This is a genomic window from Nonomuraea sp. NPDC026600 (genome assembly GCF_040638335.1).
In the GTDB taxonomy this organism is placed as follows: Bacteria; Actinomycetota; Actinomycetes; order Streptosporangiales; family Streptosporangiaceae; genus Nonomuraea.
The window spans coordinates 167,051-260,883 of sequence record NZ_JBEZYD010000013.1; the positions used below are offsets into that span (position 1 = coordinate 167,051).

General features: G+C 70.7%; 82 protein-coding genes, 2 rRNA genes and 1 pseudogene (1 of these 85 cut by a window edge). 46 read left to right on the forward strand and 39 right to left on the reverse strand.

The features are described from left to right. Positions 1-229 (reverse strand): annotated as a pseudogene (locus tag AB0F17_RS29110) (ThuA domain-containing protein); its annotated part reaches 323 nt to the left of the window's first position; the annotation flags it as partial. Between the two features lie 243 nt (positions 230-472). Here AB0F17_RS29110 and AB0F17_RS29115 point away from each other — a divergent pair. The 3 genes from AB0F17_RS29115 to AB0F17_RS29125 are packed head-to-tail and all read left to right on the forward strand — an operon-like array spanning position 473 to position 2,372. After that, a complete protein-coding gene (locus AB0F17_RS29115) occupies positions 473-739 on the forward strand; it encodes a hypothetical protein (RefSeq protein ID WP_358028993.1) in 267 nt (88 codons plus the stop codon). A 7-nt stretch (positions 740-746) separates the two neighbouring features. After that, entirely contained in the window at positions 747-1,592 is an 846-nt protein-coding gene (locus AB0F17_RS29120) for an RNA polymerase sigma-70 factor (protein WP_358028996.1), read from the forward strand. An 18-nt stretch (positions 1,593-1,610) separates the two neighbouring features. Then, positions 1,611-2,372: an SDR family oxidoreductase gene (locus tag AB0F17_RS29125; protein WP_358028999.1), complete on the forward strand. Its 762-nt coding sequence runs from the start codon at positions 1,611-1,613 to the stop codon at positions 2,370-2,372. Here AB0F17_RS29125 and AB0F17_RS29130 read toward each other — a convergent pair. After that, a complete protein-coding gene (locus AB0F17_RS29130; protein ID WP_358029001.1) occupies positions 2,362-2,934 on the reverse strand; it encodes a helix-turn-helix domain-containing protein in 573 nt (190 codons plus the stop codon). The genes AB0F17_RS29125 and AB0F17_RS29130 overlap by 11 nt on opposite strands. 85 nt (positions 2,935-3,019) lie before the next feature. Between AB0F17_RS29130 and AB0F17_RS29135 the strand changes: the two genes are divergently transcribed. From AB0F17_RS29135 to AB0F17_RS29155, 5 genes are all read left to right on the forward strand, one after another. After that, a complete protein-coding gene (locus tag AB0F17_RS29135) occupies positions 3,020-4,669 on the forward strand; it encodes an FAD-dependent oxidoreductase (RefSeq protein WP_358029004.1) in 1,650 nt (549 codons plus the stop codon). Then, the gene (locus tag AB0F17_RS29140) at positions 4,666-6,102 is read left to right on the forward strand and encodes an ATP-binding protein (RefSeq protein WP_358029007.1); all 1,437 of its coding nucleotides are present in this window, start codon (positions 4,666-4,668) and stop codon (positions 6,100-6,102) included. The genes AB0F17_RS29135 and AB0F17_RS29140 overlap by 4 nt, the downstream gene beginning before the upstream one ends. A 69-nt stretch (positions 6,103-6,171) precedes the next feature. Further along, a complete protein-coding gene (locus AB0F17_RS29145) occupies positions 6,172-7,305 on the forward strand; it encodes a M20 family metallopeptidase (protein ID WP_358029010.1) in 1,134 nt (377 codons plus the stop codon). A gap of 61 nt (positions 7,306-7,366) precedes the next feature. After that, complete coding sequence (locus tag AB0F17_RS29150) at positions 7,367-8,422, forward strand: LLM class flavin-dependent oxidoreductase (protein WP_358029013.1); 1,056 nt, start codon at positions 7,367-7,369, stop codon at positions 8,420-8,422. A gap of 24 nt (positions 8,423-8,446) precedes the next feature. Next, the gene (locus AB0F17_RS29155) at positions 8,447-9,937 is read left to right on the forward strand and encodes an AMP-binding protein (protein WP_358029015.1); all 1,491 of its coding nucleotides are present in this window, start codon (positions 8,447-8,449) and stop codon (positions 9,935-9,937) included. Positions 9,938-9,977: 40 nt separating this feature from the next. Here AB0F17_RS29155 and AB0F17_RS29160 read toward each other — a convergent pair whose 3' ends face one another. Beyond that, positions 9,978-10,568, reverse strand: a complete 591-nt coding sequence (locus tag AB0F17_RS29160; RefSeq protein ID WP_358029018.1) for a TetR family transcriptional regulator — start codon at positions 10,566-10,568, stop codon at positions 9,978-9,980. A 109-nt stretch (positions 10,569-10,677) separates the two neighbouring features. On the opposite strand from AB0F17_RS29160, the gene AB0F17_RS29165 reads away from it, so the two are divergent. Then, entirely contained in the window at positions 10,678-11,814 is a 1,137-nt protein-coding gene (locus tag AB0F17_RS29165) for a cytochrome P450 (RefSeq protein WP_358029021.1), read from the forward strand. 6 nt (positions 11,815-11,820) lie between these two features. Here AB0F17_RS29165 and AB0F17_RS29170 read toward each other — a convergent pair whose 3' ends face one another. Then, entirely contained in the window at positions 11,821-12,729 is a 909-nt protein-coding gene (locus tag AB0F17_RS29170) for a cyclase family protein (RefSeq protein ID WP_358029023.1), read from the reverse strand. Between the two features lie 30 nt (positions 12,730-12,759). On the opposite strand from AB0F17_RS29170, the gene AB0F17_RS29175 reads away from it, so the two are divergent. Further along, complete coding sequence (locus AB0F17_RS29175; protein ID WP_358029026.1) at positions 12,760-13,983, forward strand: serine hydrolase domain-containing protein; 1,224 nt, start codon at positions 12,760-12,762, stop codon at positions 13,981-13,983. 11 nt (positions 13,984-13,994) lie between these two features. On the opposite strand, the gene AB0F17_RS29180 is transcribed toward AB0F17_RS29175, so the two are convergent. Further along, positions 13,995-14,732 (reverse strand): SDR family NAD(P)-dependent oxidoreductase, encoded by a 738-nt coding sequence (locus AB0F17_RS29180; protein ID WP_358029253.1) that lies wholly within the window; start codon positions 14,730-14,732, stop codon positions 13,995-13,997. Beyond that, a complete protein-coding gene (locus AB0F17_RS29185; protein ID WP_358029029.1) occupies positions 14,732-15,337 on the reverse strand; it encodes an isochorismatase family cysteine hydrolase in 606 nt (201 codons plus the stop codon). Before AB0F17_RS29185 ends, AB0F17_RS29180 begins: the two co-directional genes overlap by 1 nt. Before the next feature lie 99 nt (positions 15,338-15,436). On the opposite strand from AB0F17_RS29185, the gene AB0F17_RS29190 reads away from it, so the two are divergent. The 6 genes from AB0F17_RS29190 to AB0F17_RS29215 are packed head-to-tail and all read left to right on the forward strand — an operon-like array spanning position 15,437 to position 22,426. Beyond that, a complete protein-coding gene (locus AB0F17_RS29190) occupies positions 15,437-17,245 on the forward strand; it encodes a protein kinase (protein WP_358029032.1) in 1,809 nt (602 codons plus the stop codon). A 39-nt stretch (positions 17,246-17,284) separates the two neighbouring features. Further along, positions 17,285-17,644 carry a Zn-ribbon domain-containing OB-fold protein gene (locus tag AB0F17_RS29195; protein ID WP_214643058.1) on the forward strand — a complete coding sequence of 120 codons (360 nt, stop codon included), beginning with the start codon at positions 17,285-17,287 and terminating at the stop codon, positions 17,642-17,644. Beyond that, positions 17,641-17,964 carry a VOC family protein gene (locus AB0F17_RS29200; RefSeq protein WP_308168822.1) on the forward strand — a complete coding sequence of 108 codons (324 nt, stop codon included), beginning with the start codon at positions 17,641-17,643 and terminating at the stop codon, positions 17,962-17,964. The genes AB0F17_RS29195 and AB0F17_RS29200 overlap by 4 nt, the downstream gene beginning before the upstream one ends. A gap of 54 nt (positions 17,965-18,018) precedes the next feature. After that, complete coding sequence (locus tag AB0F17_RS29205; RefSeq protein WP_358029036.1) at positions 18,019-19,563, forward strand: class I adenylate-forming enzyme family protein; 1,545 nt, start codon at positions 18,019-18,021, stop codon at positions 19,561-19,563. A 3-nt stretch (positions 19,564-19,566) separates the two neighbouring features. Then, entirely contained in the window at positions 19,567-21,690 is a 2,124-nt protein-coding gene (locus AB0F17_RS29210; RefSeq protein ID WP_358029039.1) for an acetate--CoA ligase family protein, read from the forward strand. Then, positions 21,677-22,426 carry a glucose 1-dehydrogenase gene (locus AB0F17_RS29215; RefSeq protein WP_358029042.1) on the forward strand — a complete coding sequence of 250 codons (750 nt, stop codon included), beginning with the start codon at positions 21,677-21,679 and terminating at the stop codon, positions 22,424-22,426. Before AB0F17_RS29210 ends, AB0F17_RS29215 begins: the two co-directional genes overlap by 14 nt. Before the next feature lie 31 nt (positions 22,427-22,457). On the opposite strand, the gene AB0F17_RS29220 is transcribed toward AB0F17_RS29215, so the two are convergent. Then, entirely contained in the window at positions 22,458-23,078 is a 621-nt protein-coding gene (locus tag AB0F17_RS29220; RefSeq protein ID WP_358029045.1) for a PaaI family thioesterase, read from the reverse strand. Between the two features lie 287 nt (positions 23,079-23,365). Here AB0F17_RS29220 and AB0F17_RS29225 point away from each other — a divergent pair, with 287 nt between their 5' ends. Further along, a complete protein-coding gene (locus AB0F17_RS29225; protein WP_358029048.1) occupies positions 23,366-25,375 on the forward strand; it encodes a CHAP domain-containing protein in 2,010 nt (669 codons plus the stop codon). Positions 25,376-25,693: 318 nt separating this feature from the next. Here the strand turns inward: AB0F17_RS29225 and AB0F17_RS29230 are convergent, their stop codons facing one another. Then, complete coding sequence (locus AB0F17_RS29230; RefSeq protein WP_358029051.1) at positions 25,694-26,341, reverse strand: TetR/AcrR family transcriptional regulator; 648 nt, start codon at positions 26,339-26,341, stop codon at positions 25,694-25,696. Between the two features lie 113 nt (positions 26,342-26,454). On the opposite strand from AB0F17_RS29230, the gene AB0F17_RS29235 reads away from it, so the two are divergent. From AB0F17_RS29235 to AB0F17_RS29250, 4 genes are all read left to right on the forward strand, one after another. Continuing rightward, positions 26,455-29,310, forward strand: coding sequence for an amino acid permease (locus tag AB0F17_RS29235; RefSeq protein WP_358029054.1), 2,856 nt, complete (start codon positions 26,455-26,457; stop codon positions 29,308-29,310). Continuing rightward, positions 29,307-30,161: an SDR family NAD(P)-dependent oxidoreductase gene (locus tag AB0F17_RS29240; protein WP_358029057.1), complete on the forward strand. Its 855-nt coding sequence runs from the start codon at positions 29,307-29,309 to the stop codon at positions 30,159-30,161. The genes AB0F17_RS29235 and AB0F17_RS29240 overlap by 4 nt, the downstream gene beginning before the upstream one ends. Before the next feature lie 95 nt (positions 30,162-30,256). Next, the gene (locus tag AB0F17_RS29245) at positions 30,257-30,550 is read left to right on the forward strand and encodes a hypothetical protein (RefSeq protein ID WP_358029060.1); all 294 of its coding nucleotides are present in this window, start codon (positions 30,257-30,259) and stop codon (positions 30,548-30,550) included. 330 nt (positions 30,551-30,880) lie between these two features. Further along, a complete protein-coding gene (locus AB0F17_RS29250; RefSeq protein WP_358029063.1) occupies positions 30,881-31,660 on the forward strand; it encodes a hypothetical protein in 780 nt (259 codons plus the stop codon). Between the two features lie 479 nt (positions 31,661-32,139). Here the strand turns inward: AB0F17_RS29250 and AB0F17_RS29255 are convergent, their stop codons facing one another. Then, the gene (locus AB0F17_RS29255; RefSeq protein WP_358029066.1) at positions 32,140-34,470 is read right to left on the reverse strand and encodes an NACHT domain-containing protein; all 2,331 of its coding nucleotides are present in this window, start codon (positions 34,468-34,470) and stop codon (positions 32,140-32,142) included. A gap of 168 nt (positions 34,471-34,638) precedes the next feature. Further along, positions 34,639-35,289 (reverse strand): hypothetical protein, encoded by a 651-nt coding sequence (locus tag AB0F17_RS29260; RefSeq protein WP_358029069.1) that lies wholly within the window; start codon positions 35,287-35,289, stop codon positions 34,639-34,641. 89 nt (positions 35,290-35,378) lie between these two features. Between AB0F17_RS29260 and AB0F17_RS29265 the strand changes: the two genes are divergently transcribed. Further along, the gene (locus AB0F17_RS29265; protein ID WP_358029072.1) at positions 35,379-36,023 is read left to right on the forward strand and encodes a TetR/AcrR family transcriptional regulator C-terminal domain-containing protein; all 645 of its coding nucleotides are present in this window, start codon (positions 35,379-35,381) and stop codon (positions 36,021-36,023) included. 71 nt (positions 36,024-36,094) lie between these two features. Here the strand turns inward: AB0F17_RS29265 and AB0F17_RS29270 are convergent, their stop codons facing one another. The 3 genes from AB0F17_RS29270 to AB0F17_RS29280 are packed head-to-tail and all read right to left on the reverse strand — an operon-like array spanning position 36,095 to position 39,197. Beyond that, positions 36,095-36,928 carry a TIGR03619 family F420-dependent LLM class oxidoreductase gene (locus AB0F17_RS29270; protein WP_358029074.1) on the reverse strand — a complete coding sequence of 278 codons (834 nt, stop codon included), beginning with the start codon at positions 36,926-36,928 and terminating at the stop codon, positions 36,095-36,097. Then, positions 36,925-38,097, reverse strand: coding sequence for an acyl-CoA dehydrogenase family protein (locus AB0F17_RS29275; RefSeq protein WP_358029076.1), 1,173 nt, complete (start codon positions 38,095-38,097; stop codon positions 36,925-36,927). Before AB0F17_RS29275 ends, AB0F17_RS29270 begins: the two co-directional genes overlap by 4 nt. Then, positions 38,094-39,197 (reverse strand): acyl-CoA dehydrogenase family protein, encoded by a 1,104-nt coding sequence (locus tag AB0F17_RS29280; RefSeq protein ID WP_358029077.1) that lies wholly within the window; start codon positions 39,195-39,197, stop codon positions 38,094-38,096. Before AB0F17_RS29280 ends, AB0F17_RS29275 begins: the two co-directional genes overlap by 4 nt. A gap of 65 nt (positions 39,198-39,262) precedes the next feature. Between AB0F17_RS29280 and AB0F17_RS29285 the strand changes: the two genes are divergently transcribed. Next, positions 39,263-40,417 (forward strand): helix-turn-helix domain-containing protein, encoded by a 1,155-nt coding sequence (locus AB0F17_RS29285; RefSeq protein ID WP_358029079.1) that lies wholly within the window; start codon positions 39,263-39,265, stop codon positions 40,415-40,417. Positions 40,418-40,433: 16 nt separating this feature from the next. On the opposite strand, the gene AB0F17_RS29290 is transcribed toward AB0F17_RS29285, so the two are convergent. Together AB0F17_RS29290 and AB0F17_RS29295 are read right to left on the reverse strand one after the other, a co-directional pair. Continuing rightward, positions 40,434-41,393 (reverse strand): alpha/beta hydrolase, encoded by a 960-nt coding sequence (locus tag AB0F17_RS29290; RefSeq protein ID WP_358029082.1) that lies wholly within the window; start codon positions 41,391-41,393, stop codon positions 40,434-40,436. Positions 41,394-41,504: 111 nt separating this feature from the next. Next, complete coding sequence (locus AB0F17_RS29295) at positions 41,505-42,161, reverse strand: type 1 glutamine amidotransferase domain-containing protein (protein ID WP_358029085.1); 657 nt, start codon at positions 42,159-42,161, stop codon at positions 41,505-41,507. Between the two features lie 72 nt (positions 42,162-42,233). Here AB0F17_RS29295 and AB0F17_RS29300 point away from each other — a divergent pair, with 72 nt between their 5' ends. Together AB0F17_RS29300 and AB0F17_RS29305 are read left to right on the forward strand one after the other, a co-directional pair. Beyond that, on the forward strand, positions 42,234-43,100 hold the full coding sequence (locus AB0F17_RS29300) for a LysR family transcriptional regulator (RefSeq protein ID WP_358029088.1): 867 nt from the start codon (positions 42,234-42,236) through the stop codon (positions 43,098-43,100). Positions 43,101-43,154: 54 nt separating this feature from the next. Continuing rightward, a complete protein-coding gene (locus AB0F17_RS29305) occupies positions 43,155-43,760 on the forward strand; it encodes a VOC family protein (RefSeq protein ID WP_358029091.1) in 606 nt (201 codons plus the stop codon). A gap of 39 nt (positions 43,761-43,799) precedes the next feature. Here the strand turns inward: AB0F17_RS29305 and AB0F17_RS29310 are convergent, their stop codons facing one another. The 3 genes from AB0F17_RS29310 to AB0F17_RS29320 are packed head-to-tail and all read right to left on the reverse strand — an operon-like array spanning position 43,800 to position 48,564. Further along, on the reverse strand, positions 43,800-44,540 hold the full coding sequence (locus AB0F17_RS29310) for an ABC transporter ATP-binding protein (protein ID WP_358029094.1): 741 nt from the start codon (positions 44,538-44,540) through the stop codon (positions 43,800-43,802). Beyond that, on the reverse strand, positions 44,540-47,320 hold the full coding sequence (locus AB0F17_RS29315) for an ATP-binding cassette domain-containing protein (protein WP_358029097.1): 2,781 nt from the start codon (positions 47,318-47,320) through the stop codon (positions 44,540-44,542). Before AB0F17_RS29315 ends, AB0F17_RS29310 begins: the two co-directional genes overlap by 1 nt. After that, a complete protein-coding gene (locus AB0F17_RS29320) occupies positions 47,317-48,564 on the reverse strand; it encodes an ABC transporter substrate-binding protein (RefSeq protein WP_358029100.1) in 1,248 nt (415 codons plus the stop codon). The genes AB0F17_RS29315 and AB0F17_RS29320 overlap by 4 nt, the downstream gene beginning before the upstream one ends. Before the next feature lie 146 nt (positions 48,565-48,710). On the opposite strand from AB0F17_RS29320, the gene AB0F17_RS29325 reads away from it, so the two are divergent. From AB0F17_RS29325 to AB0F17_RS29335, 3 genes are read left to right on the forward strand one after another with little or no spacing between them, the layout of a single operon-like run. After that, a complete protein-coding gene (locus tag AB0F17_RS29325; protein WP_358029103.1) occupies positions 48,711-49,799 on the forward strand; it encodes an alcohol dehydrogenase catalytic domain-containing protein in 1,089 nt (362 codons plus the stop codon). 36 nt (positions 49,800-49,835) lie between these two features. Continuing rightward, on the forward strand, positions 49,836-50,348 hold the full coding sequence (locus AB0F17_RS29330; RefSeq protein ID WP_358029106.1) for a cupin domain-containing protein: 513 nt from the start codon (positions 49,836-49,838) through the stop codon (positions 50,346-50,348). After that, on the forward strand, positions 50,345-50,719 hold the full coding sequence (locus AB0F17_RS29335; RefSeq protein WP_358029109.1) for a VOC family protein: 375 nt from the start codon (positions 50,345-50,347) through the stop codon (positions 50,717-50,719). Before AB0F17_RS29330 ends, AB0F17_RS29335 begins: the two co-directional genes overlap by 4 nt. Here the strand turns inward: AB0F17_RS29335 and AB0F17_RS29340 are convergent. Then, positions 50,716-52,926, reverse strand: a complete 2,211-nt coding sequence (locus AB0F17_RS29340) for an MMPL family transporter (RefSeq protein ID WP_358029112.1) — start codon at positions 52,924-52,926, stop codon at positions 50,716-50,718. The two genes, AB0F17_RS29335 and AB0F17_RS29340, sit on opposite strands and share 4 nt — an antisense overlap. A gap of 97 nt (positions 52,927-53,023) precedes the next feature. On the opposite strand from AB0F17_RS29340, the gene AB0F17_RS29345 reads away from it, so the two are divergent. Both AB0F17_RS29345 and AB0F17_RS29350 read left to right on the forward strand, forming a co-directional pair. Next, positions 53,024-53,551 carry a TetR family transcriptional regulator gene (locus AB0F17_RS29345; RefSeq protein WP_358029115.1) on the forward strand — a complete coding sequence of 176 codons (528 nt, stop codon included), beginning with the start codon at positions 53,024-53,026 and terminating at the stop codon, positions 53,549-53,551. Between the two features lie 109 nt (positions 53,552-53,660). After that, the gene (locus AB0F17_RS29350; protein ID WP_358029118.1) at positions 53,661-54,887 is read left to right on the forward strand and encodes a Gfo/Idh/MocA family oxidoreductase; all 1,227 of its coding nucleotides are present in this window, start codon (positions 53,661-53,663) and stop codon (positions 54,885-54,887) included. A gap of 94 nt (positions 54,888-54,981) precedes the next feature. On the opposite strand, the gene AB0F17_RS29355 is transcribed toward AB0F17_RS29350, so the two are convergent. From AB0F17_RS29355 to AB0F17_RS29365, 3 genes are all read right to left on the reverse strand, one after another. Further along, the gene (locus tag AB0F17_RS29355; protein ID WP_358029162.1) at positions 54,982-57,051 is read right to left on the reverse strand and encodes a PASTA domain-containing protein; all 2,070 of its coding nucleotides are present in this window, start codon (positions 57,049-57,051) and stop codon (positions 54,982-54,984) included. Between the two features lie 109 nt (positions 57,052-57,160). Continuing rightward, complete coding sequence (locus AB0F17_RS29360; protein ID WP_358029164.1) at positions 57,161-57,556, reverse strand: hypothetical protein; 396 nt, start codon at positions 57,554-57,556, stop codon at positions 57,161-57,163. 42 nt (positions 57,557-57,598) lie between these two features. Continuing rightward, positions 57,599-58,408, reverse strand: a complete 810-nt coding sequence (locus tag AB0F17_RS29365; RefSeq protein ID WP_358029167.1) for a TIGR03619 family F420-dependent LLM class oxidoreductase — start codon at positions 58,406-58,408, stop codon at positions 57,599-57,601. Between the two features lie 94 nt (positions 58,409-58,502). Between AB0F17_RS29365 and AB0F17_RS29370 the strand changes: the two genes are divergently transcribed. After that, complete coding sequence (locus AB0F17_RS29370) at positions 58,503-59,750, forward strand: LLM class flavin-dependent oxidoreductase (protein WP_358029170.1); 1,248 nt, start codon at positions 58,503-58,505, stop codon at positions 59,748-59,750. Further along, positions 59,747-60,616 carry a TIGR03619 family F420-dependent LLM class oxidoreductase gene (locus AB0F17_RS29375; RefSeq protein WP_358029172.1) on the forward strand — a complete coding sequence of 290 codons (870 nt, stop codon included), beginning with the start codon at positions 59,747-59,749 and terminating at the stop codon, positions 60,614-60,616. The genes AB0F17_RS29370 and AB0F17_RS29375 overlap by 4 nt, the downstream gene beginning before the upstream one ends. Positions 60,617-60,656: 40 nt before the next feature. Here AB0F17_RS29375 and AB0F17_RS29380 read toward each other — a convergent pair whose 3' ends face one another. Then, positions 60,657-61,256, reverse strand: a complete 600-nt coding sequence (locus tag AB0F17_RS29380; RefSeq protein ID WP_358029175.1) for a helix-turn-helix domain-containing protein — start codon at positions 61,254-61,256, stop codon at positions 60,657-60,659. Positions 61,257-61,513: 257 nt separating this feature from the next. Between AB0F17_RS29380 and AB0F17_RS29385 the strand changes: the two genes are divergently transcribed. The 3 genes from AB0F17_RS29385 to AB0F17_RS29395 all read left to right on the forward strand — a co-directional run bounded on the left by AB0F17_RS29385 (position 61,514) and on the right by AB0F17_RS29395 (position 63,322). Beyond that, positions 61,514-62,044, forward strand: a complete 531-nt coding sequence (locus AB0F17_RS29385; RefSeq protein ID WP_358029177.1) for a hypothetical protein — start codon at positions 61,514-61,516, stop codon at positions 62,042-62,044. Between the two features lie 91 nt (positions 62,045-62,135). After that, on the forward strand, positions 62,136-62,948 hold the full coding sequence (locus AB0F17_RS29390; protein ID WP_358029180.1) for a HipA family kinase: 813 nt from the start codon (positions 62,136-62,138) through the stop codon (positions 62,946-62,948). Beyond that, the gene (locus AB0F17_RS29395) at positions 62,945-63,322 is read left to right on the forward strand and encodes a DUF3037 domain-containing protein (protein ID WP_358029182.1); all 378 of its coding nucleotides are present in this window, start codon (positions 62,945-62,947) and stop codon (positions 63,320-63,322) included. Before AB0F17_RS29390 ends, AB0F17_RS29395 begins: the two co-directional genes overlap by 4 nt. 79 nt (positions 63,323-63,401) lie before the next feature. Here the strand turns inward: AB0F17_RS29395 and AB0F17_RS29400 are convergent, their stop codons facing one another. The 4 genes from AB0F17_RS29400 to dxr form a co-directional block, all read right to left on the reverse strand. Continuing rightward, a complete protein-coding gene (locus tag AB0F17_RS29400; RefSeq protein ID WP_358029256.1) occupies positions 63,402-64,244 on the reverse strand; it encodes a GNAT family N-acetyltransferase in 843 nt (280 codons plus the stop codon). A 36-nt stretch (positions 64,245-64,280) separates the two neighbouring features. Next, positions 64,281-65,879 carry an alpha/beta fold hydrolase gene (locus AB0F17_RS29405; protein ID WP_358029185.1) on the reverse strand — a complete coding sequence of 533 codons (1,599 nt, stop codon included), beginning with the start codon at positions 65,877-65,879 and terminating at the stop codon, positions 64,281-64,283. 283 nt (positions 65,880-66,162) lie between these two features. Next, positions 66,163-67,314: a flavodoxin-dependent (E)-4-hydroxy-3-methylbut-2-enyl-diphosphate synthase gene (gene ispG / locus AB0F17_RS29410; protein WP_358029187.1), complete on the reverse strand. Its 1,152-nt coding sequence runs from the start codon at positions 67,312-67,314 to the stop codon at positions 66,163-66,165. A gap of 79 nt (positions 67,315-67,393) precedes the next feature. Beyond that, complete coding sequence (gene dxr, locus AB0F17_RS29415) at positions 67,394-68,587, reverse strand: 1-deoxy-D-xylulose-5-phosphate reductoisomerase (protein WP_358029189.1); 1,194 nt, start codon at positions 68,585-68,587, stop codon at positions 67,394-67,396. A gap of 197 nt (positions 68,588-68,784) precedes the next feature. Between dxr and AB0F17_RS29420 the strand changes: the two genes are divergently transcribed. Both AB0F17_RS29420 and AB0F17_RS29425 read left to right on the forward strand, forming a co-directional pair. Then, the gene (locus AB0F17_RS29420; RefSeq protein WP_358029192.1) at positions 68,785-69,777 is read left to right on the forward strand and encodes a trypsin-like peptidase domain-containing protein; all 993 of its coding nucleotides are present in this window, start codon (positions 68,785-68,787) and stop codon (positions 69,775-69,777) included. Between the two features lie 56 nt (positions 69,778-69,833). Further along, positions 69,834-70,901, forward strand: coding sequence for a hypothetical protein (locus AB0F17_RS29425; RefSeq protein WP_358029194.1), 1,068 nt, complete (start codon positions 69,834-69,836; stop codon positions 70,899-70,901). A 2-nt stretch (positions 70,902-70,903) separates the two neighbouring features. Here the strand turns inward: AB0F17_RS29425 and AB0F17_RS29430 are convergent, their stop codons facing one another. Beyond that, the gene (locus tag AB0F17_RS29430) at positions 70,904-72,331 is read right to left on the reverse strand and encodes an aldehyde dehydrogenase family protein (protein ID WP_358029197.1); all 1,428 of its coding nucleotides are present in this window, start codon (positions 72,329-72,331) and stop codon (positions 70,904-70,906) included. 231 nt (positions 72,332-72,562) lie between these two features. Between AB0F17_RS29430 and AB0F17_RS29435 the strand changes: the two genes are divergently transcribed. Continuing rightward, complete coding sequence (locus tag AB0F17_RS29435; protein ID WP_358029199.1) at positions 72,563-73,201, forward strand: TetR/AcrR family transcriptional regulator; 639 nt, start codon at positions 72,563-72,565, stop codon at positions 73,199-73,201. Here AB0F17_RS29435 and AB0F17_RS29440 read toward each other — a convergent pair. After that, positions 73,146-74,720: a PucR family transcriptional regulator ligand-binding domain-containing protein gene (locus AB0F17_RS29440; protein ID WP_358029202.1), complete on the reverse strand. Its 1,575-nt coding sequence runs from the start codon at positions 74,718-74,720 to the stop codon at positions 73,146-73,148. The two genes, AB0F17_RS29435 and AB0F17_RS29440, sit on opposite strands and share 56 nt — an antisense overlap. Before the next feature lie 90 nt (positions 74,721-74,810). Here AB0F17_RS29440 and gabT point away from each other — a divergent pair, with 90 nt between their 5' ends. After that, positions 74,811-76,139: a 4-aminobutyrate--2-oxoglutarate transaminase gene (gene gabT, locus AB0F17_RS29445; RefSeq protein ID WP_358029205.1), complete on the forward strand. Its 1,329-nt coding sequence runs from the start codon at positions 74,811-74,813 to the stop codon at positions 76,137-76,139. 209 nt (positions 76,140-76,348) lie between these two features. Next, the gene (locus AB0F17_RS29450; RefSeq protein ID WP_358029208.1) at positions 76,349-76,549 is read left to right on the forward strand and encodes a hypothetical protein; all 201 of its coding nucleotides are present in this window, start codon (positions 76,349-76,351) and stop codon (positions 76,547-76,549) included. Positions 76,550-76,575: 26 nt separating this feature from the next. Here the strand turns inward: AB0F17_RS29450 and AB0F17_RS29455 are convergent, their stop codons facing one another. The 5 genes from AB0F17_RS29455 to AB0F17_RS29475 all read right to left on the reverse strand — a co-directional run bounded on the left by AB0F17_RS29455 (position 76,576) and on the right by AB0F17_RS29475 (position 83,505). Next, positions 76,576-77,784, reverse strand: coding sequence for a saccharopine dehydrogenase C-terminal domain-containing protein (locus AB0F17_RS29455; RefSeq protein WP_358029210.1), 1,209 nt, complete (start codon positions 77,782-77,784; stop codon positions 76,576-76,578). A gap of 195 nt (positions 77,785-77,979) precedes the next feature. Then, positions 77,980-79,074, reverse strand: coding sequence for an extracellular solute-binding protein (locus AB0F17_RS29460; protein WP_358029212.1), 1,095 nt, complete (start codon positions 79,072-79,074; stop codon positions 77,980-77,982). Positions 79,075-79,199: 125 nt separating this feature from the next. Beyond that, a complete protein-coding gene (locus AB0F17_RS29465; RefSeq protein ID WP_358029214.1) occupies positions 79,200-80,705 on the reverse strand; it encodes a CoA-acylating methylmalonate-semialdehyde dehydrogenase in 1,506 nt (501 codons plus the stop codon). Continuing rightward, positions 80,702-81,979, reverse strand: coding sequence for an aspartate aminotransferase family protein (locus AB0F17_RS29470; RefSeq protein WP_358029216.1), 1,278 nt, complete (start codon positions 81,977-81,979; stop codon positions 80,702-80,704). The genes AB0F17_RS29465 and AB0F17_RS29470 overlap by 4 nt, the downstream gene beginning before the upstream one ends. A gap of 77 nt (positions 81,980-82,056) precedes the next feature. Next, entirely contained in the window at positions 82,057-83,505 is a 1,449-nt protein-coding gene (locus tag AB0F17_RS29475; RefSeq protein WP_358029218.1) for an MFS transporter, read from the reverse strand. A gap of 55 nt (positions 83,506-83,560) precedes the next feature. On the opposite strand from AB0F17_RS29475, the gene AB0F17_RS29480 reads away from it, so the two are divergent. From AB0F17_RS29480 to AB0F17_RS29495, 4 genes are all read left to right on the forward strand, one after another. Beyond that, positions 83,561-84,262 (forward strand): TetR/AcrR family transcriptional regulator C-terminal domain-containing protein, encoded by a 702-nt coding sequence (locus AB0F17_RS29480; protein WP_358029220.1) that lies wholly within the window; start codon positions 83,561-83,563, stop codon positions 84,260-84,262. Between the two features lie 13 nt (positions 84,263-84,275). Beyond that, positions 84,276-85,895 (forward strand): AMP-binding protein, encoded by a 1,620-nt coding sequence (locus tag AB0F17_RS29485; RefSeq protein ID WP_358029223.1) that lies wholly within the window; start codon positions 84,276-84,278, stop codon positions 85,893-85,895. Between the two features lie 61 nt (positions 85,896-85,956). Continuing rightward, complete coding sequence (locus AB0F17_RS29490; RefSeq protein WP_358029226.1) at positions 85,957-87,573, forward strand: PucR family transcriptional regulator ligand-binding domain-containing protein; 1,617 nt, start codon at positions 85,957-85,959, stop codon at positions 87,571-87,573. A 32-nt stretch (positions 87,574-87,605) separates the two neighbouring features. Beyond that, positions 87,606-88,652 carry a methyltransferase gene (locus AB0F17_RS29495; RefSeq protein WP_358029228.1) on the forward strand — a complete coding sequence of 349 codons (1,047 nt, stop codon included), beginning with the start codon at positions 87,606-87,608 and terminating at the stop codon, positions 88,650-88,652. Here AB0F17_RS29495 and trpS read toward each other — a convergent pair. Continuing rightward, positions 88,649-89,611: a tryptophan--tRNA ligase gene (gene trpS, locus AB0F17_RS29500; RefSeq protein WP_358029231.1), complete on the reverse strand. Its 963-nt coding sequence runs from the start codon at positions 89,609-89,611 to the stop codon at positions 88,649-88,651. The genes AB0F17_RS29495 and trpS overlap by 4 nt on opposite strands. A 543-nt stretch (positions 89,612-90,154) precedes the next feature. On the opposite strand from trpS, the gene AB0F17_RS29505 reads away from it, so the two are divergent. Beyond that, a complete protein-coding gene (locus tag AB0F17_RS29505; RefSeq protein ID WP_358029234.1) occupies positions 90,155-91,633 on the forward strand; it encodes a phosphodiester glycosidase family protein in 1,479 nt (492 codons plus the stop codon). Positions 91,634-91,728: 95 nt separating this feature from the next. Here the strand turns inward: AB0F17_RS29505 and AB0F17_RS29510 are convergent, their stop codons facing one another. Beyond that, entirely contained in the window at positions 91,729-92,691 is a 963-nt protein-coding gene (locus AB0F17_RS29510) for a LysR family transcriptional regulator (RefSeq protein ID WP_358029237.1), read from the reverse strand. A 72-nt stretch (positions 92,692-92,763) separates the two neighbouring features. On the opposite strand from AB0F17_RS29510, the gene AB0F17_RS29515 reads away from it, so the two are divergent. Next, the gene (locus tag AB0F17_RS29515; protein ID WP_358029240.1) at positions 92,764-93,162 is read left to right on the forward strand and encodes a RidA family protein; all 399 of its coding nucleotides are present in this window, start codon (positions 92,764-92,766) and stop codon (positions 93,160-93,162) included. A gap of 144 nt (positions 93,163-93,306) precedes the next feature. Here AB0F17_RS29515 and AB0F17_RS29520 read toward each other — a convergent pair whose 3' ends face one another. From AB0F17_RS29520 to AB0F17_RS29530, 3 genes are all read right to left on the reverse strand, one after another. Continuing rightward, positions 93,307-93,489: a hypothetical protein gene (locus AB0F17_RS29520; protein ID WP_358029242.1), complete on the reverse strand. Its 183-nt coding sequence runs from the start codon at positions 93,487-93,489 to the stop codon at positions 93,307-93,309. Positions 93,490-93,543: 54 nt separating this feature from the next. Continuing rightward, positions 93,544-93,660: ribosomal RNA gene (gene rrf / locus AB0F17_RS29525) — 5S ribosomal RNA — on the reverse strand. 83 nt (positions 93,661-93,743) lie between these two features. Continuing rightward, a 23S ribosomal RNA gene (locus AB0F17_RS29530) occupies positions 93,744-93,833 on the reverse strand; the annotation flags it as partial.

Consider the following 93,833-nt stretch of genomic DNA (forward strand, 5'->3'; position numbering starts at 1 on the left):
GTTCGAAGCGCCACTCGTCACGCAGGTCGGCGAAGCGGTCGAGGTCCATCTGCCAGCGCAGCGCGTTGATGGTGATGAGCTGGACCTCCGACGGCTCGCTCAGCGCGCCCGCGATGTCCTCGGTGATCTCGGATTCGATCCCCACCCCGGCGAGCACGTCGGCGAGTGCCGCCGATGTGGCCTCGAAGTCATGGAACAAGCCTCCCGAAAGGATCAAATTTCTCGCCACGCCCCAACCTCATCATGCTTGTCGCGGCATTTCTACCCACTGACTGTCACATCGCCGGGGGCTGTCCCGTCCTGAAGACGAAAGACGCACACCCCTTGGAGTGACCATGAGAGTTCTCGTCGCCGGCGCCCGGGACCGGCCGACGAGGACGCGCCGCTGTGGCGGGACCCGCCCAAGCCGTACGCGCCTGTCGTCCGGGCGCTGCGCGAGCTGGAGCGGCAGACCGCCGGCGCCGGGGGGCTGGTGCTCCGTTTCGGGCATCTCACCGGCCCCGGCTCGGCGTACGACGAGGACGGCGCCACCACCGAGGCGGTCAGAGCGGGCAAGATGCCGATCGTCGGCGACGGCGGCTCGGTGCTGTCGTTCACCAGCACGCACGCCGCCGCCACCGCGATCATCGCCGCGCTCGACCGGGACGTCACCGGCGTGCTCAACGTGGTGGACGACACGCCGGTCATGATGGGCAACTGGCGGCCCCGGCATCCGTCCTTCTTCGACGTCGCGGCATGATGCCGTGGTGGACTTCGAGGAACACCGCCCCATGCTGCTCGGGCTGGCCTATCGCCTGCTGGGCAGCATGTGGGACGCGGAAGACGTGGTGCAGGAGGCGTGGCTGCGCTGGCAGGCCACGGATCACGCCGAGATCAGGGAGCCCCGCGCGTTCCTGCTGACCGTGGTGTCCAGGCTGGCGCTCGACCAGCTCCGCTCGGCCAGGGTCAAGCGCGAGAGCTACGTCGGTCCCTGGCTGCCCGAGCCGGTCGCGACGGCCGAGGCCGGGCCGCTCGACACGGCCGAGCTGCGCGACACCGTCTCCTACGCCACGCTGCATCTGATGGAGCGTCTGTCGCCGCCCGAGCGCGCGGTGTTCGTGCTGCGGGAGGCGTTCGAGCTGCCGTACGACCAGATCGCCGAGATCGTCGGCGCCTCGGTCGCCAACGCCCGCCAGCTGCACCACCGGGCCGCGCAACGGCTGGAGCAGGGCCGTGACCGGTTCCAGCCGACCTCGGAGCAGCATGCCGAGCTGCTGCTCAAGTTCGTGGCGGCGGCGTCGGGCGGCGACCTGGCCGCGCTCACCGACCTGCTGCACGAGGACGTCGTGGCCTGGAACGACGGCGGCGGCAAGGTCCGCGCCGCGCTCCGCCCGATCATCGGCCGCGAGAAGGTGTCGGCGTTCGTCAGCGGGCTGGTGTCGCGCTACGCCTTCGGCGAGGCGACGCTGGTCGAGGTCAACGGCCACCCCGCGGTCCTGACCAGCGTCGCGGGCAGCGAGCAGCTCGTCGCGATCGAGATCCGCGACGGCCGCATCCACGGCCTGTACGGTCTGCTCAACCCGGACAAGCTCTCACGGGTACGGACCGCCTGACGACCTATAGTCACCTTCATGGATCTGGGCATCAAGGGCAGAGTCGCACTGGTCACCGGAGGCAGCGCGGGCATCGGGCTCGCCGCGGCCAAGAGCCTGGCGCGGGAGGGCTGCAACGTCTGCGTCAGCGCGCGCAATCCGGAACGGCTGGCCGACGCGGTGGTGGAGCTGCAGGAGTTCGGTGGCGTGGTGCATGCCGTGCTCGCGGACGTGGAGGAGCACGACGCCGCCGTCCGGGTGGTCGCCGAGACGCGTGACGTGCTGGGGCCCGTGGACATCCTGGTGGCCAACGCGGGCGGGCCGCCCGTGGGCCGCTTCGTCGACGTCCGCCTGGACGACTGGGACATCGCGGTGCAGCGCAACCTGCTCGGCACCGTACGCCTGCTGCACGCCGTGCTGCCGGAGATGCGCGCCCGCGGCTGGGGCCGGATCGTCACGATCACCAGCCGGTCGGTGCGCGAGGCGATCGACGGCCTGGCCCTGTCGAACGCGACCCGCTCGGCCGTCGCCGGGATCGTGCGGACGCTGGCCCGGGAGGTCGGCGGCGACGGGGTGCTGGTCAACAACGTGCTGCCGGGCCCGATCGACACCGAGCGGCTACGCGAGCTCGCGGGCGGCAACGAGGGCCTGGCCGCGCGGGGCGGCGGGGTGCCGGTGGGCCGCGTCGGGCGGCCCGAGGAGGTGGGCGACGTGGTGGCGTTCCTGGCCAGTGAGCGGGCCTCGTTCGTGAACGGGATCTCGATGCTGGTCGACGGCGGCGAGAGCCACGTCATCGCCTGATCAGGGTCGCCACCACCGCGGCGGCCCACGCGTCGGCCGGCTGCGTGAGGTCGGTGAAGAAGGCCAGGTGGGCGCGGTGGAAGCAGGCGCCCATCAGCAGCGAGGCGGTGGTCCCGGCGTCGATCGCGCCGTCGAGCCGGCCGAGCCGCTGCTCGGCCCGCAGGGCCTCGGCCAGCACCTCGATCGGCACCTGCGGGCCGGTGCCCGCCTTGGCGAGCATGCCCCTGAACCCGCTCAGCAGCGACGGATCGGACATCACCCCCGAGGAAATGGCGGCGGCCCGGCCGTAGAAGTCGACGGCCGCCAGCGCGAACTCGGTGAGGTTGCCCGCCAGGTCACCCTGCCCGACGCGCTCCCGCAGCGCGGCCAGCGCCGGGGCGAGCGCGGGCAGCCGTTCGAGCAGGACCGCCAGCAGCAGCGCCTCCTTCCCGGGGAAGTGCTTGTAGAGCAGCGCCTCAGAGCAACCGGCCTGCGACGCGATGCGTTTCGTGGTCGCCCCCGCCAGGCCGTACTCGTGGATGGCCTGCTCTGCGGCGTCGATGATGCGATCGCGCGTGTTCATGGGCGCATCTTATTAGTGAGCGCTTACTGACTTGGCAACACATGACATCCTTTCATTTAGCGACAAACGTGGGGAAGGCAGGGCCATGGACAAGCCGGTCATCGTGACGGTGGACGACGACCCAGGCGTATCGCGGGCGGTCGCCCGTGACCTGAGACGCCGCTACGGCCAGCACTACAGAATCGTCCGTGCGGAGGCCGCGGACCAGGGCATGGAGGCCGTGAAGGAGATGCGGCTGCGCGGCGACGACGTGGCCGCGATCCTGGCCGACTACCGGATGCCGCAAATGAACGGGGTGGAGTTCCTTGAGGCCGCGATGGACATGTATCCCTACGCGCGCCGGGTGCTCCTGACCGCCTACGCGGACACCGACGCCGCCATCCAGGCGATCAACGTGGTGGACCTCGACCACTATCTGCTCAAGCCGTGGGACCCGCCGGAGGAGAAGTTCTATCCGGTGATCGACGGCCAGCTCGACGCCTGGCACCGCACCGATCGCATCGAGGTCGCCGAACTGCGTGTGGTGGGCGACCGGTGGTCGGCGCCGTCGTACAGGGTGCGTGATTTCCTGGCCCGCAGCCACGTGCCGTACCAGTGGATGCTGGCCGAGGAGCCGGAGGGCGCCGAGCTCGTGGCGGCGATCGGCGCGGACTGCCGGCTGCCGCTCGTGGTCACCGCCGAGGGCGTCTCGATGCAGGCGCCCGACCAGGCGTCGCTCGCGGCGGCCGTGGGCCTGTCGACCACGCCGGCCACCGACTTCTACGACCTGATCGTCGTCGGCGGCGGCCCGGCCGGGCTGGGCGCGGCGGTGTACGGCGCCTCCGAGGGGCTCAACACCGTGCTGATCGAGGCGCACGCCTCCGGCGGGCAGGCGGGCCAGAGCTCGAGGATCGAGAACTACCTGGGCTTCCCCGACGGCGTGTCCGGCCAGCAACTGACCGACCGGGCGCGCAGGCAGGCGCTGAAGTTCGGGGCCGAGCTGCTGAGCGCGCAGAAGGTCAGCCATCTGGAGCCCCGGGGGCAGGCCAGGGTGGTCGGGTTCAAGGAGGGCGGCGAGATCGCCGCGCACGCGGTGATCCTGGCGACCGGTGTCACCTACCGCCGCCTGGACGCGCCGGGCCTGGACGAATTCGTCGGCAGGGGCGTCTTCTACGGCGCGGCGCTGACCGAGGCGCCCTCGTGCAAGGACAGCGAGGTCTACATCGTCGGCGCGGCCAACTCGGCCGGTCAGGCGGCGGTCTACCTGGCGGGATTTGCGAGCAAGGTCCATTTGTTGGTGAGGAGTGACGGTTTGGAGAAGTCCATGTCGCACTACCTCATCGAGCAGATCGCCGCGATCCCGAACATCGAGGTCCATTACCAGACGCAGGTCGTCGGCGCGGCCGGCGAGGGGCACCTGGAGCGCCTCACGACCTCGACGAAGGGCGAGGAGCAGGTGGTCGAGACGCAGTGGCTGTTCGTCTTCATCGGCGCCGAGCCCTTCACCTCCTGGCTCGGCGACACGGTCGAACGCGACGCCAAGGGGTTCGTGCTGACCGGGCCGGACCTGGTGCAGGGCGGCAAGCGGCCACGCAACTGGTCGCTCAGGCGCGAGCCGTACTTCCTGGAGACGAACGTGCCGGGAGTGCTGGCGGCGGGTGACGTGCGGGCCGAGTCGATCAAGCGGGTGGCCTCCGCCGTCGGTGAAGGCGCGATGGCGGTCGCGCTCGTGCATCGCTACCTGGAGAAGCAATGACCATCGACATCGACGAACTCCGCAAGCTCTTCCTGTTCGAGCGCCTGACGGACGAGCAGCTCACCAAGCTGGCCCTCAGCGGCGCCATGCGGTCCTACGCGCAGGACGAAACCATCCTCCGGCAGGGCGACCCGGCGGAGTGCTTCGCCGTGCTGGTCGAGGGCGAGATCCAGATGGTCCAGGAGACGGTCACGGCCGGGACCGTCGCCATGCCGCGCAGCTCCCAGCCGGGCGTGTACGGCGGCGCCACCAGCGCCTATCTCGGCGATCGGGCACCGGAGCGCTACCAGCACAGCCTGCGGGCCACCGCGCCCACGCGGATGTTCCTGCTGCCGGCCAAGAAGTTCGCGCACATCGTGGCCGAGTGGTTCCCGATGGCGATGCACCTGCTCGACGGCATGATGTCGGGTGGCCGCATGCAGCGGGAGGTCATCGACCGGCGCCAGCGGCTGACCGCGCTCGGCACGATCACCGCCGGGCTCACCCACGAGCTGAACAACCCGTCGGCGGCGGCCGTGCGGGCGGTGAGCGAGCTGCACAAGCTGATCAGGACCTCCCGCATGCAACTGGCCCAGCTCGCCGAGGACGGCATACCGCCGGAGCGGCTGCGGGCCCTGATCGAGATGCAGGAGAGCTGCACCGCGGCCGTCGGCAAGCTGCCCCCGCGCACGCCGATGGAGATCTCCGACGCGGAGGACGACCTGGGCGAGGCCCTGGACGAACTCGGCGTGCAGGACGCGTGGGAGCTGGCTCCGGCGCTGGTCAACGCCGGATTCGGCCGCGTGCACCTGGAGAAGGTGCACAAGAAGGTGGGCGAGGAGCACACGGGCGCCGCGCTGCACTGGCTGGCCGAGGCCATCGAGATCTCGCAGATGCTCGGCGAGGTGACCGAGGCGACCGAGCGGATCACCTCGCTGCTCGCCTCGGCCAAGCAGTACTCGCAGATGGACCGCGCGCCGTTCCAGGTCTGCGACGTGCACGACCTGCTGGACAGCACGATCGCCATCTTCCGCGGCAAGATCCCGCCCGGCATCACCGTGGTCACCGACTACGACCGGACGCTGCCGCCGATCCCCGCCTACGCCGGCGAGCTCAACCAGGTGTGGACGAACCTCATCCACAACGCGCTCGACGCGATGGGCGAGGAGGGCACGCTGACCATCCGCACCGCCCACGACGAGGACGAGGCGATCGTCGAGATCGGCGACACCGGCCCCGGCGTGCCGGACGCGATCAAGGACCGGATCTTCGAGCCGTTCTTCACCACGAAGAGCGTCGGCCAGGGCACCGGTCTCGGGCTCGACATCTCCTACCGGATCGTGGCCGGGCGGCACGGCGGCGAGCTGAAGGCGCGGTCGGCGCCCGGCGACACCTGGTTCGAGGTACGGCTGCCGCTGCGCGAGTCCGTGGCGGTCGCGTCCCCGGCCGCGTAGGGGCCAGGCGTGGCAACTCTCACATGCGCCTCGCGTGTCAGGGGCTCGTCCCCTGGATAAAGGATTTATGTGCCCATCACACGCTGGACCAGCCAAGCTCTGCCCGCGATGCTCGACGATCTCAGGACGTTCGTCGAGCTGGAGACCTACAGCTACGACAAGGCCATGCTCGCCCAGGGGCTCGGCGCCATCCGGGCCCTGGTGGAGGAGCGGCTCGGCGTGCCGGACCAGGCGGTCGCGCACGACGGCGGCCAGTACGGCGACGTCCTGGAGCTGACCTACCGGGGCACCGCGCCCGGCACCGTGCTCATGCTCAGCCACTACGACACCGTCTGGCCGATCGGGACGCTCGCGGACTGGCCGTTCACCGTGGCGGACGGCAGGATCACCGGGCCGGGCGTGTTCGACATGAAGACCGGGCTCGTGCAGACGATCTGGGCGCTGCGGGGGCTGCGTGAGCTCGGCCTGCCGCACCCGAGCGTGAGATACCTGTTCAACGGCGACGAGGAGATCGGCAGCCTGTTCTCCCGGCGGCACATCGAGGCCGCCAGCGCGGACGCGCTGGCGAGCCTGGTCTTCGAGGCGTCGCTGGACGGCGTGCTCAAGACCTCGCGCAAGGGCGTCGGGCTGTTCGAGGTGACGGTCACCGGCGTGGAGGCGCACGCCGGGCTCGACCCCGACTCGGGCGCGAGCGCCATTCACGCGCTGGCCGAGCTCGTCACCCGGCTCGCCCGATCCGGCGCGCGGGAGCGCGGCACCACGCTGAACGTCGGGCTGATCAGCGGTGGCACCGGGCGCAACGTCGCGGCGGGCCGCGCCACCTGCGGCATCGACGTCCGGGTCGCGCAGGTGCCGGAGATGGAGCGCATCGACGAGGTGTTCGCCGGCCTGCGCGCCTCGGACCCGCGGGTGTCGGTCACGGTCACCGGCGGCTGGAACCGGCCGCCCATGACGCCCAACCCGCCGTCGCAGCGGCTGTTCAAGGAGGCGCGGGCGGTCGCGGCCGGGTTCGGCTGGGAGCTGGAGCAGACGGCGGTCGGCGGGGCCAGCGACGGCAACTTCATCTCCGCGCTGGGCCGGCCGGTGCTCGACGGCATGGGCGCGGTCGGCGGCGGCGCGCACGCGCGGCACGAGCACGTGCTGGTCGAGCACATTCCCGAGCGCACCGCGCTGACGATGGGGCTGCTCACGGCCCTCGCCTAGGAAACGCGGCCCGTGGTAATGTCCCAAGCGAGCGCTTGGTTTACCACTGAGGGGCCGCCGCATGAAGTTCTCGACCTTCCACCTCTTCCACCGGTTCGACGGCCAGAGCTTCAAGGACGTCTACGACTACCACCTGGAGCTCATCGAGCTGGCCGAGGAACTGGGGTTCGACGGGGTACGGCTGGCCGAGCACCACTTCCGTGACTACGGCGTCGTGCCGAACCTGTTCACGTTGCTCGCCCACGCGGCCGCCCGCACCTCGCGCATCCGCCTGGGCACGGGCATCGTGGTGCTGCCCCTGCACAACCCGATCCACGTGGCCGAGGAGGCCGCGCTGGTGGACGTGCTCTCGGGCGGACGGCTGGATCTCGGGATCGGGCGCGGCTACCAGAGCTTCGAGTTCGAGGGCTTCGGCATCGACCTGGCAGAGGCGCGCGACCGGTTCAACGAGGCGCTGGAGGTGATCCTGGGCCTGTGGACCCAGGAGGCGTTCCAGCACGAGGGCAAGTTCTACAAGACCGGCGCCGAGGTGTCGCTGACGCCGCGCCCCGTCCAGACGCCGCACCCGCCGATCCATGTCGCCGCCGTCTCCCCCGAGACCGTCACCATGTACGGTGAGCGCGGGCTGCCCATCCTGGCCGACCCGGCGGCGACGTTCCGCAAGGTCGTCAAGGCGGCCGAGACCTGGCAGGAGACCGCCGCCCAGGCGGGGCACGCGGGCGGCGCCGAGCTGGTGGTGGCGCGGAGCGTCTACGTGGCGCCGACCGTCGAGCAGGCCCGCGAGGACCAGGCCAGGTTCGAGGCGTCGTTCGACCGGTCGCGGATCTTCAACGAGCGCAGCGCGCCGATCGACCCGAAGACCGGCAAGGCCGCGCAGGGCTTCGAGTACTACCAGGACCGCTATCTCAAGGGCGGGTCCGTCTCGGCCGACTTCCGCTGGGAGCAGCTCGAGGTGATCGGTGACCCGGCGCGGGTCATCGACCAGATCTCACTGCTGCGGGACGCCGGGTTCGCCAACCTGCTCTGCGACTTCGGCAGCACCCGGCCGATGCCGCTGGAGGAGATGAAGAAGGTCATGCGGTTCTTCGCCGCCGAGGTCATGCCCGCATTCCACTGACCCACCGACGCTGCAGGAGATGCGATGATCCACAGCCTGTCGCTGTCCGACGTACTCGCCGAGCACGCGCGCAGCCGCCCCCAGGTGACGGCGGTGGTGGACGGGGAGACCCGCCGCACCTACCCCGAGCTGGACGCCCGGGTCTCCCGCCTCGCGGACGCCCTCGCCACCGCGGGCGTGGCGGCCGGTGAACGCGTGCTCTGGCTGGGGCAGAACTCACACGCGGTGCTGGAACTGCTGCTGGCGTGCTCACGGCTGGGGGCGATCTTCTGCCCGGCCAACTGGCGGCAGTCGGCGGACGAACTGCGCTTCGTGGTCGAGGACCTGGCGCCGCGCGTGGTCGTCCGAGAGACGTCCGACGCCACCGATGCCCTGACCGCCGACACCGCGCTCTGGGTGGAGGCCGGAGAGGGCTACGAGCGGCTCGTCGCGAGCGGCTCCCCCAGGGACTTCCCGCCCGCCGAGGACACCGAGCCGGTGCTGGCCCTCTACACCGCCGCCTTCGACGGCCGCCCCAACGCGGCCCTCCTCAGCAGCGCGGCCCTGCTGGCCCACAGCGTGTCCCTGCTGGTGGTGCGCCAGATGGAGCCCGGCTTCACCTTCCTCGACAACGGGCCGCTCTTCCACGTGGGCACGATGATGTTCTGCCTGGCCACCCTCCAGATCGGCGGCACGAACGTCTTCACCCCCGCCTTCGACCCCGAAGAGGTGTGCCGCCTGATCGACGCCGAGCGGGTCACGCAGGCGTTCCTGTTCGGCCCGATGATCGACGCCGTGACGAAGGCGAACACCGGCGGCAAGTACGACCTGTCGTCGCTGCGGTTCGTCTCGCACTCCGCAGAGTGGGACGCGATGATCACCGTGGACGACTCCCCCTGGTGCCGGTCCAAGATGGGCGGCTACGGGCAGACGGAGGTCGGCGGCATGCTCACCTTCCTCGGCCTGGCTCCGGGCGCCGCCGGCTTCGCCGGACGGCCGTCCCCGCTGGCCCAGGTCCGCATCCTGGCCCCCGACGGCACCGAGGTTCCGGCGGGCGAGGTGGGCGAGATCTGCGCGCGCGGCAAAACCCTCTTTTCCGGATATTTCGCCCGGCCAGACTTAAATGTGGTTAAGTCGGCGTACGGCTGGCATCACACCGGCGACCTCGGCCGGCGCGAGCCCGACGGCACGATCACCTTCATCGGGCCCCGGCTCCGCATGATCAAGTCCGGCGCCGAGAACGTCTACCCGGCCGAGGTCGAACGCTCGCTCAAGGCCCACCCGGCCGTCGCCGACGCCGCCGTGATCGGCATCCCCGACGCCACCTGGCACCAGGCGGTCAAGGCGGTGGTGGCGCTCAAGGAGGGTGCCGAGGTCACGGCCGACGACCTCATCGACCACGTCAAGAACACGCTCGCCTCCTACAAGAAGCCGCGCGAGGTGGCGTTCGTCGAGGCGATACCCAAGCGCGGCTTCACCCCGGACTACGACGCCCTGGACGCGGCCCACGGCGGCGGCAACTACCCGGGCGCCTGACGCCCACCGCGCGCAGCCCCGGCTGGCGATCCGGGCGGGGCTACAGGCGTAGTCCCTCCTCCAGGTGGGCCAGGGCCTTGTCGACCTCGGCGGGCCCGTCCATCACGGGGTTCTTCACCCAGTCGAACCAGACCGCGAACAGCACGCCGGTGATCGCCCCTGTGATGTTGCGAATCTCCGGATCGTCCACGTCCCGCCCCGCCCGCCTGGCCAGGATCTCCTGCAGCGTCCTGAGCGTCCCGGAGACGTTCTCCAGGCTCGCCGCCCACAGCTCGGGCACCGTGAGCATGAGCTTCTCCCGCTCCACCCCCTCGGCGATCTCCTCGGCCGTCTGGCCCGACGTCACCTCCCGCAGGGCGACGCGGACTGCACGTATCGGGTTCAGCTCGGCCGGAGCCGCTTCCAGGGCCTCGGCGAAGGGCGGGAACTGGTCGATGAACACCAGCTCCTCCTTCGTGGCGAAGTAGCGGAACACCGTACTGGGCGCCACCTCCGCCGCCTCGGCGATCTGCTCGACCGTGGTCTCGACGTAACCCTGCTCGCGGAACAGCCGCAGCGCCTCCTTCTGGATCAGCGCCCTCGTCTTGGCCTTCTTCCGCTCCCGCAGGCCCGGGGCCGGTCGATCGCTCATGGCACCGATTGTCGGGGTTGTGACACAGGGCCGTCCACTCACGAGAGATCACATCAATCTGCTATACAACTCTCAAATAGGAGTCTACTCTCAAAATATGCGAATCCCCATGGACAGAACCCCTGGATGCCCCTTCGACCCGCCTCCCGCGCTGGAGAAGCTGCCGCCGATGTCGCGCCTGGACTACCCGGACGGACACGCGGGCTGGCTGGCGACCGGCTTCGAGGCCGCGCGGACCGTGCTGAGCGATCCCCGGTTCAGCTCCCGCCAGGAGCTCAAGCACAGCCCCGTACGCGCGACCTCGCAGTTCGGCCAGGACCGGCCCGCGCCGCCCGGCATGTTCGCGACGACCGACCCGCCCGAGCACACCCGCTACCGGCGCCTGCTCACCGGCCAGTTCACGGTCCGCAGGATGCGGCTGCTCGAGCCGCGGATCGAGCAGATCGCCGCCGAGCACCTCGACGCGATGGCCGCGGCGGGGCCGCCCGTGGACCTGGTCCCGGCGTACGCGCTGCCGATCCCGTCGCTGGTCATCTGCGAGCTGCTCGGCGTGCCGTACGAGGACCACGAGTTCTTCCAGGAGAAGACCGCGCGGTTCGTCGCCCTCGACGAGGAGGGCGTGCCGGAGCTGGCGGCGCTCGCCGGCTATCTGGGCGAGCTCGTCCGGCGCAAGCGCGCCGAGCCGGGCGACGACCTGATCAGCGGCCTGACCGGCGACCTCAGCGACGAGGAGCTGACGAACCTCGCGCTGATCATGCTCGTCGCCGGCCACGAGACCACCGCGAACATGCTGGGCCTGGGCGTCTTCGCGCTGCTGGAGCACCCGGAGCAGCGGGCCCTGCTCGACGGCGAGAACGCGGTCGAGGAGCTGATGCGCTGGCTGTCGATCCTGCACGTGGGCGCGCCGAGCCGGGTCGCGCTGGAGGACGTGGAGGTGGCGGGCGAGCTGGTCAGGAAGGGCGAGACGGTCGCGCTGTCGCTGCCGGCGATCAACCGGGACCCGGGCCAGTTCGCCGATCCGGGCGAGCTGCGGCTCGACCGGGCCGAGGCGCGGCGGCACCTGGCCTTCGGGCACGGCGTGCACCAGTGCCTGGGGCAGCAGCTGGCCAGGGTCGAGATGCGCATCGGCTACCGCAGGCTCTTCGAACGCTTCCCCGGCCTGCGGCTGGCCGTGCCCGCCTCCGAGGTGCCGCTGAAGGAGCGCGCGGCGGTCTACGGTGTGGAGAGCCTCCCGGTCACGTGGTAGCAGGGTTCAGAGGATCGCCAGCGGGTTCAGCGGGCTCCCGGTCCCGCCCTCGATCCTGAGCGGGGCCGCGACGAACACGAACTCCGTACGGCCCGCCGCACTCAGCTCCTCCAGCCAGAGCATCTCGATCAGGTGGATGCCGTGCCGGTGGAGCAGGATGAGGTGCAGGTCGTCGTCGAGCGGCTCGTCGGCGAGCTGACGGTCGTTCAGCCCGCCGATCGCCGCGTTGTCGGCGGCCACGGCCGAGACGTCCAGCGACGCCAGCCAGCGCCCCGCGCCGGCCGACAGCCCCGGCTGGCCCGACCAGTACTCCTCGTGCGAGCGCTCCCACACGGCGGGCCAGCCGGTACGGATCACCGCGACGTCACCCGCGCGCGGCACGGCGATCTCCGCCAGCAGCTCCGCCGGGACGCGGAAGTCGGCCGGCAGGTGGTCGAGCCCGAGATGGCGGGGCACGTCGAACAGGACGCCCCTGGCCACGACCCCGCCCACCCGCTCGATGCCGCACCGGGTGGCGCCGTAGGAGCGTACGCGGGCGGCGGGGTGGCCGTTGTAGAGCTCGTCGCCCGACCACATGTGGCACAGCGCGTCCATGTGCGTGGTCGTGCCGTGGTGGGTGACGATCAGCGCGTCGTCGGCCATCCGCAGCCCCGCGCCCACCGGCCGGGCGCCGGCCGCGTAGTCGCCGCCGTCGACCGACATGAAGTGCTGCGGCAGGGGACGGCCGCGCAAGTGCGGCACCGTCGTGGGAGCGGGCGAGGACGTGGCGCCCCTGATCGGCATGGACAGGCTGAGCACCTGGCCGGTGGTCGCGGCGGCCAGGGCGCTCAGCACCACGTCGCCGGTGAGCAGGTTCAGCGTGCCTCGTTGATCCTCTGGGCCGAAACGTCCCCAATTGTTAGGCTCGGCTGGCAAGTGTGCGCTCCCCTTCTGTCGGAGGTCTTGATGCACTGTGATCCCCGGTTCTCCCGCGTGCGCGAGGCGTACGAGCGGAATTTCACCGATGGTGTCGAGCTGGGGTCCGCGTTCGCGGTCTATCTGGACGGCGAACTGGTGGTGGATCTGTGGGACGGCGTGGCCGACCGGCACACGGGCCGGCCGTGGGAGCGGGACACGCCCGTGTTCGCGTACTCGTGCACCAAGGCGATCACCGCGACCGTGCTGCTGCAGCTCGCCGAGCGCGGCCTGGTGGACGTGACCGCGCCGGTCGCCGAGGTGTGGCCGGAGTTCGGCGTACGGGGCAAGCAGCGGATCACCGTCGAGCACCTGCTCAGCCACCAGGCCGGGCTGCCCGCGCTGGACGAGCGGGTGCCGGTCGAGGAGTTCGAGGACCTGCCGGCGATCGCGGCGCGCCTGGCCGGGCAGCGGCCGATCTGGCGTCCGGGGTCGGCGCACGGCTACCACGCGCTGACGTACGGCTTCCTGGTGGGCGAGGTCGTGCGCCGGGTGACGGGCAAGTCGGTGGGCGAGCTGGTCGCGGCGGAGATCTCCGGGCCGCTCGGGCTGGACCTGTGGGTCGGGGCGCCGGACGACGTGATCGCCAAGGCGGCCCGCCTGACGGCCGAGCCCCGGCCCGGCAGCGAGACGGGCAGGAAGCTCGGCGAGCCGGGCAAGGGCGACGGCGCGCCCCGCCGCGCGCCCGGCGCTCCCGTCCGCGCCACGACGCCCATCGGGCCGCCGAAGGATCCGGTCACCGCGATCGCCATGGCCGCCCGGGATCCCGGCAGCCTGACGAACCGCGCCCTCGGCAATCCGCGGATCCAGGATCTGGAAGGCGGCGCCAACAACCCGGTCCTCCTGCGCGCCGGCTGGCCCGCGGCGGGCGTCGTCACCACGGCCAGGTCGCTGGCGGCGTTCTACCGCGCGCTGCTCGCGGGCGAGCTGCTGCGCCCGGAGACGCTCGAGGACGCCATCCGTCCCCGGGTGGCGGGGCCCGACCAGATCCTGCTGCTGGAGAGCTCGTTCGGGCTCGGTTTCATGCGGCCGGGCATGACGTTCTTCCTGCCGTCCGTGAGCGCGTTCGGGCACACGGGCATGGGCGGCTCCATCGGGCTGGCCGACCCCCGGCACGGCCTGGCCGCGGGTTATGTGATGAACAAGATGGCCGACGTCTTCGCCGGCAACCAGCGGGTGATCCGGCTCATGGAGGCCGTCTACCGTTCGATATGACCGCACGGGCGTCACTGCATGGTCACGCCGCCGCTGACCGACAGCGTCTGGCCGGTGATGTAGGCGGCGCGTTCCGTGCACAGGTAGGCGACGAGGCCCGCCACGTCGGCGGGCGTGCCGAGGCGGCGCAGCGGGACGGTCCTGACGATCTTGTCGACCAGCCCGGGCTCGGCCGCGGAGACGCGCCGGAGCATCGGCGTGTCCGTGGGACCCGGGCAGACCACGTTGGCGGTGACGTGCGCCCTGGCCGCCTCGCGGGCGAGCGTCTTGGCCAGGCCGAACAGCCCCGCCTTGGTCGCCGCGTAGGCGCCTTCGCCGCCGGAGCCGGCCCTGGCGCCGTCCGACGAGATGAACACCAGCCGCCCCCACCCCCGCTCGAGCATGCCCGGCAGCAGCAGCTTGGTCAGCAGCATCGGGCCGCGCAGGTTGACCTGCCACATGAGATCCCAGTTGGCCGGGTCGCTCGCGACGAACGGCTCGACGATCGACACCCCGGCGTTGTGCACGAGGATGTCGGCCTGCCCGGCCGCGCCGCAGAACCGCTCGATGGACGGCGGCGAGGCGAGGTCGACGGCCAGGGCGGCGGCTCCCGGCAGCCCCGCGGCCACCTTCTCGGCCCCCGGCAGGTCCACGTCGGCGACCACCACCCGGGCGCCCAGCGCGGCGAGGTCGGCGGCGATGGCCGCGCCGATCGCGCCCGCTCCCCCGGTCACGACGGCCGCGCGCCCGTCGAGCCGCATCCCGTCCATCACCGAGCGTCCCCGGCCTTCCACTCCTCGACGAGTTCGGCGGCGGTGACGCGGGTGGCCAGCAGGCCGATCGTGTACTTCAGTACGGCCAGCGCGTAGTCGTCCGGTACGCCCGCGACGGCGTCGGTCACCACGGAGACCCGGTAGCCGAGGTTCACCGCCTCCAGGGCCAGCCCGGTGATGCCCAGGTTGAGCGAGAGCCCGACGGCCACCACGTGCGAGACGGACAGCGAGCGCAGCGTCATGTCGAGCGAGGTGCCGGTGAACGGGGAGAACCCGTGGTGGCGCCGGCTCTCCAGGTCGGCGTCGTCCCGCAGCTCGGGCAGCACCTCCACAGCGGGCGTGCCCTCCAGCATGTGGCCGGGATCCTTGAGCAGGGCGGTGATGAACGGGCTGTTGCGGGTGTGGGAGCCCGCCCGGTCGGGGCGGAAGGCGGCGGTGCAGTGGATCACCGGGAGGCCGGCCGCCCTGGCCGCCTGAAGTACGGAGGCGGTGTTGCCCACCACGTCACGCCGCTGGCACACAGCCACCAGGTCCGGAAATTTCGTTAGATCGCCGACGACGCCCCGCTGCATCTCCATGACCAGCACGGCCGTACGGTCCATCCGGCGCCTCCAGTTAGCCGAGCGCTTGCTTGGCTACGAACATATCACCCGGCAACCGACCGTGATAATCACCTGACACATCGCGAAATATCTGGACCCGTGACAACCGGGACCCCGGGTGAGACCGTCGAACGGGAGACGGCTGCGTTATGGGGGTTCGCTTTGGTCCCTGGTTACCGAGAAGTACGCCAGCTCGGCGCGGGGCACACGGGCCGCGTGTTCCTCGCCACCTACCAGGCCACCGGGGCTTATGTCGCGATCAAATACCTGAACGCGACCCTGCGCCGGGACACCGAGTTCATGGAACGCTTCCGGGTGGACGCCCCCTCACTGGTGGAGCTCGACGACCCGAACGTGGTCCAGCTCTACGAGTACGTGGAGACCGCGACCAGGGCCGCGGTGGTGATGGAGCTGGTCGACGGGGTGTCGCTGCGTACCATCCTGGCCGAGCACGGCCGGACCAGCCCGGAGGCGGCGCTGGCGGTGCTGAAGAGCACGCTGTCGGCGCTGGCCGCGGCCCACGAGAAGGGCGTGCCGCACCGGGACGTCAAACCGGAGAACGTGCTGGTCCAGGCGGATGGCACGAGCAAGCTGACCGACTTCGGCGTGGTGGTTCATGCCGAGGAGCCGGGGGTGCCCGCGGGCAGCCCGCCGTACATGTCGCCCGAGCTGTGGACGCAAGGGGAGGCGGGGCCGTCCGCGGACCTCTACGCGGCGGCGTGCCTGCTGTTCGAGACCGTCAAGGGGCGGCCGCCGTACAAGGCGGAGGACGTCCCCTCGCTGCGGGACAAGCATCTGGTCGAGCCGGTGCCGCTGGAGGTCGCCCCCGACTCGCTGCGCGACCTGCTCAGGCGCGGGCTGGCCAAGGACCCGGCGGTCAGGTACGCCTCCGCCCTGCAGTTCGCGGCGGAGGTGGAGGAGGACGCGGTCGCCGGCTACGGCCCCGACTGGGAGAAGCGCGGGCGCCGCCACCTCGGCGAGCTGGCCACGCTCCTCGCGCTCCGCTTCCCGCTGGCCAGGACCGACGCGCCGACCACCACCCCGGGGGCCGGCCGGCGGATCAGCGTGCCCAGGCTGCCGCCGCACCTGTGGATCGCGGGCGCGGCGGTGGTCGCCGTGCTGATCGCGGTGGTGCTCTCCGGCGGGCTCTCTTCCGGCCCTGCGGGCACGGTGCTGATGCCGCGGCCGAAGACGTCCGAACCGCTGGATCCCAGCCCGGTCGACGACCAGACCCCGGTCCGCCGGACCTCGGAGACCGGCCGTCCCACCGCCAGGACGGCGACGATCGCCCCGGTACCGTCCGCCACCGCGCCCGTCACCGTTTCCAGCGCGCCCGCGCCCACGACGTCCCGGCAGTCCGCGCGGACGCTGCCCAGCCCGGCCGTGCGGTCGGCGGACATCGTCCAGTGGACCGGCTCGGCGGGCGCGGTACGCGTGGCCGCCGACGGCCGGGGGCCGGTACGGCTGCGCATCACGTACACGCGGCGTGACGGCGACGGCCAGGCCCGTACGGTGCACATGGAGACCCGCACGCTCACCGGCCAGACCGCCTACACCGACTCCGTGGCCCGCGACCTGGGCTCGGTCGGCTGCGGCAAGCAGGCGCACTTCGGCCTCCTGCTGCTGACCGAACCGGCGGCGGCCAACGGCCCGCAGGTCAGCGAGGTGACCGTGGACGGGCCGCCGTGCCCCGCGCCGAGCACCTCGCAGCCGACGGCCGGCCCGCCCACCGAGGAGCCCGCCACCCCGACGCCGTCCCAGCCGCCCGCCGCGCTGCCCTCGGACTCGCCGCGCTCCGAAACTCCACCCTCAACTCCGGCCTTCGTCTCGCCGAGCCCTGATGCGCGGACCTCGCTCACGGATGATTCGCTGACCTCGGGCGAGCCGGCCGAGGAACCCGCCGGCTAGGCTTGTCGAGCAACCAAGCGTGCGCTAGCTTGGCTAGCGATGACCTGTGACACCTCCGCCTACTGGGCCGCCTGCAGGCGCGGCGAGCTGGTCGTCCAGCGCTGTACGGCCTGCGATCGGCGGGTCCACCTCCCCGAGGCCGACTGTCCTCGGTGCGGTGGCGAACTCGTCTTCGAGCCGGTCTCCGGCGCGGGCGTGGTGCACACGTACACCGTGGTGCACCGCTCGTTCGCGCCCGGCTACCGGGGCCGCGAGCCGTACGTGCTGGCCTGGGTCGATCTGCCGGAAGGCGCGCGCGTGTTCGGCCAGGTCGTGGGGTGCGCGCCGGAGGAGGTCCGCATCGGGATGCCGGTGCGGGTGACGTTCGTGGACGACTTACCGCATTGGAGGCCCGCGTGATCGTTGGCAACGTGCTCATACCCGTGGCCGATCTGGACGAGGCGATCGCCTTCTACGGGCTGCCGGTGAAGTTCCGTGACGGTGACAGGTTCGCCGCGCTGAACGGGGGTGGCGTCACCGTGGCGCTGGCCGGGCCCGCCGAGCACGTCACCGCCTCGGCCGCGCCGTCGTTCAAGGTGGACAGCGTGCGGCAGTCCGTACCCGATCTGGTGGCGCGCGGCGCCGAAGTGGTCCGCGAGCCGGAGGACGGGCCGCACGAAACGCGGGCCGTGCTGCGCGATCCCTCAGGAAACGTCTTCGTGCTCTATTCCCCCCTTTGACGGCATTGGTCTCTCTACCGGCATCCACCCCTCTGACGACGGAGGCACCCCCCGATGGCGCGATCACCGTACGGCAACTATGGCCACGCGATCCTGACCGCCGCAGCGATGAGCACCCCCGACCGGGTGGCGCTCACCTACTGCGGCGAGCGGAGCTTCACCTACGACGAGCTGAACAGGAGCGTCAACCGGCGGGCGCACGCGTTGCTGGCGGCGGGCGTCACGCCGGGCATGCGGGTGGCGGCGCTGCTGAACGAGACGCTGCACGTGGCGGAGGTGTACCTGGCGCAGGCCAAGATCGGCGCGGTGACGGCGGCACTGAACCCGTACTGGCCGGTGGACACGCTGCGTGCGGTGGTCGAGCGGTCGGGGTGCACGGCGTTCGTGTACGACTCGACCGTGGAGCAGGTGGTGGCGGAGATCAGGCCGTCGCTGCCCGCCATCACCACCTGGATCAAGGTGGGCGCTTCGGACACTTCGGATGCCTCGGAGGAAGAGCCGCCGCTCGCGGGCTTCCACGACGACCCGCTCGCGCTCTACTACACCTCGGGGACGACCGGGCTGCCCAAGCCCGTGGTCCACACGCACGCCTCGTCGCTGGCGACCGCGCAGATCTGGCTCGACGTGCCGCGCGGGCCCGACGCGGTGTTCGGCACGGGCGCGATCATCTGGGGCATCGGCTTCCCGGCCATCGTCGGGCCCGCCCTGTACGCCGGGATGCGGCTGGTGCTGGAGCAGGACTGGGGCCCGGCGAACTTCCTGCGCGTCGTGCCGCGCGAACGGGTCACGCACGTGTCGCAGATCCCGTCGTTCTACGCGGCGCTGCTGGGCTCGTCCGAGCACGAGGCGGTGGACCTGTCGTCGATCCGGGTGATCATGCTGGGCGGCGAGCCGCTGACCGCGACCATGCTCGGCCGGATCAAGGAGCGGCTGCCCGGCGCGGGCGTCTACTCCTACTACGGCCAGACCGAGGCCCCCTACACCTGCATGGGCCGGGTCGACGACGGCTCCGCGCCGCTCGGCTCGTCGGGCCGGGCGCGTACCGGGAACGCCGTCCGGGTCACGGACCCGTCGGGCCGCCGCGTGGTGGACGAGGTCGGCGAGATCAACCTGGCCGGGCCGCACCGGATGACCGGCTACGACGGGCTGCCGGACAAGACCGCGGAGGTGCTGCGCGGCGCGTGGTACGTCGGCGGCGACCTCGGCTCGGTCTCCCCCGACGGCGTGCTGCGCGTACTCGGGCGGCGCGAGGACGCCATTCTCAAGGGCGGCGTCTGGACCCAGCCGGTCGCGGTCGAGGAGGCCGCCGCCGCGCTCGACGGCGTGGCGGAGGCCGGGGCGGTCGGGGTGCCCGCGCACGTCGAAGGGCAGGACGCGGCCGAACAGCGGATCCTGCTGGCCGTGGTGGCGCGTTCCGGGCACTCGCTCGACGCGGCCAAGCTCGCACTCGCCCTGGACGACAAACTGGCCCCGCACCAGCGGCCGGACCGCATCGTGGTGGCCGACACGCTGCCGCACTTCGAGGACGCCTCCGGCGGGCCCGGCAAGCTCCTGCGCAGGGAGATCAGAGAGCAGCACGGCCACCTGCTGGGGAGCTGAGCGGTGGTCGCGGAGCACGAGGCCAAGGCGCTGCTGCGGGAGGCCGGGGTGCCGGTGCCGCGCGGGGTGGTGGTGCGCGGGATGGACTTCGGTCCCGTGATGGACCTGCGCGAGCCGCTGGTGCTGAAGGCGTACGGGCCCGGGATCGTGCACAAGTCCGAGGCCGGGGCCGTGGTGCTCGGGCTGCGCCGGGCCGACGTCCCGGCCGAGGCCGCGCGGATGCTGGCCGAGGTCGTCGGGACCGAGGGGTTCCTGATCGAGGAGCAGGCTTCCGCCGGGGTGGAGCTGATCGTCGGGCTGGTCCACGATCCCGGCTTCGGGCCCGTGCTGCTGGCCGGGCTGGGCGGGGTGTGGGCCGAGACGCTGCGGGACACGGCGCTGGGCCTGTGCCCGATCTCCGAGGGGGACGCGCGGCGGATGCTGGGGTCGCTGCGCGGGTCTCCGGTGCTGTACGGGCTGCGCGGGCGTCCCGGGGTGGACGTGGACGCGGTGGTGAAGCTGCTCATGACGGTCGGCGGGGCCGGCGGGCTGTGGGAGCGGCTGGAACTGGGCGAGTTCGAGATCAATCCGGTCATCGCCACCGAGTCGGGCATTGTGGCGGTGGACGCGCGGTATCTCCCGGCTGCCGACGCCGCGCCTGAGGCTGCGGATTCCGGGGAGCCCGCGGATTTCGGGCCGCTCTTCGAGCCCAGGGCGGTGGCCGTGGTCGGGGCGTCCACCAGCAGGCCGAACTTCGGGAACATGTTCCTTGAGTTCTACAAGGCCGCCGGTGTCCCGCTGGTGGCCGTGCATCCGGAGGCGCGGGAGGTGGGCGGCGTACCCGCCGTGCCCTCCCTGGCCACGGCCGACGTGGACTACGCGCTGGTGGCGGTGCCCGCCGAGCGGTGCGCCGAGGTCGTCCGGCAGGCGATCGGTGTGCCGTACGTACAGGTCATGAGCGGCGGGTTCGGCGAGGCGGGACGGCCGGAGCTGGAACAGGAGCTCGTCGCCGCGGCCCGGGCGGCGGGGACGCGGCTGCTCGGCCCCAACTGCATGGGCGTGTACTGCCCGCGCGGGCGGCAGACGTTCGTCGGCGGCGGGCTCGGCCCGGCGGGGACGGTCGCGCTGATCTCGCAGAGCGGCGGGCTGGCCGGAGAGGTGATCAAGGTCGGCGAGCGGCGGGGGCTGGCGTTCAGCCGGGTGGTCACCGTGGGGAACGCCGCCGACGTCACCCCGGCCGAACTGCTCCGCTGGCTGTCGACCGACCCCGAGACGCGGGCCGTCGGCCTCTACTTGGAGGACCCGCGTGACGGGCGGGCGCTGTACGAGGCGCTGGCGGCCGCTCCCATGCCGGTGGTGCTGCTGGTCGGCGGGCGCAGCGCCCAGGGTCAGCGCGCCGCCGCCTCGCACACCGGCGGCCTGGTCAGCGACGGGCGGATCTGGCAGGCACTCGCCGACCAGACCGGGGCCACCCTGGTGACCTCCCAGGACGACCTGATCGGTGTTCTCGCCTTCTTCCAGGCCCACGGCACCCGAACAACAGGTCCGTACGACGGGACCGCGGTCCCGGGCGACCAGGTGGGCGCGCCTGGCGCGGCTTCAGGTGACGAGCCGGGCTCTCTGAGGGCGGCATCGCATGGCGGGGCGCTGGTGATCGGGCCGAGCGGCGGGGCGAGTGTGCTGGCCGCCGATGTCTTCGATCGGGCCGGGGTGCCGCTCGGGCCGCTGCCGGACTCGGTGCTCGGCGAGCTTCGCAGGCTCGGGCTGGGGGCCGGCTCCTCGCTGGCCAACCCGCTGGAGGTGCCCGTCGGCCCCCGGAGCGGGCCGGACCTGGTCCGGCGGGCCGTCGAGGTGATCGTGCGGCACCTTCCGTACCCGGATGTGGTGGCGCACGTGAACGTACAGAGCTTCTTCACCTATGGGACGCGGGCCGAACCGCTGTTCGAGTACGCGCGGGCGCTGGCGGCCACACAGGACGCGCTCCCGGGGATCAGGGTCACGCTGGTCACCAGGAACGGCGAGTGCGCACCCCCCGGTGTCGAGGACGAGGTCAGGGCGATCGTGGCGGCGGCCGGGATCCCCGTCTACCGATCTATGGAGGCGGCCTCGGTGGCCGTCGCGGCGGGAGGTCGCAATGGGACTGCTTGACGGCAAGGTGGCGCTGATCACCGGTGGAGCGCGCGGCATGGGCGAGGCGCATGTGCGGCTGTTCCTGGAGGAGGGAGCGCGCGTGGTGTTCGGTGACGTGCTGGACGAGGAGGGCAAGGCGCTGGCCGAGGAGACGGGCGCGACCTTCGTCCATCACGACGTCACCGCCCCGGAGGAGTGGGCGCGCGCGGTCGCGACCGCCGTCGACATGTACGACAAGTTAGATGTCCTGGTCAACAACGCCGGGATCCTGAAATTTCGGCGCATCACCGAAATGGCGGTCGAGGAGTTCGACCGCGTGATCGACGTGAACCTCAAGGGCACCTGGCTCGGCGTCAAGTCGGCGATCGCGCCGATGCGGGCGGCCGGGCGCGGTTCGATCGTGAACATCTCCTCGATCGAGGGCTTCATCGGCGCCGAAGGGATGTCGGCGTACGCGGCCTCCAAGTTCGCCATCCGGGGGGTCACCAAGTCGGCCGCCCGCGAGCTGGCCCGCTTCAAGATCCGCGTCAACTCGGTGCATCCCGGGGCGATCAACACCTCCATGGCCCTGGATCCCGAGATCATGAGCGAGGTGGACGCGGACGCGTTCCTCCGCAGCATGGTCATCAAGCGCTTCGCCAAGCCGGTGGAGGTGTCGCACGTGGTGGCGTTCCTGGCCTCGGACCGGTCCAGCTACTGCACGGGCAGCGAGTTCACAGTGGACGGCGGGCTGCTGACGGGCGCGGGCTACTGACCCGCGCGGGCCACTGACTGGCGCGGACTACTCACGGAGGCCCGTCCAACCACGCCGTCGGGGTGATGAACAGGCCGGTCGCCTCGGCCAGCACCGTGCCGTCCGGCAGCGACACGCGGCCGTCCGCCCACGCCTTGCGCCCCTCCGTGCGCGTGTGCTCCGCCGTCACGATCACCGGGCGGCCGTACGGCACGGGCGCCCGATAGCGCAGAGTCAGCGTGCCCGTCATGCCCGCCAGCCCGGCGACGGCGACCGCCTGCCCCAGCAGGTGGTCAAGGGCCATCGCGATGATCCCGCCGTGCACGGAGCCCGGCGGCCCCTCGTGCAGCATCCGGAACGACACCTCTGCCCGTACCCCACCGCTCGCGACCCGCTCCACGACCAGCGGCACCGCGAACGGGTTGGCCGCGCCGATGGCGGCGTTGCCCAGGTGGCGTACGGTGCCGTCCGGCGCGATGTCGAAAGACTGCGAGGACACGCGGACGGTCGCTTCGAGACGTTCGGTCAGGGCGGCCAGCTCGGCGGTCACGGCCACCAGCTCGTCCTCGTCGACGTCGGTGATCAGCACCGCGTCCATCAGGTCTCTGGTCTGCTGGGCCAGGGCGCACAGGGCGGCGATGCGGGACTCGCCGGTGGCGACGTCGATCGTCATTGCAGCATCTTAGAACACGTTCTACCGAAACACGTTCTAGACACCCAAAGGTAGATCTTTTACTATCAAACCGTCCTTGTGGGGACATTTCTGGCAAGCTTTTGACCTGCGGTTTTGGCGCGCATTACCTTTGGAGCTACCTTGACCCGTGCTTGACCTGCCCTTTCGCCACGGTAGCCTCCTTCATCACGGAAGACGACAGGCCTCCGGTTTTGCTACATACGTCCCACGTACCCGTGGCTGTGTGGATAAACCCGGTCTTGCCCGGAAGGTTCCTTCGCACGTCCATGACGCCAGAGATGAAGAAGTTCGTCGACCTGCTCGAGAGTCAGCTTGGCTACTCCGAGAAGGGCGATGCGTACACCAAGTTCGGCCACTGGTACGGCAAGAACGTCGAGTTCGACGCCGACTACAGCTCCGCCCCTTGGTGTGACATGTACCTGTCGTGGGCCGCGCACAAGCTCGGCTACGAGGACTGGATCGGTCAGTTCGCCTGGACGGTGGGGCACGCCGAGTGGTTCAAGGAGCACGGCGCCTGGGGGCACCAGCCCATGCCGGGCGCCTTCGTCTTCTACGACTGGGGCGGCTCGAACGACATCGACGCCATCGACCACGTCGGCTTGGTGACCAAGGTCGAGGGCGACACGATCTTCACGATCGAGGGCAACATCGACGGCGGCGTCGCCAAGCGCAAGGAACGTGACACCAGCAAGGTCGTCGGCTACGGCTACCCGGAGAAGATCAAGACCCGCCTGGAGAACGAGGCCGCCCAGAAGCAGGTCGAGGGGGAACAGGACGCGCAGCAGCGGGCGAACGAGCAGGCGTCCACCTCCACGACCTCCACGACCTCCACGACCGACGTGGGCAAGCTCCAGCTCCCCGACGGCACCCCGCTCATCGACATGATCTCCCGCATCGGGCAGGGAGTCGGGCAGAGCGAACACCTCCAGGCCCCACTCGCCACCCGCCCCAAGCAGGCCGTCTCCCCCGCCCCCACGGCCACCCGCAAGTCGTCGCCCGCGTCCACCACGAAGGCCGCCGAACAGGCGCCCAAAAAGGGCAAGCACGCCAAACCGGCCACCGCCGACACGAACGCGGTCACCAGCAACCCGGCCCCCTTTCCGACCGTCGTCGACGCGTCGTCCGCCACGCCGGTGTCCACTCTCTCGTCTCCCGCACTGATCGGCTCCGCACTGGTGGCCGCCCTCGCGGTGCTCGCCGTCGCCAAGACCAGGCATATGCGCGTACGACCGGCCCGCGCGGCCGCCTTCGCCGCCCCCGCCCCCACCCCGGCGGCCGTCGGCCACCGGCGCCGCCGCCGGAAGCCCCGCACCGAAACAGCCCCTGTCCTGGCCCGCACGGCCACCTCGGCCCTCACCACCCCGGCCAAGCTCACCACCGCGAACGACCTCGCCGTCGCCACCCCAGCCGAGCTCACCACCCCGAACGAGCTAACGACCGCGAACGACCTCGCCTTCAGCACCCCGGCCGAGCTCGTCACCTCGAACGAGCTCATCGCGTCGACCGACTTCGACTTCGCCGTCCCTGCCGAGGTCATCGCGTCCGCGCTCACGAGCGAGCCACGCCTCGACGTGACCGACCCGCGTCTGGTGGCCGGTGCGAGCCGCTCGATCCTGGAACGATTGAAGCCGTTGGAGCCGATCGCCGACCTGCTGGCGCGGGCCTCGGCGCCGATCCCCGATGCGACGACGGAGTTCGACGCGTTCACGCCCGTCCCCAGCGCGGCGACGACGCGATTCGACGCCTTCGCACCGTCCGTTGACAGCACGCCGCATCGTCCCGGGCCCCGTGCCGACACGCGCACGCCGTACACGCGATCGACACAACCCTGGCCCACGGCCGAGCAGGCGGAGAGCCCTCAGGCGGGCGGCTACTACGGGCGGCGTCGCAGCAGCGGGCACCCTGTCGAGGAGGCGGCCCCCATCGCCTCGGACGGTCCTCTGCGGGGGCGCCGTCATCGTCCCCTGGGCGCTGCCCACGGCGCGGAGGCGTTCGCCCAGGACGCACCGTCACGGGGCCGCCGCCACCGTCTCCCGTCGGCCGTCCCGCCCCGCACGGATGCCTTCGACACCGCCGCCCGTGCCCGCCGCCAGCACAGCCACGAGGCGCCGGCCGCCCCGCACACCGTCGAGGACGAACTGCGCACCTGGTACGACGAGCTGCGGGCGGGGGACGGCAACCTGCTTGTGACCCCACGAACGCAAGCCGTCGCCCCGGCACGTCCCCCTGCGCGCACAACCCGCGCAGGATCACGCGGAGGCCGCCACCGCGCCTGACCTCACACCGCCCGGCTTCCGCGAAGCTTGCGCGAGCACCGAAACGGCACGCACCCGATCGCCCGCCGAGCCTCGTGTCCGCCAACCACGAAGGCGGCGCGGCGTCTCCGGCAAAACCGACACAATGCGGACGCCATGAACCGATGCATTTGGCGGTGCCGACGACGTGCCGGGAAGCTCGAGGAATCCGAACGGGTGGCCCGCACCACACGACCGCATGAGGGCTCGCGGGGAGCAATCACCGCGATCAACAGATTTCGATCGAGCAGGTGCTGGGCCTGACCCCTCCATGCGGCCTGCGGGTCGGGACCCGCCGCATCACTGCCGGCTGTCGGGTGACTCGGCGGGTCGTGGTCGGAGTGCTCCGGCGATCAGCTGGCTGGCCAGGGTGAAGACCTCGTCGGGGCGCGTGCCTTCGGGGTCGGCCAGCCAGGCCAGGACGACGCCGTCGAAGAGCGTCACGACGAAGCGAGCCAGCGCCTCGGCCCCGCCGGGAAAGTCGCGACCGGTGCGGGCCAGCCACGGGGCCATGACGGCGTACGCCGAGGTGCGGTAGGCGGTGTACTGCCGTCGGGCCAGCTCGCGCTGATCAGGGGCGCGCAGGGCCCAGGTCGTGAGCTCATAGACGGCCAGTTGGCGTCCGGGGTCGTCCTGGCTGACAACCTCGAACGCGGCGCGGAAGCTCGCCAGCAGGTCCTGCTCGGGATCACCGGTGTCCTGGGCGTACGCGGTGGCGGCGACGGACTTGAGCTGCTCGAGCAGACCGCCCACGACCTCCTCGAGCAGTTCCTCTTTCCCCGAGAACCAGTAGTGGACCAGCCCCAGCGGCACTCCGGCCTCCCGGGCGACGTTGCGGGTCGTCGTCGCCGCGACGCCGTCGCGGGCGATCACGCGGGAGGCTGCGCCGACCAGTTGGTCACGTCGGCCCTGGTCGGCACGGCGCTGGGGGTTTCGTGTGTTTGCCACGGCCCATTTCTAACACATCTTGTCCTGGACGCTTGACCAATTCAGGTGACCAAATACACACTGTCGCCAGGCCATGGCGCATGGATGGCCTTTCGCGACATGGAGGTGCCGGGATGACCCGAGATCCCGAGAATGTAGCCGTCGATCAACGAAGAACGCTGAGCACGCGGCGCGTCGTCTTCCTCGTCATCGCCGCGGCGGCCCCGATGGCCGCGATGGTGGGGAACATCCCGCTCGGCCTCATCCGAGGCAACGGAGCCGGGCTGCCGGCCGCCTTCGGAATCGGCACCGTCGTCCTGCTCTGTTTTTCGGTCGGGTACGCGGCGATGAGCCGGCGCGTGGTGAACACCGGCGCCTTCTACACCTACATCGCCCGCGCACTCGGCAAACCGGTCGGGGTCGCGGCGGCCTACCTGGCCGTGATCGCCTACATCGGGCTCGCCTGCGGGCTCGTCGGGGCCTTCGGCTACTTCACCAGGCTCGTCCTGCTCGGCTCAGGGGTGGACCTACCCTGGTACCTCTACAGCGCCCTGGCGCTCGTCGTGGTCGCCGCCCTCGGATACCGCTCCGCCGACCTGTCGGCCAAGGTGCTCGGCACCCTCATGGTGCTCGAGTTCGCCATCCTGATCATTTTCGATGGCGCCGCGGTTGCCCGGCACGGCGCGCAGGCCCTGCCCGTCATCTCCTTCAGCCCCGCGACGATCTTCTCCGGGTCCATCGGCATCGCCCTGATGTTCGCCTTCACCAGCTTCGTGGGCTTCGAATCCGCGGCGCTGTACGGAGAAGAGACTCGCAACCCGGAACGCAGCATCCCCCGCGCGACCTACATCGCGGTCGCCTCGATCGGCGCCTTCTACATCGTCACCAGCTGGATCATCGTCGGCGCGGCCGGCGGTGCCGACGCACCGGCCCTGGCCGGGCAACTGCTCGGCGACCTGGTGTTCACCCTCATCAAGGACAACGCCGGGGTCGTCTTCTATGACCTCGCCGCGGTTTTGCTGTGCACCAGCGTGCTGGCCTCGCTGCTCGCGCTGCACAACGCCGCCGCCCGCTATCTGTTCGCCCTTGGCCGCGAGCGCGTCCTGCCCGCCAGGCTGGGGCACTACCACGCGCGCCACCAGAGCCCGCACATCGGCAGCGTCGTCGTCACCGCCGTCTCGATCGTCGTCACGGCGGGATTCGCGATCAGCGGAGCTGACCCGTACACCGTCTTCGCCAGCAGCCTGGTGGGGCTTGGCACGCTCGGCATCGTGCTTCTCCAGGCGCTGGCGGCGCTCGCGGTGATCGCGTTCTTCCGCAAGCGTCCCGACCGCGATCTGTGGCGCTGCGTGGTCGCACCGACCATCGGCTTCGCCGGTCTGACCGGAGCCTTCGTTCTGTCCGTCGTCAACTACAGCGCTCTGACCGGGTCGGACAACGTGCTGATCAACGCCGTGCCCGGGCTGCTGATCCTGGCCGCGGCCGGTGGCGTGGTGGTCGCGCTGCGGCTGCGGCGGCACAAGCCCGCTGTCTACGCCGCCATCGCCGAATCCCGGCTACGCCGCCGCACCCGTACGGCCGGCACCGTCGAGCCGGTCGCGTACACCCGCATCTACTGCCTGGTGGGCGGCGGGCCGGCCGGCATGGTCATGGCTCGGGCGCTGGCCGCCGAAGGGGTGCCGTTCGACTGGTACGAGCGGCACGACGACCTTGGCGGGATCTGGGACATGGACAACCCCGGCAGCCCGGTCTACGAGAGCGCGCACTTCATCAGCTCCCGCTACACCAGCGGCTTCTACGGATTCCCGATGCCGCCCGACTACCCGGACTACCCGTCGTGGCGGCAGATCCGCGATTACGTCAGGAGCTTCGCGCGCCGCTATGGCCTCTACGACAAGGCATCCCTCGGCGTCGCCGTCACCAGGGCCGTCCCCATCGAGGGCGACCGGTGGAGCGTCACCTTGTCGACCGGCGCCACCAAGACCTATGACGGGCTCATCGCCGCGCCGGGCGTCACTTGGCACCCCAACGTGCCGGAACTCGAAGGCGCGAATGTCTTCACCGGCGAGATACGGCATTCGGTGACCTTCGACGACGGCCTGGAATTCCGCGGGCGGCGGGTCCTCGTCGTCGGAGCCGGCAACTCCGGTGTGGACATCGCCAGCGACGCCGCACGGCACGCCGGCAAGGCGTTCCTGTCCGTGCGGCGGGGCTACCGCTACATCCCCAAGCACGTCTTCGGGCTGCCGACCGACGCGCTGCTCGGCGGCGTCATCCCGCCCCCCAGGGGAGTCAGCCTCTCCGGCGACCCGAACGAACTGATCGACACCCTGGTAGGAGACCTCACACGGCTCGGCCTGCCCGCCCCGGACCACGACGTGCTGACCAGTCACCCGATCATGAACACCCAGGTCCTGCACCATCTGGCCCACGGTGACCTGATCGCCAAGCCCGACGTCGAACGCCTCACCGCGACCGGTGCCGTCTTCACCGACGGAACCGAGGAGGACATCGAGGTGATCCTGCTCGCCACCGGCTACGAATACCGCATCCCGTTCCTGGACGAGGCCCTGTTCGAGTGGAGGCAGGGCCGCCCGCGGCTGTACCTGAACGTGTTCTCCAGACAGCACGACAGCCTCTATGTCCTGGGATTCATCGAGTTCGCCGACGCCGCCTACAAGCGCTTCGACGAGATGGCACAGCTCATCGTGATGGACATCCGTGCCCGCGAGACCGGCCTGCACCGCGAGCAGTTGGCCGCCCTCAAACGAGCGGACGAACCCGACCTGCGCGGCGGAGTCGCCTACATCGACAGCGCCAGGCACGCCGGCTACGTCGACAGCCACACCTACCAGACTTACCTCGCCGAGCTCCGCGACCGTTTCGACTGGCCGGACATCGACAACGACACCTTCAAGCCACCGCACGAGCCGGACACCACCGAGACAGCCCGGCCCTCCCCCGTCCCCGCCGAAGCGGAAAGGCCATGACCATGACACCAGCCATGACGAAGGACCACTGGAAAGGCCGGCACGTCGCGATCACCGGGGGCACCAGCGGAATCGGCCTGGCCACCACCAGGCTGCTGCTGTCCGCCGGCGCCGCCGTCACCGCCATCGGTCTGCCCGACGACGACCACGACCGCCTCCAGCACGACGCCTCAGAAAGGCTCGTCGTGGCCACCGGCGACGTCACCGACCCGAACTCCCTGCACGCGGCTCTGAACACGGGCCGCGAACGCCACGGCACGATCGGAGCCCTGATCACCTGCGCCGGCATCGTCAGGCCCGCCTACTTCGAGGACCTGACCGACGAGGACCACCGCCGCCACATGGAGGTCAACTACTTCGGGACCTTGCACGCCATCCGGCAGTCGCTACCGGACCTGCGGCAGGCTTCACGCGCCACCATCACCTGCATCTCCTCGGCCGCCGGCTTCGTGGGCGTCTTCGGTTATGGCGCCTACTGCCCCACCAAGTTCGCCGTGGCCGGTCTGGGCGAGGTGCTGCGTCAGGAGTTGCGCCCGCACGGCATCACGGTCACCATCGTCTACCCGCCCGACGTCGACACCCCCATGCTGGCCAAGGAGTCGCCGCACAAGCCACCCGAGCTGCGCGCGCTCTCCGGCGGCGAGCGGGCCCTCACCCCCGAAGCCGTCGCCGGCGCCCTCCTGGCCGGCACGGTCGCCGGCCGCGCACGGGTCATCCCCGACGCCGGCACCCGGGCACTCCGCCTCGCCGCCGGAGCCACCCCCGGAGTGTTGAGCCGCTACATGGACCGCGTCATCCGCCGCGCCCGCCGCACCGCCTCGGCCGCGCGACAGCCATCCGCAAAACGATGACTCCCAGCGCCGGCGAGCGACCCGTGACGCTGACGGCACCACCCGCTGTGCTACGCCAGACCGAACGTTGGTTCGTCCGGCGTGGTATGCCGACGATGATCGAGGGATACGGTTTCGTCACCCACGTCCTGCCCCGGATGGTCCCGTCGCTGGCGTTCGTGGCGCTCGCCGGCCTGGCCTGGCTCGTGCCGCTCAAGAGCGCAGGTTCAGGGCGCTGGGTGCTGTTCGCCGGCGTGCTGGCGGTGACGGTGGACGTGCGGGTCACGAGACCCAGACCTACCGGCTCCTGGCCGCCGACGCGGCCGTCGACGATGGGCTCCACCGATTGTTCCTCCTGTGCGGTTCGCCGCAACCGTAGGAGCTCCAGCCCGATCCGACCACGACAATGAGCGATCCCAAAATCACGTCATCAAGGGATCCAAGTCACACCAGAGCCTCGAACTTCCTTCAACCCTTCAACGACCCAGGCGGTTCACGCTTGGTGGCGTGGATCCATTAGCGCCATTTGGCAGGAACTTCGGCATGCTGATGGCGAAGAGACTCGGCGGGCGTCTCGACGACTTCCTTGAATGATTGATCCGCAACGTGTTGATCTCTAGCATGCGGGCCATGTGAGCGAAGAGCTTTTGATCGTCGGAAGGTCGGACGGACCTTTTCTGTGCACGATCTGCACGTCCCGCCCCAAGGGTTCTGCACACCGCTATGCGAGCATCCCGGGCATGTCCAGATACGTGATGATCGCCGTGTTAGCTCTGCTGATGGCGGGTTGCGGCTCGGCAGCGAAGACCGCTCCCGAGGTCGCTGGATACGTCAGAACTTATCTGCAGGCGCACTCGGACGTCAAGCGGGTGGCGGTGAAGGGAGTTCAGAGCGCCACTGTGGTCACCAGGGGGCAGGACCAGGACGTCTCCGCCGATCTGGGCGAGGGCTTACGCGGGCGACTCATCCGGACGGGCGGTGCCGCGTACATGCAGATGCCGGGGGAGGAGGTGGCTCCGGGCAAGATCTGGGACAAGGTCACCGAAGAGCACGAGCCGTACAACTTGTTCGGCATCGGCCTGGTGACGAGCCAGGCCATGACGCTGGTGAACAGTCACCAGGTGCATGAGATGCTGGCCGCTCGGGGACGGGTGAGCGGCCCCGCGTCCGACGGCGGGCTCGCCCGTTACACGGTCGCCATCGATGTGCGGGCGGCACTCGACGGGTTGGACCTCAGTGCGTTCCTGGAGGCGTACGATCCACTGCCACTCATGCAAGACACCGAGGACGAATACGTTGGGGTAAGGGCCGGCGATCGGGCGGCGCAGGCGCGGCTGCGCGGCAAGTTGCTCAAGGAGTTCGGCGCGCAGGCCACGTACGAACTCTGGCTCGACGACCAGGGGCGGCCGGTGCGGCAACGACTGACCGCGAAGACGTCAGTGGAGATCACCTTCTCCGATTGGGGCGATACGACGGTGATCGCTCCTCCGGCCGATCAGGTCCGGGTCCTGGCGGAGTAACCCCGCGGTAGGTCTCGGCACTGACATGGCGCGACTCTCTTGTGGCCACGGCAAGCCGCCACTCAGTTGATCATTCAGCTTGTGGGCACCTACTCCAGAGACCTGATCTCAAAGAAGCAGGGCGGAAGCTACGAGACCGATGCCGAGTTCTACAACAGCTCGGGCGAAGTCCACCTTCAGATCGAAGCCAAGGCGAGCGCCGAACAGACCGCACGCCTAGCACAGATCTGCCCGCACCACCTACGTCATGACCGCAGACACCAGAGCGCCACACATAGGCCTGAAGCTCGCGCCACTCACCGCTGAAAATCACCAACAAGCCGAGCGACAAACCGCCGCCCAGGAGGGGTGCGCTTGGGGGCCCGGGCCACGCTCCGCGACACGAACGCGCCCAAGCGCACCGGCCGCCACCAGAGCGAGATCTTGACAGCGTCGATCGCGGCCGGAGTCTTGAAGTGTTGGTTTGAAATCGGTCAAGATCACCGATCCGGAGAGTCAGCCGAGAGATGGTCCTGAAGGGCGGCGTGCCGGAACTGGTAGGCCGGACCGATCGTGCGTAGTAAGCCCAGGCGATGGGCGTCATCAAGGAATCGCATGAGCCGTAAAGGCAATCGACGCCCAGCCCAGAGAAGGACCGTTGTAGTGAGGTAAGTCACTCCAGCGGTACCGAGTCCTCTGAATCCGAACGGCACTTTGACAGTGATGTCCCACGGCTTCGAAACGTGGACCTTCAGTGACGTGCCGAGGCCGCCGGTGAGCCCAAAGGCGATCGCAGCCCCGAAACCTGCTGCAGGCCCGAAGGTCAGCCCGAAGGTGATCCCCACCGTAAGCCCGACGGCGAGAGTGTGGGCCCCTGTCATTTTCAGGTCACCGGTGAGCGTGGATGACGGCGTACTCGGGCGGTCGGTGGACGAGGGCTCTGTGATCAGCCCGGTGTACCCGAACGCGAGCCCTGTAACGATCGGATAGACGACTACGACAATGAGTGCCGCCGCCAGGCCGACGATGAACGCGACCGCGAACGCGATCACGATCCCGACCACAGCCGTGAGCTTGAGCGCGAGAACGAATTCATCGGCGAAGCGGCCGAATCGCCCGCGAAGCCGCAGATTGGCGTAGGTGGGTTCCGGGTCGAGTTCCTCACTGAGCCCGAAGAGAAGTCCCCCCAGAACACCGCACACGATCATCAGTGCGAGCCCGGTCGCCAGGGTGAACTCGACCCCGAACCCGAACCCGAACACCGAACCAGCACAGACCCCGACGGCTACTCGGATCTTGCGCAGTGGTACCAGCACATGAAGACGCGACCAGTCGAGCTCACGGGTGGCGGTCTCGTCCGGACGATCTGGACGGTCAGACTGACCCTGACGCTTACGACGGTTGAGATGGTGCAGATGGTGCGCGATGTAGCCGAGCCAGCGGGCCACTTGGACGGGGTCGTAGTGGCGGCGTGGCAGGAAGTGGCGGGCAGGCTCATTGCTAGGTCGGCGAGTGTCGATGAGAGCGGGAATGAGCTGGTCGAAGAGGTGGGAGCGTAGTGCGGCCGGGTCACGGCCCAAGGGGCCGACCAACACGGCGGGATCGCTGCCGAGAGGGCTGGGCGACGCGGCGGAGTCGCCGGCGTCACTGGCGTCGGGGGCGAGGTAGACGGTCCGGATCAGCCACAGGCCCAGCGGGGTTTCGGCGATCTCGGTCAGGCCGGCCGGGGCGCCTTTGGCAGTCAGGGCGGTCAAAACCGTCTCCCAGGCCGCGGACGGCGTTGCGGGCAGGCACTTGCGCAGATATGTGGCGGCTTCTTGGGGCGTGAGCCGTTGGGGGATGATGACCACGGCGGCAGTGAGCGGGCGGCGGGTCTGGGTGACGGCGGCGGCGAACTCGGCGGTGCGGCTAGTGAGGATGAGCTGGTCGCGGGCGGTCAGCGAGGTGTTGAGCGCGTTGATTACCCGGGCGCCGGCGCGCTGGGGGATTTCATCGAGGCCGTCCAGGATGGGCAGGATGTGACCGTCGTGGGCGAGTATGGCGGCGGCGGGGCCGAACTCAGGAGCAGCCAGCGCCGGGTAGTCCTGAACCAGGCGAACAGCGAGCCAGTCGTGGAGCAGGGGGTAGGCGTCTGTGTCCCAGCCCGAGACCGGTAGGAGGACGGGAACCGGGACGACCTCGCCATTGCCGGCCTCTCCAGCTGCGTCCTTGTCGGCTTTGCGGCTGGCCAGCAGGTGCAGCAGTAGTTGCACCGCCAGGGTGGTCTTGCCCATGCCCGCCTTGCCGGTGATGACCAGCCGACGCCGGGCCAGGGCGCGGAAGGCGTCAGCAAGGGCCTTGATGTTGTCGCTGCGGCCGGTGAAATCCGGCTCCGCCTCAGGAGGAACCAGGTGAGGGCGGCTGATCAGCCGCTCATCGGTGGACAACTGCCAGTGCACCGGGATCGGTTGAGGGTCGTCAAGGAGCCGGTGCCGGGCTTCGTCCTTCCACTGCCGTTCCACCAAGCCGGCCAGCATGTCGGCGACGTCGGCGTCGGTATGCGTCGGGATGTGGCGGGTCGGCGAGTTCTTGACCCAGGTCACCAGGGCGCCGATGGTCGCGGCCACGGCCACGGCCAGTGTCACAGCGGCCAGGTCGGCGAGATTGACCTCAGCCTCGGGTTTGACCGCGCGCACCACCACGGCCACCAGTGCGGCCAGCCCGAGAATGGCCAGACCGGCGGCCAGGATCCGCCAGGGGAACCCGCGCTCGCTCACACCGATCCCGTCGCCAATCGCGCAAATGTGGTTCCTATCAGCGGCCAGTGTGCGCCCGCCGCGAGATAGCAGCAATGCCCCAGCCCAAGGTCCTTTCGCATCCGCCTGACCAGTTCGGGACACCCAGGCTCTTCGAGAACCTGTAGGTACTTGTCGGTTCGGGCCGCACCGGCGGCCGCCCCACCGTGCGCATCGCGGATGATCAGGGCCCCCGTTACTGCTGATGATCACTCACAATCTGCGCTAGGCCGACTCCCGGCGAGTCGCGATCGCTCGCCACGCGACCCACGCCAGGAAGCCGGTGACGAACCCGTACACCGCCACCAGCCCGTGCCCGTTGCTCTGCGCGAACCACATCACTAACCCCAGCAGCGGCACACCGACCGCGAGCAGCCGTTCCTTCAAGAGCCGGGTCCGCATCAACAGGGCCGTCGCCAAGGTCGCCCCCAGAAAGTAGGTGGCCCCCGAGCTGCCGGCGAAGTTACGCGGATCGGTGCTGGGGCCGCCCATCCCGAGGAGTGCGTCGACCCGCTCCGGCAGGAAGATCCCGCCCGCGAACAGCGCCACCGTCAGCGGCCCGCCCCAGAACCACTGCGCCAGGGCCGCCACGCCGGCGAGCGTCGCGATGTTCCACACGGCTCCGGCGACGCCGCCGTTCTGCATGAAGACCGAGGTCACGACCCGCCACCACCCGGTCTTGGCGGGGTCATTGTCGAGCGCGTCCATCGCCCCGGACCACACCAGCTGGATCACCACCCCGCCCACGGCCAGCGCCGTCAGCCCCACCGCGACCCATGGGACGGGCCGGCCACGCGCCGGTCCCAGTGCCAGCCCGCTGTTGATCATCATCACCATCAGCGCGGCCGTGGTGGCGAAGAAGAGCAACTCACTCATGGCAGGCCCCTTTCAAACACTGTTCGAAACCGCCACGGCGAGGCTAGCACAGGATTCAAACGGTGTTCAAAATGCGCTACGGTAGGGCCATGAAGCTCACCCAGGAGCGGATCGTCGACGCGGGGATGGCCACGTTCGCCGAGGTCGGCTACCACGGCCTGTCCATGCGCCAGGTGGCCGTGCGCCTCGACGCCACGGCGGGCAGCCTCTATTACCACGTCAAGAGCAAGAACGACCTGCTGGCGATGATGGCCGACCGCGTATGCCTACAGGCCTATGACGCCGCCACGGCCGCCCTGGAGGCTCTTCCGCCCGAGTCCACCTGGCGGGAGGAGGTCGAGGTCCAGGCCGTCACCCTCCGCCGGAGCCTCCACGAGCACCCCGGCGGCGCCATCCTCCTGGCCGACAGCCCCAAGATGCTCAGCACCGGGGGTCTGTCCCTCATGGAGCGCCTCCTGCGCACCCTCCTGGACGCCGGCGTCTCCGACCCGCACCTCATCACGGCCGCCGACACCCTCCTGAGCCACATCACCGGATTCGCCCTCCAAGAACAGAGCGAGTCCCAGGTCCCCGCCATCACCCCGGAGCACTACGCCGACCTGCGCACCCGCTTTCCCCTGACCTTCGAGGAAGCCCCCAGGCACGGCCAGGACGAGAAATTCCATCGAAGCATCCACCTGCTCTGCACGGCCATCGAAACCCTCATCACCCAGGAGCCCGAGCCGTCGGCGTGATCGCCGTAGTTCTCGATGGGCTGCTGGGAGGTCTGTAGGGGGACGGGCCGGCCCGTCGGTGGGCACCGAAGCTAGCGCGAGGTGACCCCGTAGTCCGCGGCGAAGGCGGCCAGGCTGGAAACGGCGTCGCGGCTGCGCTTCCACGGCCGGACGATCAGCCGGTCGACTCCCAGCCCGGCCCAGTCCGCCACCTCGTCCGGCGACGCGAGCGAGTACGCGTGGGCCGTCACCGAGAAGCGCCCCTCCCCCCGCAGCGCCGCCAGCCGGGACAGTTGCGGTCTGATCGACTCCAGCGTGTGCGGCATGCTGATCCAGCCGTCACACAGCGACGCGGCCCGGCGCAGGGCGGCGGGTGATTCGCCGCCGCAGAGGATCGGTAGCCGATGCTGTACGGGCTTGGGCTCGAACGCCACCTCGGGAAATGAGTAGAACTGCCCGGAATGCGTGACCACCGGCGAGCTCCACAGCTGCCTGGCCACCTCGATGGCCTCGTCCAGCCGTGCGCCGCGCGAGGCGAAGGGGATGCCGGCCGCGTCCCACTCCCCCCGGTACCAGCCCGCCCCGACCCCGCAGATGGCCCGGCCCGATGACACCACGTCGAGTGTGGCGAAGGCGCGGGCCGACACGAACGGGTGGCGCAGTGCGAAGAGGTGCACGGCCGTACCGAGTCTGATCTTGGAGGTCAGCGCGGCCAGCCAGCACAGGTACGCGGGCGCGTCGAACAGCGGCGTGGACGGCTTGATGCCCGGCTCGGAGGTGCCCGGGTAGAGGGCCAGCGACAGGTCGGTGCTGAACACGAGGTGCTCGGGCAGCCACACGGACTCGAAGCCCAGCTCGTCGGCGGCCACCGCCACGTCCTTCCACGCGGCCGGGTGAATGAGGCCGAGCGGGACGCCGAACCTCACGGGTACCGCCTCAGATCGCCGCCGATCACCGACGTCCGCACTCGGGCCCGGTGTACGGCGGAGCCACCGTACGCGGCCGACAGCGACCAGGCCCGCGCCAGCCAGAACCGCAGGTCCAGCTCGTCGGTGTAACCGATCGCGCCATGCACCTGCAACGCCACCCGGGCCGCCAGCGCGGCCGCCTCACCGGCGGCGGCCTTGGCGGCACTGACGTCCCGGTCCACGGTCGGCAACGGCCGACCGGCCCTGCGTACCGACCGGCCCGCCAACGGTGCCTCCCCGTCCGCCCCCGACCCCGTCCGATCTGCCCCCGGCACTGCCCGGTCTCCCCAAGACGCCGCCCGATCCGCCCCTGACGCCGTCTGGTCTCCCCACTGCGCTGACCGATCCGCCTCGGGCGCTGCCCGGTCTCCCCACTGCGCTGGCCGATCCGCCCCCGACACCGGCCGGTCCACCGACAGGGCCGCCCGGTAGACGAGGGGGGCGGCGAAGTCCAGCGCGATGGCCACGTCGGCCAACTGGTGCTTGACCGCCTGGAACGACCCGATGGCCGCCCCGAACTGGGTCCTGACCCCGGCATGCGCCACAGTGACCGACAGCAGTTGCCTGGCCACCCCGATGAGCTGCGCCGCCGTCGCCACGGTGGCCCGTCGCAGGGCGGGGACGTACGAGCGGTCCAGCCGTACGGAGTCGTCGAAGGAGACGTCGAACAGCCTCCGGCACGGGTCGGCACCGGGCCGGGGCGCCAGCCGTACGGACTCCCTGGAGACCAGGTGCAGGCCGTCGGCGCGCGCGACCACGAGCAGGTCGGCCAGGTCGGCGTCGGGAGCGTACGCCTGGCCGGGAAGCAGCACGCTCACGCAGACCGACCCGGAGGCGAGCTTGGTGACATCGTCCAGCAGGTACGGCGCCGCCACGGCGGTCTCCACGACCGGGCCGGGCAGGCAGGCCCGCCCGGTCTCCTCCAGCGCGGCCACCACGTCCACCAGGCGCAGCCCGAGCCCGTCGGCGTCCGGCGGCAGGAGCAGCCCGAAGAAGCCGAGCCCGGACAGTTGTTCCCAGGCCGGGCGGCGTTCGGAGCGCAGCGCGGCGGGTGAGCAGTGGGCGCGCAGCACATCGCGTACGGTCTCCGCGAGGGCCAGTTGCTCGTCGGTGAAGGCGAAGGTCATCGGGGCAGCCCCAGGACTCGCTCGGCGATGATGTTGCGCTGGATCTCGTTCGTGCCCGCGTAGATGGGCCCCGCCAGCGCGAACAGGAACCCGTCGAGCCACGGCGTCTCCCCCGCCCGTTCGCCGAGCAGTTCCATGGCCAGGGTGTGCATCCGCAGGTCCAGCTCGGACCAGAAGACCTTGCCCATGCTGGCGGCCGAGCCGATCTCGGCGCCCGACATGAGCCGGTGGGCGGTGGCGAAGGTGTGCAGGCGGTACGCCTCGGCGTCGGTCCAGCAGCGGGCCGCCCGGTCGGCGAGTTCGGGGCTCGCGTCGCGGGCCAGGTGGACGAGCCGGTCGGCGGTGGCCAGGAAGCGGCCGGGGCTGCGCAGGGCCAGGCCGCGTTCGGAGGAGGTGGTGGCCATCGCGATCCGCCAGCCCTCGCCGGGGGCGCCGAGCACCATCGAGTCGGACACGAAGACGCCGTCGAAGAACAGCTCGGCGAACCCGGGCAGCCCGTCGAGCTGCGCGATCGGCCGGACCGTCACCTCGTCGAGCGGGAACATGAAGTACGTCAGCCCCCGGTGCCTGCCCTCGTCCGAGGTACGGAAGAGGCCGAACCCGTGCGAGGCGTAGGCGGCGCGGGAGCTCCACGTCTTCTGCCCGTACAGCCGCCAGCCGCCGTCCACCCGGGTCGCCCGGGACTTCAGCGCGGCCAGGTCGCTGCCCGCCTCCGGCTCCGACCACGCCTGCGCCCATACCTCGTCGGCCTTGGCCATCCCGGGCAGCCAGCGCCGCCGCTGTTCTTCCGTGCCGTACGCCATCAGGGTCGGGGCCAGCAGGAAGACGCCGTTCTGGGTGACCCGGCCGGGGGCGCCAGCGGCCCAGTACTCCTCCTCGAAGATCAGCCACTCGATCAGCGAGGCGTTCCGCCCGCCGTACTCCCGCGGCCAGGAGACGGCGGACAGCCGCGCGGAGGCGAGCAGCGCCTCCCACACGCGGTGCGCCTCGAAGCCCTCGGGGGTGTCCATCGACGGCAGCCCATCGGGTACGTGACGGGCGAGCCAGTCCCGGACCTCGGCACGGAAGCCCTGCTCGGCCGCGGAGAAGTCGAGATCCACAAGACCAACCTAGCGTACGCTTGGTCTCATCGCCAGGTGGTCGTTTTCGGACATACGCTGAAGTGGTGCGAGGACTGCTGCTCCGACTGTCGACGCTGGACACCGACGCGGAGAGCGCGGTGCGCGTCATCGCCTACTTCGACTCGCTGGTACGCGACCACGTGAGCGTCCCGGTGCTGCTCTCGGCGACCGCGCGGCTGACCCAGTGCCCGGTGGGCCTGCTCGACGCGGCCACCGGCCGGCGCACCCGCACGTTCCCCGACGGCCACGTCGACCACCCGAGCACCGACCAGCCCCCCGCCGACCGCCCAGCGGCCGACGAAGCGAAACCTGGCCGCACGAACACCGACCATCCGGGCGCCGAGCTCAAGATGGTCAGGGAGCTGGCGTCCGGGCTCGGCGCGGTCTGGATGGAGCGCGAGGGCACCCCGCACGGGCTGGACGAGATCGTCCTCGAACGGTTCGCGGCCGCGGCGGAGGTCACGCTGGAACGCGCCGTGGCACTGGCCCGCGAGGGCCGGGACCCGGCGCTGGTGGAGCTGGCGCTGTCGGCGGAGACCGGCGAGGCGGAGCGGGCGCGGGCGCTGCGGCTACTGGGGTTCGACCCCGCGACGCCGCTGCAGGCGCTGGCCATCGCGATCCCCGTGGACGAAGGCTTCGCTCTGGTGCCCGGGGTGCGGACGATGGGGCACCACGTCCGCGCGGCCCGGATCGGTGACACGGAGGCGGTGCTGGTGGCCACCGCGCTCCCCCGGCCGCCCGACTCCGCGCGGGTCGGTATCGGCTCTGAGCTGCCCGCCTCCTCGCGGATCGGTATCGGCCCTGAGCTGCCAGGTTCGCGGGTGGCCGAGTCGTGGGCGGGCGCGCGTACCGCGCTGCGCTTCACCGGGCCGCAGGACCGCGTGGTGCGCTGGACCGAGCTGGGCGCGCTGGCCCTCTACGTCGACGTGCCCGACGCGGCGATCGCCGAGCTGGCCGACGTACGGTCGATGGAGCGGCTCGGCAGGGAGGCCCGCGCGGCGGTGCGGGCGCTCTGCGCCGAGGGTTCGGTGCGCCGGGCCGCCACCGTCCTGCACCTGCACCACAGCTCGATGGCCGCGCGGATCGCGCGGGCGGAGTCGGTCCTGGGCTTCTCGCTCGCCGACTCCGCCGGACGGCTCCGCGCCCACCTGGCCCTGGCCCTGGTACGCCTGCGCGCCAACGGCGGAACACCCGCCTGACCGCCCAGCCCCCGCGTCAGACGCGGAACGCCCGCTTGAGCCCCGCCAGCCGGTTCGCCTTGGCCCTGCGGCTCAGCTCGGTGTCGGGAACCAGCCCGTCGAACCCGTGGAAGGCCCCGGGATAAAGGTGGAACTCGGTCGACACCCCGGCCTGCACGAGCCGCCCCGCGTACTCGATGCACTCATCCCTGAACACCTCCAGCTCCCCCACATCGATGAACGACGGCGGCAGCCCCGCCAGGTCGGCGGCCCGGGCCGGCGCGGCGTAGGGCGAGACGTCGTCGCCACCGATCCGGTCGCCGAGCAGGGCCGTCCAGCCGAACAGGTTCGCGGCCCGGTCCCAGATGACGGCCTCGGCGAACTCGTGGCTGGACGGGGTGACGTTGCGGTCGTCGAGCATCGGGCAGACGAGCAACTGGAAGGAGACGGCGGGCCCGCCCCTGTCACGAGCGAGCAGCACGGTCGCCGCGGCCAGCCCGCCGCCCGCGCTCGCGCCGCCCACGGCCAGCCTGGTGGGGTCGAGGCCGAGTTCACCGGCGTTCTTGGCGGTCCACAGCAGCCCGGCGTAGCAGTCCTCGACCGGCGCGGGGTGCGGGTCCTCGGGGGCGAGCCGGTAGTCCACGGAGACGATCACGGCGCCGAGCTCCTCGGCGTACTGGATCACCATGGCGTCGTCCATCTCGGGGATGCCGAGGATCATGCCGCCGCCGTGGATCCAGTACAGCCCCGGCCGGTCCGTCTCGGCTCCGGCCGGGCGGTAGATCCGTAGCCGGACGTCGGGTGCGCCCTCGGGTCCCGGCACGTGGCGATCCTCGATCGAGACGTCGGTCTCCGGCGGGGGCGCGGCCGCCAACATGGCGTTGATCTGGGCCCGATGCCCGGCGAGGCTCTCTCGAGACAGCCCGAGGTCCGGCATCGTCATCATCTGGCCGAGCCCGGCACGGAGTTCGGGGTCCAGATTGGGGTGTGTTGCCATGTCGCTTCTTCTTCCACGAGGCGCTTGACCTACCCCTCGATGATCAGATCCCGGGCGCCGCGGGGCAACCGACATCCGGCGGCGTTTGTCCCGCTTTCACCCGCCAACCGGTCAGCTCAGCAGCTCGACGACCTGTTGGGCGAGCGGGGCGGCGCTGGCCGGGTTCTGGCCGGTGGCCAGGCGGCCGTCCACGACGACGTGCGGCTCGAAGTCCCCCGCGCCCTCGTGCCGCGCGCCGCGCTCCCGCAGCGCGTCCGCCAGCAGGAACGGCACCACGTCCGCCACGCCCGCCGCCTTCTCCTCGCTGTTGGTGAACGCCGCCACCCGCTTGCCCGACACGAGGTGCGAGCCGTCGGAGAGCGTGAGGTTCACCAGCGCCGCCGGGCCGTGGCAGACGGCCGCGACGACGCCGCCGCGCTCGTACACCTCCCGCCCGAGCCGAGCCACGTCCGGGTCGTCGGGGAAGTCCCACATGGTGCCGTGCCCTCCGGCGTAGAACACCGCGTCGTACGGCGCGGCGTCGAGGTCGGCCAGGCGCGGGACGACCCGCCCTTCGAGGTCGGCCAGGAAGGCGGTCTGGACGGGGTCGGCCGGGTCGTACCCGTCCTCGGGCGTCCGGCCGCCCCCCACACTCGCCACCTCGACCTCGAACCCGGCCCGCTGGAAAATCTCCCAGGGATGGGCCGCCTCGGGCACGTAGTAGCCGGTCTTCCTGACTCCGCCGAGGTCGTCATGGCTGGTCAGTACGATCAGGATGCGCTTGGTCATGTCCTGAGCATCGCCCCGCCGACCCATCAGCGACAAATAGTAAATCCGACAGCCAGCCATCAGAATACTGATATGTCGCTTTCGCTGGACCTGCTCAGGACGTTCCTCGAGGTACACCGGACGGGCTCCATCACGGCCGCCGCGCAGACGCTCGGCCTGTCGCAGCCTGCGGTGACCGCGCAGGTCAAGACGCTGGAGGCGGCGCTGGACCGGCCGCTGTTCGACCGGCTGCCGCGCGGCGTCGCCCCTACGGCCGCCGCGGACGAGCTGGCCCGCCGGGTGGCCGGCTCGCTCGACACGCTGGACGCGGTGGTGGACGCGGAGCTGCCGTCGGAGCAGGCGGTCCATCTGGGCGGCCCGGCCGAGTTCGTCTGCGAGCAGGTGATCCCGCTGCTCGCGCCGCTGGTGCGCGACGGGCTGCGGCTGCGCACCACGTTCGGGCTGTCCGACGGCCTGCTCGCCGACCTGGCGGCCGGGCGGCTCGACCTGGTGGTGTCCACGATCCGGCCGCGCGTACGGGGGGTCCAGGCGGAGCCCGCGTACGACGAGGAGTTCCTGCTGGTGGCCAGTCCCGAGCTGGCCGCGGCGGCGGATCTCGCGGCCATGCCGCTGATCGCCTATGCCGAGGATCTGCCCATCGTGCGCCGCTACTGGCGGACGGTCTTCGGGCGGCGGCCGTCGATGGCCGCGCAGGTGGTGATCCCCGACCTGCGCGGCGTGCTGAACGCGGTGCGGGCCGGGATGGGCGTGTCCGTCCTGCCCGCGTACCTGTGCGGGACCGATCTGGCGGCGGGCCGGCTGGTCGCGCTCGCGGAGCCGGAGCTCGCGCCGATCAACACCGGCTACCTCGCGGTCCGCTCGGGCGGGCTGGCCAGAGCCGCCGTCGCCAGGGTGCACGGGCACCTGCTGGCGGCGCTGAGGGCTGCCCCGCCGTACTAGCTCGCCGACCACAGAGTCATCGCCATGGATAGTTGAAAGGCGTACTGTTGGCATATGGCTGCAACCCCCGAAACGGTGCACTGGCGAGGGGTGCATCACCTCGCCCTGGTCACTGCGGACATGGACGCCACTGTGCGCTTCTGGCACGGCGTGCTCGACGCCCGTCTCGTCACCACGCTCGCGATCCCCGCCTTCAAGCACTACTTCTTCGAGGTGGCGCCGGGTAACACCGTCGCCTTCTTCGAGTACACCGGTCAGGAGCTCGACAGCTTCGCCAAGCCCGCCGGCGTCCCCTACGCGAAGGCCGCCCAGTTCGACCACCTGTCGCTGCATCTGCCCGACGAGGACGCCCTGATCAGGCTGCGTGACCGGCTCAAGGCACACGCCTGCGAGGTCACGGACGTGATCGACCACGGCTTCCTGCGATCGATCTACTTCAGCGACCCCAACGGCATCGCGCTGGAGGCCTCCTGGTGGACGCTCGACCCCACCGGCCGGCCGGTCGACTACGCGGACGAGCGCCTGTTCGCCGACCCCGACCCGGTGCCGGCCGTACGGGAGCTGCGCGAGAACGGGCGGCTCGACCACACGGTGAGCACCCGGCTGGTGGACGGCATCATCGAGGACCTCCGGCGTGAAGGGATCACCCTGGAACCTTGACCACGATCCCGCGATTACCACCCGCTACGAGGATCCCGATCAGCCCAGGTAAGCCGCTCGCACCACCGGGTCGTCGCGGATCTCCGCCGGGGTGCCGGTGGCGATGACCCGGCCCAGGTCCAGGACGACGAGCCGGTCGCAGGTGTCCATGACGAAGCCCATGTCGTGCTCGACCAGCAGCACCGTGGTGTCCAGCGCGTGGACGACCGCGCGCAGGCGTACCGTCTGGTCCGCGTCCAGGCCCGAGGTGGGCTCGTCGAGCAGCAGCAGGCGCGGCCGGTCGGCGATGGCGCGGGCCAGCTCGACCAGCCTGCGCTGACCGACGGGCAGCGCGGCGGCGTAGGCGTCGCGCACCTCGGCCAGGCCGCACAGCTCCAGCACCTCGGCCACGCGCACCCGCCGCTCGCGGTCCAGCCGCCGCCGCGCGGGCAGTCCGGCCAGGTCGGCCATCAGGCCGCCCCCGCCGCCGTGCCAGTCCAGCGCCGCCAGCACGTTGTCGGCCACGGTGAGCCGCCCGAAGACCTGCGTCCGCTGGAAGGTACGGCGAAGACCCGCGCGGGCCCGCTTGACCGGCGACACCCCGGTCACGTCCGCACCCGCTACGCGCACCCGGCCACCGCTCGGCCGGCGCAGCCCCGACACCACGTCGAACAGCGTCGTCTTGCCCGCCCCGTTCGGCCCGATCACCCCGCAGACCTGCCCCTCGGGCACCTCGAACGACACCGCGTCCAGCGCCGTGACCCCGCCGAACGCCACCGACACCTCTTGTACAGCCAGCATCACGTCACTCCCAGATAGGCGGCGGTCAGGCGGTCGCCGTCCACCTCGGCGCGCGGCCCGGCCCACACGACGCGGCCGAGCCGCATGAACGCCACCCGGTCCGCGATCGCCAGCGCTTCTGTGGCCTTCTCCTCCACGAGCAGCAGCGCCACCCCGCGCTCGCGCAGCTCGGCGAACACCTCGAACACCTGCCGCACGACGAGCGGCGCCAGGCCCAGCGACGGCTCGTCGGCGATCAGCACCTTGGGCGGCCGGGCCAGCGCGGGGGCGAGCGTGAGCAGTTGCTGCTCGCCGCCGGACAGCGCGCCGGCGAGCACGGTACGGCGGGCGGCCAACTGGGGCAGCCGCTCGTAGACGGCGTCGGGCTCGGCCAGCCAGGTACGCAGGTTCTCCTCCACGGTGAGACCGGGGAACACGCCCCGCCCCTCGGGAGCCAGCAGCACCCCCGCCCTGGCCCGTCGGTGGGCGGGCCAGGCGGTGACGTCGACGCCGTCGAGCAGCACCCGTCCGGCGGCCACCGGCAGGTCTCCGGCCGCGACGGCGCAGGTGGTGGACTTGCCCGCGCCGTTGACGCCCAGCAGCGCCACCACCTCGCCGGGCCGCACCTCGAGATCCACCCCCCGCAGGACCGTGCAGTCGGCGTATCCCGCCACAACCCCGTCCAGCCGGAACAACGGCTCCGCGACCGCACCGGCCACCCGCGAGCTCACCAGATCCAGGAGTGGCGCGCCGAACGCGCTTGGGGAAGCGGGCACATCTGGCGAGACAGGCACGCCAGACGAGGCGGGTCCGCTCGGCAAGTCAGACGCGCCAGGCGAGGCGGACGCGGGCCGGACCGCAGCGGGCGCGGCCTGCACCGGGGCGGACGCGACCTGCACCGGAGCGGCGCCGGCGGCCCGCGCCTGGCGCCGCCGGTGGCGGGACTCTGCGAGCTGGGCCAGCACCCCGTCCGGATGCTTGGCCAGGATCATCCCCCCGGCCCCGAACAGGATGGCCCCCACCTGCGCCGACACCCCCCACGTCTCCAGCAGCTCCGGCACCGCCACCGCCACGAGCCCGCCCAGCACGGCCCCGCCGATCCGCCGTACCCCCTGCAGCACCACCACGGCCAGCCAGACGAACCCGGAGAACGCCGGCAGATCGGTGGCGGTGATCGACCCCTTGGACACGGCGAACAGCACCCCGCCCAGTCCCGCGATGGCCGAGGCCAGCGCGAACAGCACGATCTTGGCCCGCGGCCCCGACAGCCCCGAGGTGGTGGCCGCTGCGGGAGCCGACCGGACCGCCAGGATCGCCCGCCCGGAGGCCGACCTTTCGAGGTTGCGCACCAGCAGTCCGACCAGCCCGATCAGCGCGAGCAGCACCACCACCCGGACCCGCGGATCCGAGGTGTCGGCGAACCCGAAGCCGAGCGCGGGCAGCGACCAGCCGATCGTCCCGTTGCTGAACGCGTCCACCTGGAACAGCACCTGGTCCGCCAGCAGGGCCAGCGCCAGTGTGGCGAGCGTGAGCACCCGCCCGCCGAGCCGCAGCGCGGGCAGCGCCACCAGCATGCCCACCGCACTGGCCGCCAGCACCCCCACCACGATCGCCGCGAACAGCGGCCACCCGGCCGAGAACGCCCATCCGCAGGTCAGCGCGGCCATGGAGGCGAAGGCGGCCTGCGCCAGGTTCACCATGCCGCCGATCCCGGTCACCACCACGAACGAGCAGAAGATCAGCGCCAGCACGAGCCCCTGGGCGGCCCGGTCGACGTAGTACTCGGGACCGGCGAAGGTGAAGACGAGCAGCGCCACCAATCCGAGCACCCACGGCAGCCGCCGTCGCCACGCGGGCACCCCGGCCAGGTGGTCGGGCGGCGGCGCGTCCTCGGCCGCGCTCCCGGCCACCCGCTCCCGCGACCTGTTCAGCAGCACCAGCCCGGCGAACAGCAGGATGACCGGGACCGCCGTCCGCAGCCCGGTGATCTCCTCTAGGAAGTCGGTGTACCCGGCGACCAGGTTCTGCACCACGCCGAGCGCCAGCCCCGCGGCGAACGTCCACGGGATCGACCGCAGCCGCCCGAACACTGCGGCCGTCGCCGAGGCGAACAGCAGCACGGTGTAGGCGGTGGCGTCGAGCCCGAGCACCGGTACGGCCAGCACCCCGGCGAGCCCCGCCAGCCCCGACCCGAGCATCCAGGCCAGGGCCGAGGTGGCGTCCACGTCGATGCCGCGCAGCGTGGCCAGCCGCCGCCGGTCGACGGAGGCCCGCATGCGCAGCCCGTACGGCGTGTGCCGCATGAACGCCCACAGCCCGGCGGCGGCCACCGCCGAGAAGCAGAACGTGATGAGCTGGTCGGTGTCGAGCCGCGCGCCGAGCACCTCGAAACCGAGCACCGGGTGCGGCCCGAGACCGCGCGGCAGGGTGGTGCCGTCGGCCCTCGGCAGCCCGAGCAGGTCCACGACGAGCAGGCCGAGCGCGGGCAGCGCGATCGTCAGGCCGATCGTGCCGACGATCTGCGCGGTCTCCCCCGCCTGGGCGAGCCCCCTGAACATGACCAGATGCAGCAGGTAACCCAGCGCGGGCGCGAACACCCCGGCGGCCAGCAGCGCCGCCAGCCAGGCGGGCACTCCCGCGGCCAGGTTGAGCTGGTAGAACAGCAGCGCGGTCAGGAACCCGACGGCGCCGTGGGCGAAGTTGAACACCCCGGTCGCCGCATACGACAGGGTCAGGCCCGACCCCATGACAGCGAAGATCGCCCCGGTGACCAGCCCGCTGAGCAGGTAGCCAAGGATCATTTGAGCGGCACGTTGTCGAAGCACTTCATGCTCTTGGCCACCCGGAAGGCGCCGCCTTCCAGCCTGACCAGGGCGCCACAGCCGTTCGGCTCGCTGTGGTCCTTGGGGTACTGGACCCTGCCGAAGCCGGCGTTCTCGTAGGTGTACGAGCCGTTGCCGGTGGCCAGGAACTTCTCCCTGGTCAGGTCCTTGCCGGTCTTCTTCAGCATGTCGAGGAAGATGTCGGCGGCCCAATAGCCGATGGCCATGTGCTGGGTCAAGGTGGCGCCGGGTGACACCTTCTCGACGTCGGCCTTGAACGCGGCGATCTCCGGCGCGTCCGACTCGAAGGGCTCGAACATCGGCGCGGCCACCACGCCCTCCAGCGCCTGCGCGATCGCCGGATCCTTGAGTATGGCCGGGTCATAGCTGGTGGCGTCGGTCAGCACGCCCTTGTACCCGGCCCGTTTCAGCGCCGAGTAGAGGCCCACGTTGAACTTGGTGCCGGCGATGATCGACACCAGGACGTCTGGCGCCTTGCCCCCGTCGGCTGTCATGATCTTGTTGACGTACGGCAGCCAGTCGGGCGGCGGCGCCGCGGCGGGCAGGCCGGAGTTGAGCCCGACCAGCTTGAACCCCGCCGCCTGGAACGACTGCGAGATCGTGGTGCCGCCGTACTTGCTGCCGCTGGAGTCGGTGGTCTGCACGTACACGGTCTTGCCGCTCGCGCCGCCGAGCAGGTCGGCCATCTGACTGCCCCACCAGGTCTGCGAGCCCGCGCCCTTCTTGGGCGCCAGGCAGCCGCTGTAGCCGAACCCGGTCTTCGTGCCGCACCACTGCGGCCCGGTCGCCCAGCCGAACCACGGCACGCCCTGCTGCTCCAGGAAGGCGGCGCCGCCGAAGTTGGGCGCGTGCACCGGCACCAGCGCGAACACCTGGTCCTTCTGCACGAGCTTCTTGGCCGCGGCGTCGCCCTTGGCCGCGTCCTGCCCGTCGTCCTCCGCGCCGACGAACTCGATCTTCCGCCCGTTGACGCCGCCTTCGGCGTTGGCCCGCTCTAACCTGGCCTTCGCCCCGATCTCGGCGTCCTTGGTCGAGTAGCCGCTGGCGCTGGTCTTCGTCAGCACCCCGCCGACTTTCACGGTCGTGTCGGTCACACCCGCCGTGCCACCGCTCGCGCTCTTCTGCTGTGCCGCGCACCCGGATAACAGCACTGCCGCCGCCGCCAGGATCGCCGCACTCCGCCGCTGATGTCGTCGCACCATCGTTCTCACCTTTGTACGGCAAGACGCACAGCACTTTGGCCTAGCGCTCGCTTGGTTTTTGGTCAGCGTAAATTTGCCCGCCAGGGGTGTCAACGGTGCCGAGCAATCGCTTGCTCACAATCACCCGCCCGGCTAGCGTGAGGCACATGCTCATGCGCGCGGCCGTCTTGACCGGTTTCCACCAGCCCATGGAGATCCGCGAAGTAGAAATAGCCGACCCCGGCCCCGGCGAGGTGCGCGTACAGGTCAAGGCGTCCGGCGTCTGCGGCTCCGACCTCAAGGCCATCGACGGCAAGAGCCCGGTCGTCCACAAGCTGCCGTTCATCCTCGGCCACGAGAGCGCCGGCATCGTCGAGAGCGTCGGCGCCGGGGTGACCACCGTCAAGCCGGGCGACCACGTGATCATCTCCATGAGCGGGCCCTGCGGCAAGTGCCGCAACTGCGGCGCCGGCCGCTTCCACCTGTGCTCCGGCCCGGCCAGGATGACCGCGATCATGGGCGGCGAGCCCCGGATCACGCTCGACGGCCAGGAGACCCGGCGCTTCATCGGCATCGGCGCGTTCGCCGAGTACGCCGTGGTCCGCGAGGCCACCTGCGTGAAGATCTCCGAGGACGCGCCCTTCGCCGCGATGTGCCTGCTGGCCTGCGGCGTCATCACCGGCGTCGGCGCCGTCCTGAACGTCGCCCAGGTCACGCCCGGCTCCAGCGTCCTCGTGGTGGGCTGCGGCGGCGTCGGCCTCAACGTCATCCAGGGCGCGGTGCTGGCGGGCGCGACCACGATCGTCGCCGCCGACGTGGCCGACCAGAAGCTCAAGCTGGCCGAACGGTTCGGCGCCACCCACACCCTGGTCCCCGCCGACCTCCCCGCCCAGGTCGGCGAGCTGGTCAGGGGCGGCGTCGACTACGCCTTCGACGTCACGGGCGTCCCCGGCGTGCTGGCGAGCGCGTTCGCGGCGACCGCGCCGGGCGGCACCACGGTCATGGTCGGCAGCCCGCCCGCGGGTCACCCCGTCGAGCTCGACCCGGCCCTGCTGTTCTCCTCCCGTCGCCTCATGGGCACCCAGGGCGGCGACGCCGCCCCGCACCGGGACCTCCCGATGCTGGCCGGCCAGTTCCTGCGCGGCCGCCTCGACCTCAACGGCCTGATCACCGAACGAGTGGCGTTGGAGCAGATCAACGAGGCCGTCGAGCAGGTACGGCAGGGCGCGGTGGCAAGAACGGTGGTCATCTTCTAATCTCGCATTCCATAAGGAACAGCGAGGAGTCATGAAATGTCCTACCCCGACGCCCGCTACTTCGGCGACGCCGGCGAGGCCAGCGGCATCCTGCGGGCCGCCGACACGCCTCCCGACCTCCGGATGTACGCACCCGGCGCCGAGCCCCGCGGCACCGACGTTCACTACCTGAGCACCGGCGCCTCGACCAACGGCGCGTTCGGGCTGTACCGCTGGGAGATGGGCACCCGCCCCGGCGGCGCCGGAGCGCACTTCCACCGGACGATCACGGAGTCCTTCTACGTCCTGTCCGGCACCGTCCAGCTCTACAACGGCAAGCAGTGGGCGGACGGCAACCCCGGCGACTTCCTGCACGTGCCGGAGGGCGGCGTGCACGGGTTCCGCAACGAGTCCGGCGCACCCGTCTCGATGCTCATCCTGTTCACCCCGGGCGCGCCACGCGAGGCGTACTTCGCGGAACTGGCCGACATCGTGAGCACCGGCAGGCAGCTCACCGACGAGGAGTGGACGGACCTGTACCTGCGCCACGACCAGTACATGGTCCCATGACACCCCATTTCGCGCTCTCCGCCACCGTGCTCGAATCCACGGACGCCAAGGCCCTGGCGATCTTCTACCAGCGGCTCCTCGGCTGGCGGATCAACGATGACGAGCCCGGCTGGGTGACGCTCCGCCCCCCGCACGGCGGTGGCGCCGGGCTGTCGTTCAGCACCGACCCGGACCACGTCCCGCCCGTCTGGCCCGCCGGCCCCGGCGACCAGCAGATGATGATGCACCTCGACCTCGAGGTGGACGACCTCGAGGTCGCGGGCGCCCACGCGGTGGCGGCGGGCGCGACACTCGCCGAGTACCAGCCGCAGGATGACGTCCGGGTCTACCTCGACCCGGCCGGGCATCCCTTCTGCCTGTGGATCCGCTAGGCGGTGGTCACCAGGTCCCTGGCCGGAGGCGCGGCGGGCTCCTCCTCGTGCCCCTCGACCGACAGGTTGGGCAGGAGGCGGTCCAGCCAGCGGGGACACCACCAGTTCAGGCGGCCGAGCAGCACCATGGTGGCCGGGACCAGGAAGCCGCGGATGATCGTGGCGTCCACGGCGACGGCCACGGCCAGCCCCACGCCGAACGTCTTGACCATGGGATCCGGATAGGCGATGAAGGCGACGAACACCGCCACCATGATGAGCGCCGCCGAGGTGATCACCCGGCCCGTCGCGCCGAGCCCTTCGGCGACCGCGCGGCCGTTGTCGCCGTGCTTGAGGTAGGCCTGCCGCACGGAGGTCAGCAGGAAGACCTCGTAGTCCATCGAGAGCCCGAACAGCACCGCGAACAGCATCAGCGGCACGAAGCTCTCGATCGGCACGCTGAAGAAGATCGTCTGAAGGTACGAGGCGTTCGACGGGGCGTCCATGCCGACCAGCCCGCTGCCCAGGCCGATGGAGAAGACCAGCGCCAGCGCGCCGAACGCGGCGCCCAGGGAGACGAGGTTCATCAGCGCCGCCTTGATCGCGAGCACCGGCGCGCGGAAGGCCAGCAGCAGCAACAGCGCGCTGAGCAGCACGACCACGCCGATGACCAGCGGCGTGCGCTCGGCCATGCGGTCGCCCGCGTCGACCATGGCGGCCACCTTGCCGCCCACGTTCAGCTCGACGCCCGGCACGGAGATGGCCCGGACGTCGCGCACGACCTCGGCGGCGCGGCTGTCACTCGGCGCGTAGTCGGGGATGACCTGGATCATCACCGAACGGCCTGAGATGTTCAGCTTCGCCGGGGCCACGTGCGCGGTCCCGTCCACCGCGTCGATCTCCCGCGAGAGCCGGTCCACGATGGGGTCGGTGGCCTTGGCCACCTTGCCGGGCAGCGTGGCGATGACGATCAGCGGGCCGTTGCTGCCGGGCCCGAACCCCGTGGCCATGAGCTCGTACGCGCGCCGCGATTCCGACTCCTTCGCGCCGTATCCCGCGTCGAGGGGCCCGAGCCGCAGCGCGAGGGCGGGCGCGGCGAGGGCGGCGAGCACGAGCACGCTCGACAGCAGCACCCGCCACGGCCGCCGCGCCACCCACACCCCCAAACCGCCCCATCCTGACCCCTCGGCGCGCTTCCTGCCGAGGAACGGGATGCGCAGCGCGTTGATGCGATGCCCGAGCAGGCCCAGCAGGGCGGGCACCAAGGTGACGGAGGTGAGCACGGCTGAGACGACGGAGACGCCGGTGATCCACCCGAGCGTGCTCAGCAGCGGGAAGCCGCCGAACATCAGCGCGCTCAGCGCGATGATCACCGTGCCGCCGGCGAACACGACCGCGCCGCCCGAGCTCGCCACGGTACGCCGGACCGACTCCTCCACGGGCACCCCGGACTCCAGCAACCGGCGATGCCGCGACAGCAGGAACAGCGCGTAGTCGATGCCCACGCCCAGCCCGATCATCGTGGCCATGATGCCCGCCTGCTTCGGCACGTCCACGACGTACCCGAGCAGGCCGATCACGCCCAGTCCCGCTGCGACGCTGACCAGCGCGGTGAAGATCGGCACCAGCGCCGCCGTCAGCGTCCCGAACGCGAACACCAGCACCAGCAGCGCGCACACCACGCCGATGATCTCGCTCGGCCCGGTCTTGATCTCCTTGTCGGCCGGGGTCGAGCTGTCCGCGGGCACGACCTCCAGCCCGGCGGCCCGCGCCGGGTCCGCGGCCTTCGACAGCGCCTGCGTGGTCTCGGCGAGCTTGGTGCTGTCGTTCCCCTCCATGCGCACGGTGATGAGCCCGATGCTCAGGTTCGCGGCGATGCCGCCCCGCCGAAACGGCGAATCGACCCCTACTACGTGCGGCACCGTGCGGATGCGGTCCACGGCCTGCTCCACGGCCGCCTTTTTGGCCTTGTCGATGAGCAGGCCCTTGTCCGAGTAGACGACCAGCTGCACGGTCCCGCCCGCGGCCAGCCCGGGGCCGAAGCCCGTGACCATCAGGTCGTGCGCCCGCTGCGCGTCGGTGCCGGGGATCGTCGCGTCGTTGCTCACCGGACGGCCGAGCGCCAGGCTGCCGCCCATCAGTCCGGCCGCCGCGATCACCCATAACGCCAGCACGATCCGCCCATGCCGCGCGCACCAGCCGCCCAGTCGTCCCAGAAAGCGCGTCATCGCCAGCTCCCCCAACTCGACGGCCGTCCTGTACGGTCGTACAGGGATACGTTAAGACAGCAAATATCCGGAAGGCTGTAGATCACAGGGAAATGAGATGATGAACACAGCCGACGACACTCGCTCCCGGATCCTGGCCGCCGCCAGGGAGCTGTTCGCGGTCCACGGCTACGCGGCCACCTCGCTGGCCGACATCGCCGCCGTCGTGGGCCTGACCAAGACGGCTGTGGCCTACCACTTCCATCCCAAGGACCGGCTGGCCGCCGAACTCACCGCGCCCGCCGGCGACGACATGTGCGTCCTGCTGGACACCGACTTCGCGGGCGACAGGCAGGCGTTCGTCGAGGCGCTGGCGACCTTCGTGGTACGCCACCGCATGGTCATCCGCCTGCTGATGGAGGAGATCGTCGGCGCCGACGACGCGCCGCCGGGCTCGCCGGGCGAGGCCATCAGGCCGTTCAGGGACGAGATCTTCGCCAGGCTCGCCGGGCCGGACCCCGACGCCGCGGCCCGGATCCGCGGCTGGGCCGTGCTCGGCGCACTGCAGTGGGGCGTCGTGCAGACGATGGACCTGCCGGAGGAGACGGTGCGCGAGCTGCTGGTCCGCACCACCCTGGCCATCTAGCGGCATCTCGCGTTCGACGTGGTCGAGCGCCAGCCGTAATTGACGACCAACTGCCCGGTTCCTAGCATCGGCCGGACATACGGTAGCTGGTTACATAAGTGGAGGCGGAATGGTGACGCTGGCCGTCGTCGGCGCGGGTTCTCGGGGGACGTCCTATGCTCGCCATGCCGTCGAGTCCGGCGGGGCGCGGGTGGTGGCGGTGGCCGATCCGGTCGAGAGCCGCCGGGCCAGGCACTCGGGCGCGGCGCGGTACGCGGACTGGCGCGAGCTGGCGGCGCTCCCCCGGCAGGCGGACGCCGTGATCATCGCGACGCAGGACGCCGATCACGTCGAGCCCGCGGTGCGGTTCGCCGAGCTGGGCTACGACATCCTGCTGGAGAAGCCGATGGCCGTCTCCGAGGACGACTGCCGGACGATCGTGGCCGCCGCCGAGCGCTCCGACGCGATCTTCGCCGTCTGCCACGTGCTGCGCTACACCCCGTACACCCGCACGCTGAAGGCGCTGCTCGACTCCGGCCGGATCGGCGAGATCGTCAGCATCCAGCACCTGGAGCCGGTCGGCTGGTGGCACCAGGCGCACTCCTATGTGCGCGGCAACTGGCGCAGGTCCGACGAGTCGACGTTCATGCTGCTCGCCAAGTCCTGCCACGACCTCGACTGGCTCGTGCACCTCACCGGCCGGCGGGTCGCCAAGGTGTCGTCGTTCGGCGGCCTCAAGCACTTCAGGCCGGAGCACCGGCCCGAGGGCGCGGCCGACCGCTGCCTCGACTGCGCCGTCGAGGACACCTGCCCCTACTCGGCCAAGCGCCTCTACCTGCCGCTGGCGGGCAGGGACGTGTGGCCGCTGAACGTGGTCACCGACGACCTCTCCGAGCGCGGCATCCTCGAGGCGCTCCGGACCGGCCCGTACGGCAGGTGCGTGTACGCCTGCGACAACGACGTGGTCGACCACCAGGTGGTGAACCTGGAGTTCGAGGGCGGCGTCACCGTCTCCTTCACCATGACCGCCTTCACCCCCACCCTGCGCCGGCAGACCCGGATCTTCGGCACCCACGGCTCGATCGAGGGCGACGGCGAGCGGCTCGACGTCACCGACTTCCGCACCGGCGGCCAGGAGACCGTCGACACCCGGCCGACCGGTGACGGGACGGCCGCCGGCGGGCACGGGGGCGGCGACAAGGCGCTGGTCGACGCCTTCCTGACCGCGGTACGCACCCGCGACCGCGCTCCGATCCTCTCCTCGCCGAGCGAGAGCCTGCACAGCCATCTCATCGCCTGGGCGGCCGAGAGATCCCGCCTGGAGGGCGTGATCGTCACCCCCACGGGAGAGAGCTAGCCGCAAACCCGGCAGCCCGCGACTCCGCACGACGGGCGGACGTCCAGCGCGTCCGCGGCGGCTGTCACTCCGGGGCCGTTTACCGAGGTGGGCGTCACTCCGGGGCCGGCGGGGTTTCCGAGGTGGGTGTCGGTGTGGGCTCGGTGGGATCGGGGTCGCCCTGGCCCGCGACGCCGACGGTCACGACCACGGTGGCGCCCGGCTTGGCGCAACTCCCGGCCGCCACACTCTGCGCCAGCGCCACGTCCACCTGCGCCTCCTCCGCGACCACCTGCTCCTTGAAACTCACGACGAACCCGGCCGACCGGAGCGCCGCCCGAGCCGCCGCCCTGGACTCCCCGGCGACGGCCGGCACCGCGGCCCCATGGCGGGCGACGACCAGCGCCACTTTCGTACCACCGGAGACCCGGCTGCCCGCCCCCGGCCGGCTGGACAGCACCTGCCCGTCCGGCCGGTCGGAACAGGTGCTCGTGGTCTCACCCACCACCAGCCCGGCACCGACCAGGTCCGCCTCCGCCCGCTTGCTCTCCAGCCCGACGACCGCCGGAACAGCCAGCCCCGCGGACACCTGAAGCGCGACCGTACTCCCCCGCGCCACCGTCACCCCACCGGCCGGACTGCTGCTCACCACCTGGCCGATCTTCTGCCGCGAGTCGGCCTGCGTGATCGCCCCCACCGCGAACCCGGCCCGCTTGATCGCCTTGATCGCCGTCGACCGCTCCATCCCGGCCACCACCGGCACCCGCACCCCCACCAGGCCGGCGGGCGGAGACTGCGTGGTCGGCAGATGGCCGCCCAGCGCCCGTTCTCCCCGCCTGGTCGCCGGCCGGCCGAGTTCGGGCGCGGTCGCGGTCGAGGGCGGCCCGGTCGTCCCGACGGACGGCCGCTCGACCGCCTGCGGACGGGCCTGATCGCTGCCCTTGGCCGTCGGCAGCAGTACGGCGACCAGCACGGCGCCACTCACCAGGAGCGCGGCGGTGACCGCGAGAGCCGCCCGGCCCACGGCCTGGCGCGTGCGCCGCCCCGGCTCACCCAAGAGTCCCAGAGCACCACCGTCGAAGGAGCCGGCGCCCTCGTATGGCGGGCCGACGTGCTCGGCGCCGTCCCGTCGCACGCCGGGCTCCCTGGTGCCCTGCCGCGGGACGCCCGGCTCCCCGGAGTCTTGCCGCGGGACGATCGGCGACCAGGACGTGGCGTCGTCCGACGAGGCGCCGCCCAGCCGGTAACCGGCCGGCGCCCCCGTCGCCTCGGGCTCGGCCACCGGGTACGCCGGAGGGCGGTTCGACCCCCCGTGCGCCACCGACGGAGCCGGCATCACCCGCAGGATGTGCGGCGGCGGCGAGCGCAGCACCTCCGGCGGCACGAAGTCGGAGTCGCCCAGCAACGCGAGCAGCAACTCCCGGCTGGCGGGCCGGTTCCGGGCGTCCTTGTCCAGGCACGCGATCACCAGCTCCCGCAACCGCCCGTCCAGCCGCCCCAGCTCCGGCGGCGCGGTCAGGATGCGGTGCAGCACCGGCGCCACCGAGTCCTGCCCGAACGGCGCCGACGCGTTGGCCGCGAAGCACATCGTGGCGCCCCACGAGAAGACGTCCGCCGCCCCCGTGAGAGCCGACGCGGTGATCTGCTCCGGCGCCATGTACGCGGGCGTGCCGACTCCTCGCCCGCTCACCGTGGCCGCCGCGTCCAGCGCTCTGGCCAGCCCGAAGTCGATCACCCGTGGCCCGTCCGGGCCGAGCAGCACGTTCTGCGGCTTGAAGTCGCGGTGCACGATGCCCGCGCGGTGGATCGCCGCCAGCGCGGTGACCGTGCTCACGGCGAGCCGTTCGAGCGCCGCGCCCCGGCGCGGCCCGGTGATCGCCACCTCGCGCTGCAGGGACGGCCCGTCGACGTACTCGCTCACGATGTACGGCCGGCCCTCGTCGAACCCGGCGTCCACCACCTGGGCCGTGCAGAACCGCGCCACATGCTTGGCCAGCTCCACCTCCCGCAGGAACGCCAGTTTCTCGTCCCCCACGGGTCCATGCAGCAGCTTGACCGCGTAGACGTCCTCGACCCTCGTCCCGAGGTACACCACGCCCTGGCCGCCCTCACCCAGACGCCCGGACAGCTCGTAGGCGCCGAGCCGCCGCGGATCCCCCGTTCTGAGTGGCTGTGCCGTTGGCACGGGGTTGCCTCCCCTCGCCGCCACCCGCCTTTCCCCATCCACTGAAGGGAACGGACGCTGGAGAGTCAACGGTGATCGGCGCAATGCCGCCTGACCGTGACACATCCCGTCAAGAATGTCGCGAGAGCGTGCCTGAATAGGTGATGTCCGTGTCACCCTGACGTGTCATCTTGATGGCTACTTGGTCGAGCTCCCGCGTCGGGAACACCCGCAGCATCCCCGCGACGCACCCCTCGCCCTTGACCCGGTCGAGCGTGAACACGAGGCGGCTCCTGGTCGGGTTGAGCCGCCCCGAACACCGCAGCCCCGCACCCCACCGCAGGGCCGAGTCCTCGTCCGACAGCTCCATGGCCACCGGGAAGACCGGCTCGGTGCCGGCCGACCCCGTCCACTCTCCCGCCAGCCCGGGACTCTGCGCCCCACGCAGCCAGAGCACGAACCCGGCCACCCCCATGACCAGCCCGGCACCGGCCACGACCACCTGCCACACCCGCGCCCGCCGCATCGCCTCGACCTTGCCTGGGAGGCCTCCGAGATTACGGCAGACTCAGATGAGCCGGGCGTACTCGTCGAGCAGCGGCAGGATCTCGTCGGCCGAGCCGCTGGGCAGGCTGGCCACCGACTCCTCGATGCCCAGCTCGGCGTAGTAGTCGAGCTTCTCCCTGGTCGGCAGCGTCCCGAACGGGATGACCTTGGCCATCGGCCGCTCCGCCTTCTCGCAGGCTTCGCGCAGGGCGGGCAGCGCGGCCCTGATGCCCTTGCCACCGATCGGGATCCAGCCGTCGGCGTACTCGGCGACGTGCGCGAACAGCTTCGGGCCCGCCGCGCCGCCGATGTAGACGGGCGGTGCGGAGATCGGCTTGGGCCACGACCACGACGGCTCGAACCCATCGAAACCGGCCACCTCGTCCCGCCACAGCTTCCGCATGGCCAGCACGTTGGCCCGCGCGACCGCGCGCCGCCTGCCGTACTCCACGCCGTGGTTCTCGATCTCCTCCACGTTCCAGCCGAAGCCCACGCCGACCACCACGCGCCCGCCCGAGAGGTGGTCGAGGGTGGCGATCGCCTTGGCGGTCACGATGGGGTCGCGCTGGGCGGGGAGCAGGATGCCGGTGCCGATGACCAGCCGCTCGGTGACGGCGGCGGCGAACGAGAGCGCCACGAGCGGGTCCAGCGTCCGTTTGTACTCCTCGGGCAGCTCGCCCAGCCCCATCGGGTGCGGCGTGCGCCGCGAGATCGGGATGTGGGTGTGCTCCGGCACGTAGAGGGAGTGGAATCCGCGCTCCTCGGCTGCCTTGGCCAGGTCCACGACCGGCATGCCCAGATCCGTGGTGAACATGGTGACACCAAGCCGCATACGACTCTCCTGACGTCAACCAAGCGATTGCTCGGCTAAGATTTCTAGAGTAGCTTGCCGGACAGAGAAGCGCCCCGCGGAAAGAGGTCTCCTGGTGAAGTTTTCCATCTTCCTGAATCCGCAGATTCCAGGCTCCGGATACGCGGCCGAGGAGAACGCCAAGGCCAAGCGTCCCATCGGGCGCGACACGGAGTCGTACCAGAAACTGCTGCACGAGGTGCGGGAGATCGCCGTCCACGCCGACCAGATCGGTTTCGACGCGCTGATGATGACCGAGCACCACTTCCACTCGGAAGGAATGGAGTTCTCGGTCAACCCGCTGATGTTCCTCACCGACCTCGCGGCCAGGACCGAACGCATCCTGCTCGCGCCACTCGGCATGGTGCTGCCCGCCTGGGACCCCATCCGGGCGGCGGAGGACGTGGCGCTCCTCGACCAGTTCTGCAAGGGGCGGCTCCGGCTGGGCGTGGCCAGGGGCTACCAGAACCGGTGGATGAACGTGCTGGGCCAGCGCTGGCACGCGGCGGCCGCCCGCTCCGACGGCTCGGCCTCCGACACGCGGAACTTCGACGTCTTCGGCGAGGTCCTGAAGATCATGAAGATGGCCTGGACCCAGGAGACGCTCCGCTACAAGTCCGACGTACTGGACTACGAGATCCCCTACCCGTTCGACGGCATCGAGGGCTGGCCGGCCCTGGAGTGGACGAAGACGTTCGGCGCCCCCGGTGAGATCTCGGACGACGACAAGGTGCAGGCCGTCTCGGTCTGCCCGAGGCCGTACCAGAACCCGCATCCGGAGCTGTGGCAGCCGTTCACGATCTCCGACCGCTCGGTCATCAGGGCCGCGCAGGAGAACATCCTGCCGTGGATGTTCACCCCGAACCCCGACGACCACGCCGCCAAGGCCAAGCTCTACCAGGAGGAGTCCGCCAGGCAGGGCCGCGACTACAAGCTGGGCGAGCACACCGGCATCCTCAAGATCGTCGGCATCGCGGAGACGACCGAGGAGGCGATCAACACCTTCGGCCGGAGCATCCCCAAGGACTTCGCCGCCTTCTTCGGCCCGTTCGGCTACCTGGAAGTGCTGCGGAAGAAGGAAGACGCGAAACACCAGCCCATCTCCCCCGAGAAGGGCGACGCCAAGCGGATGAACGACGTGGAGATGGCGCTGTTCGGCACCCCCGACGACGTCAAGCGCGGCATCCAGCGGATGCTCGACCGGATGCCCGACCTGGAGTGGTTCGGCCTCTACATGCAGGGACAGCAGGGCGTGCTGCCGCTGGACACGGTCAAGCGGAACCTGGAACTGTTCGCCACCAAGGTCATTCCGGAGTTCCAGTGAAATTCTGGCTGGGCGCCTCGTTCGCCGACACCGACCAGTTCGTCGATCTGGCCAAGGCGGCTGAGAAGTGCGGGTTCGACACGCTCACGCTGTCGGACCACCTCTTCTACGCCGACTTCGCGACGCCGTACCCCTATTCGAAGTCGGGCAAGCCGCGCTGGACCGCCGAGACGCACTGGCCGGACGTGTGGGTGACGATCGGCGCGATGTCCGCGGTGACCAACACGCTGCGCTTCGCCCCCAACGTCTACATCGCCCCGGCCCGCGATCTGTTCACCGTGGCCAAGCAGGTGTCCACAGCGGCGGTGCTGTCGCGGGACCGCGTCACGTTCGGGGTGGGCGTCGGGTGGTGCGCGGAGGAGTTCGCCGCCACCGGCCAGGACTTCCACACCCGCGGGCGGCGGCTCAACGAGATGATCCCGGCGCTACGGGACCTCTGGAGCGGCCGGACCGTCACGATCGACGGGCTGCCCGAGCTGTCCATCTCGCCCACGCCCGCCGAGCCGATCCCGGTCCTGGTGGGCGGCGACAGCGAGGCGGCGCTGCGCCGGGCGGCCCGGCTGGGTGACGGCTGGATCGGCAACCGCATCTACACGGAGGAGCAGCTCGACACCGTCCTCGGCTCGTTACGGCAGTTGCTGGACGAGTACGGCAGGACGGGGCCGTTCGAGATCATCGCTCCGCTGGCCGTGCTGCCGGACGCCGACACCTTCCGGCACTTCGCCGCCAAGGGCGTCACCGGGACGATGGCCGCCCCGTGGTGGCTCGCCACCGCCGAGGAGAAGGCGCGGTACGGCGCAGGCAGCCTGGAACTCAAGGTCGCCACCATGGAACGGTTCGCGGAGGAGGTCATCGCGAAGATGTGACCCCGGCCGCGGGGGCCGTCGTCGTCAGGGCCCGTCGTCGTCAGGGCCCGTCGTCGTCAGGGCCCGTCGTCGTTAGGGGCGGTCGTAATGACGGGGCGGTCGCGGGCAGGCCCAGCTCGGCCATCGCCAGGTCGACCAGGGCGCCCGGCATCTCGTCCACCGCTCCGATGCGCATCAGGGCGGCCAGGCCGAGGTAGGTGCCGTAGGCCGCCAGCACCCGCCTGCGCGCCTCCTCCTCCGACTGGCCGAGCTCGCGCAGGACGTTCCGCATGTACCTCAGCCGGCGGTCGCTCACCCGCCGCACCACCTCGCCGACCAGTGGATCGTCCGCCTCGCTGATCAGCCGGAACGAGATCGCCGCATCCTGCTCGTCACCGAAGGCCAGGTCCAGCAGGGCCCGCATCCGCGCCACCGGCTCGTCGAGCGCCTCCAGCCGGGCGATGACCTGCTCGGTCTCGTCCTCCCAGCGCGCCAGCGCCGCCTCGACCAGCGACCGGCGGTTGGCGAAGTGCCAGTAGAAGCTGCCCTTGGAGACGCCGAGCCGCACCGCGACCGGCTCCACCGCCACGGCGCCCAGCCCACCCTCCGCGAGCGCCACCAACGCGGCCCGCGCCCAGTCGTCCGGACCCAACCGCTCCACGACCCCACACCCTCCCTCACTCGACCGCGCCCCGCCCAGGGCCGACCCTCCACCGCGCCGCACGGCCCCTTGCCCCGCGCAAGACCTCGCCCCGCACGAGACCTTGCCCCGCGCAAAGCCTTGCCCCGCAAGGCTTCTTGCCCGCGCACAGGACCTTCACCCCGCACCGACAGCCTGCCATACGGCGGCGTATAGTCGCTTCCATACGGAACCGTATGGTGGCCGAGAAGGGGCCGCCCAGACCAAGGAGCCCCCCCATGCCGACACTGGTCGACGACTTCATCCCCCACCCGGACACGGCGGAGCGGCACTCGATCGTGATCAACGCCTCCCGCGACCGCGTCTGGCAGGCGCTCACCCACCTCGACCCGCAGGACATCCGCCTGGCCAAGCCGCTGTTCGCCGTCCGGCGCCTGTTCTCCCGCCCCTCCGGCGACCGGCAGAAGCAGACCGCGCCCACCTTCACGCCGCTGGCCGTGGACCCGATGCGGGAGATCGTCCTCGGGACGATCGGGCAGTGGTGGCGTCTGGGCCGCGCCGAACACACCCCGGCGATCGGCGACGCGGACGACTTCCGCGCCTTCGACCGGCCCGGTTACGCGAAGGGGACGTTCAGCTTCCTGCTGGACGACGCGGGGCCGGGGCGCATCCGCCTGGTCACCGAGACCAGGGTGCTCGCCACCAGCCCCGACGCCCGCCGCGCCTTCCGTCGCTACTGGATCCTCATCCGCCTGGGCAGCGGCCTGATCCGGCGGATCATCCTGGCCGCCGTCCGGGCCCGCTCCTGACCCATCCCCGGAGGACCCGCGCAACGCTGTTCGCGCCGGTCGGGGCGGCGGCGGGCGCGAAAGTGCTCTCAACGGGCGATAACCTCGTGTGGTGCTGGATGAGATCGCGGCGACCCGCTATGTGACGCCGCTGCGCGAAGGCGGATCACTACCGGGCGTCGTCGAGGCTGATGATCTCGGCACGTACGTGGTGAAGTTCCGGGGCGCGGGCCAGGGCCGCAGGGTCCTGGTGGCGGAGATCATCTCGGGTGAGCTGGCCAGGCGGCTCGGGCTCCGCACTCCCGAGCTCAAGCTGATCGACCTCGACCCGCAGATCGGCATCCGGGAGCCCGACGAGGAGGTGCAGGACCTGCTCAAGGCCAGCACCGGCCTCAACCTGGCGATCGACTTCCTGCCCGGCGCCCTCGGGTTCGAGCCGCTGGCGTGGACGCCCGACTGGATGTTCGCCTCGCGGGTGGTCTGGTTCGACGGCCTGATCCACAACGTCGACCGAAGCTGGCGCAACCCCAACCTGCTCATCTGGCACCGCGACATATGGCTGATCGACCACGGCGCGGCGCTCTGGTTCCACCACAACTGGCCGACGGCGGACCCGCGACGGCCGTTCGACGTGGGGGATCATGTGCTGGCGCCGTTCGCCACCGACCTCGAGAGCGCGGCGGCCGAGCTGTCCGCGAAGATCACTCCTGAGCTCCTCGAAACCGTGACCGCCCTGGTGCCCGACGAATGGCTCGAGGACGAGCCGGGCTTCGACTCGGCGCAGGCCGTACGCGATGCCTATGTCGACCACCTGTTCAGGCGCGCGCAGGGACCGCACGAGTGGCTGAGACGGCCCGACGCGCCTGCCGGCAGACCCGCGGGGCCGGGGTCCGTCGGCGAGTTCTGGCGGGGAGGCGACCGATGAGCCGGGATGTCTACGAGTACGCGGTGATCCGCGTGATGCCGCGGGTCGAGCGCGGCGAGCTGATCAACGTGGGCGTGCTGCTCTACTGCCAGCCGCGCGGCTACCTCTGCGCACGGGTCGCCCTCGACGCGGCCCGGCTGCGCGCGCTCGATCCGGCCGCGGACGTCGACGGTGTACGACAGGCGCTCGGCGCGTACGAGCTGGCCTGCGGCGACGACGCGGGACCGCTGACCGGGGAGCCGCTCGGCGGCAGGTTCCGCTGGCTGACGGCGCCGCGCAGCACGATCGTGCAGACCGGCCCGGTCCATGCCGGTCTCACCGCCGACCCCGGCACCGAGCTGGCCAGACTCTTCGACAAACTGGTCCTGCTCTAGCCGAAGACACCGGCCGCCGGACTACGTCGAGAGATGGACTGTCCGACGAATGGGCCTACCACCTCATGGGACAGAACAGCTAGAACAGCACAGACATGAACGTGTCGACCTCGTGGAAGCCCACTTTCCGGTAGACCGCCCGCGCCGAGTGGTTGAAGTCGTTGACGTACAGCGAGACCACGGGGGCGAAGCAGTCCAGGGCGGCGTCCACGACCGCGGCCATGCCGGCCACCGCGTGCCCCTGGCCGCGCAGCGCGGGATCGACCCACACGCCCTGGATCTGGCAGGCGTGCGGAGTGACCGCGCCGACCTCCGCCTTGAACACCACGCGCCCGTTGTCGATGCGCGCGTACGACCTGCCGATGCGGATCAACTCGGCCACCCTGGTCCGGTAGAGGGCGCCGCCGTCGCCGAGGTTGGGCGAGACCCCCACCTCTTCGGTGAACATCGCGACGCAGGCCGGCAGCAGGGTCTCGAACTGGTCCGGGCGCACCCGCCGGACCAGCGGATCGGCGGGGACGGACGACCTGCGCGAGGTGGCCATGACCGGCTGCGCCCAGCGGATCGTCCGCGCCCGGCCCCAGTACGGCTCCAGCCGCTCCCACAGCAGCGAGACCGCGTCGGCGGGACCCACGATGGACGAGCAGCGGCGGCCCTGCTTGCGAGCGCGGTCGGCGAACGCGTGCACGGCTTCGGGACCGGCGTTGACCGGCACCATGTTTGCCCCGGCGTAGCAGAGCGAGACGAGCCCGCCGCGCGGTCCGAACCCCCACATCTGCCCGCCCAGGCGCGCCGGATTGAGTCCGACGGTCCGCACCCGGGAGGAGACGAAGACGTTGGCGACCGGGTCGAGGTCGAGCAAGGCGAGGGCCTCGTCCCGGTCGCTGTCATCGAGCACACGCGACGCCGATGTACGCAGCATCACATGGTCAGACTACGCGAACGACCACCGAATAGCTCATCTGGACAGGAGCTCGGTGAGCCTTTCGTGACCAAGCGGACCAGCAGCCGCCATATGGACCGTGGGCTTGGGCGCCGGCAGTTTCTGACACTCGGCTCCGTGCCGCGGCACCGTGCCGTCGAGCAGGTAGGCGACCAGGTGGCGGTCCACGCACTGGTTCCCGGCCAGCGAGGCGCCGTGGTTGCCGCCCGCGTCGACGACCATGCGGGCGCTCGGGAACAGCTTGCGCATGTTCAGGGCGCCCTGGTACGGCGTGGCGGCGTCGTCCTTCGACTGGATCATCAGGATTGAGGGCAGCCGCCGGGACGCATGGATCGTGACCGGGGTGCCGCCGGGCACGCTCCAGAACGCGCACGGCGCGTTGTACCAGGCGTTGGGCCAGGTCAGGAACGGCGCCTGCTTGTGCATCCGCGTCATGTCCGTCCGCCACTTGGCCCAGGACCTGGGCCATTGGACGTCGCGGCACTGCACGCTCAGGTAGATGGCGTAGCCGTTCTCGTCGTCGGCGTCCTGCTTGCCGTACTTGTTGAAGACGTCGATCAGCCCCTTCGCGTCGCCCTGCCGCACGTACTTGGACCAGGCGGCGGCGAGGTCGGGCCAGATCCGGTCGGTGTAGCCGCCCACGGTGAAGGTGTCGTCGAGCTCGCTCGGGCCGACCACCCCGCCGGCCGGGCGGTCGTGCAGCCGGGAGCGCATGGCGTACCAGGCGAACGTGGTCTGTGTGGCCGAGCCGCCGAGCTTGTAGACGTCGTTGTTCTTGGCGGTCCAGGCCAGGAACTCGTGGTGCCTGCGCTCGAAGGCCTTGTCCTGGGCCAGGTTGGCTTTGTACCAGATGCCATCCGGGTCGACCGTGCTGTCCATGACGAGGTGCTTGACCCGGTCGGGGAAGAGTGTGGCGTAGACGGCGCCGATGTAGGTGCCGTAGGAGTAGCCGAGGAAGCTGATCTGCGGCTCGCCGAGTGCCGCGCGGATGCTGTCCATGTCCCTGGCGGTGTTCTCGGTGGTCAGGTGGGGCAGCAGCCACGCGTACAGGTCACCGCACCGGTTGGCGTAGTCGGTGGCCCGGCCGAGCAGCACTTTCTCGTCTTCCTGGCCGCGCGGCACCGCGTCCGGCCTGGGCGGGGCGAAGTAGGTGGCGGCGTCGACGCAGTGCATCGAGGGCTCGCTGTTGCCCACGCCGCGCGGGTCGAAGCCGATGATGTCGTAGCGGTCGGCGACCTTCTGCGAGAGCGCCGCCGACACGTACTCGGCCAGCGACCGCCCTGAGGCTCCCGGGCCGCCCGGGTTAACCAGCAGGCTGCCCAGGTGGTTGCCGTCGCGCGGCACCTTGGCCTTGATCCGGTTGAGCGCCAGCGTGATCGACTGCCCCAACGGCTCGTGGTAGTCCAGCGGCACCCGCACGGTGGCGCACTCGACGCCACTCACCGCGGGCGCGGACCTGCTGATGACCGCCCCGGAACCGGCCGTCTCCACCTTCGCCGGCGCCGGACAGGCTCCCCAGTCCAGCGGCGACCCGACCGAACTCCCGGTGGCCCCGGCGGTCCCACCGGCTCCCAGCGCCGGCACCAGCATCGCCAACCCGACGACAACCCTCACGACCCGCTTCACACGGCCTCCCCTTCAGTAGGAGGACCGATACTCCCGCAAGTAACCGAGTAGTGACGCTGGGTATGGCTAAATGCTTACCATTCTGTAATCGCCCAATTGCACGCCGTAATGCACGGCCGCCAGGGCTTCCGGGTTTTCCCCGCCACCGGTCAAGAATGCGCACGTCACGGCGCCGCACCACCTCCACCGGAGGAGCGTGCCCCTGGACAGGGCTCAGCCCGGTCGGCGTCTGGGGCCAACCGGGCTGAGCCGTAAAATATGGGGCTAAAAATCAGCCAACGACCACCTCAGGCTCGCCGTCGAGCGCGATGCCCATTTCGTCGGCGATGCGCAGGGCTTCGTCGATCAGCGTCTCGACGATCTGTGACTCGGGGACCGTCTTCACGACCTCCCCCTTCACGAAGATCTGCCCCTTGCCGTTGCCCGACGCCACGCCCAGGTCCGCCTCGCGAGCCTCGCCGGGGCCGTTCACCACGCAGCCCATCACGGCCACCCGCAGCGGCACCTTCAGACCTTCGAGGCCCGCCTGCACCTGCTCCGCCAGCGTGTAGACGTCCACCTGCGCCCGGCCGCACGACGGGCACGAGACGATCTCCAGCCCCCGCTCCCGCAGCCCCAGCGACTCCAGGATCTGCGTGCCGACCTTGACCTCCTCGACCGGCGGCGCCGACAGCGAGACGCGGATGGTGTCGCCGATGCCCTCCGCCAGCAGCGCCCCGAACGCGACCGCCGACTTGATCGTGCCCTGGAAGGCCGGCCCGGCCTCGGTGACGCCCAGGTGCAGCGGGTAGTCGCACTTTCCGGCCAGCAGCCGGTAGGCGTTGATCATGACGACCGGGTCGTTGTGCTTGACCGAGATCTTGATGTCGCGGAAGCCGTGCTCCTCGAACAGCGAGCACTCCCACAGCGCCGACTCGGCCAGCGCCTCGGGGGTCGCCTTGCCGTACTTCTGCAGCAGCCGGGGGTCGAGCGAGCCGGCGTTGACGCCGATGCGGATCGGCACGCCGTGATCGGCCGCGGCCCGCGCGATCTCGCCCACCTTGTCATCAAATTTCTTGATATTGCCGGGGTTGACGCGTACGGCCGCGCAGCCCGCCTCGATGGCGGCGAACACGTACTTCGGCTGGAAGTGGATGTCGGCGATGACCGGGATCTGCGACTTGCGGGCGATCGCCGGCAGCGCGTCGGCGTCGTCCTGAGACGGCACGGCCACCCGGACGATCTGGCACCCGGCGGCGGTCAGCTCGGCGATCTGCTGCAAGGTGGAGTTGATGTCGGCGGTCACCGTGGTGGTCATCGACTGCACGGAGACCGGCGCGTCGCCGCCGACCGGGACGCCGCCGACCATGATCTGGCGGGAGTGCCGGCGTTCGGCGAGGGGCTTGGGGCGGACCGCGGGGATGCCGAGTGCTACAGGAGACATTTCAACCCTTGAGTTTCGGTAACGGTATCCAGTGTAGGTAGCCCGTGGGACTGCCGGGCTGTGAGCTCCGTCCCAGGTCTCATCCGGCGGCCACGCTCCGTACGAGCTCCGTCGCGCGGGCACGTGCCCAGGCGTCGGCGGCCAGCACCTCCTCGACCGAGTCCGCGGGGGTCACCCGGTGCTCCTCGACGACCTTGGCGACCGTGTCGACGATCGCCGGGAACGGCAGCCCGCCGCCGATGAACGCCTCCAGGCACGCCTCGTTGGCCGCGTTGTAGACGGCCGGCGCGGTGCCGCCCTCGGTGCCGACGTGCCTGGCCAGCGCGACGGCGGGGAACGCCTCGTCGTCGAGCGGCTCGAAGGTCCAGGTGTGGGCCAGCGTCCAGTCGATGGCAGGGGCGGCGCCCGCGATCCGCCCGGGGTGGCCGAGCGCGAGCGCGATGGGCAGCCGCATGTCGGGCGGGCTGGCCTGGGCGATGGTGGAGCCGTCGATGTACTCGACCATGGAGTGGATGATCGACTGAGGATGCACCACGACCTCGATCCTGTCGAAACCGATGTCGAACAGCAGGTGCGCCTCGATCACCTCCAGCCCCTTGTTGACCAGGGTGGCCGAGTTGATGGTGATCATGGGCCCCATCGACCAGGTGGGGTGCGCCAGGGCCATCTCGGGCGTGACGTCCAGCATGTCGGCGCGCTTGCGCCCCCTGAACGGCCCGCCGCTCGCGGTGATGACCAGCCGCCTGACCGCCTCGGGACGGTGACCGTCGGGCCCGGCGGCCCACAGGCACTGCTGCACGGCCGAGTGCTCGGAGTCGACGGGCAGGATCTGCCCCGGCGCGGCCAGCCGCTTGACCAGCGGCCCGCCGATGATCAGCGACTCCTTGTTGGCCAGGGCGAGTGTCCTGCCCGCCTCCAGCGCGACCAGCGTGGAGGTCAGGCCGAGCGCGCCGGTGATGCCGTTGAGCACCGTGTCGCACGGCCACGCCGCCACCTCCGCGACCCCTTCGGGGCCCGCGAGCACCACCGGGCTCGCGCCGCGCGCCGCGAGCGCCTCTTTCAGCGTGGGTACGGCGGCGGCATCGGCCACGGCCACCACCTCGGCGCCGTACGAGGCCGCCTGCTCGGCCAGCAGCTCGGCCTTCCCGCCACCGGCCGCGAGCCCGGCGACCCTGAACCTGCCCGGGTCGGCGCCGATGACGTCGAGCGCCTGGGTGCCGATCGAGCCGGTGGAGCCGAGGACGACGACGGAGCGGAGGGTGTCTGCGTGCACCCGTCCATTGTCCCCGCTGCGGGAGGCGACCGGGCACGCGCCCCCGCCGTCCCTAAATACAGCAACGAATGTGACACCAGATATTCGAGTCCATCAACGCCCAAATATCACCATATCCGTATTCGCAAATCATGAGAAATGGGGATATTGAGGCCGCTACCTTCCAAGCTCGGATCCGGGATTTCGGGAGGTACGTAATGCACCGCAGAGTCGCTCTGCTTTCCATCCTCACCCTCACCGCCGGGGGCGCCCTGCTCCCGGCGGGGCCGGCGCAGGCCCAGCCGGGCCCCAAGCCCGCCCAGAAGGCGGCCGCCGACTCCACCTCCGAGCGGCAGGCCGTCCTGCGGTACTGGACCCCGCAGAAGATGGAGACCGCCCAGCCACTCACCGCCCCCGGCCCCAAGAAGGGGGCCAGACCGGCCATGGGCGAGCCCACTACCGGCATCCCCTGGACGGCCCCGCCCACCGGCGCCCCGAGCAGCGGCGCGCGGCCACAGCTCGCCGGCAGCGGCGGCTCCCCCTGGACCGGCGGCGGCGCGATCACGAAGACGACGGGCCGCGTCTTCTTCACCTACCAGGGGCGCAACGCCTCCTGCTCGGGCTCGGCCGTGACCAGTGCCAACAAGAGCGTGGTCCTCACCGCGGGCCACTGCGTCAAGCTGGGCGGCGCCTTCCACACGAACTGGGTGTTCGTCCCCGGCTACGAGAACGGCAACCGCCCGAACGGCACCTGGGCCGCCACCAGGCTGCTGACCACCCCGCAGTGGAACACGAGCGAGGACATCGACTTCGACGTCGCCGCCGCCGTCGTGGCGCCGCTGCAGGGCAAGGCGCTGACCGACGCCGTGGGCGGCCAGGGCGTGGCGTTCAACCAGGCCAGGCGGCAGCGGATGTACGCGTTCGGCTACCCGGCGGCGGCCCCGTACGACGGCGCCAAGCTGATCTATTGCAGCGGCCGTACGTTCGACGATTTCCTGATGTCCAATGACCAGGGCCTGACCTGCGATATGACCGGCGGTTCGAGTGGCGGTCCATGGTTCCAGAATTTCACCGAATCGACCGGCCTCGGTATCCAGAACTCCGTCAACAGTTTCAAATACAACTTCGCCCCGAACTTGATGTTCGGCCCCTATTTCGGGGCAGAGGCCCAAGCCGTCTACCAAGCCGCCCAGAGCACCAACGCCCTCTGAGTCCATTCACCGAAAGTAGTCACAAGAACACACCTTGTGGTGCACACTCGGGGGTCATGACCCTGAGCACCCCCTTGCTGACAGGTGTGCCGCTCGTCGCGGGACTGATGGGCCCCGCGCTCATCGGCGCCATGCCCGTCCAGCACCACGACCCTGCCCATGCCATCACCAAGCCGGTCGTGCACACGGCCAAGCGGATGGAGGTGGTCGAGCACGTGGCCGCCCGCAGCCCTGCTGACCAGCGGCGCGTGCTCGACTACTGGACCCCGGCCCGGATGGCCGACGCCCTGCCGATCGACATGCTCGGCATCGTCACCAAGGGCAACGGCCTGCTGAACAAGCTCGCCGACAAGACCGGGATCACCGCGGCGCCCGGCCTGACCGGCGGCAGGGCCAAGATCCCCACCCCGCGCCTCCAGTCGGCCAGGCCCCAGACCACCACGTCCGGCTCCCGCTGGCTGACCGGCGGGGCGGTGACCCGCACCACCGGCCGCGTCTTCCTGACCGTCGGCGGGATCGACTTCGTCTGCTCCGCGAGCACGGTCCAGAGCGCCAGCAGGGACCTCGTGGTCACGGCCGGTCACTGCGTCAAGGACGGCACCGGCGAGTGGGCGGCCAACTGGCAGTTCGTGCCCGGCTACCGCACGGGCGGCGGGCACCCGTACGGCCAGTACGCGGCCCGCCGCATGTTCGTCACCGGCCCGTGGGCGCACTCCGCCGACGACAGCTACGACATGGGCATGGTGGCCCTGACGACCGCGGACAGCCAGCACGTCACCGACGTGGTGGGCGCCCAGCGGATCGCCTTCAACGCCCCGCGTGGCGGCCAGACGTTCGGTTTCGGCTACCCGGCCGACCCGCCGTACAACGGCGAGCACCTGGTCTACTGCGCGGGCCGCCTGCACGGCGACCCCTACAAGCAGACCCGCGACCAGGGCCTGGGCTGCGACATGACGGCGGGCTCCAGCGGCGGCCCGTGGCTGTCCGGCTTCGACCCGGCCACGGGCATCGGCGAGATCACGTCGTTGAGCAGCTTCAAGTACAGCGACGACCAGCGCACCATGTACGGCCCGTACTTCGGTGAAGCCGCCAAGGCCCTCTTCGACACCGCCCAGCGGGCGTAGAACTAAAGCGACAGTCCGGTCAACACCATGACCTTCTCGTAGGTGAAGTCCGTCATCGCCGAGTGAAGGCCCTCGCGGCCGATGCCGGAGTCCTTCACGCCGCCGTACGGCATCTGGTCGGCCCGGTACGACGGGACGTCGCCGATGATCACGCCGCCCACCTCCAGTTCCCGGTTGGCCCGAAAGGCCGCGTCCAGCGACCGGGTGAACACGCCGGCCTGCAGCCCGTACTTGGAGTCGTTGACCATCGCGTACGCCTCGTCGATCGACGCGGCGGGCTGCAGGACCACGACGGGCCCGAAGACCTCCTCGCGCAGGACCTTCGCGTCCTGGGGCACGTCGGCCAGCACGGTCGGCGCGATCGTGGCGCCCTCGCGGGTGCCGCCCGTCAGCACGCGGGCGCCCGCGTCCACCGCCTCCTGGACCCACTGCTCGACGCGTTCGGCGGCGTGCACCGAGACCAGCGGCCCGACCTGCGTCTTCTCGTCGGCCGGGTCACCGGTCACGAGCCCGTCGACGGCCGGGAGCAGGCGCTCCACGAACGCGTCGTAGACGGGCCGCTCGACGATCACCCGCTGCACGGCGATGCAGCTCTGACCGGCCTGGTAGTTGGCGAACAGGGCCACCCGCCGGGCCGCCCAGTCGAGGTCGGCGTCGGCCAGCACCACCGCCGCGGCGTTGCCGCCGAGCTCCAGCGTCACGTGCTTGCGCGGGATCTGGTCGGCGATCGCGTAACCGACCGGCGCGGAGCCGGTGAACGACACCACCGGCAGCCTCGGGTCGAGCACCAGGCCGGAGGCGCGCTCGTTCTCGACCGGCAGCACGGAGAACATCCCGGCGGGCAGGTCGGTCTCGGCCAGGAGCTCGCCGAGCAGGAGCGAGGTGAGCGGCGTGGCGGGCGCGGGCTTGACGATGACGGGCGCGCCCACCGCGATGGCGGGCGCCACCTTGTGGGCCACCAGGTTCAGCGGGAAGTTGAACGGCGTGATCGCGAGCACCGCACCGTACGGCACACGGGACACGTACGCCAGGCGGCCGGCGGCGGCGGGCTCGGTGTCCAGCCGCTGCACGGCGCCGGACCAGCGGCGGGTCTCCTCGGCGGCGAAGCGGAACGTGGCGATCGCCCGCGAGACCTCACCACGCGCCCAGAAGATCGGCTTGCCGTTCTCGGCGGTGATCAGGTGGGCGATCTCGTCGGCCCGCTCCGAGAGGCGGCGCGAGACGTGGGCCAGCGCTTCGGCGCGCACGTGCACGGGGAGCGCGGCGGCCTGCCCGGCGACCGCGTGAGCGGCCGCGACGGCCTCCTCGATCTGGCCGTCGGTCGGCACGGAACAGCGGCCGACCTCGCGACCGTCGTGGGGATTGGTCACGGTGAGCTCGGAGTCTCCGGTGGCGGGGCGGCCCGCGAGCCAGAAGGTACGCACGTCCATGTTCACGACGTTATGCCACGGCGGAGATCGGGGACGTACACCAGCGTGCACAAGACTCCCACCAGACCTCACCGTTAAGTACAACCTCCCTTGCGTACCCAGGATGTAACAGAAGTAGACCTAATTCGGGATGTTTACCATGCAGAGCGGTTTGAACATTCTCCTGTCGGGCTAAGTCTCGTGTGCGGGTCCCTCAGCGCGGCGGGCCCCCGAGCAGAAAGGCGTGGCCCCATGACCTCCTCGGCGCCACTCGGGCTCCAAGGCGCCTACTTGCTCGGTGAGCGGGCCACCCACGACGAACTGCGTTCCAAGCTCCTTGACGTCGCGGTGAATCTCCTGATCAGCGATGGTCCCGAGAGCCTCACCATGCGCAGAATCGCCACGGAGGCCGGCTGCACGACCACCGTCATCTACACGATGTTCGGCAACAGGGAAGGGCTGGCGGAGGCCCTCTACCTGGAAGGATTCGAGCGCTTCCGGCGGTTTCTGGACGCGGTACCCCACCGGCGGGACGCGCTGGAGAACCTCACCGCACTCGGCCCCGCCTACCGGCAGGCGTGCCTGGCCGAGCCCGGCTACTACAGCCTGATGTTCGAGCGGGCGATCCCCGGCTTCGAACCCAGTGAGCGGGCCAGGACCTTGGCCCGCGCGGCACTCAACATCCTCGACCGGGTGATCGCCGACTGCATCTCGGCCGGGTATCTCATCCCGACCCAGCCCCGCAAGATCGCCGACGCGCTGTGGGCCGCCGCCCAGGGCGCGATCAGCCTGGAGCGGGGCGGTCACCTGCGTGACGGCCGCACCTACGAGGCGGTCACGATGGCGACGATCTGCTGCTATCTGGTGCACCCGCCGAAGCCGAAGCTGTAGCCGCCAGCGCGATCCAGAGTTCGGCGCGCACTCCCGGATCGTCCAGATCACGACCCAGCAGCTCGGTGACCCGCTTCATGCGGTAACGGAGCGTATGGCGGTGGATGCCGAGCCGCTGGGCCGCCGCGTCCCAGTGCCCGTTGCTGCCGAGGTAGGCGCGCAACGACTCGATCAGGTCGGGCCGCGAGCCGTACCTGGTGAGGGGCGCGAGCAGCGCCGACGCGAACGCCTGGGCGGTGGCCGGGTCGAGCAGGCCCAGCAGCCCCTGCCCGGCGAGGTCGGCGAACCTGACGAGGCCGTCATGGCCGCTCTCGAACGCCCGCCGGGCCTGGTCGAGCGCGCCGCGCAACTCGCCGTACGCGCCGGCCGAGCTCATCCCGACGGTCCCCCCGACGAGCGCCGCCACCTTCTCGGCCTCGTCCGCACCCACGACCACCACCACGGCCGCTCCAGACGCTTCCGGGGCGGGGTCGGTGAGGCGGGCGGTGAAGGCGTGGGGCTCCACCGCTTCGAGCGCGTCGCCCGCCATCGCCAGCACCACCACCGGCTCCTCCGGCAGCCGCTCGCCGAGCGGCGCCAGCACCGCGCGTGCCCGCTCCTTCGCACCGGCCAGCAGCAGCCCCAGGACGGCCGAGCGGACCCGGCGCTCGGCCTCCCGCTGCGTGCCGCCCTGCTCGACGGCCAGCGTGAGCAGCGACCCGGCCGCGTTGATGACCGTCTGCGTGACGGGCGAGAACGCCCGGGACGCCCCGACGGCGAAGAACCCACGTGGCCGCGGCCCCCCGCCCAGCGGCTGTACGACGACGTGCTCGTCCGGCCCGGAGAGCGCCAGGCTCGCAGGCAGCCGCCCACTCGAAGCGCCTTCCCGCCCTCCCGAAGCCCCCTGCCGCCCTCCCGAAGCGCCGTCCCGCCCGCTCGGAGCGCCTTCCCGCCAGACACCGTGCTCGCCGAGCAGGCGGGCCAGTTCGCGGGCCGCCGCCTCGGCCTTGGAGCCGCAGGTGGCGTGCCGTACCTCGGCGTTCTCGTCCAGCAGCGCGGCCCAGCCGCCGACCTCCTTGGCCAGCCGGTCGATGACCGCGTACGTGCCCTCGGGCCGCAGCGCGGCCCGCGTGAGGCGGCCCTGGGCGGCGAAGGCGCGGGTGATCTCCTCGTACTGCTCGGCGGCGAGCAGCTCGCTGACCGCCTTGCCGACCGCGATGAACGGCGTCTCACGCGGCACCTCCAGCAGCGGCAGCCCGGCCGCGGCGGCCGCCTCCAGCAGGGCGGGCGGCACCTCTTGGTGCGAGAGCCCGACGCCGAGGGCGAGCCCGGCCACACCACGCGCCACGAGGCGGGCGACATACTGGGAAAAGTCGCCTTCCAGGCGCATACCCGTGGTCAGCAGCAGCTCGTCGCCCTCCAGGTAGGGCGTGGGATCCTCCAGCTCGCTGACGGCCACCCAGCGCACGACCGAGTCCAAGGTCCCGACCAGCGGCCGCAGCCCTGTCCGTCGCACCACGGTCCGCAGCGAAGGCGCCATACGAGTTGTCCATTCCGGCAAAGACGGGCATCCCCAGTGTGCCATATCGACACATCGGGCCAGGTCGGTGCCCGGCGTACCGTCAGAAGTATGAGCATTCCGCAGGAGCGTCGTCTCGTCACCGCGATCCCAGGCCCGAAATCGCAGGAGTTGCTGGCCCGTAAGCAGGCCGCCGTGCCGCCGGGCATCGGCACCGTGCTGCCGGTGTTCGTGACCCGGGCCGGCGGTGGCGTCATCGAGGACGCAGACGGCAACTCGCTGATCGACTTCGGCTCCGGCATCGCCGTGACCAGCGTCGGCAACGCCGCCCCCAGGGTGGTCGAGCGGGTCCAGAAGCAGGTCGCCGACTTCACCCACACCTGTTTCATGGTCGCCCCGTACGAGTCGTACGTGCAGATCTGCGAGAAGCTCAACGAGCTGACCCCCGGCGACCACGAGAAGCGCACGGTCCTGCTGAACACCGGCGCCGAGGCCGTCGAGAACGCCGTCAAGATCGCCAGGTACGCCACGGGCCGCCCGGCGGTCGTCGTGTTCGACCACGGCTACCACGGCCGCACGTTGCTGACCATGACGCTGACGGCCAAGAACATGCCCTACAAGCAGGGCTTCGGCCCGTTCGCGCCGGAGGTGTACCGGGTGCCGCTGGCCTACCCGTACCGCTGGCCGACGGGTCCGGAGAACTGCGCGGAGGAGGCCGCCGCGCAGGCCATCGACATGATCAACAAGCAGATAGGCGCGGAGAACGTCGCCGCCGTGGTGATCGAGCCGATCGCCGGCGAGGGCGGGTTCATCGAGCCGGCCAAGGGCTTCCTGCCGAGGATCGCCGAGTTCTGCCGGGAGAACGGCATCGTGTTCGTCGCCGACGAGGTGCAGACCGGCTTCGCCCGCACCGGCCACCTGTTCGCCTGCGAGGACGAGGGCATCGTGCCCGACCTCATCACCACCGCCAAGGGCATCGCGGGCGGCCTTCCGCTCGCCGCCGTCACCGGCCGCGCGGAGATCATGGACAAGGTGCACCCCGGCGGCCTCGGCGGCACGTACGGCGGCAACCCGGTCGCCTGCGCGGCCGCGCTGGGCGTGCTGGAGACCATCGCCGAGGAGGACCTGGTCGCCAAGGCCCGCCGCATCGGCGAGATCATGCTCCCCCGCCTCCACGCGATGCGCGAGCGCTTCGACGTGATCGGCGACGTGCGCGGCCGTGGCGCGATGATCGCGGTCGAACTGGTCCTGCCGGGCACGAAGGAGCCGAACCCGGCCGCGCTCGCCGAGGTCGTCCGGCGCTGTCACGCGGAGGGCCTGCTGGTGCTGACCGCGGGCACGTACGGCAATGTGCTGCGTTTCCTGCCGCCGCTGGTCATGCCCGAGCACCTGCTTGAGGAAGGTCTCGGCATCCTGGAGAAGGCGTTCGCCAGCCTGTAGGAAAAGCGTACGAACCGGGCATCCAGCTTGCGGCTGGATGCCCGTTTTTGTAGGTGTACGGGGTGTGGAGCGGGTAGAGAATTCACCCGGGCTTGACGCTCCACTAGACGATCAGGAGCGCGACCGGGGTTATAACGGATCCGGTAGACGACTGGCCCACCGCAGCTGGGAGCGTGATGAACTGGGGTCCGACAAGAACGGCACGGGACATGTTGACGTTCGACCCTGATGGCCTGAGCTGCGCGCAGCTCGACGGTGACGCGTGCGTCGTCTGCCACAAGAGGTGGCCGAGGCCACGGGTGCGTGTCGGGCGCTTCCCCGACGACGCGCCCGCGATGGCCTGCGCCGACTGCGCCGAAGCACTCGTTCCCGCGTCCATGGCCACGGTGGTCGCCTTCCCGGCACGCTGAGCGGCGGGCTCGCGGGGCCGCTCGTCCTAGACGGCGGCCTCGCGGATCCGCCAGGGCGAGCCGTACTCGGTCAGCAGGTCGAGGAACGGGACCGCGTCGAACGCCTCGGGCCCGAGCACGCCCGTGCCCTTCCAGACGCCGCCCGCCAGCAGCTCCAGCGCGACGACGGGGTGCACGGCGGTCTGCCAGACGACGGCCTGCGAGCCGTACTCGCGCATCGACCAGGCGTTGTCGACCACGTGATAGAGGTAGACCTCGCGGGGAGCGCCGTCCTTGCCGGTGCCCTTCACCCACGTGCCCGCGCAGGTCTTGCCGTGCATCCGGTCACCGAGGGTGGCCGGGTCGGGCAGGCTCGCCGCCACCATGTCCCGGGGCGCCACGTCGGCACCGCCCACCCTGATCTTGTCGGCGCTGTCCAGCCCGAGCTTGCGCAGGGTCTTGAGCACGCCGATGAACTCCTCGCCGAGCCCGTACTTGAACGTCACCCGCCTGGCCGGGATCCAGCGGGGCACGAGCAGCACCTCCTCGTGCTCGACGTTCACGCACTCCACGGGCCCGATGCCTTCGGGAAAGTCGAACACCTCGGGCTCGCTGAACGGCTCGGTCGTGTGCCACCCTCCGTCCTCCCAAATGACGGGCGGGTTCAGGCACTCCTCGATCGTCGTCCAGATGGAGAACGTCGGCGCGAAGTCGTAGCCGTCCACGATCAGGTTCGAGCCGTCCCTGACGCCGATCTCGTCGATGCCGTCGAACAGGTGGTCAGCGGCGTAGCGGGCGAACACGTCGGCCAGCCCCGGCTCCACGCCCATCCCGACGAGCGCCAGCCGGTCCCGCGCCTGCCACTCGCCGTCGCGCGCGAACTGCTCGTCGCCCAGCTTCACCCCCGGCTGCTCGTACGGCCGGCTGGAGTGCGGCCTGGACAGTGACATCGCCATGTCCAGGTAGTCGGCCCCGGCCGCGAGGGCCGCCTCGAACAGCGGCATCGTGAACCGCGGATCCACGGCGTTGAAGAGCACGTCACACCGGTGCTCCCGCAGCGCCGCCTCGACCCCCGCCCGATCGGCGGCGTCGAGCCTGATGGCGCTGAACCGCGGATCGTCCACGCCGTCGACGGCCCGCGCCGCCCGGCTCTGTTGGGAGTCGGCGACCACGATGTGTTCGAAGAAATCTCGGCGCGCGGCGATGGACACGACAGCGGAACCGACGCCGCCGGCCCCGACCAGAAGGATTCTCATAGCCCGAACATACTCACTGACTGGTCATTCAGTCGAATTTACGCTGACTGGCCATTCAGTCGAAATCGCGACCGGCCGGGAACAGCGAGACGCCCCGGAGCGGGGGGAAGGCCCGGGGCGTCTCTGCAGGCGCGGCCCAGCGGGGGGACGGGGCGCGCCCGCGGCACAGGTCACGTATGGGTTGGCATCCCCCGCTCACTTCACCAGTGCATCCCACCGTTGGGTCCATGTGGGGTCGTAATCAGTGCATTCCCCCTCAGAACCCTCGCAACCCCCCGGCGGCCGGACGGCGAAGGCGACCCGGTCGAGCCACTTCGGCTTGTCGGCGCCGTACGCCTCGCACATCTGCTTGGCCCGCCCCTTGCACGCCTTGGGGTTGGCCGGCGCGAGGCCGACCCAGGCGGCCGCGTCCCGCTGGGCCGGCGCCGCCGCCATCCAGCTCAGCCAGCGGTAGGCGCAGTCGGTGTTGGGGATGTTCGCGCCGAGCATCCAGGAGTCGAGCCACCCGGTCATCTCGCGTGTGGCGACCGCCTTGATCGGCTTTCCCGCCCTCTGCAGGAGCAGGCGATAGTACGGCGTGGCCTGGGCGTAGTCGAGCGAGCCCGTGGCGAAGCCCTTGACCAGGTCGAGCGGGTTCTTCCAGTAGGTGCGGTCCTTGTGCTCGCCCAGCAGCGCCACCGCCCGGTCGAGCTGGCTCTCGGTCAGCTCGAAGGGGTCGTCCACGCTGCTGTCGGTGAGCGCCGCGTCGGCGATGGTCAGCGGGCTGTCCTTGAGCGACACGTGATCCGACGCGAAGACCTTCTTCAGGTCGCCGCTCTTGACCCTGGTCGAGTCGTAGAGGAACTCGTGGTAGCCCCACAGGTACGGCACGCCGTAGACCTTGCCCGACACCTTGGCCATGTCGCGGAAGCGCTTGGTGAGGTCGTCGTAACCGGTGACCTTGGCCGGGTCGATGGGCTGCACCTGCTTGGCCTTGATCATCGCGGCCGCCAGCACCGGGCCCGCCGAGACCACGTCGTAGGGGCGCGTGGCGACGGCGCGGGCCATGTCGTCGGCGGTCTGCACGGTGTCGAGGCGGGCGATGCGGCAGCCGGTCGTCTTCTCGAAGTCGCCCACCCAGTTGACCCTCGGGCTGGTGCCGCCGTATTCGGCGTAGCCGCGGTAGGTGAGGATCTGCAGTGTGCCGTCACCCTGCGTCGGACTCGCCGAAGGGGTGGGAGTAGGGCTCGAGCTGGGCGTCTTCTTCGGTGACGGGTCCGCCGCGCCCACACTGGCGACCAGAGCCGTCATGGCCAGCGCCATGGCAGGTATACGGCGATCCACGATGCCCCTCTCGTCCGTGTGCTGGAGTTTATCGGGCACGCAGAGGGAGGGATGCCTGGCCGTCGCCCGCATCCCTCCCTGGTGGACATCGGTTACCCGTTCGTGGGGAAGCCCAGGTTCACGCCGCCGTGCGACGGGTCGAGCCAGCGCGAGGTGACGACCTTGCCCCGGGTGTAGAAGTGGACGCCCTCGGTGCCGTGCACGTGCGTGTCGCCGAACAGCGACGCCTTCCACCCGCCGAAGCTGTAGAACGCCATCGGCACCGGGATCGGCACGTTGATGCCGATCATGCCGACCTCGACCTCGTTCTGGAAGCGCCGGGCCGCGCCGCCGTCGTTGGTGAAGATCGCGGTGCCGTTGCCGTACGCGCCGCCGTTGATGAGCTCCAGGCCCTCCTCGTACGAGCCGACGCGGACGATCGTCAGGACCGGGCCGAAGATCTCCTCGGTGTGCACCCGCGAGCCCGCGGGCACGTGGTCGAGCACGGTCGGGCCGAGCCAGAAGCCGGGCGACTCCAGCGCCTTGGCGCCGCCGAGCAGGGTCGTCTCGCGCCCGTCCACGACGAGCTTGGCGCCCTCCTCGACGCCGAGGTCGAGGTAGGAGGCGACCTTGTCGCGGTGCGCCTTGGTGACGAGCGGCCCCATCTCGGACTTGGGGTCGTCACCCGGGCCGATCACCAGCTTGTCGACGCGCTCGACGATCTTCTGGACGAGCTCGTCGCCCACCGGATCGACGGCCAGCACGACGGAGATCGCCATGCACCGCTCACCGGCCGAGCCGAAGCCCGCCGACACGGCCGAGTCGGCGACCAGGTCGAGGTCGGCGTCGGGCAGCACGAGCATGTGGTTCTTGGCTCCGCCGAGCGCCTGCACCCGCTTGCCGTGGCTCGTGCCGGTCTCGTAGACGTACCTGGCGATCGGGGTCGAGCCGACGAAGGAGACGCCGCGCACGTCGGGGTGCTCCAGCAGCCGGTCGACGGCGACCTTGTCGCCCTGTACGACGTTGAAGACGCCGTCGGGCAGCCCGGCCTCCTGCCAGAGCCGTCCCATGAGCAGCGACGCGGACGGGTCCTTCTCCGACGGCTTGAGCACGAACGCGTTGCCGCAGGCGATCGCGATCGGGTACATCCACATCGGCACCATGGCCGGGAAGTTGAACGGCGTGATGCCGGCCACCACGCCGAGCGGCTGGCGCAGCGAGTAGGAGTCGACCCGGGTCGAGACGCCCTCGGAGAAGCCGCCCTTGAGCAGGTGCGGGATCCCGCAGGCGAACTCCACGACCTCCAGGCCCCTGGCGACCTCGCCGAGCGCGTCGGAGTGCACCTTGCCGTGCTCGGCCGAGATGAGCGCGGCCAGTTCGTCGCGGTGGGCGTACATCAGCTCGCGGAAGCGGAACAGCACCCCCGCCCGCCTGGTCAGCGACGCGTCACGCCACGCGGGGAAGGCCGCCACGGCGGCGGCCACGGCCGCGTCGACGTCGGCGGCCGACGCCAGCGCGACGTGCCCGCTGACCTCGCCGGTCGCCGGGTCGAAGATCTCCTGTGTCCGGCCGTCGCCGTCCGCGAGAGCTCCGTTGATCCAGTGCTTGACAGACTTCACTGCATTGCCTCTGCGTTGATGACTTCCAGTGCGTGCACGATGATGCTCAGGCCCTCCGCAGCCTCGTCCACCGTGAGGGTGAGCGGCGGCGCCATGCGGATGGCGGTGCCGTACAGGCCGCCCTTGCCCGCGAGCAGGCCCGCCTTCTTGCTCTCCTCCATGAACCGCGCGGCCTGCGCGGGGCTCTCCAGCTCGACGGCGAACATCAGGCCCTTGCCGCGCACGTCCCGCATGATCGGCAGCCGCTCGGCCGCCGCGCGCAGGCCGTCGATGATGATCTTGCCGGTCCTGGCGGCGTTGGCCTGGAGATCGTGGTCGAGCACGTAGTCGAGCGTAGCGTTGGCGGCGGCCATGGAGATCGGGTTGCCGCCGAACGTGGCCAGGCCCACGGCGGGCAGGCTGTCCATGAGGTCGCCGCGGGCCACGATGCCGCCGACCGCGAACCCGTTGCCCAGCCCCTTGGCGAACGTCATCATGTCGGGCGTCACGCCGTGGTTCTGGATGCCGAAGAACGCGCTGCCGGTGCGGCCCCAGCCGGTCTGCACCTCGTCGGAGATGAACAGGATGCCCTGCTCGTCGAGGACCTCCTTGTAGGCGGCGAACAGCCCGTCGGGGGCCATCGTGAACCCGCCCACGCCCTGGATCGGCTCGGCGATCAGCGCCGCCACGTCGTTGGAGACGGCCGTGGCCAGCACGTGGCGCAGGTCGTCGACGCAGGCCGCGATGTAGTCGGCGTCCGAAAGCCCCTTGAACTGGGTGAGCTGCCGGTCGGCGCCGTGCAGGAAGTGCACGTTCAGCGGGGAGAGCGAGTTGTTCTTCCACGACCGGTTGGACGTGACGCTGATCGCGCCGAAGCTGCGGCCGTGGTAGCTCTGCCGCATGGCGAGCACCTGGTCGCTCTTGCGCGCGTACGTAGCCAGCAGCAGCGCGGTCTCGTTCGCCTCGGTGCCGGAGTTGGTGAAGAAGACCTTGGCATCGGGGATGCCGGAGAGCCTGGCGATCTTCTCGGCCAGCTCGATCTGGCCGCGCAGCAGGTAGACCGTGCTGGTGTGGACCACTCCCGTGGCGAGCTGGCGCTCGACGGCTTCGCGCACCTCGGGCACGTCGTACCCGATCATGTTGGTGAGGATGCCGGCGAAGAAGTCCAGATAGCTCTTGCCATCGGCGTCGACGACGCGGTTGCCCTTACCGCTGACGATCTCGATGGGCTCGTTGTAGTTGAGTGCCACCCAGTTGGGGATCACTGCCCGGTGGCGGGCGAGAAGCTCCGACATGCTCCGAGTATCCCGGTTCGTCATCACGCCACCCACCTCCAACCTGTCGACATGAGACAAAATCCCCTTACATGATGTCACGTACCCACGGAGGTGGTGTCGACGGCGGGGGCGGGTGCTCGGAGCACCACCAGCGCGAGCAGCGCGGCCGCCACGCAGAACGCGCCCCCCACCCACGACCCGAAGTGCACCGCGTCGGTGAAGGCCGACTTGGCGGGCTCCGCGAAGCCCATCGCGAAGGCCGCGCCGATCGACTCCTTGGCGGCCTCGGGCACGCCGGCGGGCATGGACGAGGTGAACACCCCGGCCAGCACGCTGCCCAGGATGGCGATGCTCATGGCCATACCGACCTGCAGCACCGTGTCGTTCAGCGCGGATCCGACGCCCGCGTGCTCGACGGGGATCGCCCCCATCAGCGAGGCGTAGGCCGCGGGACCGGCGAGACCACCGCCCACCCCCATGACCAGCAGGCCGGTGAGCAGCGGCACATACCCGGAGGTCGTGGCGAGCACGACGAACCCACCGGCCATGACCACCAGCCCCGCGGCGATCAGCGTCCGGTTGCTGACCTTCTGCCCGAGCGCGGCGCCGAGCCCGTTGAAGAGCGCCGCCGCGATCGCGTACGGCAGCAGCGCCAAGCCCGCCTGCATGGGCCCGTATCCCAGCACGAACTGCAGGTACTGGGTCAGCATCAGCATCACGGCCCCGGCCCCGAACGACATCAGCAGGATCGAGAACGACGCCCCACTGAAGTTGCGGTTCTTGTACAGCTCCAGCGGCAGCATCGGGTGCTCCGAGCGCCGCTCCCAGAAGACGAAGGCGCCGAGGAAGGCCACGGCGATCGCGATGCCGACCGGGTTCCACTCGCGCTCGATGATGACGTACACGGCCGCCGTCAGCCCGACGATCGACAGCAGGACGCCCACGGGGTCGATCTGCCGCCCGGCGCTGCGGGTCTCGGGCATCAGCGTCAGGGCGGCGATGATCGCGACGGCCGCGATGGGGATGTTCAGCAGGAAGACCGAGCCCCACCAATAGTGGTCGAGCAGGAAGCCGCCCAGGGTGGGCCCCGCGATCACGCCCACCATGGCGACGGCGCTCCACGCGGCCATGGCCTTGCGCCGCTCGTCGGCGTCGAAGACGGTCATCAGGATGGACAGCGTGGACGGCATCAGGACCGACCCGCCGATGCCCATGAGGGCCCGCGAGCCGATGAGCTGCCACGGCTCCGTCGAGAGCACGGCCAGCAGCGACGCGCCGCCGAAGAACGCCAGCCCGATGATCAGGAAGCGCCTGCGCCCGAACCGGTCGGACAGGCTTCCCGCGGTCAGCAACAGTCCGGCGAAGGCCAGCACGTACGCGTCGAGTATCCACTGGATGTCGCCAGGGGTCGCTCCAAGATCCCTGATCAGCTTGGGGATGGCCAGGTTGAGGACGGTGTTGTCCACGACCAGCACGAGCAGCGAGAGACAGAGGACGACGAGGATCCACCAACGACGGGGATCTCGTACAGTGTTCGATTCCACTCGCACACCGTACTAGATGCCTCGCACAGTGTGCGAGTGGATTTATCCTGGGGAAATGACGGCCAAGCAGTTCACCTCCGTGTGGCTTCGCGAGCCGCGCAAGCCCACGAGCCCCGGGCGCAACCGCGAGGAGATCGTCAGGGCCGCCCTCGAGCTGCTCGACGCCGAGGGGCTCGCCGGGCTGAGCATGCGCAAGCTCGGGGCCAAGCTCATGGCGGGCGCGACCAGCCTCTACTGGTACGTGGCCAACAAGGACGAACTGCTGGAGCTGGCCTACGACGCGATCTGGGCCGAGCTGTCGGCTCCCATCCCCGAGGAGGCGCACTGGCGCGAGGTCGCCTCCGTCATGGCCCACAGTATGCGGCAAGTGATCCTGAGCCACCCCTGGTCGGCCGACCTCATAGGGCGGGTGCCCGCGTTCGGGCCGAACGCGCTCGCGTTCACCGAGCGGATGTGCCGGGCCTTCAAGACGGCCGGGTTCCGCGGCCTGGACATCGACTACGCCAACGCCACGCTCACCGCGTACGTCTTCGGCTACACGATTCCGGAGGTGGCCTGGAACTCCTCCGTGGGCCACGACTACGAACTCGACGAGCTGCGGGAGTCGGTCAAGCGGGTGGCGGCGGGCCATCCCGAGCTCATGGAGCGCTTGGCCGTCTCCGACCACGACGAAGATCCGCAGGTGATGCGCGAGGTGGGCTTCGACTTCGGCCTCGTGTCGGTGCTCGACGGCCTTGAGAGACGGCTGGGGACGTAGCAGGATCCGGGGCATGAGCGATTTCCGCGCCGCACGCGACCTCCTTCTCGGAGCCGACTATCCGACGGCCCGCCGCGAGTTCCGCTGGCCGGAGCTGACGGACTTCAACTGGGCGCTCGACTGGTTCGACGGCGTGCTGGCCGCCGAGACCCCCGACGCGGTCGCATTGAAGATCGTCGGCACGGTCTCCTACACGTTCGCCGAGCTGTCCGCCCGCTCCAACCAGGTCGCGAACTGGCTGCGCGAGCAGGGCGTACAGCGCGGCGATCGCATCCTGCTCATGCTGGGCAACCAGGCCGAGCTGTGGGAGTCGCTGCTGGCCGCCATGAAGCTGGGCGCGGTCATCATCCCGGCGACCACGTTGCTGACCGCCAAGGACATCGTCGAGCGCGTCGAACGCGGCGGCGTCTCGCACGTGATCGCGAACGCCTCCGACGCGGGCAAGTTCGACGACGGCGGCTACACCAGGATCGCGGTCGGCGACGCGTACGGCTGGCTGCCCTACGCCGAGTCCCGCGAGGCGGCCGAGCACTTCGTCCCCGACGGCCCGACCAGGGCCGGCGACACGCTGCTGCTCTACTTCACCTCGGGTACGACCTCGCAGCCCAAGCTGGTCGAGCACACGCACGCCTCCTATCCGGCGGGCCACCTGTCGACCATGTTCTGGATCGGGCTCAGGCCCGGCGACGTGCACCTCAACGTGTCCTCGCCCGGCTGGGCCAAGCACGCGTGGAGCAACGTGTTCGCGCCGTGGAACGCGGGTGCCACCGTGCTGATCCACGACTACCAGCGCTTCTCCGCCGTGGCGCTGCTGGAGGTGCTGCGCGACGAGCGGGTCACCACGTTCTGCGCGCCGCCGACCGTGTGGCGGATGCTCATCCAGGAGGACCTGGCGGCGTGGCGGCTGCCGCTGCGCACGGCCGTCGCCGCGGGCGAGCCGCTCAACCCGGAGATCATCGACCAGGTCGCCAAGGCGTGGGGGCTGACGATCAGGGACGGCTACGGCCAGACCGAGACCACCGCCCAGGTGGGCAACGTGCCCGGCGAGCCGGTCAAGCCGGGGTCCATGGGCCGGCCACTGCCCGGCTACGACATCGTGCTGCTCGACCCGATCACCGGCGAGGCGGGCGACGACGGGGAGATCTGCCTGCCGCTGGCCGGCCGCCCCCTCGGCCTCATGTCCGGATATGTCGGTGGATCTAGTGATGCGATGAGGGGTGGGCACTACCACACGGGCGACGTCGCGACCCGTGACGCCGACGGTTACATCACCTACGTCGGCCGGACCGACGACGTCTTCAAAGCCTCCGACTACCGCATCTCGCCGTTCGAGCTGGAGAGCGTCCTTCTGGAGCATGAGGCCGTGGCGGAGGCGGCCGTGGTGCCCGCGCCCGATCCGGTGCGCCTGGCGGTGCCCAAGGCTTATGTGACGCTGGCGCCCGGGTTCGAGGCCGACGAGGCGACGGCCCGCTCGATCTTCGAGCACTCGCGGCGTGAGCTGGCCCCGTACAAGCGGGTGCGCAGGCTGGAGTTCGGCGAGCTGCCGAAGACCATCTCCGGCAAGATCCGGCGGGTGGAACTGCGGGTGCAGCAGCCCGTCCGGGAGTTCAGAGAGGACGAACTGGGCTCGTGATCAGCAGTCTGTAAATGGGTGCCTATCCGATCTTACAGGCTGATCGGCTAGGCTCGGGCGCGTGCTGCCCACCATCGCCGACGTCCTCGCGCTGGACACCGTCCGCCGCGGAAGCCCGCGCGTGGTCGCGGGCGGCGACCGCCTGGACACCAAGGTGCGCTGGGTGCACGTCGGCGAGATCGCCGACATCGCCCACCTGCTGCGCGGCGGAGAGCTGGTGCTCACCACGGGGGTGGCCCTGCCCGAGGACCCCCAGAAGCTCGCCGACTACATCGGCGAGCTTTCGGCTGTCGGCGCCTCCGGGCTGATCGTCGAGCTGGGCCGCAGGTTCGTCGGCGAGCTGCCCGGCGAGGTCGTCAAGTCGGCCGAGGAGCACGGCCTGCCGCTGATCGTGCTGACCCGCGAGACGCCGTTCGTGCAGATCACCGAGTCCGTGCACGCGCGGATCATCGACATCCAGCTGGAGGAGCTGCGGGCCTCCGAGCAACTGCACGAGGTCTTCACCGAGCTCTCCGTCGAGGGCGCCTCGCCCGCCGAGGTGCTCGCCCAGGTGGCCCGGCTGTCGAACCGCCCGGTCCTGCTGGAGAACCTCGCCCACCAGGTGCTGGCCTGCGAGTCCGCGGGCCGCGACACCGGCGCGCTGCTGGCCGGATGGGAGACCAGGTCACGCGCGGTCGCGCCGGCCGAGCGGACCGCCTACGACGCCGCCTCCGGCTGGCTGGTCACCACGGTCGGCGCGCGCGGGCAGGATTGGGGCAGGTTGATCCTGCTCTGCGAGAGCCCGCCGTCGCCCCGTGACCTGGTGCTCGCCGAGCGCGCCGCCACCACGCTCGCCCTGGGCCGCCTGCTCGAACGCCACCAGGAGTCCCTGGAACGCCAGGCGCACGGCACGATCATCACCGGCATCCTCACGCACGCCTACGCCGATCCGGACGAGGCCGCCGCCCGCGCCCGCGCCGTGGGCGTGCCGCTCACCGGGCGCAAGCTGGTCAGCGTCGTCATCCGCCCGACCGACCCCATCGAGCAGGCCCTCGACGGGCAGGCGCAGCTCGGCGAGCTGGCCGAGGCCACCGCCGCCGCCTGCCGCGACGCCCGGCTGCCCGCCCTCGTGGGCGCGCTCGACCAGGACCGGATCGGCGTCCTGCTCCCCCTGCCGCCACGCTCGGGCGCCGAGCCCGCGCTGACCGCGCTCGCCGAACGGCTGCGCGTGCTGTGGAAGCCCGGCGCCGCGTTCGTCCTGGCCTCGGGCTCGGTGGTGGAGTCGATCAGGGACGTACGGCGCAGCTTCCTCGAAGCCGAGCAGGTGGCCGACGTGGCGGTCCGCCAGCCCGACGGCCGGGCCTTCTACCGGCTGCCCGACCTGCGGCTGCGCGGGCTGCTCCACCTGCTGCGCGACGACGCCAGGCTGCAGACGTTCGCCGAGCGGGAGCTGGGACCGCTGCTGGCGCACGACGCGCAGCGGGGCGGCGACCTGACCCGCATCCTGCGCATCTACCTGGACGCGGGACGCAACAAGGCCGTGGCCGCCCAGAAGGCGCACCTGTCGCGGCCCGCCTTCTACGACCGGCTGCGCCGCCTCGAACGCATCCTCGACACCGACCTGGACGACGTCGAGTCATGCCTGTCCCTGCACGTGGCGCTGCTGGCGCTGGAGTCGTTCCGCAGGGAGAACAGGTAACAATTCCGTCCCTCGCGGCTTACCGTCGCGATGTGCCCTTATTCGGCAATCCCCTGGAAGCGGCGGCGCACCGCCTGTCGATCCTGCCCCCGATGCTCGACTACTTCGGCGTCATGGGCCTGCACGCGCTGATCGCGGGGATGCGGCTCGGCCTCTTCGACGCCCTGCGCGGCGGACCCGCGACCGCCGCCGACCTCGCGGGCTCGCTCGGCCTGGACCGGCACGCGACGGACGTGCTGCTGCGCGGCCTGACCGGACTCGGCTACCTGCGCGCGCGAGGCGGCCGCTACCGGCTGACCCGCACGGCGCGGATCTGGCTCACTACCGGCTCCCCCGCCTGCCTGGCCGAGGGGCTGTACTTCTGGGAGCGCACCGCCTGCGTGATCTGGCCGCAGCTCGAAAGGACCGTACGTGACGGCTCACCGATCACCTCGCTGTACGCGCTGACCGAGAGCGAACCGGAGCTGTCGCGCTCGTTCCAGGCGTGGACCGCCGCCGTGGCCGGCCGCCAGGCTCCCGCCACCGCGCGGGCCATCCCGGTCCCCTCGGGCGCCACACGGATGCTCGACGTGGGCGGCAGCCATGCCCGCTACAGCGTGGAACTGCTGCGCCGGCACCCGGAGCTGCGGGGCACCGTCATCGACCTGCCCCAGGCCCTCGAATCGGCCGCCGCCCACCCCCGGCTGACGCTGCGGGCCGGCTCGTTCCTCGACGAGGACCTGGGCGGCGGGTACGACGTGGTACTGCTGTTCAACATCATGCACTGCCTCGACGACCAGGAGCTGGTCACGTTGCTGGGGCGGCTGGCCAAGGCGCTCAACCCCGGCGGCACGATCGCGATCGGCGACCAGTTCGGCGACAGCGTCATGCCCGGGCGGGCCAGCCGGACCCTCGTCGACCTGCTCCACCTCAACTACCTGGTGGCGGGCGGCGGCAGGATCCGCGGCTACAAGGAGGTGGCCCGCCTGCTCCGGGAGGCGGGCTTCACCAGGCCGCGCCACCGCCGCCCCCTGAGATCCCCGGCCATGGAGCTGGCCATCGCCAGAGCTCCCCGCCAGAAGCCCCTCTGCTCCCGTTAGAAGCCCATCGCGGCCCGCACCTCCCCGAGGGTGACGATCGCCCGCACGCGGGCGCGCTCGTTGCCGTCACTCAGCACCTGCCTGGCGTCGGCCTCCGAGTACTCGCGGCGGCGCCTCCTGATCGGTCGCAGGAACTCGTTGACCGCCTCGGTTACCAGCCGTTTCAGCGCGGCGGCGCCGCCGTTCCCGATCTCGTCGGCGATGGACTCGGGTGGACGGCCGAGGCAGAGGCCGGCCAGCGTGAGCAGGTTCGACACCTCCGGCCGGTTCGTCTCGTCGAAGGTGATGAGCCGGTCCGCGTCGGTGCGGGCGCCGCGGATCAGCGCGGCCGTCTCGTCCTCGGTGGCGGACAGGGCTACGGCGTTGCCCCGGCTCTTGCTCATCTTGCCGCCGTCGAGGCCCTTGAGCAGCGGATGGACACCCAGCATGGCCTCCGGCACCGGGAAGACGGGACCGTAGCGCTCGTTGAAGCGCCGCGCCACCAGCCGCGTCACCTCAACATGCGGGAGCTGGTCCTTGCCGACCGGCACCAGCGTGCCCTTGCAGAACAGGATGTCGGCCGCCTGATGCACCGGATAGGTGAACATCAGGCCGTTGACCGCTTGCTGCGTACTGTGCGCGATCTCGTCCTTGACGGTCGGGTTACGACCCAGCTCGGCCACCGACACCAGGCTGAGGAACGGCAGCAGCAGCTGGTTCAGCTCGGGAATCGCGCTGTGCTGGAAGATCGTCACCTTCGCGGGGTCGAGCCCGACGGCCAGGTAGTCGAGGAGCATGGCGGCGATGTTGCGCTGGATCGCGCCCGGCAGATCCCTGTCGGTGATCACCTGGTAGTCGGCGACCAGCACGTACATCGGGTGGACGTCCTGCAGGGCGACGCGGTTGGCCAGCGTGCCGAAGTAGTGGCCCAGATGGAGCGGCCCGGTCGGGCGGTCTCCGGTGAGCACGACGTGGTTCATCACGGGTTCCTTTCCTCAGGTCATGCCGTCCTGAAGAAAGAACCCGCGCCGGGCCCGTCCTGAGGACGGCCCGCGCATGCGGAGATCAGCGGCCGTCTGTCGGCCGCCACCACATGCTGACGCGTGTCATGACGCTCATTGTAGGCGCAAGCCGCACAGAACCCAGAAGCTGTGCGGCTTGCGCCGGCTCGTGCTCACTCGTGAGGATCACGCGTCACATCGGCGCGGGAACGGTCCTCGAGGTGGGCGTACCTCACCCACCCGCGAGGACGGGTGACGAACGCGCCCAGGATGAACCCCAGAACCACGCTCGCGATGATCACAAGGAGGATGCTCAGCCCCATAACGGCTGCCTCTCGGACTGGTAGGCCGCGCAGATCGCGGCCTACCGCACGGTAACGCCGCCCCCACAGCGCGCGCAGGAAAACCTCCCGAGGGATGTCAATCTTGTAACCTCTCCGACCGTTTAGCGTGTTTGCCTGCCTCCACGACCATGATCTCGCCAGGATAGGGCGGTCCCTTTGTCCGCCCTCTGGAGTTTTCATGTCTCGACGCACCCTCGCCATCGGCCTTTCGATGGCCACGGTCCTTACTGGGACGGCCGTACCCGTCGCAGCCGCCGAGCGGGTTTCGGTGTCGTTCCCCTCGGCCAAGTTCCCCTTGGGCGTGCCGGCCGTACCGACCAAGACGATGACCAGCGTGGCGCCGGGCATCGACTTCTGGGACGTGAAGTCGGGTACGTCGACCGACGGCTACACCGTCACGGTGCTGATGCCGAGCGGCCGCGACTACGGCATGCAGCAGACGGCCGAGGCGAAGGTCGCCGAGGTCGAGGCCGCGGGCGAGACGGCGAGCCTGCAGAAGGTCGTGCGGCCGCAGGTCGCCGACGCCGCCGCCCAGACCGTCTACATGGTGCGGGTCGGACTGTGGAAGCTCGAGGAGAAGGACAAGGCCGCCGAGACGGCCAAGAAGCTCAAGGACGCCGGGCTGAAGGTTAAGGTCGACTACCTCGGCGACGACGGCATGAAGACCACCGGCCCCTGGGACGTCAAGGTGGTCATGATCGACGCCAGGACGTTCCGCGGCTCGTACGGCGCCACGCTCGGCACCAGCGTCGCCAAGCGCGAGACCGTCTCCTCGATGGCCAAGACCGCCCAGGCGCTCGCGGCGGTGAACGGCGGCTTCTTCAACATCCACACCGCCAAGAACCTGCGCGGCGAGCCGGTCGGCATCTCGGTGGTCGGCGGCAGGCTGCTCAGCGAGGCCGTGCCGGGCCGCTCCGCCGTCGTCCTCAAGGGCCGTACGGCCCGCATCACCGAACTCAAGTCGACCGTCACCGCGATCGCGCAGGACGGCCAGAAGCTGGCGGTCAACGGCGTCAACCGCGCCGCGGCGGCGGACGAGCTGGTCCTCTACACCGAGGAGTACGGCGCCAAGACGCCCACGGACAACGGCGCCGACGCGGTGCTCGACGCCAACGGCAAGGTCGTGGCGCTGCGCGCGCCGGGCGCCGCGGTGGCGGCGGGGACGCGGGTCCTGCACGGTGTCGCCGGTGTCGCCGCCGAGTGGCTGAACGCGCACGCGGCCGAAGGCGTGACCGTCAAGGTCGACACCAAGGTCGTGGACGTACGGACCGGCAAGGCGCTCAAGCTGACGCCCGACCTGGGGGTGATCGGGGGCAATGTCGGCCTGGTCAGGAACGGGCACGTCAAGATCACTGCCAAGCTTGACGGCCAGGACTCCGTGAACATGATCCTCCGCCGCCACCCGCGCACGCTGCTGGGCACCACGCGCAACGGCAGCCTGATCCTGGCGACCATCGACGGACGGCAGCCCGGCGTGACGGTGGGAGCCAGCTTCATCGAGGCGGCCCAGTTCATGCGCTGGCTGGGCGCCAAGCAGGCGGTCAACCTGGACGGCGGCGGGTCCACCGCGATGGTGGTGGGCAACAAGCTCGTCAACCGGCCGTCCGACGGCGTGGAGCGCGGGGTCGGCGACGCGCTGCTGGTACTGCCGAAGTAGTCGTCCCCACGATGGACGCGCTGCCGAAGTAGCCGTCGTTGCCGCCCACCCCGGCCCAAATCTTGTCGGCGGTGGGCGGCTTTGTCCCAGCTTGATCAGCCCGCGGAGCGGTCCGCCAGCGCGTTGCCGGGCGCCAAGGACGTGCGTGGGCGGCCCTGCCCGCCTCCGGAAAGCCTGCGACCAACCTCCAGAAAGCGCGCGACCAGCGGGTTTTCATCACCTAGTCGCCAGCACATCGCGACCGTGGTGCGCGCGCTGTCCGGCTCGATCCGGCGATAGGCCACCCCTTTGAGCCGGATCCGGCGCACACTCGCCGGGGCGAGGGACACCCCGAGCCCCGCCTCGACAAGCGCGGAGACCGTCGCCCACTCCACCGCGTGCTGACCGATGCGCGGCTCGAACCCCGCCGACCGGCACAGACCGACGATCCGATCGTGCACCGTCGGCCCCGCCGCACGGTTCAGCAGCACGAACGGCTCCGCCGCCAGCGCCGCGACCGGAACGACCCGCCGACCGGCGAGAACATGACCAACCGGCAGAACCGCCACGAACTCCTCCGAGAACACCGGCTCGGCGCCCAGCCCCGGATCGTCAGGCGGTTCCCGCAGGAGCCCGACGTCGATCGAACGCTCCAGGAGCGCGGCCGCCTGGGGAGCCGTCGTCATCTCCCTGATCTCCATCTCGACCTCGGGATAGCGGTCACGGTAGGCGCGCAGCATTCCCGGCAGGATGGTCAGCGCGAGCGACGCCGCGAACCCGACCCGGATACGACCGGCCACTCCCCCGCCGACACGTCGCGCCGCCTCCAGCCCATCCGCGATCTCGCCGAGCGCACGCTGGGCGGCGGGCAGCAGTTCGTGACCCGCCGACGTCAGGACGACCCCTCCGGGACCACGCTCGAACAGCGGATGCCCGACCCTCTCCTCCAGCCGCCTGATCTGCTGGCTCAGCGGCGGCTGCGCGACACCCAGCCGGATGGCGGCGCGCCCGAAGTGCAGTTCCTCGGCCAGAACGGCGAACGCGTAGAGCTGATGCAGCGCGAGCTGAGGGCGTTCCATACGCGCAGAGATATCACATCATCAGTGGCAGCGTCTTAGACATATCACCGCAGGTTGCCTACCGTTCCCCGTATGACAGAACGACGCGCGATCTTGAGCGGCTCCACTTTCGAGGAGCAGATCGGATATGCCCGGGCCGTGGTGGACGGCGACTGGGTCCACGTCTCGGGGACCACCGGGTTCGACTACGCGACCATGACGATCTCCGCCGACGTGGTCGAACAGGCCGAACAGTGCCTGCGCAACATCGGATCAGCGCTGACCGAGGCAGGCTGTACGTTCGCCGACGTTGTCCGGGTCCGCTACCTGCTACCCGATCGGGAGGACTTCGAGCCGTGCTGGCCGACCCTACGCCGCCACTTCGGCGAGATCCGCCCGGCGGCGACGATGCTCGTGTGCGGCCTCTCCGATCCCCGGATGCGCATCGAGATCGAGGTGTACGCGCGCATCCGCGGCGCGATTCCCGGGTGAGCACACGGATCTGACCTGTCGGCGGACAAGCGGTACATGCCGCGGGGCCGGCCTGGACGCACCAGGCCGGCCCCGCTCAGTCGGGCGATCAGAGGACGGCGCAGCCGATCCGGACGGGGACACGGGCGGAGTAGCGGCCCGACATCATGTCGCGAACGCCGTCACGGCCTCCTCCTCGTCCGGCAGCCCCTCGCGGTAGATCCGGTCGCCGCCGAACACCGACCTGCGGATCTGGAGAAAGGCCCACCACTGGGCGCTGGTGTAACCGCGCGCCGTTTCTGGCGACCAGAGCAGGCGGTGAGCCTCCAGCCACTCCCTTAACCCCATAAACGCAGAAAGGGCCCCACGCATATGCGTGGAGCCCTTCCCGAACCAAAGATTGTCCGGCGGTGACCTACTCTCCCACACCCTCCCGAGTGCAGTACCATCGGCGCTGAGAAGCTTAACTTCCGGGTTCGGAATGTAACCGGGTGTTTCCTTCCCGCCATAACCGCCGTAACCCTGTGAAACAAACAAGCAGACGAAAAACCCATCTGTTTGCTGTCTCAGAATTACATAGTGGACGCGAGCAAGAATGCTTTGTGGTCAAGTCCTCGGCCTATTAGTACCGGTCAGCTCCACACGTTACCGTGCTTCCACCTCCGGCCTATCAACCCGGTCGTCTACCGGGA

Coding starts and splice junctions, on each gene's coding strand:
- AB0F17_RS29125 (WP_358028999.1), top strand. CDS start 1,611: ATGGATCTGGGCATCAAGGGCAGAGTCGCACTGGTCACCGGAGGCAGC.
- AB0F17_RS29130 (WP_358029001.1), bottom strand. CDS start 2,934: ATGAACACGCGCGATCGCATCATCGACGCCGCAGAGCAGGCCATCCAC.
- AB0F17_RS29135 (WP_358029004.1), top strand. CDS start 3,020: ATGGACAAGCCGGTCATCGTGACGGTGGACGACGACCCAGGCGTATCG.
- AB0F17_RS29140 (WP_358029007.1), top strand. CDS start 4,666: ATGACCATCGACATCGACGAACTCCGCAAGCTCTTCCTGTTCGAGCGC.
- AB0F17_RS29150 (WP_358029013.1), top strand. CDS start 7,367: ATGAAGTTCTCGACCTTCCACCTCTTCCACCGGTTCGACGGCCAGAGC.
- AB0F17_RS29155 (WP_358029015.1), top strand. CDS start 8,447: ATGATCCACAGCCTGTCGCTGTCCGACGTACTCGCCGAGCACGCGCGC.
- AB0F17_RS29160 (WP_358029018.1), bottom strand. CDS start 10,568: ATGAGCGATCGACCGGCCCCGGGCCTGCGGGAGCGGAAGAAGGCCAAG.
- AB0F17_RS29165 (WP_358029021.1), top strand. CDS start 10,678: ATGGACAGAACCCCTGGATGCCCCTTCGACCCGCCTCCCGCGCTGGAG.
- AB0F17_RS29175 (WP_358029026.1), top strand. CDS start 12,760: ATGCACTGTGATCCCCGGTTCTCCCGCGTGCGCGAGGCGTACGAGCGG.
- AB0F17_RS29180 (WP_358029253.1), bottom strand. CDS start 14,732: ATGGACGGGATGCGGCTCGACGGGCGCGCGGCCGTCGTGACCGGGGGA.
- AB0F17_RS29185 (WP_358029029.1), bottom strand. CDS start 15,337: ATGGACCGTACGGCCGTGCTGGTCATGGAGATGCAGCGGGGCGTCGTC.
- AB0F17_RS29195 (WP_214643058.1), top strand. CDS start 17,285: ATGACCTGTGACACCTCCGCCTACTGGGCCGCCTGCAGGCGCGGCGAG.
- AB0F17_RS29205 (WP_358029036.1), top strand. CDS start 18,019: ATGGCGCGATCACCGTACGGCAACTATGGCCACGCGATCCTGACCGCC.
- AB0F17_RS29215 (WP_358029042.1), top strand. CDS start 21,677: ATGGGACTGCTTGACGGCAAGGTGGCGCTGATCACCGGTGGAGCGCGC.
- AB0F17_RS29220 (WP_358029045.1), bottom strand. CDS start 23,078: ATGACGATCGACGTCGCCACCGGCGAGTCCCGCATCGCCGCCCTGTGC.
- AB0F17_RS29225 (WP_358029048.1), top strand. CDS start 23,366: ATGACGCCAGAGATGAAGAAGTTCGTCGACCTGCTCGAGAGTCAGCTT.
- AB0F17_RS29235 (WP_358029054.1), top strand. CDS start 26,455: ATGACCCGAGATCCCGAGAATGTAGCCGTCGATCAACGAAGAACGCTG.
- AB0F17_RS29240 (WP_358029057.1), top strand. CDS start 29,307: ATGACCATGACACCAGCCATGACGAAGGACCACTGGAAAGGCCGGCAC.
- AB0F17_RS29245 (WP_358029060.1), top strand. CDS start 30,257: ATGATCGAGGGATACGGTTTCGTCACCCACGTCCTGCCCCGGATGGTC.
- AB0F17_RS29250 (WP_358029063.1), top strand. CDS start 30,881: ATGTCCAGATACGTGATGATCGCCGTGTTAGCTCTGCTGATGGCGGGT.
- AB0F17_RS29260 (WP_358029069.1), bottom strand. CDS start 35,289: ATGAGTGAGTTGCTCTTCTTCGCCACCACGGCCGCGCTGATGGTGATG.
- AB0F17_RS29265 (WP_358029072.1), top strand. CDS start 35,379: ATGAAGCTCACCCAGGAGCGGATCGTCGACGCGGGGATGGCCACGTTC.
- AB0F17_RS29275 (WP_358029076.1), bottom strand. CDS start 38,097: ATGACCTTCGCCTTCACCGACGAGCAACTGGCCCTCGCGGAGACCGTA.
- AB0F17_RS29290 (WP_358029082.1), bottom strand. CDS start 41,393: ATGGCAACACACCCCAATCTGGACCCCGAACTCCGTGCCGGGCTCGGC.
- AB0F17_RS29295 (WP_358029085.1), bottom strand. CDS start 42,161: ATGACCAAGCGCATCCTGATCGTACTGACCAGCCATGACGACCTCGGC.
- AB0F17_RS29300 (WP_358029088.1), top strand. CDS start 42,234: ATGTCGCTTTCGCTGGACCTGCTCAGGACGTTCCTCGAGGTACACCGG.
- AB0F17_RS29305 (WP_358029091.1), top strand. CDS start 43,155: ATGGCTGCAACCCCCGAAACGGTGCACTGGCGAGGGGTGCATCACCTC.
- AB0F17_RS29310 (WP_358029094.1), bottom strand. CDS start 44,540: ATGCTGGCTGTACAAGAGGTGTCGGTGGCGTTCGGCGGGGTCACGGCG.
- AB0F17_RS29315 (WP_358029097.1), bottom strand. CDS start 47,320: ATGATCCTTGGCTACCTGCTCAGCGGGCTGGTCACCGGGGCGATCTTC.
- AB0F17_RS29320 (WP_358029100.1), bottom strand. CDS start 48,564: ATGGTGCGACGACATCAGCGGCGGAGTGCGGCGATCCTGGCGGCGGCG.
- AB0F17_RS29325 (WP_358029103.1), top strand. CDS start 48,711: ATGCTCATGCGCGCGGCCGTCTTGACCGGTTTCCACCAGCCCATGGAG.
- AB0F17_RS29330 (WP_358029106.1), top strand. CDS start 49,836: ATGTCCTACCCCGACGCCCGCTACTTCGGCGACGCCGGCGAGGCCAGC.
- AB0F17_RS29335 (WP_358029109.1), top strand. CDS start 50,345: ATGACACCCCATTTCGCGCTCTCCGCCACCGTGCTCGAATCCACGGAC.
- AB0F17_RS29340 (WP_358029112.1), bottom strand. CDS start 52,926: ATGACGCGCTTTCTGGGACGACTGGGCGGCTGGTGCGCGCGGCATGGG.
- AB0F17_RS29345 (WP_358029115.1), top strand. CDS start 53,024: ATGATGAACACAGCCGACGACACTCGCTCCCGGATCCTGGCCGCCGCC.
- AB0F17_RS29350 (WP_358029118.1), top strand. CDS start 53,661: ATGGTGACGCTGGCCGTCGTCGGCGCGGGTTCTCGGGGGACGTCCTAT.
- AB0F17_RS29360 (WP_358029164.1), bottom strand. CDS start 57,556: ATGCGGCGGGCGCGGGTGTGGCAGGTGGTCGTGGCCGGTGCCGGGCTG.
- AB0F17_RS29365 (WP_358029167.1), bottom strand. CDS start 58,408: ATGCGGCTTGGTGTCACCATGTTCACCACGGATCTGGGCATGCCGGTC.
- AB0F17_RS29385 (WP_358029177.1), top strand. CDS start 61,514: ATGCCGACACTGGTCGACGACTTCATCCCCCACCCGGACACGGCGGAG.
- AB0F17_RS29395 (WP_358029182.1), top strand. CDS start 62,945: ATGAGCCGGGATGTCTACGAGTACGCGGTGATCCGCGTGATGCCGCGG.
- AB0F17_RS29400 (WP_358029256.1), bottom strand. CDS start 64,244: ATGCTGCGTACATCGGCGTCGCGTGTGCTCGATGACAGCGACCGGGAC.
- ispG (WP_358029187.1), bottom strand. CDS start 67,314: ATGTCTCCTGTAGCACTCGGCATCCCCGCGGTCCGCCCCAAGCCCCTC.
- AB0F17_RS29420 (WP_358029192.1), top strand. CDS start 68,785: ATGCACCGCAGAGTCGCTCTGCTTTCCATCCTCACCCTCACCGCCGGG.
- AB0F17_RS29425 (WP_358029194.1), top strand. CDS start 69,834: ATGACCCTGAGCACCCCCTTGCTGACAGGTGTGCCGCTCGTCGCGGGA.
- AB0F17_RS29430 (WP_358029197.1), bottom strand. CDS start 72,331: ATGGACGTGCGTACCTTCTGGCTCGCGGGCCGCCCCGCCACCGGAGAC.
- AB0F17_RS29435 (WP_358029199.1), top strand. CDS start 72,563: ATGACCTCCTCGGCGCCACTCGGGCTCCAAGGCGCCTACTTGCTCGGT.
- AB0F17_RS29440 (WP_358029202.1), bottom strand. CDS start 74,720: ATGGCGCCTTCGCTGCGGACCGTGGTGCGACGGACAGGGCTGCGGCCG.
- gabT (WP_358029205.1), top strand. CDS start 74,811: ATGAGCATTCCGCAGGAGCGTCGTCTCGTCACCGCGATCCCAGGCCCG.
- AB0F17_RS29450 (WP_358029208.1), top strand. CDS start 76,349: ATGTTGACGTTCGACCCTGATGGCCTGAGCTGCGCGCAGCTCGACGGT.
- AB0F17_RS29455 (WP_358029210.1), bottom strand. CDS start 77,784: ATGAGAATCCTTCTGGTCGGGGCCGGCGGCGTCGGTTCCGCTGTCGTG.
- AB0F17_RS29460 (WP_358029212.1), bottom strand. CDS start 79,074: ATGACGGCTCTGGTCGCCAGTGTGGGCGCGGCGGACCCGTCACCGAAG.
- AB0F17_RS29470 (WP_358029216.1), bottom strand. CDS start 81,979: ATGTCGGAGCTTCTCGCCCGCCACCGGGCAGTGATCCCCAACTGGGTG.
- AB0F17_RS29480 (WP_358029220.1), top strand. CDS start 83,561: ATGACGGCCAAGCAGTTCACCTCCGTGTGGCTTCGCGAGCCGCGCAAG.
- AB0F17_RS29485 (WP_358029223.1), top strand. CDS start 84,276: ATGAGCGATTTCCGCGCCGCACGCGACCTCCTTCTCGGAGCCGACTAT.
- trpS (WP_358029231.1), bottom strand. CDS start 89,611: ATGAACCACGTCGTGCTCACCGGAGACCGCCCGACCGGGCCGCTCCAT.
- AB0F17_RS29505 (WP_358029234.1), top strand. CDS start 90,155: ATGTCTCGACGCACCCTCGCCATCGGCCTTTCGATGGCCACGGTCCTT.
- AB0F17_RS29510 (WP_358029237.1), bottom strand. CDS start 92,691: ATGGAACGCCCTCAGCTCGCGCTGCATCAGCTCTACGCGTTCGCCGTT.
- AB0F17_RS29515 (WP_358029240.1), top strand. CDS start 92,764: ATGACAGAACGACGCGCGATCTTGAGCGGCTCCACTTTCGAGGAGCAG.
- AB0F17_RS29520 (WP_358029242.1), bottom strand. CDS start 93,489: ATGGGGTTAAGGGAGTGGCTGGAGGCTCACCGCCTGCTCTGGTCGCCA.